This is a genomic window from Aerococcus sp. Group 1 (assembly GCF_000193205.1).
GTDB lineage: Bacteria > Bacillota > Bacilli > Lactobacillales > Aerococcaceae > Aerococcus > Aerococcus urinae_A.
On the sequence record NC_015278.1, the window covers coordinates 1672472 to 1787814 of the forward strand.

The following is a 115343-nucleotide window of genomic DNA, read 5'->3' on the forward strand; positions in this document are numbered from 1 at the left end:
CCCCATTTTTTAACATTCTTACCCATAAATAATAATCTTCATAACCTTTTAACGGCTGATAATTGCCTGCTTTTAGGATAGCTGATTTTTTATAGATCACTGTCATATGGTTGAAGGGATTACGCCGTTTAGCATACCCCAGGATATCTTGGTAGCTATGGGGCACGACTTTTCTGGCAGTCGGTTCCTTTGGCGACTGGTCAAATTCAAAGACATCGCTACCCAATAACTCGACTTCGGGATGTTCTTTGAGATAATTGATTTGTTTTTCGAAACGATCCGTCCGGCAAATATCATCGGTATCCATCCGGGCAATCCATTCATTACGGGCCAATTGAACGCCATCTTGTAAGGCCAAACCCAGGCCGCGGTTTTTGGGATAAGCTTGAATGGTGGTTTGCTTGGGATATTGCTCTTGAAAGTCGTCGAGAATAGCGTCGAGTTCCTCAGTTAGGGGGCCATCCTTAATAATTAATATTTCTTCAGCTGGCAGGCTTTGCTTGACCAGGCTATCCAAGCATTGCCGTAAATAAGTCGGGTTTTCCTTATGATATAAAGACATCAGCACTGTAAAATTCACTGCTTTCTTCCTCCCTTAACTTAAATACATCCGATATAAATGGCTATACAGACTTGGTGATACTTGATAGAGCGACCAGGCTAGTCGTTTTTGCCAGGAAATTTCCTCATTATCCTTAAAATAGGGCTGGTATTGCTTAAGGATCTCAAGCAAACGGCTGTGGTATTTTTTCTTCATTTTCTTATCTTCGCACTGGGAAAGTTGGTAAGCCACGATTAGGAAACTATCAAATAAACGACGAGCTGCTCCCTGAGCTAATTCAGGGAAATGAATGAGTACATCATCCAAGATCTTTACCCTTTCAGTGACATTATCAAACTGTCCCGGAGAAAAGGTTTGGGCAGTGATCCCTAGAGGATTATCGTAATATCTTAAGCCAACCTTATCTGTGGTAATCACGCAGTTGGCTTGCTTAGCCCCCAGATAACTCACATGCATATCTTCATAAAGGGTATCAAGAGGGTATCTCATCTCATCAAAGAGCGAATGGTGCCAGATCTTATTCCAAGCATAGAAATCTAAACCATTATATTGGTGGAGGACCCTAACCGCTTCTTGGCTCTTAAATATTTGCTGACGGATGGCATTCTTAGGGGTGACTTGGTCACCAGAAACCCGTTCAAAATTAAATATGAACAAGTCCATTTGGTATTCTTGATAGGCCCGATAAAATAAGGAAAAAATATCATTAACATATTCATCATCAGAATCAAGAAAGGCCAAATAATCCCCTTGGGCTTGATTAATGCCCGTATTTCTTGCTGCAGATAAGCCCCCGTTTGCTTGATGTATGACTCTGATCCTTTGATCTTGGGATTCGATAGCATCACAAAGTGGACCGGTTCCGTCAGTGGACCCGTCATCCACAATGATCACTTCAAATTCCTTCATGCTTTGACTTAAGACACTATCGACCGCACGTTGCAAGGTACTTTCGACATTATAAGCTGGAATAATTACACTTAATAACATAATTTTCTATTACTCCATTTCCTGACGCTTTAGTAACAGATGAATTATATCATATCTGATCAAGAGAAAAGCTGATTTTATAGGAATTTGACTGATTCTTACAATAACTTTAAAAGTTAATTGCCATTAAGGAAACGATCAACTGTATACAGACCAACAGGCCATTCTTTCTTAGTCAGTTCTTTCTCCCACTTTTTAGTTTGCGGGAGTTCATCAAGAACCAATACTTGATCATAATCTTTCAGCATGGCTGGGTCTCCGTTATAAATCTTGGTATTTGGCGTATATAAATAATAACGACCGGCAAAATCTGTTTTCCAGCCTCCGGAGGTAAAAACAAGGATCCGTGAATCGTTTAAGCTCATCTGCTCTAAGCCAAGTTTTTCGTATTGGTAAGGGATCGAGCGATCTTTAAAGGCAATAGTCTCGTGTTCAGCAATTAACCAATCAGAACCCAGTCCCGCCAGGTAGATCACCATTAAGAATAAGGTCACTATATTGATGAAATGAGAGTCACTCGCCCCCCTTTGAAAAACCTTATCAAAATAGTAAACCCCTACTAAAAAAACTGTTCCGAGTAAGACATAAGCGATGGTCATGGCATAACGGTCAAATTGAGCGAGACGTAGGGCTTCATCTTTGGGCATGGAGCTCACGTACATAAAAAAGACTCCCAGGAAATAAATGATATAAGTAAGACCCATGGCTAAACACAGCTTTTTCATGGTAAGGAGGTGTTTTTTAGTCAAAAGACAAGATAAGCTAAGAATCAGTAAGAGAGTAAAGGCTAATATAATCCCAGAAGTTGCTGGAATTAATGGATCTAATAGCTTGATTAAATAGCTTTTTCCAATTTGCTTGACTAATTCAAGGCTCTCTTGGTTAAAATGGCTACTATGTTTAAAACCCGATAAGTCATAATTAAATTTTACATAGAGAGACCAGCTTAACTTCGATAAAAAGGCGCCAGGAATTAGGATAGCAAAAGCCTTGAGCTTATCTTTTCTGATTAAATTCTGATTCTTAATGATTAAGTAAGTCACATATAAAACAATAAGCAAACTGAAGAATAAACCGCTATCCTTAGTCAGGTTGATCATGCTAGTAAACAATAGCGTCCCGGTGATTAAATAGCCTAGCTGGTTGCGATAGCGAAAAGCATAAATACCAGCAGCTAAGGTTAAATAGGCCAAGAGATTGTCAACTAATAAATTATTCATCTTGACTGAATTGTCTAAGATAAAAAATATTCCCCACAATAAAGCAACTAAGGCCGCATTTAAGCGCTCGGCAGGTTTGGTCAGAATGCCAAAAAAAGAATAAAGACAAGCCATATTGAAGAGAAAGAAACCCATGATCATCTTGGCTTGGCTATAGCCACAGAAATAAATAAAATAACTGATATAAAGGGAAGTAGCTGGTGGATAAGACCGATAATAAATCAGCTGGTCAATATCTGTCGGTAAATGGAGCTCCGTAAACAAGTATTTGACCACCAAGCCCCAATGTGAATAATTATCAAAATGAATCAGGGGCATCCCCTTCATAACAAGAAACCAACCTAAAATCGCCACTAAGACAATAATTTCAGGAAAGGCGATCCCTTGTCTGACCCACGAAAAAAACAGCCTTAAAAAATTTTCCTTTCCACGAGAACTTTTCCAATAATCAATGCTTATCAAAATGAGCAAGAAAAAGCCTAATAAATAAGTCGCCCACAGAGTAGGCAACAATAAGTTCGCCAAGGCCGCTAAATATAAGAAAAGACTTTGGGAGATCATGACCAAAATCCAGGAAAAATATTTATTAAGCTTTAAAAATCGGATGGAACAAGCAACATAACCAAAAGTCGATAGTGTAAATAAAATTAATTGAATCATACTTTTCCTCTATTAACAAAAAACCTAAAGTCATGCCTTAGCATAAACCCTAGGTTATCAATCAACATCTATACTATTTTTCTAACATATCTTCCATTAAAGTCGTGTCTTCGGCAAGATCTTGGTTAACCTTTCTACCAATAACTTCCTTCACCTTTCCAGGAGCAATTCCCGTACCAGGACGTTTAAAGGTTAGCATGTCTTCAGTTAAGATTGTTCCTGCTTTGACATCTTGAGTAAGAACGATAGAACGTCGTGCGTTTTTCCGAGCCGCTGCTTGAGCCTCTAAGTCAGCAACCGCTTGCCCTCTTACCTTCATTTGGAATTCGAGGCCTTCTTTCAAGACTTTCATGTCGTCAGGGTCCATGGCATGGTAATGGTCATTACCTGGCAAGGTCTTATCTAAAGTATAGTGTTTCTCGATAACTTTAGCCCCTAAGGCCACAGCAGTTTTGACGACATCCATTCGTGGATCCGGACGGGTATGGTCAGAGTAGCCGATCACATAGTCAGGAAATTCCTTAATCAGACTGGAAATAACGTTTAAGTTAGCGTCTTCAAAGGGGGTTGGGTACTCTAAGACACAGTGCATAATGACAATATCCTTATTGCCAGTGGATTCAATGGTTTCAACAGCTTGGTGAATTTCATCCATACTTGAAGCCCCGGTTGATAAGAGGATAGTTTTTCCTTTTTCTGCTTGGTATTTAATAAAAGGCAGGTTGGATAAATCTGATGAAGAAATTTTATAAATATCCATCAGGTCATATAGGTAATCCGCTGACTCAAAGTCAAAAGCCGTTGAGAAGAATTCAATCCCTACTTGTTTACAGTAGTCAGCTAACTCCTTATATTCATCATAGCCAAAGGAATCGAATTTCTTAAAAAGCTCATATTGTGAGGTGGTCGCTTCTTCACTGGTATCCCAATAGGAAGGTGAGAATTTTGAGGCTATGGTTTCGGCCTTATAGGTTTGAAACTTAACCGCATCCATACCCGACTCTTTTGCCTTATCAATCATTAACTTAGCTGCTTCCATTGGAGTCGTGCCGTTTTCTTTGGCAATATCATAGTAATTGACTCCGATTTCTCCGATCACATAGTATCCCTGTTCTTTTAATACTTCATGAATCCCCATTTTAATCTCCTTACTCTAAAATAATTTTTAATACACGATCTAAACCATGACGTAAATCATTGGCTAACATTTGTTGGTGCATTTGTTGACGAATTTGTGGTGTTTCAATCAACCAATTCAAAGTCCGCCCAATGGATTGGCTATCGATGGCCTGACCTAAACCTAGGTTCATAAAGCCATTGGATAAATATCCAAATTCATGGGTCAATTCCCGCTCATTTTGAGCCAAGAGAATCGTTGGTACTCCCATAGATGCTAACTCTAACATGGTCCGTCCTTGGGAAGAAACCGCGATATCCGATTTATTCATATAATCAGACATGACTTTGACATTTTGAATCACATCAATAGCGTATGGCATACTTTCTGCCTGGTCCTTCACTTGTTCAAAGTAAGGATAGCCAGGGCCAACAACAATGGTAAATTGAATGTCTTTGGCATTTTCGACAAAGGGAATAGCCTCCAATACTTTTTGGGTTAGGTTATTAGGATCCACCCCACCAAAAATAACAAAAATATTCTTCACTTCTTTATGAAAATCACTAGGAGAATTAATTAAGAATTCATCCCGAATGATGTAATAGGGGCTTCCCCAATAATATTGGCTCCCCTTTTTCTGAGGAGCATATAGATCGTTAATAACCGCATCAGCGAGGTCAGCGCCTGGGCCAATATCTTCAAAATTGATGATACGCAGGTCGCGCTTTTTGAGCATTTGCATATAATCAATAGACGTATCTAAAATATCATTAATTAAAATGTCAGCATCATATTCGTCGATCAGATCAAGAATTTCCTCTTCAGAATTGATTACTGTGTAGGGAAAATGACTGGCCTTTAATTTTCTTGGGCCAGATTCGATTGCTGACTAGTCACAAAGCGGACCTTATGATGGATCAAGCCGTAAGCTAGGGCTAAGCCACGGTAGACATGTCCTAAACCAATTTCGGCATAACCCTCTACCCGAATAAGAATATTTTTCTTATTCATTTCATTTTCAACCACCCACCAATCCTGAGCCGTATCGATATCGGTCGACTCCGCTTCGGGAACCTGAAAAACAGCTAGGTGTTGGCCTATCCTTGAATTTTCTTCTATGGCATGGTCACGGGTAATCAGAAAAGCGCCAGTTTCAGAATAGTTAGCTGGTAAATATTGGCGATTGAGTCGCTCCTTGTAATTAGGAATAATCTTACCTGAATCATCCTCTGTCCAAGATAAATGCGGGTGGTTAACCACACTGATCAAGGTGTCGATAGCTGGATCATTGATCAATTTTCCAATGGCTTGGTCCAGGGTTTTGATTTGTAAGAGCGGTGAAGTCGCTTGCAGGGTAATAATCAGGTCATAATGGACCCCCTTCTTAGCCTCCATCTTCTGATAAGCATCATAAATTACTGGATCTAAGGTGACTGCATCACTTGATAAATTTTCTCCTCGCCATACCACTTCAGCTTGGTAAGTTTCTGCGACGCGGGCGATTTCTTCATCATCCGTTGAGACACAGACATCCATCTGATATTGGCTATTTTGAGCATTCATAATGGCATAAGCGATTAACGGATGCCCATTAAGTATTCTCACGTTCTTGCGTGGAATTCCTTTAGAGCCTCCACGTGCTGGTATAACAGCTAATATATTCATCACTTGACTCCTTTATATAATGGATCTTTATAGGACTAATTATAGCATATCAATAAGTCAGCAATCACTTGTCAACATGGTCTTAATAATATTTTAGACCTATTTTTGAATAAGTTTTTCATTGACAACATCCTTCACGTCGTAGAAACCCGGAGCTAATTGTTGGCCAGTCAATTCCTTGACCCAGGTCTGAGTCGCTTCCTTATTATCTAAAACCAGGATCTGATCATAATTTTTCACCACGTCTGGATTGCCCTTATAGAGATGAGTATTGGGGGTGTAGAGGTACAAATTGCCGGCATTATCGGTATTCCACTTACCACTGGCCAATACTAAGACCTTTTTATTGTTTAATTTATGGTTATCAATGCCCATTTTTTGATATTCATAGGGAATAGACTCACTGATGAAGTTTCTCTTTTCAATAACGGCATCAACTAAATCATAGGCCAGACTGATAAAATAAATGCCAATAAGTCCGCTATAGATGAGCTTCTTGCCATAAAGTGAATGATCGCTCTTGTCCTCGACTCGACTTTCAAAATATTTAATCGCCACTAGACTAATACTTCCTAGCCCCACAAAAACCCCTGTCAGTGTATAACGATCGAATTGAGCCAGTTTAATTGCTTCATCCATCGGCATAGCGGTCAAGTACATAGCCATAGTACTCAAATAGTAAAGCAACAACACGGCAAAGAGAATCCCCGAAAAAGTCATGATTTTTTTCTGTAGCTTCTTATCCCTGGCGGTCACTAAAAGCATCACTAAAACTATGACTACTATCAAAAACAGTCCCCAAGTTGAAGGCGTCCAGGGATCCAAACTTTGAAGGATAAATTTAGCCACAATTTTGGCCTTAAGATGTAGTTGGCTCCAATCAAAGTGGACACTATGGCGAAATTGTGAGGTATCATACATTAACCTTACATAGAGTTTCCACATAGCAAAGGGAAGTAGAGTCAGTAAAACAGGTAAATATTTTTTAGAGAAAATGGCACTTTAGCCTTGTCGTACTTGGCCAAATAATAGCAATAAACAGCAATAAGTAAGACGGCAAAGAAAATCCCGCTCCCCTTAACCAGGCCTAGGAAGCCAGCAAGGATAATAACAATTAGCGAACTAATCTTTCTATTCTCCCGATAGTGGTATAAACCAGCAAAGCCAGCCAAGGTCAGATAAGCCAGCAAGTTATCCACTAGCAAATTATACATTTTAACGTGGTCATCCATTAAATAAAAGACTGCGATTAAAAAGAGAACCAAAAAGCCGGTGATTTTATTTTTCTTGACATTAAAGGGGGTAAAAAAGCATAGAGGGCAGCTAAATTGACCATAAAATTGCCGATAATCATATGGCCTTCGCTATAACCCAGGAAATTAACCACATAATTGATGTATAGAGAAACTGCCGGTGGATATGACCGATAGTAGATAATCTTGTCTAAATCAGTCGCTAAGCGCTGTTCATTGAAGAAGAATTTAACAATCAGCCCCCAATGGGAAAAGTTATCCCAAAAAATAAGCGGCATCTCCTTCATAAAAATCACCCAAATTAAAAAGGTTAATAAGAAAATAAGGCTAATCCAGGAAAATTTTCTTTTGAAAAGGTCAAGGAAACTTTCCTGGCTAGAGCGACTTTGCAGAAATAGATAAACAGCTAATAGGATAAAACCTAAGTAATAAATAAGGTACATGGCCGGTTGCAATAAGTTCAACAGGGCAAAAGCAAAAATTGTCAAACTTTGACCAGCAATTACTAAGATCCAAGACAGATAAGGCGAAACGGCTAAGCGCTTCTCTAAGCAAGAGACATAGCCATAGGTCGACAAGATAAATAAAAATAGATTGAACATAGGAATCCCTTTCTAATCCAAACGCTATGGTAAATATAAAAATGTCTGCTTATTTCCCAATTAAAATAAGCAGACATTCCGATTAAGTTATCTTTCTTTAGTTATGATTCCAAGTTTTGATGTCAGGGATTTGCTCAGGAAAGACAAAAACATAGCCCCGCTTCTTCAATTCCGGAATCACTTTCTTCAAGGCATCGGTTGTCGCCGTATATCTGGAATGCTGTAAAATAACAGAATGGTGTTGCATATTTTTCATGATCATATCATAGATATCATCGGGGTCCGTTAATTGCCAGTCTCTGGATGTGGTATTCCAATAACAAGGTTTTAAGGGGGCAACTAATTGAGTCGTCCGCGCTCGATCTTGGCCATAAGGCGTTCTAAATAATGTCGGCGTTACTCCCGTTGCTTGTTTAATGATATCTTGGGTACGATTAATTTGGTCTAAAATTTGCTTATCTGTTAATTTAGCAAAATCAGGGTGATCATAAGAGTGATTTGCCACATGGTGGCCACGTTTAACGATCTCACGGGCTAATTCTGGTTTCTTTTCAGTATTATTTCCTTGTAAGAAGAAGGTTGCCTTGATGCCGTATTGTTCACAGATATCCATGGCATTTTCGACATTATCATCAGGACCATCATCGAAGGTAATAGCCACTAAAGGCCGATAATCCACTGGCGACCCAGTCAGCACACTGGCTAATTCATCCTGCTTAAGTAATTTTTCTAGGGACTTGCTATAGCCATCCTGGTTAGCCGTCTGTTCTTTTACTGATAAAGCGTAGTCCATTAAGCGCTTTTTAAAGAGGTCAGCTTGACCTTCCTTATTGGTATGGTCGATATAATTGGATATTTCCTTAGCAACCTGGTTAAAAGCATCAAGGTCTTTATCTAAGCTTTCAATCATAAACTTCTCTGGTAAATGATCAATTTTATTTTCAATCGTCTCATTCGATTGGGCCGCCTGCTGTAAAAGTCCATAGTTAGCTTTTAAATCTTCCACTAACTTGTCTGAGTAGTCGAAATTAAAGCGATCTTTTTTCTTATCAACCTCTTCAGCAGAAACTCCATCTTCAATGACCCAATCCTTGTTGACCTGGTTGCCTTCAATAATCGGCTTATCATCAAGCACAGCGTCATTAAGGAATTGAATGGCCTTCCGCTTGTCAATCGCCCGATCAATGAGCTCTTGTAATTCCTTAGCATGGTCACCATAGATGTGGCGACTATCATATTTAACCTTCTCTAAATCCTCCAAAGAATAATTCGGATTGATATAGTCATGCTTATTATTAAAATAAATTTCATTAACTTCTTTTTCAACTTTGGCCACCGTAATATGGTGGTTATAGTATAAAATTCCAGCCAAGCCTAATAGCAAAGCCGTTAAAATACTGGTTAAAAATAAAGCTTTTTTGTTCATTATATTACCCTTCTTCACCTAGAGTTTGATCCTGATATGTGCTTAATCTAAAGAAATTATTACTATTATAATTTTTTTAGTCTTTAGCTTCAATAAGGCGAAATAATATTTATAAATTTACTTTTTAGATCTTTATTGATTGCCTGGCTTTTTTGTGCTTGTAATTGGGAACGGTGGACATTAAGGAAACCAGCATAGGTCCAAAAAATTAAGCCAATGGTATCGCGGTTGGCTAACAAGATATGATTTTCCACCATATCTTCAGCCAGTAAGGCGATAATGGTGACTAAGATCAAGGCATATAATTGATTGTTGGCATCACTGAAGTCAACCTTTGCTGTCATGAGATAGCCTACATGATAAATTAAATAGAATAGCGCAAAGGCTGCAATAATAATTAAGCCGACAAAACCAGCCTTAGTAAAGACTGCAATATAGGTATTATGCATGTTTCCTCTAGCACGTTTGATCTCACTTCTATCCAAGGTAGTGAGCTTGGTCATATCAACCTGGGCGGTAGCTTCTTGGTCTTTAATATTGCGGTATAAGTCAATGTCACTTAAACCGAACAAGAAATTTTGTGCAGCGGCCTTGATCCCGGCTTGCCAAATAGTAAAACGTCCTGCTGAAACTTCAGCGTCCCCTTCATCGTGTTGAATACTTACGGGAGCGATAACCGTACTTTTATTTCCTCCAGTCTTGCTCTCACCATGTCTCAAATCACTCCAACTGATTTCCCCAGTAACTAAGCGGGCAGCTGTTTGGGTCGTTGCTGGAATATAAGCTAAAATACTTTCCGCTTGATGTTCCACAGCGACAAAGAGAAAAAGCCCCAGCCCTGCCCCTAGGATAACCTTGCCAAGACTTTTTAAGTTGGCTTGGTGTCTAACAAAGAGACGATAAATGGCATAGCAGGTGATGACTAAGCCAGCAGTTAAGAGGGTTAGCGTGGTACCCCGCGAACTGGCTAGAACAAAATATAAATATTGAATAATGGCGTTAAAAACATAGAAAGGCTGGAAACTCTTCCAACTTGATCGTTTCAAGATATTATTCATTAAACTAGCTACAACACTTAACACACCAATAATCGACCCCATGTTAGGACTGGTGTAAAGGCCAAATAGGCGATTTTCAGTGAAACCTTGCCGCATCCAATTAATCCCAGTACCATCTAAAACCCAGTAGCGAATGTGAAAGGCAAAGAGCAATAAGGAAACAAAACCCAAAAAGCAAACGATACCGATAAAGATGTCGTTAAATCTTGCCATCCATTTTTTACTTGTTTGGTAGTCTTCACTAGGATTAAAGGCATAGATCAAAAAGAAAGTTTGGGCCACATAGAACCAGTTAATAGCTGAATCGGGAAATTGATATGTTAAATTCAAGAGGACCGAAATCGCAAAAGAGATTAAAAAAGCAAATAAAAAAGGCCAAAACTTTTGCTTAAACATTATTCGCCTGGTCAAGAAGTCCTTAGCCAATAAGTAAATTCCCCAGACAAAAACAATCTTCATGGGAACGTTCTCGATATCAAAACTGCTAGGAACTGCATATATAAGATTAATAATCAAAGTAATTATTTTAAATAAATGAACATTATTAATTATTGAAAAGATTTTATTAGCATATTCTTTCATTGAGGTATTGATCTCCTTTAATTTTAATCTCATATAATAAGTCTTCTAACTGCTTGCTGTTTTCAGGCACCTGTAACAAAGGTCCATAAATTTCCTTGAAATTTTTAGCCATGGACAAGCTGTTGGTTAAAATCATTTTAGTCGGTTCATCCACCTTTTCCCCAATCGCATGATCAACCAGGCCGGCCAACATAATAATCGGCATCCTTTGTTGATAGAGTAAGTAAGGTGAAAATACCGCAGTTGAATTCATTGCTGCTAAGGTCAAGTGGGAATGGTCTACAAACAAGAGAAAGATTTCCCAAGGCATGTTAGTTTGTAAATAATTCACCCGACCATATTTATTTGCTTCAGAGCGAGGGTGTAACTTCACGTAGATCCTAATATTTAAGGAATCACATATTGCTTTTAAGTGGTTAAACAAGGTCAATTCATCGATTTGTGCCCCATCTTTTTTGAAGGGCTGGTCAAAATAAATGACACTTCCCTCAGTCACTTGGCTCATTTCTTCATCATAGGCTTGAGAAAAAATTGCCTTAACCAAGGGAAAGGCGGGATTACTTTGGTCAAGAACAGGAATTTTTATCAAGTCTCCTGAGAAATCATGCCACTGAACCAAGTCTGGTTGGTAGGTATAACAATTTTCCCATTGGCCGTGAAAAATGGAATGCTTATTCAATTTCTTTTGCAAGGCATCATTGGCATTTTTGATTTCTATGGGTTTGGCGCCCAGATAAACCCCCATGCCATCTTCATAATAATGCAAGTGAAAATCATGACCTTTAGCAGCGAGGCTGCTATAGAGAAGGCGGCCAAAATAATTATCCCCCGGTAAATAAATATGGTCAAAATCATCTAGAGGGATCAAGTTCTTATTCCAATAAAGACGAGAAATTTTCGCCAATTTCCCGCCTAAGTTCTGATGGTTGATTTTAATCACTTCTAAGCCCTCGACTAGCTTCCTGCTTATATCAATTAATAAATCAGCGTTAGCGAATTCGTTATAGATAAAGAGGGTTAGCTCTTCCCCAGATAAGCAATTCTTCCAGATATTAAGGCTATTGATAATATGAAGCGGTGTCCAAGCAACAATTGCATGTTTCATTAATCTAATCTCCTGAATTTAATTTTTTGCCAATAAAATCAGTGAACAAGGCCTTTATGGTAGGAATTTCTCTATAAACGAGTACGATAGTAGTCACTAGGTAGAGAACGATTTTATAGAGAAGATTTTGCCAAATCAGTGGTCCAGTTGGGTGGGCAATATCATAAAACAAGCCCACTCCGCTTACCAGAACTAATATAGCAATATAAAGCAACATATTTTTGATTTTAAAATTGACGGGTTCAATTTTTCTAGAAAGGACATAAATAATGATTGCGATTACGGTCCATTGGATCAAAAGCACGATGGCTGGGGTTAAGAGTCCTAGGTACTGGGTCAGTGTTGCGGTTAACAAGACACTCAGTAAACTTCCTGACAAGGTAGCAATGAAAATATACCTGGTCGCCTTGGTATTATAGAAGAGTGTATTGACGTAGAAGAGGTAGACCGAACGAATTTGATAAGCCACCAGTATGATAGGAACCAGAGTCCAAGCCAGTAAATAGCCATCGGCAATAAAAATTTGGATAACCTCCTTAATAAATAAGGACATTCCCAAACTAATGATTAAATAAATTCGACTCAAAACATCTGCAAATTGAATAGCTTTTTTCTTGTGCTGATCGCCCAAATCCATCAAGCTATAGAACCACGGCACATAGGCTGAATTGACACTATATTGCATGGTATCAATAATTAACATAAACTGTGAGGCCGTCGTATAGAGACCCGCACTGGCAGTCGACACCTGGTTGTTGAGAAATAGTCGTGAGACAAAATCAGCAATTTGGGTCGACATCAAATGCGGCAAAAGTGGAATCGAATAGGAAAGCGCCTCTTTCAGGTAATTCCATTGGAAATTAAAACGGATAATGCCACGCTGATATAAACTAATCAAAGCATACAAACCAAAAGTAAAGCCGGTAATCAAGTAACTTAATAATTGCCCAGTGGCTCCCCATTGGAAAACGACAATAAAGAGAATATTACAAGCCACCATCATGGCAAAATTGAGTAAGCTGTTAATAGCATAGGCCTTGGCTTGCTCCATAGTCTGCAATAAGGTTTGATAAATATTATAAATCGGGTTAACAATAACGGTAATGATCCCCATAAAAATATAAGGATAAAAGGCGATCCCATCAACAAAGGGTTCAACCAGGATATCCTTAAATAGGATAATTAAGCCCCCTAAAAAGAGGCTATTACCCATAATAAAGAGCATAATGGTCCCGTAAAAGGATTGTAATTGGGGCCAATTTTCCCGATAGCGGTAAAAATAACGTTGGACTGCACTATTTAGAGAAAAAGTGAACAATAAGGTTAATACCTGGGTCAATGAATTAACCACACCAACAATCCCATAGTCTTCAGGAGTAAGGTATAAAGTATATAAAGGAAGTAAAATAAATCCAATCGCTTTTTGCAAAATCGAGGTGATCGAATAAATTCCAGAATTTATTAATACACTCTTTGCTGAAGAGGGTTGCTTCTTTGACATCACTTCGTCTCCTTTTTCTTCATCAAGTCACTATTATACCCTATATTAGAAGTAAAATAAAAAAGGGACAAGACTTTCTAATTGTTTTAAATAAAACTTTAGAAAGCTTTGTCCTAACAGTACATTGCTAATTATTTTCCCTAATCAAACAAGGACCCTAATTCAATTCCCGCTACATCTAAATTATCGGCCGTCTTTTTCACCTTGATGAGGGATTTATAGGGATAATCGATATAGTTCTTTTGATTATCGGCTTCCCCAAAAACGACCGCCCCGATGGTTTGGCAGTCAAATTCATCCACTAAACTGAGCATGCCATTCATGGTACCGCCACCGTTCATAAAGTCATCGACAATTAAAATATTTTGGTTGGCCGAAAGATTATTTTTAGTCAAGGCCATTTTTTTCACTTCGTCATTTCCCGTCACATAGGTCACTGAAACAGTAGACCCTTCCGTTAATTGGGCTTCCCGTTGAACGATGACAAAGGGAACATTTAAGAAATTGGCGACTGCTTGGGCCATGGATATTCCCTTGGTTGCCATGGTCATGATCACATCGATCGACTGTCCGTAATAAGCGGAAGCGATGATATTACCAATATGACGTAAATCATAGGGATTGCCTAAAACGTCAGAAAAATAGAAATAACCGCCCGGTAAAATGCGTTGCTTATCAGTCAACTTAGCGGTTAATTGATTCATATATTCCATGGCCTTATCTTTTTCCACTTTAGGGCGGAAAATAACACCACCACTGGCTCCAGCAATAGTTTCAACAATACCAATATTAGATAACTTAAATTGTTCAGCAATAATGCCGACATCTTCAGAAATGGATGACTTGGCTGCTTGATAGCGGTCAACAAAGAAGGGTAAGGAAATCGTTCGATAAGGGTTATTCAACAAATAATGGGTCATATCGACTAAACGATGACTACGCTTCATTTTCATACTTGTACTCCTTTACTTGCTAGCTTATTACATTATAAGCAAAATCAGAACAAATTCAAGAAATTTCCGTCGAAAGTCTGCTTTTTACGATAATTGTTTTTATATAATAGGAAAACGCCCATCACTAACCAATGGGCGTTTTATTATTGGAGTAATCATAGAAACCGTTTTCTCTATCTTTTTACCAAGCGTAAGACAATACTTTCCAAGGCAAAAAGACAGACAAAGATAAAGGCAATCGTCGCTCCTGGAGGGGTGTCTAAGCCATAGGAAATCAGCAGACCCGAAAACATACCCGCTAAGGCAATGATAATTGCTAGGATAATCACACTATCAAAACTCTTCATCAAGCGCATAGCAATGGCCGCTGGCATGATTAGGATGGAAGAGACCAACAAGGTCCCAGCAATCGGCATCATAATGGAAATGGCTACCCCAGTCACGATCGAAAGCACCATGGAAATCAAGCGCGTAGGCAAGCCCGAAGTATAGGCAATACTCTCATCAAAAGCTTCCACATAGAGGACCCGCTTAAAGGCGAAATAAGCAAGGAGAACAATGACTGCTAAGGCAATTAATAAGCGGACTTGTACAGGCGAAATAGTGACAATCGACCCGAATAAGTAGGCCTCGATACTGCTGGCTGATTCGACCCTTGACATTAACAGTAAGGCCAGGGCCATACCACCCGACATTAACATGGCAATGGAAATATCCGAATAGTTTTTGTAAACCCGGCGGAGGTATTCCAAAGCCATGGCCGCAATCACCACCACTAAAATGGTCGTATAGATCGGTTCCACCCCTAATAAGAAACCTAAAGCCACCCCGGCCAGGGAAACATGAGCCAGGGTATCCGACATCAGGGACTGTTTTCTTAAAATAAGCAATAAACCCAATACCGGAGCGAAACAGGCTATGGCTCCACAGGCGATGAAGGCTCGGACCATGAAGTCATACTGAAACAGCGCCATGGTGACCCCTCCTCTCTAGTTAGATGAATGTGTTTATCGAAATAATCTTGTAAATGGATATCCTCGTGGGTCACCATAAGGATAGCTTTACCATGGCGGCGGGTATTGTGTTTCAATAAAGTGTAAAACTCTTCCCGTGAGGCCTTATCCATACCGGTAGTAGGTTCATCCAGGACAAATAAGTCAGGATCCGTGGCAAAGACACGGGCCAAGACAATCCGTTGCTTCTGGCCGCCGGATAATTCCCCCACTTTTTCTTGGGCCTGTTCCCACATGCCTACTGAGTTAAGGGCCCGCTTAACGTGTTCATGGTCTTCATCAGTCAGGCGTTTAAACCAACAATCTTGTTGGTAACGGCCTGAGAGGACAAATTCATAAACTGTGCTGGGAAAACCAGCATTGAAGCTAGCCACCATCTGGGGGACATAGCCAATTTGTAATTTATTACCATAAATATTGTTTTTACTAATCGTCACTTTTCCCTTGTCTGGTTGCAATAAACCCAGGATATTTTTCAACAGGGTGGACTTGGCTGCCCCATTCTCCCCAGTTAGGATCACAAATTCACCGGGGTCAACGGTAAAGCTGATATTGTTGAGAACTGGCTCACTATCATAAGAAAAGCGCAAGTCTTCTACTTGGATATAATGCATGCTAACCTCCTATCTAATTAATGGTTAATTTTAAATGCTCGAGGTTTTCCCGCATCAAATTAATATAGGTATCGCCTGAAATCGGCTGGTCAGAACTGGCTGATTCGAGAGCATTGAGACTGGAAACCTTAACCCCAGTTTCCGCCGCCAAAGTCTCTGCGAGTTCGGAAGAGGTGTTTTCTTGGAAATAAATCACCGGCAGATTATTTTGTTTAATATAATCAATCACTCCTGCCATGGCTTGTGGTGATGGCTCCGCATCATCACTGACTCCCGTTAGAGCAATTTGCTTTAAATTATATTCATCAGCCAAATACCCAAAAGCGGCATGGGCGGTCACAAAGGATTGATCGGGATGATTAGAAAAGGCAGTTTGATAGTCATGGTCAAGTGCTTCCAACTTCTCCAGGAAAGCATCGGTATTCTTTTGATACAGTTCAGCCTGGTCAGGGTCAACTTCTTTCATGGCGTCACAAATGGCTTGGGTCTGAATCATGGCATTTTTAGGACTAAGCCAGGTATGGGGGTCATATTCATGGACATGGAGACCGCCTTCTTCATGGTTATGGTCGCCTTCATGGTCATGATCATGATCGTGGTCATCTTCAGCCGTTAGGACCTCCCCTTCAATCGTTTCTACCGCTCCCGAAATGGGTTCAATATTGTCAGCGGACTCGACGACCTTGACCCGGTCAGTATCAATACTATTTAAACTACTCTCTACCCAAGCTTCCATATCATCGCTATTATAAACAAAGACATCCGCCTCTTGTAAGCGGGCCATATCTTTGGCGCTGGGTTCAAAGTGATGGGCCTCTTGCTTTCCTGATATCATCACCTGGACATCAGCTTGGTCACCGACTACCGCTTGGGTTAACAGCTGCATGGGATAAAAACTGGTCATCACAGTTAACTTGCCCTTACCGTTTTTATCTGCCGCTTCTTTGCCTTGGCTACAACCAAAGCTGACCAGTAAAGTCAGCAGACTTAAGCAAAAGCCTATCTTTTTAATCATCGTTTTCATGATAAAGCCTCCTTATAAATCGTAACTCTTACGATTTAATATAGCACACATCCTCGCCAGCCGCAAGATAATCTCTCCTATTTAAATTAAAAAGAGTGTGACAAAAGTCAAAAGAGCCCTGAACCGCTTCGCATACTATATCTGTAACTCGCTTGCGCTTCGAACAGCTATAGCAACTGGAACAAACTATGGTAGATAGTTGCAGAACTATCGCACATAGTTCGTAGTTGGGTTCGACTTGGCAGACTTGGACTGATTTCACAAGTCAGAAACAAGCGAATGCTTCGCTTTTATTCTGACTTGCTCCAATCATCCAAGTCTAGTTGCCAAGTCTCACACCCTGTGTGAAGTGGACGTCAGGGCTGACTTTTGGAGCACGTTTTGAATAGATAGGTCGTGTTTTAAAAAGAGCCTGGGGCTTTTGCCCCAGGTGATCCCCAATAAAAGTAAGCAATCTTAACTAATATTTCTGAGATTTTGATTCATTCTTACCACATAAACCTCTTCGCAAAAGCCTTTTAGGCCATTATAAATCCGTTTAGCTTGTTGTTGCTGGCGGGTAAAGCCAATAATGGTCGACCCACTCCCCGTCATGGTTACCCCTTGAGCGCCGAAATTTTGCATCCGTTCCTTTAAGGCCTTTAACTTGGGATAATAACTAAAAGTAATGGCCTCTAGGGAATTGCCAACTTCTGCCATCACTTGTTGATAATCTCCGTTCTTAATGGCCTCCGTTACTGGACCCGCATGGGTAGAAAGCTTTTGGGGATGATCTTTTAAGGCAGCTAACATCTTTGGGGTGGAAATGGAAAAAGCAGGTTTAGCTAGGACCAACCAGCTTGAAGGTAAGGACGGTAAGGGTTCATAATTGCTTCCCGAGCCGGTCATCCGACACAATCCTCCTCTTAAACAATAGGGAGCATCACTATCAATGGTTACGGCAATATCCATGAGTTGGTCAAGGGACCAATCCAAATGCCAGAGACGATTTAGCCCGCGGATGACCGCCGCTGCGTCACTCGATCCACCCCCAAGTCCGGCTGAAACCGGAATATACTTACGGATAGAAATGGTTACACCCCGATCTACTCCGGCAAGATCCTTCATTTTTACAGCGGCCTGGTAGGCGTGGTTACGTTGGTCCCGGGGCAAAAAATGTTGGTTAGACCGGATAAAAACCTCACCACTATCGTTTTCCTCAATGGCCAGGTAATCAGCCAGGTCAACTGAAGCCATGACCATATCAAAGTAAAAGCAGTCATCCTCTGCTTGATAGTAGATATCCTGGGCGAGATTAATCTTAGCTAAAGCTTTTTCTCGAATAGCCATTTTGCTTCACCCCTCTCTTTTACTGGTCTAATTATTCTTATTTTAACATGACTACTTGATTCCTCAACTGAGAAGGCAAGGGATAAAGAAAAGAGGTGTAAGTAGCATGGTTTTGCATGCTGCTTACACCTCTTCTCAATCACTAATTACGCACAATATTAGGGAAACTCAATTTCGATGCTTTCAGTTAATAAGTCGGTATAGCTATAGCATACGCGCTCAAACTGATTTTCATCTTGATCGAGTTCAACAACAAATACGGCTGGAAAGGTATCACTTAAGATCCCATTACGGATAGTGATCCGCTTTCTCCCTGTTTGTTGCGTTACTTGGATCGGTTTACCAATATTTTCCTCTAAGCCTGCCTTAATACTTTGTAAATTACTTGGCATGCCATCACCCCTTGATAAACCAATTATAACACAAAGTCAATCTTTTTACAATAGCACAATAAAAGCTTCATTGTCAAGACCTCTAAAGCATTTTCTAAAAGGATTTATAAGGACGATTTTCTTCCCAAAAGACCAGCTAAGGCCCAACCACTTGGAGGGCGACTTCATCATATTCCTAACCTGCCATTAGCTGTTTTTTTAGCCCCTTTAAGCAGAAGTAATTAAAAGCAAAAATGATAGCGATGTACGCAAAAATTAATAAAGCAGTGGTCTCCCCCTGGTAAATCCCCTCAACCACTTGACCATAAGGGAAAACATAGCTAGCCTCCTTAAAGATAGGTGGGTAGGCAGAAATAGGGGCAACCACACCAGCCACAAGCGGTAGGATGGCGGTAAAGAGGTTGGTAAAGAGATAGATATTATCGCGGTGGACGCTTAATAAATAACCGGCGATCCCTAATCCTGCACTAAATAATAAGGAAAGCGGTAAAGCGGCTAAGCAGCGCCAAAAATATAAGCTGTCCACACCAATCATCAATAAGAGGCCACCATTAATTAAAAACATAATTAGACTTAAATAGTCCACCACTAAAAGATAGGCCATGGTCGACAAGCAGAAGCTATTGGCCGACAAATAAACTGAGGCCATGGCCACTTGAGGATTAAGCGCCTTAGCATACTGTTGGTTGAGGAGGAGAATAACTAGGATCTGAATAATCGGTAGGATCAGAAAATGGATCAGGATCAATTTCTTATTCTGTAAAAAGGGTAAGGATTTCATTTGAATCCACATTAAAATCGCCTCCCTAAACCCTGCTTACGGGCTGACCTTAAGAGATAAGCGCCCAAAGTGACTGCCAGAACCAACCACAAGACTAAAGAAAAAACATAGGCCACTAAGGATAAGTGGTCCCCCCGGCCTAAAAGGGCTTGAATCGGATAGATGATCGGAATAAACCACTGGGTCCAGCTGATCCAATGACTGGCCAGGGCAAAAGTCCCCAGCAATCCAGAAAGCAGCATGACGGGTAAGTGAAGTAATTCTTCATAAATAATTGCATTAGGGGTTAAGACAAAAAAGCCAGCAATGAATAAATCCATCACGACAGCCCCTAGAAAAAGCATGAAAACCTGAACCACCATGGACAGAGTAAAGGCTTGGATGCCCGTATTAAAAACAAGAGCTAAAAGATAAGCCGAGGGAAAACTCAGTAGACCAAAGGAGGCAGCTGGCAGTAATAAGCTTAATAAGGAATAGGCGTCCCCCACTTGGGTGTTAATTAAATAAGGCAAGGTCCCCAAGTGACGCTGGTAGCCAATCGAACCTGTCGCTGTAGTGGCCGAAGTCCAGAGGCCAAAAACCCCACTCCTCAGCCACAAGTCAGGGTCACTAGCGCTCCCAGACGCATAGAGGGCGATATACTGCAAGCAGAAGAAAGTCAAGGTGCTAGTAATAGGCAGCCAGAAGAAATATGAATTTTTCATATAGACTTTTAAATGAAAGCCATATAAACGTAAAAAACGCCCCATAAGCTCACCTCAATCGCGGCGCTAAGGCCAAATAAGATTCTTCCAGCGTAGCAGGTCGGTCAATATGTTCCACACCCGACAGTTTAACAATGTCCGCTACCGTTCCCTGGTATTGGATTTCGCCTCGGCCTAGGAGGATAATCCGTTTGGCTAAACTCTCCACTTCGCCCATCATATGGCTGGTCAATAGGACCGCTAAGCCTTCTTGACTAGCCAAATCCCGAATAGTTTGATGGATGTCTTGCGAAATTTCCACATCTATTCCATTAGTCGGTTCATCGAGTAAAAGTAAGGCAGGTTTGCCCAATAAGGCCCGGGCGATATGGAGGCGTTGCTTCATCCCCTTAGAATAGTGTTCCACGCTCTTATTTTTTTGATTGGTCAGCTTAACGATGTCTAGAACACGGTCCACTTCAGACTTACGGTCCCTAGTAGGAATATTGGTCAAATCAGCAAAGAAGGACAAGTTATCTTGGGCTGAGACCTTATCGTAAAAGCCTAAGTCACCCCCAAAGGAGACTCCAATCAAACCATGGTGGGGATTAGCTAAGATATCAACCCCTTTGACAAGAATCGATCCTGAACTGGGCAATAGATAGCCACCCAACATGGATAAGAGAGTTGTCTTCCCTGCCCCATTAGGGCCAATAATCGAGAGAATCTCGCCTTCATCAATGGTCAAAGACACATCTTTAACGGCCAGGAAGCTTTCCTTTTTATTATGGAAAAGCTTATTTAAATGGCTAACTTCTAATACTTTGGGCAAATTACCATCTCTTTCCTACTCTATAACTTTTCAGTTTTAATTGTTATACATTTTATTATGGTCATTACATTAAATAAAGATTATCTTCCTAGGCTGATGGGGTTACTTCCGGTTCGGTTAAATAAAAAAGAGGCCGGAACAAATGTCCTAGCCACTTATTAAAACACGAACTAGCTAATCAAAATGTGTGCCAGTCACAAAACGAACGTCCGCTTCAGAAAATTCCAACGCACAGGCTTGCTGTGCTTATGGGATTTCCACCGGCGATTTCGTCCTTTGATGTGACCGTTACACTCTCACTTAGAGCATTTATTTAAAACCAGTCTCATTCAAAGCATCACTCAAGTGAGAGAAATCTTCAATGGTCAATTGCTCAGCCCGGACCTTAGGATCAATCCCAGCCGCTTCAATAGCCGCCTCTAAATCACTGGGCTCTTGATATTGACCGGCAAAGAGACTCTTTAAGTTATTCCACAAGGTCTTGCGTCGGTGGGCAAAGGCCCCCTTGACTACCTTAAAGAACAAGGCCTCATTTTGCGGCTTGACTGGGGGAGCTTGCCGTCTTTTCAGGTGAAGAACAGCCGAATCCACTTTGGGCCGGGGTTTAAAGACAGTCTTAGGCACTTTAACTGCAATTTCACTCTGGCAGTAATAATTTAAGACAATAGTTAAGGCACTATAGGCCTTGGTTCCCGCCTGAGCCGTCAGACGTTCGGCAACCTCATACTGCATCATGAGGGCAAAGTCAGAGACCTCTAAGTCACTTTCCAAGAAGTGAAAGATAATCGGGGTGGTGATATAGTAAGGAAGGTTAGCCACCACCGCTAGGCGTTTGGAATCAGGAAAATACTGGGACACGCTAGCATTTAAATCAGCCTCCAAAATATCTTGGTGGAGGACGGTTAAATTATCATAGTGGCCCAGTTCCGCTTCTAAGACCGGTAAGAGCCGATCATCAACTTCAAAAGCTAAGACCCGACCAGCACTTTCACAGAGAAATTCCGTTAAGGCTCCAATCCCCGGGCCAATTTCAATGACGTCAGTGTCTTGGTCAATATCCGCTGCGTCCACCATCTTTTCTAAGATTTGGGGCTCCATGAGGAAGTTTTGTCCCAAACTCTTTTTGGCATCGAGCTGGTAACGGTTCAAAATGGCATTGGTCCGGCTAGGGGTAGCAATCCAGGATTTAGTCATAGCTGTTCTCCTTCTTCTCTTTTTGATTATATTCTGCGACGACTTTCAAAACGGCTGCTGGAGAAATTTGAAATAGGGCTAAGCGTTTGGCTAATTGCTTGCCATTACTATGGCCGATTTTCAAACGTTTGGTCAGGTAGTCTCGTCTAGCCGCTGCATCTTCTCCTCCTAAGAGACCCAGTGCCATCAGTTCAGCTGCAGTAAAGGGCGGTTGACTTTCACCACTAGTGGTTACCGTATAGATGGCACTCAAGGCCTGGTCGATAGCAGCAAAAGAGGCGTGTTCCACTCCCAAGCTGCCCTTGTGCTTGGGCTTAGCATCCTGCCTTTCCAAAAAGGCATGTTGGACCTCGGGAACATCACGCATGATGGTGCGACGGATTTTTTCCCCAGAAACATCCGGGTCAGTAAAGACAATGACACCATATAAGTCCTGGGCCTGCTTAATCTTGTCCATGGTTTCTTGGTTGATGGCTGAGCCATTGGTTTCGATAGTTTTCACATGGTAGAACTGTTTTAAACGTTGGCTATCATCCCTGCCTTCAACAACAATAACCTCTTTTAAGCGTTTTTTCATTTGACTTTCTTCCAACCAGCTTCCGTCCATTCAATCCCAAATAAGCGACAAGCATTGTCATAGGTTATCTTAGCCATGGCTTCATAGCTAGTTTGTCTAAGATCAGCCAAACGATTGTTAACAAAGGAGATATTGGCGGACTCATTTCGTTGTCCCCGCTTGGGTTCTGGGGTTAGGTAGGGAGAATCGGTTTCAATTAAGAGGCGGTCTTCGGGACAGTTTGCTGCCACGTAGCGGACTTCCTTGGTTTTCTTGAAGGTCATCACTCCAGAAAAGGACAGGTGCATGCCTAAATCTAAGAAACGTTTGGCATCTTCTCGACTTTCTCCAAAGGTATGCATAATCCCACCAATTTCCCAAATTTTTTCATCTTTTAAAATCCGATAGACATCCTCTGAAGCATCCCGATTATGGATAATCACTGGCAAGTGGGCTTCTCTAGCAATGGCAATTTGACGGCGGAAAACTTTTTCTTGAACTTCCAAGGGATCTTCATCCCAGTAGAAGTCAAGTCCCATCTCCCCTACCCCAACTGCCTTGTCAGTATCTAGGGCAGTTAGGAGTAGGTTCTCAATATCTTGATCATATTTGCCTGCTTCAGTAGGATGCCAGCCATAAATACCGACCATATCCGGGTGTTTAGCCACTAAGGGTAGACCCCGTTCAATACTATCTTGGTCAAAACCAACAATCCCCATGCCTGAAACACCAGCTTGACGGGCACGTTCAATGGCTTGGTCTCGGTCCTCGTCAAAGTCAGCTGTATTAAAGTGGGTATGTGTATCAAAGAGCATGATTAGACTCCTCTCTTGTCAATTAAGATCCTGGATAAGAAGCTCCTAAAGCGATTCTTTATCCAGAGTTCTGTTAGATTTCATGGAAAAGAGACTGTGGTCTAGTCACAGTCTCTTCCTCTTCATTAGCCCAAGAGGCTCCCATTTGGCAAGGATTCATCAACAAAAATCACGCGCAAATCGTCGCCATCTTCTGCAGAAAGAATCATGCCTTGGGAGATTTCCCCTTTCATTTTACGGGCTTTTAAATTAGCTACAATAATGACCTTCTTACCAATAAGGTCTTTAGGTTCTGGGTAAAACTCACGGATCCCAGATAGGATTTGCCGGTCTTGTTGGTCTCCGGCATCTAGGCGAAATTTCAAGAGCTTGTCAGCGCCTTCAACAAAGTCACAGTCCTTGACTTCAGCCACCTTAAGTTCAACATCATCAAATTTTTCGAATTTAATGGTCTTATCCTTAGCGTTAACTAATTCGGTTTCCTCAGGATCCCAGTCTTCATCATCAGCTGCTGGGGTAGACATTTGTGAACGAATATAGTCAACCTCTTCTTCCTTATCTAAACGTGGGAAGATGGGCTCTCCTTTAGCAATCACTTGGGCAGCTGCTGGGTAGAGACCGATTTCTAAGGAAGCGAAGGAATGATCACTATCAGAAATTCCCAATTGTTCAAAGATCAATTTAGGGGTTTGGGTCATGACTGGTTGGATCAGAATAGCAATAATCCGCAGCGCATCGACTAAGTGATAAAGAACGGATTGTAATTCCGCTTGATTACTGTCATCTTTAGCCAGGACCCAAGGCATGGTTTCGTCAATATACTTATTGGCCCGCGAAATAATCTTCCAAGTATTATCTAGGGCTAAGGAGAAGTGGAAGTTATCCATATTACCAAAGTAGGCTCTGACATTGTCTTCGATAACGGCTTCCAAGTCAGCATCATAGTCAGTCACTTGGCCAGGATAAGCACCAGCGCGTCCAGCTTGGTACTTATTCAACATGGAAATGGTCCGGTTCAATAAGTTCCCCAAGTCATTGGCCAAGTCAAAATTGATTCGGTTGACAAAATTGTCAGGAGTAAATACCCCATCCGAACCAAATTGCACTTCCCGCATCAAGTAGTAGCGTAAGGCATCGAGTCCGTAACGGTCAATCAGCATTTCAGGATAAACCACATTGCCCTTAGACTTAGACATCTTGCCGTCTTGCATCAATAACCAGCCGTGACCAAAGACTTGTTTTGGTAGGGGCAGGTCAAGAGCCATTAACATAATTGGCCAATAGATGGTATGGAAACGAACAATTTCCTTGCCCACTAAATGGACATTGGCAGGCCAGAATTTTTGGTAGCGGGAGTCATCCTCTGAACCATAGCCTAAAGCGGTAATATAGTTGGCTAGGGCATCGATCCAAACATAAATCACGTGTTTAGGATTAGAACGGACCGGAATCCCCCAAGAGAAAGAAGTCCGGGTCACCGCTAAATCTTCCAAGCCAGGTTTAATGAAGTTATTAATCATTTCTTTCTTACGGGATTCGGGTTGAATAAAGTCAGGATGGTCTTCATAGTATTGTAAGAGGCGGTCAGCATACTTAGACATCTTAAAGAAGTAGGATTCCTCTTTAACCAGTTCAACCTCGTGGCCGGAAGGTGCCTTACCACCAATGACCTTGCCATCGTCATCACGGTAGACTTCCGCTAATTGGGTTTCGGTAAAGTATTCTTCATCAGAAACCGAATACCAACCCTCATATTCTCCCAGGTAAATATCCCCTTGGTCTAAGAGTTGTTCAAAAATGTCTTGGACGGCTTTGACATGGTAGTCATCGGTCGTGCGGATAAATTTATCATTAGAGATATCTAAGCTCTTCCACAACTTTTGCATGCCCTCAGCCATCCGGTCGACATAGGCTTTGGGAGAAATTCCTTCTTCTTCAGCCTTTTGTTGGATCTTCAAGCCATGTTCGTCAGCCCCAGTAAGGAAGAAGACTTCATGGCCCATTAGGCGTTTATAACGGGCAATGGTATCAGCAGCAATGGTTGAGTAGGAATTACCAATATGTAGTTGGCCACTAGGATAGTAAATCGGGGTGGTTACATAAAAAGGTTCTTTAGTATTAGTCACGAATGAGTGCCTCCTTTAATTATTTCTAAATCAGTATAGCATAAAGCGGGTCGCCTTTAGAACGGATAGTTTATGCCAGTGTATGAGCAAGTTTTTCTACAGGGCCTTGTTAATCAGCAAAAGTCATTAAGAAATATTTCTTCTTACCCCGACGCACGACAATGTATTTATCTTCGATGGCATCAGCAGGTGAGATCTCATAATCAATGTCTTGGATCCGCTCACCATTAATATAGATGGCCCCATTTTTAATGTCTTCACGGGATTGCCGCCGGGAGCTCTCTACCCCGTTATCCACTAGCCATACTGCTAAGTTAGCAGTCTCTCTAGGCACTTGGGCTCCAGGCATATTATTAAAACCCTGTTCAATTTGCTTGGCACTGAGATTCTTAATGTCTCCTGAAAAGAGGGCTTCAGTAATGCTTAAAGCATCGGCTAAGCCTTCCTCCCCATGAACAAAGAGGGTCATTTCCTTGGCTAAAGTCTTTTGAGCCTCCCGTTTATGAGGTTCAGTGGCGACTTTTTCTGCTAATTCAGCAATCTCTTCTTTTGACAGGAAGGTGAAGTATTTCAAGTATTTAACCACATCAGCATCATCTTGGTTAACCCAAAATTGGTAGAACTCATAAGGGGAAGTTTTTTCAGGATCTAACCAAACTGCCCCACCAGCGGTTTTTCCAAATTTCGTGCCATCTGCCTTCAACATGAGGGGGATGGTTAAACCGAAGGCCTTAGCTTCAGGGCCTTCCACCTTACGAATTAAGTCTAAACCGCTGGTAATATTGCCCCATTGGTCAGCCCCACCAATTTGTAAACGGACATCTTCTTCCCGGTATAAGTGTAAGAAGTCCATGGATTGAAGGATTTGATAGGTAAATTCAGTAAAGGAAATCCCGTGTTCGAGACGCGAAGCCACCACATCCTTAGCCAACATGGTATTGATATTGAATAATTTCCCGTAGTCACGCAAGAAGTCTAGTAAGGACAAGTCCTTGGTCCAAGCATAGTTATTGACTAAGCGGAATTGGGCGTTAGGATCCTTGAGGAAGAGTTTTTCCATTTGAGCAGTCAGCTTACGGGCATTTTCATTAACAACCTCCATGGATTGTAGTTGCCGTTCTTCACTCCGACCAGATGGATCACCAATCGAACCAGTCGCTCCTCCAATTAAGATCACCGGACGATGGCCTTGTAATTGGAAACGTTTTAACATGATAAAAGGGATCAAGTGGCCGATATGCAAGGAATCCCCAGTAGGGTCAACCCCACAATAGAGACTGATCGAATGGTTTTCAACATAGTCTTTTAAACCTGCTTCATCGGTTTGCTGGTTAATTGCGCCACGCCATTCTAATTCAACAATAATATTCATGGAACTACTCCTTCTTGTCTAATTTTAGTCTGTTTAAAGTTCTGTCAATTCTCCTATTAAGCAATAAAAAAGTCCCTGCCAATTAGACAGGGACGATTGTTACCGTGGTACCACCCAAGTTGCTTGAAAAAGCCACTCTCGCGCGATAAGGTAGCGCCACCTAGCAATTCCTCTAACAAGTGTAATTCATCATTAACAGGTACTAGTTTCCACCAACCACTAGCTCGCTATCAAGTCAACTGTTAACCACTACTGGGCTTGTCTTGCTTAATATTCCTCATCAGTATAGGTAATTTCACCCCAATTGTCAAATCCAAGTCCTGGTAATCTTAGAGTAACTTGCCATAATGTTTAACGTAGAAATGTTTGACCAAGGTCACTAGGACCAGGTAAGAAATCACAATAGCCACCAGTAAGAGCCAGAAAGAGCCGGGTAAGGGAGCTAGACCTAGATAGAAGCCTAACTTGGTCCGTGGCAATAGGCTACCAAAGATGATTCCAATAGTTGTGATCGTGGTAAAAATAAAGGATGGCCGACTTTGAATAAAGGGCAGTTTTTCAGTCCTTAACATATGAAGAACTAGGGTTTGTGACCATAAGGAAACCACGAACCAGCCTGAATGGAAGAGGGCTTCAAAAATAGCTTGTTGTCCCGTCGATAAGGTCCAATAAGATCCGTTTAGGACTTGAGGAATAATCCAATGGTAAAGTGCCACAAAGGAAAGCACATCAAAAATGGAAGAAATTGGGCCAAAGTAAATCATAAAATTCTTCACATGCGAAGCGTCCCAGTTCTTAGGTTCCTTCAAGTAAGAGGCATCCATACGGTCCCAAGGAATGGAAATGCAGGCGATGTCATAGATCAGGTTCAAGACTAAAAGTTGGGTCGGCATCATGGGCAAGAAAGGTAAGAATAAGGAAGCCATCAAGATGGAAAAAGTATTCCCAAAATTTGATGAAGTCGTAATATTAATATATTTCATAATATTCCCAAATATTTCCCGACCAGAAACGACGCCCTTTTCTAAAATCATCAAATCTTTTTCTAAAAGAATGATATCGGCTGATTCCTTGGCAATATCGACCGCTGTATCAACAGAAATGCCCACATCAGAAGTCGTTAAGGCAGCGGCATCATTAATCCCGTCACCCATAAAGCCAACCACATGGCCGTTATCTTGGAGAATTTGGGTAATTTGGGCCTTTTGTTGAGGAGAAATTTTGACGAAGACTTGGTAGTCTTCCACCGCTTGGGCTAAGGCTTCCTCGTCCATAGATTCCAGGTCGATCCCATTAATGATACTATCTGCCGAAATCCCTACTTGACGACACACCGACCTGGTAACTTCTTCATTATCACCCGTTAGGACCTTCACATCCACTTGGTGGTCAGCCAGAGCCTTGAGGGCCGGTTGGGTGGATTCCTTTGGTGGGTCAAGGAAGGCTAGGTAGCCAATCAAAAGCATATCCGACTCATCTTCAATGCTAAAAGCATCCACTGCTGGTGGGTTGGTTTTTTGAGCAATGCCGATGACCCTTAGACCGTCTTCATTGAGATCTTTGACTTGTTGGCGGATTTCTCGCCGGAGGTCATCTGTTAAAGGAATGGCTTGGCCTTGTTTGAGAACCAGGGAGGAAATGGCTAGCATTTCTTCCACCGCCCCTTTGGTAATTAGTTGCCGTTTTCCCACCTTATCTTCGACAACGACACTCATCCGCCGCCGTTCAAAATCAAAGGGAATTTCATCGACCTTGTGGTAGTAGTTAGGGTCCAGGTCCAGTTCCCGGTGTGTGGCTTCGATAATGGCCACGTCCATCAGGTTCTTCAAACCGGTTTGGTAGTAAGAATTCAAGTAGGCATGGCGGAGTACCCCACTGTCTTCATCGCCATCACAGTTCAAATGCATTTCTAAAACAATTTTATCTTGGGTCAGGGTCCCGGTTTTATCGGTACATAAGACATCCATAGCGCCAAAGCTTTGAATGGCGTTTAAATTCTTCACAATAGTCCCACCCTTGGCCATGGTTTGTGACCCCTTGACCAGGTTAGTGGTCACGATCATCGGAAGCATTTCCGGGGTCAAGCCGACCGCAACCGAAATCGCAAAGATCAAAGCATCCAGCCAATTCTTCATATGAATGCCATTAATCAGAAAGACTACCGGTACCATCACTCCCATAAAGCGCATGAGCAGGGTGGAAATTTTACTTATGCCGATATCAAAGTTGGTGACTTCTTCTTCGGTGGTTACCGTTTTTGCAATATCACCAAAGAGGGTCTGCTCCCCGACAGCAATCACTATCCCGACTGCACTACCGCTAATGACGTTCGAGCCCATAAAGGCCAGGTTTGCCTCATCAACCACAGTCTCAGCATGATCAGTGGCTTGGGCCATTTTTTCTACCGGATAGGATTCCCCAGTCATGGCTGCTTGAGAAACAAAGAGGTCCTTACTTTCAATAATCCGTAGATCAGCGGGAATAAGGTCCCCAGCCGATAATTTAACCAAGTCCCCACACACGATCTCTTCGGTAGGAATTTCGTTGAAATCGCCCGCGCGTTTGACATTGGCAGTCACTTTAACCATTTCCTTCAAGTGTTCTGCCGCATCATTGGATTGCTTGGATTGGATAAAGGATACGGTCCCAGAAATAAAGACCAGGACCAGAATAATCACTGAACTAATGCAATCGCGACTATCCGCCGCTGCAAAGACATAGTCAGTAAAGAATGAAATGATAGCCAGACCAATTAAAATTAGGGTAAAGGGGGTGAGATAGGCTTGGACAAGTTCTTCCATTAAGGAAGCTTTGTCCCCATAATCGATCACATTTTCCCCGTATTCTTCTCGCAAGGCTTGGACTTGGTCATCGCTAAGGCCGTTTTTATCAATTTTATAGTAGTTAAAAAGTTCACTTATTGAATAAGCAGCAAATTGCCGGTAGCAACCTTGGTTTTCAAATTTTTTCATCGTTATGCTCCTTTCTGTGGGAGCCTAAAGCTTAATCAGAGACCCTGGTAATGGCCTCAAGAGATTAAGCAATAAACTCCCTTGCTGTCGACTTTCCGCTATCTGTTCTTGCTCTTCCTCCATAGCCATCACCTCCATCTTTTCCTTGGCAAAATAAAAAGAGCCCCTACCCAAGAAAGTAGAGACTCCATTATTAATAAGCTCAGTTGATTGAGTTGCTTCGTCTGAGTTTTAGCACTGTATAACGTAAAGAAAAATTTCTTAGCTACCTGGAGAAAGCCTTATTTCGACAATCTCTGTTTTACCCATTGGCGTCTCTCGACATTTTTGGGCGATAGCTTATGTTTATACAGGAGCCTCTGCCTAACACTTCGGTATTCAAATTTTCCACATAGTATAGTACACTACTTTTTCTTTATTTGCAAACTCTTTTTTACAATTTGTCCGATTGTCCGAGCATTAACACTTTACTAGACATGCAGTGGCTCTCAAACTCCAAATTTAGCCAAACAAGCTCGCTTATTGTCTCTTACGTTTTTCAATTGCTTTAAGGAGGGCTTGGTCCAGCTTTTCAATCCGGTCTAAGAGAGCACTTTGTTTTTTAGCTAAAAATTGGGCGCTGGCCTGGTCTTTAATTAAGGCCAAATTGTTTTCTACATTATGGTTAGAGCCCTTAAAGGCAGTCAACAAGTGGTCCCTTGCCACCTCAACGTCAGCTAAGATGCTTGGCTTAACGAGGCGAGCGACGTTTTCTAGTAGGGCCAAATCATCAACCACTAAGGCGATGACTTGCAGAGGTAAATGCGTTGCTTGAATCAAGGTCACTTGGATTTGTTCGCTGCGGGCTTGTTTTTCATCCTCACTACTTGCCTTTTGCTTGTAAGCTGCAAAGAGCCGGGCAGAGACCTTTTCATCCTCGCGGGCAAAATGTAAGAAGCTGTCGCTGTCCCGGTCCATTTGATGGGCTAGGTCAGATAAGTTAGCCGCGGTATTGGCATCCTTGGAAAAGTCAGTCCGGTCCAAAGTCACCTTAGCTGCCATACTTGCCAAGGCACACGCAAAACTACCAGTGACACAGGAAACCGCCCCACCGCCTGGGGCAGGTGCCTTGGAAGCCACTGCTTTAATTAATGATTCTAATTCCATTTCAACGCTCACTCTTTTCTTTTTATTTGGTTAAATAATCAAACATTACTCCCAAACTCATTAGGAGACAGCTAAATCACTTGCTATCCTATCAAGCATGTTTTTCTTATTTTAACCAAAATACCAGGGAAAGGCATTAGCTTTTTTAATTATTTTTACTTATTAATAATACTATAGCTGAATGCAGGCTCTGACATAAGAAAAACTTTAGAAATTATGAATAATTTTTTCTTGTGATCTTATTTTACATGTGTTATATTTTCTTACATAGAAATCGATTAACTAAGCTGTTAAGAAGATTGGAGTTATAAAAAGATGAAACAAATTAGCGAAGAGCAAATCCGTTCCGATATCAAAAAAGAAAATGTCCACTTTCTCCGCCTCGTCTTTAGCGATGTCAACGGCACCCTAAAAAATGTCGAAGTGCCGATTAGTCAATTAGATAAGGTTTTGGATAATAAACTGATGTTTGACGGTTCTTCCATCGACGGTTTTGTTCGTATCGAGGAATCCGACATGTATTTAATTCCCGATTTAAATACTTGGTTAATCTTCCCTTGGACCGCTGGTGACAATAAGAAAATCGGCTTACTGCTCTGTGATATTTATTCCACAGACGGCACCCCCTTTATCGGTGACCCCCGCGGCAACCTGAAACGCTGTGTCCAACGTCTAAATGACGATGGCTTTAAGGAATTCAACCTCGGTTTAGAAGCAGAATTCTTCCTCTTTAAATTAAATGACAGTGATGAACCAACGACTGAAGTTAATGACCATGGGGGTTACTTTGACCTGGCTCCCGTTGACCTCGGTGAAAATTGCCGCCGCGATATTGTCCTTACCTTAGAAGAAATGGGCTTTGAAGTGGAAGCCAGTCACCATGAATGTGCCCCTGGCCAACATGAAATTGACTTTAAGTATTCTGATGTGGTGGATGCTTGTGATAAGGTCCAAATCTTCAAATTGATTGTTAAGTCAATCGCCCGCAAGCATAATCTCTATGCCACCTTCATGCCTAAACCTGTATACGGTATCGCTGGTTCAGGGATGCACTGCAACATGTCCCTCTTTGATGAAAACGGCAATACCTTCTACGATGAAAACAGTGCTGACGGCCTTTCCGAAACCGCCCACCTATTTGTTGCTGGGATCTTAAAACACGCCAAAGCCATCACTGCTCTGGGGAACCCAATCGTTAACTCCTACAAACGCCTGACTCCTGGTTATGAAGCCCCAGTCTATATCGCCTGGTCTGCCCAAAACCGGTCACCATTAGTTCGAATTCCTGCAGCCCGTGGCAATTCGACTCGGATTGAATTACGGTCAGTAGACCCTTCCGCTAACCCATACCTCGTTATGGCAGCTTGCATCTATGCCGGTTTAGACGGGATTGAAAACAAACTCCCTGTTCCTGAACCCATTGACCGAAACATTTACAACATGACTTCAAAAGAGTTACGGGAGTCTCATATTGAACAACTGCCTTCTAACTTAAAAGAAGCGGTTAACTTCCTCAAAGAAGACCAAGTGGTGCTCGATGCTCTCGGTAGTCATCTATCCAATAACTTTATTACAGCAAAAACCATTGAGCACGATGAATATGAAACCCAAGTCACCCAATGGGAAGTTGAGCGTTACTTAAAAGCTTACTAATCAAACCGTTTTCAAAAAAAAAGCGTGACCAAAAAAATTGGTCACGCTTTTTTAATATCAAATTATTCTTAGAAAAAACATTTTTCTAATGTCTTCTTGCTGCTTAATCCCGCCGGTTGCCACCGAAAAGAATAATAATCCGCAGGAGGGAGAGTAAGGTAGAGACTGTCCCAGCTACATAAGTGAGAGCAGCCGCTCTTAAAGTAGACTTAGCATAGGGTAATTCTTCCTGACTCAGAATATTCATTTCGTCGAGACAACGAATGGCCCGTCTAGAAGCATCAAATTCAACAGGTAAAGTCACCAATTGAAATAACAAGGCCAAGGAAAACAAGGCAATCCCAATATTAATCAGGGTTTGATTCATTCCAAAAAGGACCCCAAGTAACAGGATAGGCATGGACAGACTGGAGCCAAAGTTAACCACGGGGACGATTTTTTCCCGGATCCGCATAAAGGCATAGTTATCAGCATCCTGCAGGGCATGGCCGCACTCATGAGCAGCAACACCAATGGCTGAAATCGAGCTCTCTTGGGAAACTTGGTCCGAGAGATAAAGATTCTTATCACGGGGATCGTAGTAGTCCGTTAATTTCCCCCGCACCGAACTTACACCCACATGGCCAATTTGGTTGTGGTCCAACATCATCCGGGCCACCTGGTCAGCAGTTAAGCCACGGCGGTTAGTATAGCGGCTATATTTATCAAAAGTTCGGTTGACATTCCAAGAGGCAATCCCGGCAATAATGGCACCGATAATTAACAAGATAATGGTAGGATCAAACATGTAGAATAAAGGAAATCCAAACACTTTTACATCTTCCTTTCTGATCTTTATTGACTATTATAACAAGAAAGCCAATAGATAACTATAAAAAAGTATTAAGGCAAGACGACTTTAGCGATTAAATCAATGACTTCATCCTGCTCAGGAATAGCCAAGAAATGGAAGTTATGGGTCAAATAATCAAAAGCATAAAAATCGACCGCCAGTCCCTTTTGCTTTAATTTCCGGTAAAAGGCTAAGACTTCTAAATATTGGACATCTTTCTTCCCCATAAAGAGATGGACCCTGGGTAAGGCCCCTGCCTGGTCAGCGTCTAGGGCAATAATTCGTCCCTCACTCGCTTGCCAAAGACTGGCAATGGCTTGGTAATCAGAAAAGGTCATCAAGTAATCTTTTTGTTCCTCGTCTTGACTGCTAGTGATGCTATGTTTCGTCGTTACCCAAGGGGAAAGTAAAATCAACCCTTCAAGGATGAGGTTACTACTGCTATCTCTTGCAATGGGTAAGGCAAATAATGCCCCAGTATCTGAAGCCATCAAGTAGAGGTCTTCATCGGTATAGTCCAGACTAATTTCATCCAGTAAGCCCTCTAAACGCTCCACTTCTTCATCAAAATAAGCGTAGGAAAGGGGCTCAATATAGGGGATTAATAGGCGCAGCTGATTGTCTTCAGCAAAATTTTCCAAAAACCGCCACTCCTTAGGCGAAATTGCTTCAATCCGATGCCCCCCATGGAAATAAACCACTAGCTTATCTGGCCGGTAGTTTTCTGGGCTGAGCACATAGGCTTTGCCATTTTGATAGCTTGAGAGTGAGATGTTCATGCCATGTTTTTTGGGATAGTTTAAATCTCCCTGCCGAGCAGTCTTCAACTGGTCTTCTAGGAATTGGCGGTAATCAGCCTCATCGGCATTTTTTAGCCGGTTTTTGAGCCGGTAGAAGTCCTCTAGGAGCCGACTCTTTACGCTCCGATCTTCTTGGTAAAGGGCATGATAAGCATAGCCCGCTAAACTGGCAACCACCGTTGCTGCATAAGCTAATAAACGTTTATTTCTTGACATGGATGCTAACCTCTTTCTTTTAGCCCTTAAACTTACCTATTATTATACAATCAAAGCGCAGTCAAGGGCGATAGCCTAGGACAATGTTATCAAAATGTTAAGCTTTCTTTTTGAATTTACACGAAGACTATGAAGCACTCACTAAGAGCAAATTGAGCTAAAAGCCGGTGTAAAAAGGAAAATGAAGATGAGTAGGAAAGCCTTTCTTTTTTTGTTATACTGAAAACAGTTTTATTTTATTTATAAGAAAAGGATGAGAAATATGGTAAAGAAATTGGGACTATTGCTAGTCATGGTCTTTACTCTGGTCGCCTGTGGCAAACAGCCTGCCGAACAGTCGGCCCTAGAAAATATTGAAACCATTACTAGCCAACTGAATCAGATTCAAGCTCAGGAATCTGAACTGCAAAGTCACTTTGAAACAGATATCAGCCAGGACTCTTCATTGAGTCGCTTAGGAGACAAAAATAGTCAAACAGGGAAGAACCTCAAACTACGTGAAGAAGCCAACCAAAAAGCCATCAAGGAGCTCACTACCCTAAAACAAGTCAGTGAAAAAGTGGAAGATGAAAGCTTGCGCCAATCTCTCAATGAAACCGCAAGTCAAGTGGAACAATACCTCAATGACTATCAAAACTTCTTAGAAGAAGAAGACCAGTATTACCAAGAAATTGGCGAAAAGGACGCCACCATCGACACCTTTGAGGATACCATGGCGACCCTTAATGAAAAACATGTCAATTTGCAAAACCAATTAAAGAATTTAGAAAGTCAGCTAGAAAAGAGCCGTCAAGCCTTGCAAGATGTGCAAAACAATGACCAAGCCCTAGCTGGCCCGTACACTCACAAAGGAGGTTATGACTTTGTCTAAGCAAGAATATCGTCGCCCTCCCCATAGAAGACGTTGGTTACAGATTTCTGCTGCTTTATTGTGTTTATTAGCCGTCCTCTTAATTATTGTTTTCTTTAACCGCGATCGCTTTCAAAATCAAGCAGCCCAGTCTTCACACACCAATAACACTAACCAAGTCGCTAAGGCAAAAAAAGCGGAGGTTAGCGACCAGGAATTACAAATCAATGAAGGTAACCAGGCCTTACTCCGCGTCCCCAGTGTTAAACCCGAACGCTTCTACAAGGCAAGTCAGGTCAACATTGCCTACCCTAAAGAAGGGGTTCGTGGCATCTACCTGTCTGCCCACGGTATGGGGACACCAAGTATTTTGGAGCGTAACATTAACTTACTTGATTCCACTGGCTTGAACAGTGTAGTCATCGATGTCAAGTCTGACTGGGGCTCAATCGCTACCCAGTTGCCAACCGATAATGACTTGGTTAAGAAGAACGAAGAAATTACCTTTAATGGTCAAGAAATGATGCAAACCTTTGAAGAGAAGCAAATTTATCCGATTGCCCGCATCACTACCTTCAAGGATACCTATGCTGCCCAAGCCCACCCGGATTGGTCCTTTAAGAAATCCAATGGTGAAATCTGGTCTGATGCCGGTGGTCAAACCTTCCTGAACCCCTATAACAAAGCCGTTTGGGCCTATGTGGTCGACGTGGCTAAGGGCGCTGCCGAACTCGGCTTCAAGGATATCCAATTCGACTATGTCCGTTTCCCTGAAGGTTTTGAAAACTTTGGAACCAGCCTGGTTTACGACATGGGGGACTATGCCCATTATGGTAAAGATAGTGTCGAAGGCCGCTGCCAAGCCATTACCGATTTCTTAGCCTATGCCAAAAAAGAACTCCGCCCCTATGGCGTTGATGTCTCTGCTGATATTTTCGGTTATGTAACGACTATCGGCTCCGCTCCAGGTATTGGCCAAGATTTTACCGATATTGCTAACACCGTGGATGTGGTGTCTTCGATGATTTATCCGAGTCACTGGAGTAATGGCGACTTTGGCTTTACGGCGCCTGACCTTGAACCTTATGGGGTCGTTGATAACTATATGGATGTCGAAGACCTCCGCTTAGAAAATATCGATGGCGACCATGCCCATTCCCGTCCTTGGTTACAAGCCTTTACCGCTAGCTACTTAGCTAATGGAACTTATCAAGAATACACCAATGTTGAAATCGAAGAGCAAATCCAAGCCCTCCGTGACCATGGTGTTTACGAGTACCTACTCTGGAATGCCGCTAACGACTACCCAAGTAATGTCGCTTATTAATTAAGAAAGCAAAAACACTTGTCCGAAAAGGGGCAAGTGTTTTTTTACTAGTCTTGTCTTAGTTTTTGGATAAAATGGTTAAGTTTTTCGACCGCTGCTTCTAGTTCATTCAAGGAATAGGCATAGGAGATACGAATATGCCCTTCACCACCTTCTCCAAAGGCCGTCCCAGGAACAACCGCTAATTTTTCCTCATCTAGTAACTTTAAGGCAAACTCCTCACTAGATAGGCCAAATTCACTAATATCTGGGAAAGTATAAAAGGCTCCTTGGGGCTCAAAGCAAGGGAGGGCCATGTCCTTAAACCGGGCCATCAAAAAGTTCCGCCTTTGTTGGTAGGACCGCCGCATCACTTGGACATCATGGTCACAGTCTCTTAGAGCGACAATCCCTGCATATTGAGAAATGGTTGGGGCAGCCATAATGGTAAACTGGTGAATTTTTATCATTTGTTCCATAATCTCATGAGGGGCACAAGCGTAGCCCAAGCGCCAACCGGTCATAGCAAAGGATTTAGAAAAACCATTGATGTAAATGGTCCGCTCTTTCATTCCTGGAAAAGCAGCAATCGACACCAAGTGTTCTTGATTATAATTTAATTCAGAATAAATTTCATCAGTAATGACATAGAGATCATGAGCCTCAATCACTGGAACTAAGGCAGCCAGCTCTTCCTTAGTCATACTTGCTCCAGTAGGATTGTTCGGGAAGTTAATAATCATTGCCTTGGTTTGAGGAGTGATGGCGGCTTCTAAATCTTCCGGAGTCAGAATAAAATGTTGATCAGCCCTTAAGGTCACGGGAACAACGATACCATCAGCTAGTTTGATTGAAGGTGCATAAGAAACGTAGCTGGGATCAATACAAATGACCTCATCGCCAGGATTAATAATCGCCCGACACACCATATCGATGGCTTCACTCCCCCCCACGGTCACCACGATTTCTGAGCGGGGATCATAATGCAGGTCATGTTTAACATCGAGGTATTGACTAATGGCCTGACGTAATTCCATCAAACCGGCATTGGCCGTATAGTAGGTTTTGCCCTCACGAATACATTGCATGGCTGCTTGTCGGATAGGCATAGGGGTCATAAAATCGGGTTCCCCCACCCCTAAAGAAATAACATCAGGGATTTCATTGGCAACTTCAAAGAAACGGCGGATACCAGAGGGGGCTAGTTGGACCGCTTTATGGCTGATTGACTGACTCATTGACTAATCACCAACCGATTTCTACCATCCGTCTTCGCCTTAAATTGGGTCCCGTGGTCCTTATAGCGTTGCATGACAATATGGGTGGCAGTCCCTTGAACATGATCTAGGGTGGCTAATTTATTAACAAAACCTGAGATCCTATGCATGGGGAGGCGCTTAGTTAAGACCAGATAGTCATAGGCCCCACTCATTAAATACAGGGCTTCAACTTCATCGTACTGACTAATCACATCAGCGACTTGTTGGTAGGAAACGCCCTTATGCAAGTTCACTGTGATTTCTATCATGGCCGACGCATACTCATTATCCGTTGCATCCCAGTTGACCATGGCTTGGATACCAGAGAGGATATTAGCGTCTTTGAGCACCGTCTTCATCTCTACGACTTCATCTTTGCTTAAGGAAAGCATGTCGGCCAAGGTTTGGTCACTGACGCTGGCATCTCTTTCTAATAAGCGTAATAATTCATGAGCTTTTTCTTTATTCATTGGCATCGCCTCTTTCATCTTCAATCGCTTTACAATTTTTTGATAGAACTATTTTAGCGCATTATGACCTTCTTAAAGCTTATTTATTTCTTAAAATAAAATTTTAGTTTTCGCGCAATTTTTTAACATTCCTTAGCCTCCCCTTAAGGAAAAGCTAAAAGATTATCTTTTTAGCCATGTTATAATAGAATTAACAATTAAGGAGGTTTTTCGTATGAATCAATTGAAACGTGGGCTCTTGGCCGTACTCGCTTGCCTAATGGCCATCGCCCTCTTCATTCCCCAAACAAGTGCCCAGGCAGCTATTAAAGAATCGATTTTTACTTACGGTGAGTCCCTCAACCAAAGCCAATTCCAAGAGACTCAAAAACTCTTAGGGGTTGATACCAATGCCCGGGCTGTCCAAGTGAATATTAATGAATTGAATGGCCTATTACATGATAATTACCCCTACTACCAAGTTTATTCATCCGCTTATATTGCCCCAGCCAAGCACAGTGGGGTCAATGTAGAAATCGTCACCCCTAAAACCATTACCGCCATTACGCCCTTACAATACGAGAACGCAGCCCTAACAGCCGGAGCAACCAATGTTGATATTAAAGTCGCTTCCGCTGTTCAAGTGGACGGCTCCGGTGCCTTGGCAGGTGTCTATAAGGCCTTCCAAGACAGCGGCCAAGCCTTAGATGGCAAGGCAGTTTCTGTCGCCCAAGAAGAATTGCAAACCGCTTCAACCATTACTAAGGAAAACCAAAACAAAGAAAATTATTCTGACGAAACCTTGAATGCTGCCATCGCTGATATGAAAAACCAAATCCAACAAGCCAAGGAACAAAATGGTGGATCGATCGATGGCAATACCATCCAAGTCATCGTGAATAACGTCATCAATAATTACAATCTTAATGGCGTCCTTTCTGAAGAAAACATTCAACAATTACGGGACTTAATGACTAAATTTAGCCAAATTGAACTGACTGAGGAGCAAAAAAACGCTCTTTCCAACTTTGGACAAACCTTAAAAGAAAAGAGCGGCCAATTAGTGGATTCCGCAAAATCTGCTTGGGATAATATGGACGAGACTGATAAAAATGGAATCACCGATTTCTTCCACAGTCTCTGGCAAAGCCTCTTAGGCATTTGGGATTCAATCTTTGGCACCAATTATGGCCAAAATAACCAAGGCCAATAAAATTTTATAGTAAAAACCAAGCCACTAGGCCCTGGATAAGTTTACTTATCCACAGAGCCTAGTGGCTTTTTTGACTTTTGTTGCACTCTTCTATTTATGGTAGGGTTCGTGGTGAATAATGCGAAAGGCCCGGTAAATTTGCTCGCTAAGCACCAAACGCATCAATTGATGGGGAAGGGTCATCCGACCAAAACTGAGTAAGAGATCGGCCCTTTGATTGACCGCCGGACTAGTCCCCAAGGATCCGCCAATTACAAAGACAATGTCGCTCTTGCCATAGGTCAGGCAGTGATCAATTTGCTGGGCCAATTCTTCCGAACTTAAGGCCTGACCCTTGATAGCAAGCACAATGACATAGGCTTGGGGAGAAATCTTAGCCAGTAGGCGTTGGCCCTCTTTTTCGATGATTTGCTGGTTGTCCAAGTCGCTGGCATTGTCTGGGGTAGGCTCATCCTTAACCTCAATCACTTCTAATTTCCCATAGCGTTGCATTCGTTTTTGATACTCAGCAATCCCCTGTTTCAAATATTTTTCTTTCAATTTTCCCACGCTGAGAATGGTAATCCGCATCTCAAGTCACCCTTTTCTTCAAATTCCCCTTCATCATAGCATAACTCCCCCTTTTCACAAGGACTTATCCACAATTTCCTCCACAAATCCACAAGCTGTTAATAATAAAGCCTATAATTAAGGGTTTTATTCCAAAAATTTTGACCTATCCCAAGTTTTCACTTTTTATACACATAATTGCCCACATGGATGAAGCCCATTATAACGGCACTTATCCACTTTTCAATAAAGTTATCCACAACTTCACAAAGTTTTCCCCTCATCTTGTGCATAAGGCTTGGGGATTATGTTGATAAAGCCAAGGTCAAGAGCAAAGAAAAAGCCTCAGTTTTCCTGAGGCTTAATTAAGTATCAATATCAGAAAATATTAGTCAACTAGGCATTATGATGGTCTTGAGGCCGTAATTGAACGCTAGTGGTTTGCTTCTTACCATTGCGATAATATTCAATTTCAACCTTTCCATGGGGGTCTGAACCATAGAGGGCTTGACGCAATTGAGTGGTATCCTTAATTTCATGGTCGCCAAAGCGAGTAATCACATCATACTGCTTCAAGCCTGCTTGGTCGGCAGGAGAATTAGGGTCAACCTCCATCACGACTACCCCGTCCTCAACCGCTTCAGGCAATTTCAGCATTTGTTTTTGCCGTTCCAGCGGGAATTGGTAGAGACTAGCCATGCGCAGGCCTAGTCCTGGCCGGGTTACATGGCCATCCTTTTCTAACTGGCTAATAATTGTGGTCACATCATTACTTGGGATGGCGAAGCCCATACCTTCCACTTGGGCGGTAGAAATCTTCATCGAGTTGATCCCAATCACTTGGCCGGCAGAGTTCACCAAAGCGCCCCCTGAGTTACCTGGGTTAATGGCTGCATCTGTTTGAATCGCAGTCACGGTCCAATCACTTTGCCCGTCTTCATCTAAGTCGGTCGGCACTTGCCGGTTCAAACCAGAAACGATACCTGATGTTACCGTTGAAGCAAAGTCAGATCCTAAAGGCGAACCGATAGCAATGGCTGGTTCCCCCACCTTCAATTGGGAAGAATCCCCAAATTCTGCCACAGTTTTAGCATATTCCGCTGGCATGGCCAAGACAGCCAAGTCAGTCCAAGGATCGGCGCCTACCAGGTCAACTGGCACTTGGGTCCCGTCAGCAAGGATTATCTCCAGGGCATCGCTCCCCTTAATCACATGGTTGTTGGTAACGATATAAGCCTTATCGCCATGGACCTTATAAATGACACCCGAACCTTCTGAGGCGGTTTTTAATTCATCACTATTGCGGCTGGGTTGGGTAAAGCCAAATAAGTCATAAACTTGGTTGTTAGGACGGGCCAAGTTCACCACTGAAACCACCGAGCCGGCGACCTTATCCACCACAGCAGAAACATCAGATTGAATCTCCACACTGGCTTGTTGGGTCCCTTGTTGCCCCTTATTTTCGTTCTTATTTTGGCTTTCGGCATTGACCTGGCGTTCCACCATGGTTTTCACTTCATTTTCGGAAACCTTATCTTGGTTGGCATAAGCTGAGACCCCACCCACTAAACCAGCACCAATTAGGCCACTGATAATAGCGGTTCCCCATTTGGAATTGATAGCGTTTTTAGTATCATCTTTTAAATTATGATTTTTATCAGGATTAACTTCTTTAGGCATATTTTTCCTCCACTTGTTATAATTGTTCACTTCAAGGATTTTAACTATCTTAGAATGAATATTTGAAAAATATATGAATATTTTCTCATTAAAGGGTAAATAGATCGGTAGGTTGGTAATGGTGGGTCTCATAAAGATCAAAATCATAGCCCACCCCGAGGCCGTTCTCCTTTAAAATCGCCGTATTGGTTTCAAGGGCCAGGGCATTTAAGTTATTTTCCCTGGAAATATGCCCTAGGTAAACCCGTTTGGTTCGCTCACCTATCATTTTAGTCAAGGCTTCCGCCGTTTCAACATTAGACAGGTGGCCCCGGTCAGAAAAAATCCTTTGCTTTAAACGCCAAGGATACTTCCCCATTCTTAACATATCATTGTCATAGTTACTTTCAATCATTAAGGCATCAGAATTGTATACCAGGCCAGCTAAACGATCGGAAACATAGCCTAAGTCTGTCATCATGGCGAATTGCTTACCATCCTTTTGGAAGGCATAAAACTGCGCATTGATGGAATCATGACTGACAGGAAAACTAAGAATATCGACATCTCCAAAGCTAATCCGTTCCCCTGGCTCCATTATTATCTTTTGGTCGGCGTCCAACTTGCCACATTTCTGCTCCAGATAGGACCAGGTATCGGCATTGGCATAGATGGGGAGTTGGTAACGCCGGGCCATAATGCCTGCTCCCTTAGAATGGTCAGAATGTTCGTGAGAGATAAAGATGGCATCAAGGTCCTTGGCGTCCCGGCCAATTTTCTGCAGCAATTCCTCAATACGCTTACCACTTAAGCCCGCATCAACTAAGATATTCCGCTGTGGGGTTTCAATATAAGTCACATTTCCTGTTGACCCACTGGCTAACATACAAATGCGCATGGTAAAATCTTTTTGCTCTGCGTCTTTGTCCAAAACATCCAAACTTCATTCTCCTCGTTTCTTACATAAAATCTTTTAATTGGTATTGGTTCACTGTTTCTAAAGCCTGAACCAAGTTGCCGCTTAAAGGCTGGTTGGCTTTTTTTGCCTGCTTAACCAGTCGGTAGTTATCCCCAGTCACAAAGCTGTAGAGGTAGTCCTTTTGACTGTAACCTAAGGACTGGTCTCGACCTTTAAGGCTGTTAAAATAAGTCTTCCAATATTTGGCAAGTTCTTGCCCCTGGGCATTATAAATCGGCAGAGTATAGCGCCTCAGTAGGTAGATTCCCACTAAGCAAAAGGCCAGGGCTAAGAGCCAAATATGGCCCCTATTTATCTCCCAGATCAACCAAATCACTAAACCCGCTAGGACGATAAAGACAGTGACATAAAGCCACCATAAAAAGCCATAAAAGCGGCTTCCAACCTTATCTAATAACTGCAGGTCCTGTTTGCGTTTTTTATCCAGCTTGCTAAGGGCATGCAACAAGTTACGATAGTTTCTGGTCTTGCCCTTCTTTTTCAGACCCAGACTATATTTAAAGCTGGCAAAATCAAGATCCCCACCCTCCTGCTGCTTACTAAAAGCATCCAGAACAACTTGTTCATAGGGGTCATCACTTTGGTTAGCCAAGACTTTAAAGTAAGGGTAGAAGCGGTCATCTGCGTTGACAAAACGCAAGGCTAAGTGTCCCTTAGCTACTAAGGATAAAAGGACCAGCCACAACTTATCATGTTGGCTGTAATTCTTCTTCAATAGTTCGCTAACTTCGACCGGATTGAGCTCATGGCTATGGTTGACTTGCTTAGCATCAGCTGCTTGCCGAATCTTTCGCTTGCGTCTGAGCAAGAAATAAGTGTAAAGGATCAATAAGGCGACTAAGGCTAAACTAACCCCCATCACTATCCAGTAACGTTGGCGGTACCAGGCTTGTCTGGCCCCGATATGCTTATCAATCTCTCGGTTAATTTGCTCACCCTTAGAGACGGGGCCTTCCCCCTTGATATTAGACATCACGTCAGCTGGAAGCACCATTTGCACGTTCAACTTACTATCCGCTCTCAGATCTCTGACTTGAACTTGTAAGGTCGACTCATCCAGCCACTTCTCTTGGATATGGGCTGGACTAGCTAGCCAGGCCTTATAGTGGTTTTGGTCCACCGCCTGGGGAAATTTAAAGGTAATTTGAGCGGAGTGGATATCGAAAGGCAAGAGCAAAAAGTCCTTTTGCATAATCACTTGATTGCCGTACTTAGTCCAGACATCCTCAATATTGGCAATATAATTCACAATTTCATCGTCGCCAGACATGGTATTGTAGAGGTCCACTTGGACATTATTGCCATTTTGATGAAGGTCAAAGGTTCCTACCGTGTGGGAAGTACTCTGAACAAAAGGAAAGGCTTCGCTAGCTGAATCCATCCGCATATCGATATTTAATTGACGTAGGTGGCCACTTTCGCCTGTACTAATCACATGGCTTAATTGGTCGACTTGCTTATCAAACTGATAGCGAACTTGTTCGTGCTCCTTAATATCCCCTTGCTGGTCAAATTCCACCTTAACCTGGTAATCCGCAACTGAAATTCCTTGATTATCTGCTGCCAAAACCGAATCAGGAAGCAGGCAAAACAGGCCTAAAAGGGTGATTAAGATCAGAGTTGGGAATTCTTTTTTCATGGTTTGATCTCCTTCCTAGGCGGCTTGACGATTTTGGCTCCCCTCCTTGTCGCCATCACTTGAGGGATTAACTGGCTGAGAAGCGGGGGCATTTTGAACGATCGTCCCATTAATGGCATCAACAAAGGTGGTTTTAGTGGTATGGTCATCCAACTGCATCATAATGGCCCAAACCGGTTTAAAAACAATAATGTCATCGACTGATAAAGTTTGCTGGTAACAAATATTGGCTGACAAAATATTAGCTTTGGAAGGGATCTCATTATAGAGATATAAGTTATCAATGGCATTCTTTTGGGTGATCAAAGGTCGTTCTTCGCCTTGTGGGCTCACGTCATGGACATGGCTCAATTCATAGGAGACGATTTCATTTTGATCATTTAAGTGAAATAGTAATTCAGCACTAGAATCCATGGCCAGTTTGTCGGCATAGGTGTTTTGCCCATAGTAAATAATTTTGCGTTGGCGGTTATAGATCAAAAAGTGATATTCTTGGCCATGCTCAATCGCTCCAGAAGCTAACAAGTCCTCGATCGGCTTTAAGGCCTCTGGGGACAACTGGGTAGGGTTTTCCACATTGTTCTCTGTCAGCGCGGGTAACTTAATCGGATTTTTAAATTCCCCATAGAGTTCCTCAGTCGACTCCCGCCACTCTAACTTCTGTTCCTTGGTCCGGTCTGCTCCATCGGTGGATAGGCGACTTTGTTTGCCTGCAATCAGTGGCAACTGGACGTCATCTGAAGAAGGGCTAAAGTTCATGGTCACTTCATTATTCTTTAATTCCTGTTGAATATTAATGTTGGACTGGATAGAGGTCGTCTCCATAAAACTCTTTCCAAAGAGAATATAGGCCAGAAAGATATTTAAGGCGAGAAAGACAATAATTAATATATTTTCAATTTGACGAAAATTCATAAGACTTCCTCCCTCTAACGGCTCTGAGCCTGGTTCATTTCTTTAAAGACTTCTTCATTATTACTATCAACTTCTGCTGGTTGAGCCTCCTGGTCGCTGCGATTGTGTTTGATATAGACCGGAACGTCGTTTGCCGTATTCCGTGTCACATAAGCCTCATTTTTTGTCATGTCGACTAGTTCATCTAACATAAAATAGGTTCCATCTTTTTCAATCATCCAACAAGGCACTAAGGAAATTAAGCGATTGGACTTGGAGCTAGGTACCCAGTAATAGCCAATATTTATCGAATCAATATCCTTACTGCTAATATGGTTGACTTCAAGCAATTTCATAATACTGGTAGCCGGTTGCATTTCAAAATTTTCCGTCAAATCATTCAAGGGCGTTTGGATATTGAGGGCTGAAAATTTAGCTTGCAGGGTATGGTCCTTAGGAAAACCAATTCGGATTCGTGAGACAAAATTAGACCCATAAATAGGAATGCCGCCAACGACTTTTCTAAAGGTGACATTCTTTTCTTTATGGTTATATTGACTATAGATCCAGTTATCATTATTGGCCTGGATGCGTTGAAGGTCATTGTAGGCTTGTAAGATGACCGACAAGGGATCAGTATTAAGCTCGTAGTCAACGGTTTGGTTGAATAAAATTTCAAAATTACTATTATTAATGACTAAACCCTTGTTTTCAGTATAGTAGCGAGCAGACTCAACATCACTATAATCATTGACTTGGTCAGGAAGGTTAAATAAGAGCTGCAAGTAGGCCGCATTGGATTGACGTTCCAAAATATAGGATAAGGCCTTAACCTCAACCTTGTCATCGAGCAAGTAGTGGTAAGGAGTTTTCAAATCAACCCGCTTAACTGCCTTAAAACCACTCTTATTCTCATCGATACTGGTCTTCAAGTCATCAAAGTTAGCCGGTGCTTTTAAAGGCAGACTATAGACCAGGCCCTCTTCCCGGTCAATCAAGTAAAGAATTTGGCTATCCCGGAGATAGGAGATAAGGTTGATGGGAATTTGTCCCAATTCACCACTAATATCATCACTGGTCAAGCCCAAAAGTTGGAGAGGGATCTGATCCGCAAACTCCAGCTCTATCAATTCCTTATTATGACTTTCTTGGATATAGTCAGTCAGTGATTCTTTCTTGAGAGTCTCCAAGTCAAGCTTATCCACTTTTAACTGGGTCATCTTCTCATTAAAGTGGGTTAACAAATTAGCTTCACGGCTTTGCCAAAAGCCTTCTCCATCCGTATAGACCAAAGAAACTGGCCGGAATACTTTTAAGAGCGGCGTCTTATCCCCCGGATTAGCTATTTGAGTCGGGGTCAGGGCAGTGGTTTTCGCTTCCATCCCCTCATCCCCTGGCCAATTACTAGATAAGTTAGTGAAAGGCCCAATAATATTAAGGGAGAAAAAGATACTCAGTAAGACTAAAAAGGTTAATAGAAAATGAGGCAAGTTTGTCCAAAATTTTCGCATTATTCCCAATCATCCTCTCCCATATCAGGTTCAAAGGGCAGAGAAATAAAGAAGGTTGATCCCTTATTCTCAATACTATTGGCCCAAATTTTTCCGTGATGTAATTCCACAACTTCCTTAGCGATAGCCAGACCTAGACCTGAACCACCTTGTTGGCGGGAGCGGGCCTTATCTACCCGGTAAAAACGGTCGAAAACATGTCCAAGAGCTTTTTGTGGAATACCTAGTCCTTGGTCTTGAACACTTAATATGGCCTCGTTATGAGTGGTCATGAGACGGACCGTAATCGTCCCCCCATCCGGCGAATACTTGATAGCGTTGTTTAAGATATTATCAATCACTTGGGTGAGGCGGTCTTGGTCAGCCTCCACCCAGATCGGTGACTTGGTTAATTCGCGTTGGATATGGTATTCTTCATTGACATAATCCTCTGATTGAATCATCATATCGAAGCGGTCCAAGATATGGTTGACTAAACCTTGGAAATCAATCAACTCCAGGTTCATTTCCTGGCGGTTAGAGTCCATCCGAGAGAGGTTCAAGAGGTCGCTAATCATTCGAATCATGCGGTCCGTTTCCCTTTGAATGACACCGAGAAATTCTACCGCTAATTCAGAATCCTTAATAGCGCCATCAGCCAGGGCTTCACTATAGGACCTGACACTGGTCAAGGGCGTCCGCAATTCATGAGAAACATTAGAAACAAATTGGCGGCGGTCACGTTCAATCTTTTCATGCTCAGTCACATCGGTTAAGACCCAAACTAGACCACTGACATAGCCCGACTCCCTTTGGATGACAGATAACTCACCCTTAATAATGGATTCTTGGCCATCATCAGAAGTAAAATGCATTAAAATATCACTTTCACTATTCAATAACTCACGGAAAGTATATTTATCCCTTAAATTAAGCACTTCCATAATGGAATGACCCATAATTTCAGCTTCTTTTTTGCCGATTAATTCACAGGCCCGGTTATTGGTAATCATGACCCGGCTGCGGCGGTCAGTGGCAATCACCCCATCGGTCATATGTTTTAAGACCGAGTCTAGCCGTTGGCGTTCAGATTCCGTGGATTCTTGGGCCTCGCGTACTCGAACTGATAGATAGTTAATCGACTGGGCTAAAACACCCATCTCATCATTACTATAGACCTTAACCTGGTCACTATAATTTCCATCGGCAATCTTTTCAATTTGATTGGTCATTTCTTGGACTGGGCCGGTAATCCCTCTAGAGATTAAGACCGCCAGTAAAATGGAAAAAACCAAGGCCAAGCCCGATGAAGTGATATAAATCAAGCCCGTATTTTGCACTTGGTTGTAGACACTTTCAATGTTGACCGTCACACTTAAAACCCCGATCAAAAGACCGGAATTATCCGATGAAAAAATAGGGACAACATATTGTTTAATTCGTAAGTTCTCTTCATTATCATACATTTCCTTACTCAGACTGGTGTTATTATAGAGAACTGTACGGATCATGTTATCAGTCGTTTGTTGGCCCACATTGGCCTGGTTGCTGGGGTTACTTGAAGCAAGAATCTGTCCCTTATCATCAACCACCAAGGTTTCTAAAACATTGCTAACATTAAAACGACGCAATGAATTAATTAATTGCGCCTGTTGGTCACTCGTCTTATTATCTTCATTTTGAATAATGGGCCGGACACTATCCTCCAAGAAGCCAATTTGCACATTCATTTGATCATCAAAGCTGCGCATCATTTCCTGTTCCAATTGTTGGATAAAATATGCCCCGGCAAATTGCAAACCAAGTAATAAGAGCAAGATAATGACCAAAGGAATCTTTAAATGAATCGAATTAAGAAAGGAAATTTTCGATTTTTCTTGTTTTTCCTTCATTGCTTCCTACTCCTGGTCATTATCTTGGAGATAATACCCCACCCCACGGCGGGTCATGAGTAATTTGGGATGGCTGGGGGTGTCTTCGATCTTCTCACGTAGACGACGCACAGTCACGTCCACGGTACGAACATCGCCAAAGTAGTCATAGCCCCATACCGTCTGCAAGAGGTGTTCTCGGGTCATCACTTGGCCTAAGTGCTTGGACAAGTAATGGAGGAGCTCGAACTCACGGTGAGTCAGGTCAACTTCCTTACCATTCTTAGACACATAGTAGGCGTCTTCATGAATGGTTAGGTTACCGACATTTAATTCATTACTGTCTTCTTTTTCTTCTGCAGCCTCAACGTTAACCTGAGAACGGCGGAGGTTGGCCTTAATCCGTGCTGAAAGCTCCCGATTGGAAAAAGGCTTGGTCACATAGTCGTCAGCTCCCATTTCCAAACCGAGCACCTTGTCAATTTCTTCACCCTTAGCGGTTAACATAATGATAGGAACACTGCTGGTCTTACGGATTTCACGACAAACTTCCAAGCCGTCTTTTTTAGGCAACATTAAATCCAAAACAATAAGGTCAGGTTGGTAGCTGGCAAAGCTTTCTAAGGCTTCTTCGCCATCGAAAGCTGCCAGGGTATCATAGCCTTCCTTTTGAAGGTTGAAAGTAATGATATCTGAAATTGGTTTTTCATCATCAACGACTAAAATTTTTTTCATTATTAAAACTCCTTAAGTGTAACAGTTACAGCAGATGACGATATGGCTAGAAGAAAATCCATAAGCATCGTATGACTGGAACCCGTTTTAGTTTAAGAACTTCAATTTTCCATCTAAATTTCCCTATTTCCACCAATCTAAGTCAACCACTGCAACAGGGTCAACTAAGAATTGTCAATAGAATACTCTCTAATTTATACATTATACCGTGAAAAGGGTGAAAAACCAATGCCAGCCCTTTGATTTCTGACTTCTCACATGGCTTCTAAGCAAAAAAGCGAGTCTTGGTGGTGCCAAAAGCTCGCTTGTAATCATGTATCATCCATAAAAATTGACTAAATAAAAAACGAGTGGGGTAAACACTCGTTTTTTATTACTTGATTTATTAGAAATGGATGTAGGATGAGGCTGCTGCAGAACCAGCATCAACGGTACGGTAAGTCACGTTTGGTGAGCCACCGAAGTTCATTTCTGAAATACGGATGGAACCATCTGGGTTAACCCCTTCAACAAAGGCAACGTGGCCATAACTAGATGCACCTGCAACACCGGCTGGGAAGGAAACCACAGAGCCGACGGTTGGTGTATTTGATACTGGGATACCATGATTACTTGCAGTATATGCCCACTGGTTAGCGTTACCCATAGGACCAGGAACTGGTTTGCCTAAGGCATGTAGGCGGTTGATGACATAATAAGTACATTGTCCTGCTGGAGCTAAACCACGTGGGTCAACACTCCCATCATAAGCAGATAAGACAGTCGCATTGTTTGTGCTTACTGGTTGAGCTTGTACTTGGGTATTAGCTGCTTGGTAAGTTTGGGCTTGTAATTGAGCCTTTTCAATTTCAGCTTGTTCAGCAGCTTGGGCTGCCTTTTGTTCTTCAGCTTCCTTAGCGGCTTGAGCGGCTCTTTGGGCTTCGGCTTCCTTGGCAGCTTGTTCTGCCTGATCTTTTTCAGCAGCTTCTTTTGCTGGAGCAGCTTCACTAACTACAGTTTCTTCAACTTTTACTTCTTTGGCTGGAGCTGGGCTAGCGACTTCTGCTTCAACAACTTCTGTTTCAGGAGCGACTTGAGTTTCTTTTACTTCAGGAGCTGCTGGTGCTTCAACTGGATTGACCTTTTCTTCTACATGGCCTTCATTGGCAGTCACTTCAGGAAGTTCAGTAACTAATTTTTCTTCTTCAACAACTGAAGCTTGAGGAGCTGCTTGGTATTCAGCAACTGGCGCTGGGCTTTCTTGTAAAGCTACTTTTACTTGTAATTGTTGACCAATTAAGATTAAGTCCCCTTGTAAACCGTTCAAGTCACGAATGGCTTGGGCAGTAGTGTTAAATTGAGCAGCAATTTTGTTTAAAGTGTCTCCAGCAACAACGGTGTAAACGCCATTAGCATCTGCAGTTTGGCTAGTAGTGGTTTTTGCAGCAGGTGCTGGTGCTGGTTTTTCAGCTTTAACTTCTTTTTTATGAGAAGCTTGAGGTGTTTCTGCAGAAGGAACGTCTAAAGTTTCCCCAGCGAAGATAAGGTTAACATCTTCAATGTTGTTACCGTCACGTAATTCTTCAATAGTGGTATTAAATTGAAGTGCTAATTCAGATAGAGTGTCCCCTACCTTAATGGTATATTCAGCCGCATCAACATTTGGTGCGATAACAGCTGCCAAGGCCGCTGAAGTCAGTACAGATGTTCCTAACATGATTTTCTTTGTCTTTTTCATAATTCTGTTTTACCCCCAGAAATTTTTAAAATTTATTAAAATCTATTTATTCACAATATCTATTATATATGCTGGGGAATTTTTTTGGGTAACAAGTCGATTACAAATTATTTCATTTTCGCCTTCTTAGTGAAAAATTAAAAGCTTATCTTTTATAAGCCATATCTTTTTAAAGAATTATTAAATATTGCTATGGCCCCTTTCCTGGGGTACTTTTTTCTTTAGGTCAATTTTAGAGAGAAATTATTCACTGGCTCTGTAATATTTTTGTAATATATTTTGTAATATTGAAACATTTCCTGTCTTTTTTGCGAAATAGACCGATGCAATCCAGGGGTTTTCCTCATTTTATTTATAATTAGCCTGACTTTTTCTCAATCGCTCTGAATCCTCTAAGTGAGATTTTTCATGTCGTCTTGACAGCCTTGCTATAATGGAAGTGATATCGTCTGAGACGATTAACTCTCTAGAAAGAAGGCTGAAAAGTGAAAACAAGTCCGTTCAAAGCCAATAAATTGCAGACCGAAGTGGCTAAGTCACACGCCCTCTCAATCATCGAGGCCATTGCCGTAGGAGCCTTAGCGGGATTCTTCGCAGTCCTCTACCGCTATTTATTAGGCTATGCTTCCCAGTGGCACACTTGGCTCTTTAGCCAAAATCATTTAAGCTTTATCGCTATAACTATCATTACGGTAATCCTGATGGCTGGGGTTACCGGCTACTTATTAAAACGGTCTCCCCTCTCTGGAGGCAGCGGCATTCCTCAGGTGACGGGAGAATTACTGGGACAATTTAATATGCCGGTTCTTTCCTTATTAATATCAAAATTTGTAGGGGGGCTTTTTGCCATCATTAGTGGGATGTCTTTAGGACGTGAGGGTCCTTCGATTCAAATCGGGGCAGCTGTGGCTAAGGGTTACAGTAAAAAACGCCAGACCAGTCCCGAAGACACTCGCCTCTTAATTACTGCCGGAGCCGCTGCCGGTTTAGCAGCTGCCTTTAATGCTCCAATTGCGGCAAGCTTATTTGTATTAGAAGAGATTCATAAGAGTATTTCTTCCTTTATCTTAATTCCTGCCCTGATTTCAGCCATCCTAGCTGACTTGATCTCTAAATCGCTATTTGGTTTACAGCCCTCCTTTGCCCTAAAAACGCCAGAAAGCTTTCCCTTAAAACTTTATTTTGCTCTTATCCTTTTGGGGATAGCCTCTGCTGTTATCGGCTATTGCTTTTCCAAGGCACTTTTAGCCTTGCAAACCACCATGCAAAAATTTTTTCCAAAAATAATTCACCGAGTGATGGTCGGTTTCCTATTGGCTGCTTTAGTTTCCTATGGTTTTTCTTGGATAACCGGGTCAGGGCATGAACTGGTTTTTGACTTTATCGCCCAACCCTTTTCCCTGAAGCTCCTCTTAATCATTCTCTTTGCCAAGATTTTCTTTACCGCCTTTTGCTATAGCACGGGGGTTTCTGGCGGAATTTTTCTTCCTACATTGGCCATTGGTTGTCTCAGTGGGGCTAGCGTTTTTATGCTTATTCAGCTTTTTCTTCCTATTGATTCAGCCTTATTAACTAATTTCATGGTTTTAGGCATGGTTGGGGTTCTAACGGCTGTGGTACGGTCGCCATTAACTTCTATCATTCTCGTAGTGGAAATGGTAGGCAATCTCAACAACCTCCTGCCCTTGGCCATAGTGGCTGCCCTTGCCTATATCCTCTGCGAAAGACTGGGCCTGGCGCCTATTTATGATAGCCTTTATGAACGGATGCAGGACAAAGCAGCGACAAAGCTCACCAAGAAAAAATTAGCCTGACTTATCAAGTGAGCGTCCTCTCCCAATTTAACCAGCTAGCTGTTAAAGACTTAGCCTTTCCGCCTAGTGCCCTGCTCTTAAATATTGAACGCAAGGGGCAAAGTATCACCCCACATGGTGATACCACACTCCAAGCCCTAGATACCGTAAAAGTCTTGTTAGATGAAGACGACTTAGCCGCTAGTAAAAAATATATCCACTCTATGAATAAAGATTAAAAATAAGGATGTGAGGACGCCGTCAGAGACTTGAATCGCTGGAGGAAAGTACCATAAGCACAAGAATTTGTGCCTTGGAATTTTCTGAAGCGACTTCAAGTCTGGCGTCTGAACTCAACTAGAGCCTGCAACAACCGCGCCAGAAGGCAAGACTGCTACGTATACTATATCTGTAACTCGCTCTTCGCTTCGAACAGCTATAGCAACTGGAAGAAAAAGGAGCCTGAGACAAAAGTCCCAGGCTCCTTTTTAAAATACGAACCATCTATTCAAAACGTGCTCCAAAAGTCAGCCCTGACGTCCACTTCACGAACTATGTGCGATAGTTTTGCAACTATCTACCATAGTTCGCTCCAGTGGTTCAGGACTCTTTTGACTTTTGTCGCACTCTCCTTTTAAATGATAAATTTATCTGTACTTCTTATTCCTTGTCGTCTGAAAAGCTATTCTTAACCCCATCAACTGCTCCCTTTACGGAGTCCTTTACATCGTTAACTGCTTCTTTAGCTTGAGCAGATAGGTCTTCAGTCTTGCCTTCGTTTTCGGTTTCTTTGTCATCAAATACTTTTCCAGCGGTTTCTTTGACTTTACCCTTAATTTGATCAAATTTTTCTGACATAACTTTTCCTCCTTTTATCTTATATTCCCATTTTAACACGATCAAAGAGCTCTTTAAAATGATATGGTTAGCCTATCATTTGCGTCACCCTTTCTTAAAAATGAGTTGACAAGATTATCCCGATCTTTGTAAAATATAAAGTGTTTCTAGCTATTCGTTAAGATTATTCAGAAAGGAAGATACTTGCATGACAACCAGTCAAGCGGTTTTAGAGCAGCTTATGGTAGCGCCCCTTAGCGGCCAGGTCCTAGCCGACCAACTCAACCTCTCCCGTAATGCAGTATGGAAGGCGGTTGAAAATCTGCGTAAAGAAGGCTTCGTCATCGAATCTGGAAAGCAAGGCTACCAGATTCAAGCCTTACCCCAACGGCTAAACCAGAGTCTATTGACTTATTACCTGGACCAAGGGGAAGCCAAGTGGAAGCTCATTCTTTTAGATGAAGTGGGATCTACCAATGAGTATATCAAGGCCTATAAGAGTCAACACCAAGATGACTTGGTTATTTGTGCTAGTCAAAAACAAACAGCCGGAAAAGGACGTCTAGGAAAAAGCTTCTATTCTTCCTTAGAGGATGGCTTGTATGTCAGTTTGGCTCTGAAGCCCAATTGTTCTAGCCCAGCTGAAGTACCTCTCTACACCCTCTTAGCGGCCAGTGCCGTGATCGACACTTTGGGGAGTTACTTAGCTGAACCCATCCAGGTCAAGTGGGTTAACGATCTCTTCTACCAAGGTCACAAGGCAGCTGGAATCCTTTGCGAAATGGTCTCTGACTTAGAGATTCCTAGCGTGTCTTATATTGTCATCGGTTTGGGTCTGAATTTAGCCGGTGACTTGTCTAAAGTGGCTGATATTAGGGAAATTGCTGGAACCTTTTTTGGAAAAGAGTTGCCTAAAGACTTTAATATTAACCAATTCTTAGCTGACCTTATCCAATGCTTGATGACCTACCATCACCACTTTGCCCAAGGTGAATTTCTAGACACCTATAAGAAACACCTACTGGGTCTGGGTAAAGAAGTAAGCTACCAAGAAAACCAGGTCAATAAAACTGGGAAAATAAAAGGGATTAATGAACAAGGCCAGCTCTTAGTGGAAGATAAAGCTGGAGACATCCACGCCCTAATCAGCCCCAATATTCATTTTGGGAGTCAACAATTCGTTAGCGACTAGCTAGAAGCAAAAACCTATTAATCCAGTTTAGATCTCTGGTTAATAGACGCAGTGGCTCAAAGGCCCTGTTAATCGATCTTTGCATAAGGAGAAAACAAAAATGAAAACCAAAGAAATTACTCGTATTGCTTTGATGATAGCCCTATTGGTTATCGCTTCTCAGTTAACTATTCCTATCGGAATTGTTCCCTTTACCCTTCAAACCTTTGCGGTTAACTTAATTGCCTTATTTTTAAAACCTAAGGAAGCCTTTCTTACTACCTTGCTCTACTTGCTGGGCGGCTTAATCGGATTACCATTCTTTGCCGGATTCCATGGCGGTTTCCAAAGTGTACTAACCCCTTCCTTTGGCTTTATTATAGGCTTCCTTGCTGCCGCTAGCCTGGTTTCAACCTATTTAGCTAAGCAAGCCAATCCAGGGCCTAGAGAATACCTCATTGCCCTAGTCATTAATTACTTAGTGACCAATTCAATTGGTTTTGTCTATATGGCCTTTATTTTAAACTCCTATATGGGCAAGGGCCTTTCCATCGGCGGGCTTTTAGCCATTGGGATCACTCCCTTTATTCTGGCTGAAATTCTCAAAAGTGCCCTGGCCTTTATCTTAGCCCTGCGTTTACGTCCACTCTTAAAGCGCAGAAACTTACTTGACTAAAAAAAGTGTGACCAAGCTAATCAACTTGGTCACACTTTTTTCATTTATAATTAATTTAAGATAAGAGAGACTAAGTCTTCGATAGCAAGCTTGCCAATGTTATCTTGGTAGTTGCCAGCGTTTAGTCCTGCAGCAATTCCAGCTTGGTCATAAGTCTTTCCAATCATAGCTTGGTCGACTTGGTCCGGTTGGCCAAAACTCATATCTCCATAAGTCTTGAAATCAGTAATAAGTCCATCACTAATATTAAAGTTAAAAGCCACGGTGCCTACCCCAGGGTAATAGGCTGTCTTATAGTAATGGAATCCAGGATTTGACCCATAATTCCACTCATCCTTTCCATAAAAATCAGCCACCCGTTGGTCAATAATCGCCCAGTCCTCATCGGTTAAGGTATAGCGTTGAATACTATCCAAGTCCTCTGTATGGAAGATTTCTTTAAGCAGGGCCTCTTTAAATGCTTCTGTAGATAAGTCAGCTAAGTCACCTTTTAAGAGGGGTTTGAGGTTAGAGACCCGTTTATCTACCGACTTGACCCCTTTGGTTTTTAACTTATCTTGATTAGGGGTCAGTACCCGCCTTGCTTGTTGGGTATCCAAATCATATAAGAGGGTACCACCAGCTGCCAAGGCATTTTCTACCTTGACCATGGACATGCCAGAAATTTTTAAGTCGTCCACTACAATGTCGTTACGACCTTTGAGTTGGACGCCTTTAATTCCTAGTGCAGTCAAGGCAGCAATAATCGGTTGGGCATAGTAAGAAAAATCACCATAATGTGAGGTGTCACCAACGACAATATTCTCAAAGACAATGTTGCCGTAGTCCTGATAAACAGCTCCCCCGCCACCCGTACGCCGGACTAAGGTGATATCATTCTTTTCTAAATAGTCTAGATCAACTTCTGCATAGGCATTTTGATTTTTACCGATAATGACACAGGGAGCATTAATATACATAATTAAGCCGTGGCCTTCAAGGGCTAGGTCATTGATCAGATAATTATCCAGCGATTGGTTAACAATAGGATCATAAACCGCTTGACCATGGCGTGACGTATCAATAAAAAACATGGAAAGATCTTCCTCCTTATTCATTTTCTAGCCTCTAACCGGGGTATTTTTTAAACATTTTATACTTTAAATTATAGCATAGAAACCGCCTTCTTTTCTGTTCCTTTGTCCCTTGAAATCTTATTGGAGCATGGCTCATTCTATGGTAATATGCACTTATTAAGCCAGAAAGGAAAATAACCATGTCGCTAGCTTTGGAATTTATTGATAAATTTAACCAGCTCCTGGGCGATGAAGCCGCTGACTTCTTCGCCGCTCTTAATAAAGGAGAGTCCCAGAAAGCCTTTCGTATCAACCCTCTAAAAGCTAAGGCCCAAGCCATTTGCCAGTCTTACTTTGAAGAAGAATTAACCCCCTGTCCCTATAGTCCATGGGGGTATTTAGGTCAAGTAGACGGTCATTCTCCCCTCCATCAAGCTGGACTAGTCTATAGCCAGGAAGCTTCAGCCATGGCGGTTGCTAGTGTGGTCCAAGCCCAGCCGGGAGAAAAAATTCTTGACCTCTGTGCCGCACCAGGAGGAAAGTCTACTCAGATTGCTGCTGATATGCAGGGCCAAGGGCTCTTGGTCGCTAATGAAATTATTCCTAAGCGGGCCAAGATCTTAGCTGAAAATATTGAAAGAATGGGCATTTCCAACGCGCTGGTAACCAACCACGATCCCGAAAGTCTGGCTACTTATTTCCCGGGCTTTTTCGATAAGGTTCTGGTTGACGCCCCCTGTTCCGGTGAAGGCATGTTTACCAAAAGTCAAGCGGCTCGTGAGGGCTGGTCCAAAGAGACACCTCTCCTCTGCCAAGAGCGGCAAAAGGAAATTCTGGGCCAAGCTGTTCGGATGCTAAAAGCAGGTGGGCAATTAATCTACTCCACCTGCACCTTCTCCCCGGAAGAAAACGAAGAGGTGATTGCCTGGCTATTGGACCAAGGAGATTTTGACCTGGAATGGATCGACAATTTTCCTCCTGAAACAGTCTCTCGGGGACGGAGCGACTGGAGCCGGTCAGACTATGATCTCTCCCCCTGTGTGAGAATTTGGCCCCATCGTTCCATCGGCGAGGGCCACTTTATTGCCCGTCTCAAGGCCAAAGACAGTCTTAATACCGACCAAGTAGCAGCAAAAGCTAAGAAGAGTCGTCCTAAAAAGGGCAAAAGGCACGCAGGTAAGTCTAAAGCTTCATCCTATCGCTTATTAGAGCCAGAAGAAAGGAAAAATCTCGCTGCCCTAAGCCAATCCTTCCCTAATGAGGACTACCAAGATCGAGAACTGATTGCTAAAGGCGACCAGGTTTGGCTCCTCCCTCCCGGCGTCACTTATCACATGCTAGTAGAGGGGCCCCTCAATCAATTACGCAGTCTCCGTCTGGGCCTCCACCTGGGAAGCTTACTAAAAAATCGCTTTCAACCCAGCTATGCTTGGGCCATGGCCTTGGCTCCCAAAGCCACTTACCCTCAAATTGAAATCAGCTACGATGACTGGGTAAACTATGTCCAAGGTCTCACCTTAGCTTATCCTGGCAACCAAGGTTGGGTCCTCTTAGTTTACCAAGGGATGGTCATTAGCTTTGGCAAACAAGTCCAAGGAACAGTTAAAAACTTCTTTCCCAAGGGATTGCGTTTTCACCCATGACAATGGGAAGTCAGAGGCGCTTCTGCTATACTAGGGGCAAAGAATCGGATTTTGACAAAGGAGGATGACTTACTTGATTAAACTATTTGTCACTGATATGGATGGTACCCTACTCAATGACCACCATGTCATTTCTGATGCTAACCGCCAGGCGATCTTGTCCTTAAATGACCAGGGAATTGAGTTTATGGTAGCTACCGGACGGGGATATCACTCAGCCCAACCTTTACTAGATATGCAAGACTTACGCTGCCCGATGATTAATTTAAATGGGGCAGTTTTTACTGATATTAATGGTGAAGCCAGCCAGCAAAAATATTTTTCCGGCCAACTCCTTAGTGAACTGCTGGATTACTTTAACTATTACAGCATTAATTATTCCATTATGACCCAAAACCAATACTATCTCTATAATCCGGAAACTTTTATCGACCAAATTAAGGCCGTCAGCCAGGGCGATCCCAAGGCCATGGCCAGTGCAGCCCAATTTATCTTTGATACCAATTATATCCGTGATATTAGGGACTATATTAGTGGGGAAAATGAGCCTGCCTTAAAAGTCATGGTCTTTTCTGAAGACCATGCTATTCTCCAGCAATTTATTGAGCATTTTGATAGCCATCCAGAATTAGCGGTCTCTTCTTCTGGTCCCGATAATTTAGAAATTACCCAGCGTGATGCCACTAAGAGCAATGCTTTAATGGCTTATGCCCAGTCTAAAGGCTATCAAAGCGATGAAATACTCACCATTGGCGACTCTCATAATGATATTTCCATGTTCCACCCGGTCAAATATTCTTATGCCATGGCTAATGCCAGTCAATTGGTCAAAGACCAGGCAAACTACCTAGCACCTAGCAACAAGGAGGATGGGGTCGCCCAAGTGATTGCTAACTTACTTAAAGAGCGATACTAGCACTCGGATCAGCCTATTTAATTCTGCCAAGTACAAGGGCAAATACCATTAGAAAGTGATGTCTATGGGGCAACAGCAAGTCAAAAAAATCTTAGAATTAGCCTTACTTGCCGGACAAATTATGTGTGAAAGTCAGGCAGAATCTTATCGGGTTGAAGATACCATGAATAAGATTCTTAGTCTTTCCCAGGCAGCTTTTGCGGTCGGCTGTTCTTTTTCAACCAATTTATTGGCCATTATTGACGATCCTAAATTTGAGAGCGGGGCTTTTGTGGGGGTGAAACGGATCACCAGCCACAGCAACAATCTCAATAAAATTGGTCAAGTGACCCGGATAACTGATTATTTCGTCCAAGGGCAGCTAGACATTGACCAAACTTATACCCTCTTATTGAACATCCGTTCGGGACGTAACCTCTATAATCCTAACCGAATGGCCTTAGGGATATGGGGAATGACCTTTTGTTTTACCTTTCTTTTTGATGGTGGTCCCTTTGAAGGCTTAACGGCAGCTATTAATGGCCTGGTCCTAGCGCTTTTATTTCTAGCTGCTAACCGCTTAAATTTTGGGGCTTTCTTTACCAATGTCATTCAAGCAAGTGTCGTCACTCTCCTACCCCACCTCTTTCAAATGTATCTGTGGCCTGATTTAGCCAGCGGAACCGTGGTGATCGCTTCCCTCATGCCCCTGGTTCCTGGAACCCCCTTTACCACGGCAGTCCGAGACCTCTTCCATGAGGATTTCATCGCCGGCTCTTCCCGTTTAGTGGAAGCCCTTCTCACAGCAGGAAGTTTAGCTTTAGGTTCAATCATCGCCTTTCTTATCTTAGAAGGAGTCTTTATATGATTGCTTTATTTCTTTACCATGCCTTTTTTTCACTGACCGTAGGCTTTTTTTGCGCCTATGTCTTTGAGGTTCCTAAAAGAATGATTTTCCAAGTCTCCTTAATTGGAATGTTTGGCTGGTTAACCTACTACTTCACCCAGGTCCTAGCGGGTTCGACTCCAGTCTGGTCCTCTTATTGGGCCAGCCTAGTCATTGCCGCTATGTCTCAGTGGGCGGCCAGTCGTTTCCACCAACCAGTGACCTTGTTTTTCATTCCGGGTTTTATTCCCATCGTCCCTGGTGGAGGCCTCTACCGGACTGCCCTCTATCTTTTTCAACGCGATTTTGACTTGTTTTCTAGTCAATTGCTAGAAACCTTTATGAGTACCGTGGCTATCGGATTAGCTATTTTTACCGTTTCTAGTATCACTTACCTAGGGAACCGGACCACTTCAGCCAAGTATATTCGCCGGGATAACCGTAAACGTGTGCGGGCCTTATTCCGTAAGCATTAAAAATAAGGAAGGATCATGATGACAATAAAAAATTACTCCTACTCTTAATGACCGGTCTGCTCTTTGCCTGTGGTCAAAAACCAGACTCTACTACCCCAAAGCAAGCTAGCCAGGAAGACCAAACAGAAAGTAAGTCCCCACAAACTGAGCAAAAGAATGAAACACAGCCAGCCAGTGACCAAGCGACTGACCTGGACCAATTAACCGTCTTGAGTCAGACTGAGGACTATGTTCAATATGAATTAAATGTCATGCGGGATGGTTTTAAAATACACGGTAAGCTCTTCTTGCCCAAGGGCGACCAAGAATCCTGGCCATTAACTATCCTAGCCCACGGGATTAACCAAACCGATTTAACCACCACGCCTTACGCCACTCATTTGGCGAAACGTGGGGTAGCTGCCTATGTTTTTGACTTTATCGGCGGGGCTCCCCTAAATAGCAGTGATGGTGACTTTTCCGATATGACCGTATTGACTGAACTGGCTGACCTGGAGGCCATTTACCAAAAGCTCACTAACTATAAAGCAATTGATTCCAGTGAAACTTACCTATTAGGAGATAGCCAGGGCGGTCTCGTAGCTACCATGATGGCAGCTAAACACCCCGAGGATATCCAGGGGATGATCCTACTCTACCCTGCCTTCAATATGCCCAGCCTAGTCCACGACTTTGTCCCGGACAAAGAAGAAATTCCTGACTCCATCGATATCATGGGAGTATCGGTTAGCCGTTACTATATCGAAGACATGCTTAAGGTGGATGTGGAAGACATTACTACTTCCTATCCTGGCCCAGTTCTCATTGTCCATGGAGAAGATGATGTTCTCGTGCCCCCAGTCTATGCTCAAAAGGCCGCTGAGCTTTTCCCCAAGGCCCATTTAGAAATGATCCCTGGCGGCAAGCATGAATTTTCCGGCTCTGACTTCATCAAGGCCCTCTCTTATATCGATAAGTTCATGGTCAATCAACTCGGCGATGAACATTACCAACTCACTATCGACGAAGAAGAGCAAGCCGATAACAACTAAATCAAGTACACTCAGATAAATAAGCAATTAAAAAGTGCTAGTATCAGCCTCTTAAAAGACTTAAGAGTGATACTAGCACTTTTATTTTATTGGACCGTATTTATTTTTAATGCTCTTTAAAGAGCTGGGTCAAACGGGTCATAAATTCATTTAAGAATCGGTCCACATCAACCGCCACGGCGACTCGGACACTCGGATCAGGATCATTTAAACGGTCATTATCGCCAATAGTCCGTCCCCGACTTTCACCTTCAGTTTCAACCTTCATGGCTAAAGGCAGACAGTCAACTAAGTCTCCTTGAACGGCAACCGCCACGGCTAGTGGGTCGTGGAGGGCACAACCCTTTAAGTGGGGCGAGGTGACTTCGTAGGATTTAATGTAATAGTCCACAATATCAGCCATCTTCTCACCAGCCTCAGTGCCTAAGTCACGCCAAATTTGGGTTTCCTTATAGGTCAAGAGGGTGCGCAAGGTCACGTCTAATCCCACCATGGTAACTGGTAAGCCTGACCGGAATAATTTATCAGCGGCTGCGGGGTCTTGGCTAATATTAGCCTCTGCAAAAGCTGACACATTACCACAAACCGTCAAGGCCCCACCCATAATGACAATTTCACCAACTTGGGATAAGCTATCGAGGTCCTTATCAATGGCTGCGGCTAAGTTAGTCATAGGCCCGGTAGCGACAATTTTTAAATCTTTACCATACTTCCTAGCCGATTCGAGGATAAAGTCAACCGCATTGCCAGCAGCTTGATTAACAGGCCGGTCACCCAGGTCAACCTCACCCAGACCATTTTTACCGTGGATCAGAGCTGAGACTTCTTGCACTTCAAAGTCTTCCTTATCCGAAGCATGGTCTAAGCCGGGATAAACTAGGACCTGGCCTTGACCAAATAAATCCAATAATTGACTGGCGTTTTTCAGACCTGTTTCCATTAACACATTACCATAGGTCCCCGTGATACCAAGCAAGTCGACTTCTGCTGAGGCACACGCGTAGGCAATGGCCAGGGCATCGTCAACCCCTGTATCTAAGTCCAGTATCATTTTTACCATAGAAGATCCTCCTCCTTAAATCCTTAAACTAAGGTCACTTCAATTTTACCCGCTTTATTGCCATTTTTAAAGCTTTAGCCCAAAGTGGCTAAAAAGAAAATCGACCCCGATAGCTATGGAAACTATGGGAGGCCGATTATCATTAGATTAAGTCAACTTCATTACTAGCAAAAATATAGATACCTACTTGGCTTCAGCTTGTCCTTTAACAAATTGGTATAAGGTCTTCACTGGCACACCTGTTGCTCCCTGAGGAAGGTAGCGGTAGGCTTTTTCCCCGAAGGCAGGGCCAGCAATATCCAAGTGAACCCATGGCTTACCTTCCACAAAGTGTTCTAAGAAGACCCCTGCGGTAATGGTTCCTCCATTGCGTCCGGTAGAATTTCTTAAGTCGGCATTGGTGCCTTTAACGGCTTCTCGTAATTCTTCTGGTGCTGGTAATTGCCAAATCGGTTCACCAACACTGTCAGCAGCTTGGTCTACTGCTTGGAAAAGCTCAGGGTCATTGGTCATCGCCCCAGCTGTCCGTTCACCGAGAGCGACTAAGCAAGCCCCCGTTAAGGTCGCTAGGTCAATCACGCATTCACTATTCACTTTAGCAGCTGCATAGTAAATCGAATCGGCCAAGGTCACCCGACCTTCAGCATCGGTATTCAAGACCTCAATCGTCGTCCCCTTCATGGAACCGATAATGTCCCCATTTTTATAGGAGCTGGCAGAGACCAAGTTTTCTGTGATAGCAGCCACACCCACAACGTTTTTATTGACCTTGTTTTTGGCTAAGGCGTAAATACTACCAATTACGGCGGCAGCCCCAGCCATGTCGTCCTTCATATCGATCATAGAGTTAGCTGGTTTTAAGGCGTAACCACCGGAGTCATAGGTAATCCCCTTGCCAACTAAGGCGATGGCTTTATCTTCTGGACCTTGAGGGAGATAATTCATCACGAGGAAGCGGGGTTCATTGACCGAACCAGCATTAACTGCTAGGAGGGCTTCCATCCCCAAGTCTTCGATTTGTTTTTTATCGAAGATTTCCACTTCTACCCCAAGCTCAGTTAACAAGTCCTTGGCTTGATCAGCCATTTGCGCCGGACTGAGGTGGTTAGAAGGGGTATTGACTAGATCGCGCGTCGCATTAATCCCTTCCACTAAATGAGTCACTTCCTCAACCACTTGGTCAAGGTCAGCGACTTTTTTAGGCAGGTTAATCTTAGCTAGGGAAGAGGTGGATTTGTCACTGAGGTAACGGTCAAAACGATAGTCGCTTTGTAAGAAACCTTCAATAACCCCTTCCAGGGCAGCACGGTTCGTAGCCGCAAAAGAAACATTGGCTGCTTCAACCTTAGCTGCCTTTAATTCCTTAGCTGCCAAGAAAGCCGCAAGCACATAGTTATCGCGTTGAGGCTTTTCACCGAGGCCGACTAAAACTAAGTTTTGGCTATTAGGGCCTAGTGAGCGATAAACTTGCTTGGCTTCGCCATTAAAGTCCAGTTGGTCTTTTAAATAGTCTTGGGTGGCCTGGTCGACCATGCTTAAGTCTTGACCAGCCTCCACTAAGTAAACATGATTGGTAAAATTTTCATTGCTGACAAATTTCATCACTCATCCTCCAATTCTACATTACTTCTGTCAATGCTTTCATTATACCAAGTTTACTTATTTTAGCTAGGTTTAGTGATTAATTTAGAGAAATCAATCTAACAGATTTGACTTAACCTCCCTACCGGATCAATCGCCTTTGCTTGGTCTTTTAGTTATAATGATAATAAGAAAATATTAAGGAGGTATTTCCATGACTCTTTTACAGACGACGCTTTACTCAGACAGTTTGCGCATGGATGTCCATGTCAATATCATTTTTCCCCAAAACTGTGCTCGGACTCCAGAAGATAAACGCCAAAGCTTAACGCCCCCTTACCGGGTCCTCTATCTCTTACACGGCCTATCCAGTAATGAGGATGGTTGGCTTCGCTTCACTTCCCTAGAACGCTATGCCCGTGACTTGGACTTGGTCATTGTCCTACCTACCACCCACCGCGGCTGGTATATCAACAATGCCATTGGTTACCCCTATAGCAATTTCATTAGTGTCGAACTGCCCGAAATCATCCAAACCATGCTCCCGGTATCAACTAAACGGGAGGATACCTATATTGCTGGAGCCTCTATGGGCGGCTTTGGCGCTTTGAAGGCGGCCTTCACCTATCCGGAAAAATATGGTTATGTGGCCAGCCTATCGGGAGTCACCGACCTGGTCAATGTCTTTGCCCAAGGTCCTGATCCTGAGTCTCCCTTCGAACATCAAATGCTCTTTGACGGGGAGTCTCCCGCTCACACTGACAATGACATTTATCACTTGGTCCAACAAGCCATTGATAATAAAATCGACCTGCCTAAAGTTTATTTGACCTGTGGCACTGAAGATGACTTAATCGAACAAAATCGTCACTTTAAAGACCGCTTTGGTGATGTCTTAGAGCTCTCCTACCATGAAAACCCTGGAGAGCACGGTTGGGACTACTGGGACCCAGAAATTAAAAAGGTACTTTACTGGTTACCTACTATTTAAAACTAGCTACTTAACATATTGAAAAACAGCCTAGCTTAAGCGGAAAGTTTCCTTAAGCTAGGCTGTTTTTATATCTTATATTCAATCAAACTGTCTACCAAACCAGCGAAATTCGACTGGTTGGCTTCATGGTAGGGTTTAACTTGGGAGCTACTTTTAAGGATGGCTTGACTGGCTAAGGGACCAATCGTCCACAATTGGATAGCAGACCGCTTCTGATCTAAGACCGGCAAGGACACTAAGTCTACCAGCCCCTGCCAGGCACTGGCACTAGCAATCGTTATAGCTAGAGGCTCTTTAAAGCTAGCCTGGTCGATGGCGGCTTGAAGTGATTGACCAACTTTCCAGTTGACTTGCTTTTGATAAACGATCCACTCCTGAATACTTATATCAGACAGGTAAGTTTGCCCTAGAGCCTGGTACTTGCCCTGGCTTTGGGGACTAATGGGGACAATGAGCCGGTCAATCCTAGGCTGGTAGTGGTCCTTGATTTTCTGAAAATGCCTAAAGGCCTCCTGACTAGTCCCCCCTTGGGTCAAGGCTTGGCAATCAATGGAGTAGTTCTGGCTAAGATAGCGTCCAGTTTGCTGGCTACTAGAAAAAAAGTAGAGTTGACTTAAAGCATCACTAGGGGGTAAATGCTTGAAGACAGCTTGGCCGGCCATGCGACTGACAAAGAAAAAGGCATCTCCTCGTTGAAGTTTTAAGGGATTAACCTGGCTCAGAGACTCCAATTGGATAACCGGCAGCCAGTCCACTTGGTAGCCCGCTTGCTCTAAGCGGACTAGCTGCTTTTTATTCAAGGAGCGTGATGCCGTCCACAGAAGTCTAGTCATTGCCGTCACCTTGACCTAACCATTTTCCTGCCCCTTGGTCCAAGAGATCTTGGTAAACCGCTTGGCCTAGGGCTAAGGCTTGGTCTAGGGGAGCTTCTAATTGGCTACGAACCAAGGCAAAGCCGTCCTGACGACCAATCATGGCTGTTAAATTAATTTCCTGGCCTTTAATTTGACCATAGGCTCCAACCGGATAATTGCAATCAGCCCCTAGCGCTTTGAGAACCACTCGTTCACAAGCCACTGCCTGGTGGGTTTCAGGGTCATCAACGGCTTGAAGGACTTCTCTAGTTTGCTGATCATCATTCAAACATTGGACTGCCAAGGCCCCTTGCCCTACTGCAGGAATCATTTCATCTAGGCTAAAAGCATGTGCCTGGAGTTCATAGTTGTTGAGGATATGGGCCTCACTATTGACTTCTTTTTGGTTAAAGCGCTGGGAGTCAAAAGGATAGTCAAGGAGCTGCAAGCGTTTTAGGCCCGCCGTAGCGAGGACCAGGGCCTGGAAGTCGCCGCGAGCAAGTTTATCCAAACGACTGTCAATATTCCCGCGAACATGGACAATCTCCAAATCTGGTCTTAGGGCATGCAGTTGGGCCAGGCGGCGTAAACTCCCTGTTCCTACCCTAGCGCCATTAGGCAAGTCGTGCCAGTCCATCCCCTTAGCAGTCAAGATCACATCTCCAGGGTCTTGGCGCTTAGGAATAGCGGCCAAAACTGTCCCTTGGGCTAATTCGCTAGGAACATCTTTTAAACTATGGACAATAAAATCGACCTTGCCTTGGGCTAGGGCCTGCTCAATCCAGCGGACAAAGACCCCCTTGCCCCCAATTTTAGAGAGGGGGGAGGACTTATCCTTGTCTCCCTTGGTGGATAATTTAACTAATTGAAATTCATCCTGCGGGTAAACTGCCTCCAAAGCCCTGACAACTTCTAAACTTTGTTGCATGGCTAGCCGGCTGCTTCGCGTTCCAATTCGATAAGTGGTCAAATCCGATTCTCCTTGTCTTTCAGATAAGATGCGATACTTTCTCCCAGGGCCTTAGCTCCTGCGGGTGACTGCCCTTGACTGGAAATGGCAATCAGGTAGCCCTCATGGTTAATGGTTTTCATATTAAAGAAATTCGATGCTCGCTTGTCCCCAGTCTGGTTGATCAATTGACCTGACCCAAGATCTTCGGCAATCGCCTGGTTGATCTCTGCTTGATCAGTGCAGGCAAAGATCATCTGATAACCCTGTAAATCCAGAGGGCCCTGGTAGGCTTGCTGCGACCAGATTAGCTTCCCTTTCCTGGCCCAGTCAGCAATCCGCTCAGTCACTCGAGGAGCCAAGACCGTAACCTGTGCCGCTTCCTTTATAAGTCCCTGTAATTTTCGCTCAGCGATCCTCCCACCGCCAATGATGAGAACTGACCAGTGACTGATATCTAACATGACTGGATACATAGCTAAGCTCCTTTATGACTCTTTTTGTTCTTGGACTATCTTATGAAAAAATATCGCGACTATTTTTATAGGGGACCTCACTGTAATGATCATAATGGTTTAAGGCCCGGGCCAAGCTAAAGAAATAGTCCGATAAACGATTAATATAAGGCAAAACTTGGGGATTATAATCCTGGCTTACCTGGCTAAATTGCACCAACTGCCGTTCTAGTGTGCGAGTTTGCGTTCTTAGCATATGACAGAAGCTAGCAGCCTGAGTGCCCCGAGGGAGGACAAACTTTTTAATGCTGGGGGTTGCTTCAGTATAATCATCAATCCAAGCTTCTAACTTGTCAGCCAGACCAGTTTTTACCTTATAGGGACGTTCTTGGTCTAGGGTAGCATAATCACTCCCGCAATCAAACAAATCTTGTTGGATAGCCAGGAGTTGCCTTTGAACTTGGTCATATTTGGGATCAACCAAAGCGGCCAGGTAGCCCACACTAGCATTTAACTGGTCAATCGCCCCATAAGTTCCTACTCGCTCAGAAGCCTTCGAAACACTATGTCCTCCGTACAGTCGGGTCATGCCCTGGTCACCGGTTCGTGTATAAATTGCCATCTTATTCTTCTCCTTCAATGATTCGGTCTAAGGCTTCCTTATCAATATGGTCAAGAACATGTTGGGCGAGTTCCTGAAATTGTTCTTCCATCACTGCTGCATAATTTTGGGGAAGCTGGCCCTTGAGTTTGACGCCTTTTTTCTCAGCTAGGGACTGTAGATAAGCATAGGTCCAGGCAGTATTGTCAAATAATCCATGTAAATTACTTGCAATTAAACGGCCCTCTTCTAAACAATAGCCCTCATTCCCAAAATAGCTTGTCCCGTTGCGTTTAACTACCCGGGCAAAGGAGGTGAACTGGTCCGGACTTTGGATGGTATAGGTCCGGACTTCATAGGCCGCTAAGGCGTAGCTCTCTTCCTTGCCAGCCCCATGTGGCGGATAAGTCGTTTGATATTGAGACTGGTAGACATCATGCGCCCCGGTTAAGGTCGACTGGTAGGGGAAAATACCCAGACCAGGATAGCTGTTACCGGCTTCATCGCTTAAAGTCTGACCCAAGAGAGTCTGGCCTGCCCCTATTGCAATCAAGTGACTGCCCTTTCCTACGGCTGCTTGAATGGCTGATGCCAGGCCCCGGTCTTTTAAATCTTTTAGGGCTCTGAGAGGATTGGCGGTTCCTGGAATAATGATTAAGTCCGGTTGCCCGACTTGCTTAGCCTGCTTAGCATAACGCAAAGAAACATCTTCGAACAATGATAAGCTATTCAAATCAGTGAAGTTAGCAATCCATTCCACAGCAATCACACAGACATCAAGGGCTTTAGAGGCGTCGTAGCTGGTCTGTTCCATATGTAAGTCGCAGGAATCTTCACTTTCAATCACATGGGGTAAGTAGGGAACCACCCCAATCACTTTTACCCCGGTCAAGGCTTCAATTTGTTCAATACCTGGATCAAGCAAGGAGACATCGCCCCGGAATTTATTAATAATAATTCCTTTAATCCGTTTGCCCTGGTCTTTTAATAAAGTGATAGTCCCGTAAATCGAAGCGAAGACTCCGCCTCGGTCAATATCAGCCACTAAAATAACCGGACTATCAGCAATCTCTGCCATGCCCATATTCACAATATCATGGTCATTGAGGTTGATTTCAGCAGGGCTCCCAGCCCCTTCTAAGACAATCAGGTCATTTTCCGAATCTAATTGGGTTATAACCTCTTTTAGCATGGGCTTTAATTGGGGTTTTAACTCGTGGTAATCACGCGCATTGAGATCTCCGTACACCTGCCCTTTAATAATAATCTGTGATTGGGCATCTTGGCTAGGCTTCATCAAAATGGGATTCATCAAGACGTCAGGTTCCCGACGGCAGGCATTGGCTTGCACCACCTGGGCCCGGGCCATTTCAGCCCCGGTCTTAGTAATATAAGAATTTAGGGCCATATTTTGCGATTTAAAGGGGAAAACCCGCAGTCCTTCATTAGTATAGATCCGGCCAATGGCTGCTGCCATAAGGCTCTTACCGACATCGGAAGCGGTCCCTTGAATCATTATATGTTTAGCCATAAAGTTAGGCCTCCTTTGACTTCCGGACGATCATGGTCGAAAAGTAAGAAATCTTCTCATCACCTTGCCAGTCGCTCAAGTCCCGGTAGACTGTCTCCGATTCCATGGTGGCTTGGCTAATAATTTGGGCCTGGTCACGGAGATTTTTTTCATCGAGGAGGGCTAGGATTTTCTTGAGATGACGTTTAATTTTCATAATGACGATGGTGTCAGCATTTTTTAGATTCAACCGAATCAGGTCAGTAGATGCTGTCGCTGGTAGTACAGTAAAACTTTCTTCATCAATCACCAGAGGGACTTGCAAAGCTGCCGCCATCGCTTGGTAAGAAGTTATCCCTGCCACCAACTCCACACTATAATCCTGGCACAAGCGTTCTTCCAGATAGGTAAAGGTGGAATAAGTTGAAGGATCTCCCAGGGTTAAGAAGGCAATGGACTTGCCTTGGTCAAGGTCCTGGGCCATGGCTAGGGCTACTTGATCCCATTGCTTGGTCTTTACTGCCCTATCCTTAGTCATAGGAAAATGATAGGTTTTTACCGGGGTATGGCTAGGGATATAAGGCTCTGCAATGGAAAAGGCCAAGCTGGCTTGACCTTTTTTCCCGGTAGGAACATAGATAATATCAACGGCCTTAAGCTTTTCAATGGCTTTTAGGGTCAAATAGCCCTTATCCCCTGGCCCAACGCCGATTCCATATAATTTAGCCGGCATGGTCCTCCTCCATCAATTCACCTAAATGCTTAAGGTAAAGTTGACGAATGGCTGGGTCTTCTCCTAAACCCTCCAAGTGGATCATGACATGGAAGCCATAATTTTCAAATTGGGTTTGCCAGGAATCGGGATCCTCCGAAGCCATATCATTATGGGCATGGTCACCAGCCACCAGCATGAGGGGGCGCAGGTGGACGGTTTTAATACCCTTTTGCCGTAAATCCTTGATAAAGTCTTCCTCCAATTCGGGATAACTTTCCACACAGCGTACATAAGCCGGTTTATCGGCTAGCATATAATCTAGGGTCACATAGCTAGTAAATTGCGGTGCTTGGGTTCCATGGGCCATATAAACCATAACTTCATCTTGGGCTAGACTTTGGATGTCTTGGTCCAAAACTGAAAGTAGGTCTTGGTAGTCCTCATAGATATCTAAGAGCGGACGGGCAATCTTCACTTGGAAGTCTTGGTCTGCTGTTTCTCTTCGGGCTTGGTAAATTTTGTCGACCTCACTCCCATTAATCACATGGAGGGGTTGGATATAGACCCTTTGGTAGCCCTCAGCTTTTAAGGATTGTAAGGCTTCTAGGGGGGAGAGCCGAGTCAATCCTTCATGTTCCTGGATGCGTTTGCGCACAATGTTTGACGTGTAGGCCTGGTAAATGGGCCAGTTGGGATAGGCAGACTTAAGCTCTTGATAAATGGTTTCGATGGTTAATTCACGGGTCTTTTTAAAAGTGGTCCCGAAACTTGCTAGTAAAATGGCACTTTTCATATTGAACTCCTTTATTGCTTACTAAAATGATGGATAAAATCATCAACACTGCCGTGGAAATGTAGGGTTTCCGCCGCCAGCTTCTCTTGCCAAGGATCAAGTAGGTCTTGGCTAATCATAATATCAGCCTGCTTGAGAGCATTTTTTGCTAGCTCTAGGCGACTACTTTCAGCAGCTGGATCAGGATAAAAGATTAAATCGGCTCCTAAATCCTCTAAAGCCAGGCAATCAGTTAGAGGCGTCTGTGCCGAAATCGCAATCTGGTGGCCAAAGAGCGGGGCTTGACTAAAGAAGTCAAGCTTTTGCTGGTCAGTCACTACCTCGCCGAGGACAAAGAGGGCGGGCGCTTTGACCCGAGCCGCTTGACAGTCATCAATCATATGGCCCAGGTCAGAGACCAAGTAGCGTTCTTGGGCCCTTCCTGCCCACTCGATGGCTGCCATAGGCGTTTTTTCATTCAGGCCAGCTCCTATAAGGCCACTAACAATGGCTCCTAGAGCCTTTACCGCCATTAGAAAGACTGCCGTTCCCCCGCTATTGACAATGGCCTGATAATCTAAGTCGGTTCGACCCGATCGGCTCTGACCGGTATAAATGTGTAGGGAACTTGACTTATCCCGGTAAGTAGCTGGAATACCGGCATAGGCTAAGCCGGCGATGGCTGAAGTAATCCCGGGAATGACTGCGAAATCCACGCCCGCTTCTGACAGGGCCATGGCTTCTTCCCCACCCCGGCCAAAGAGGTAGGGATCACCACTCTTCAATCGGACTATGACTTGATATTCCTGGCTGGCTTGGATAAGTTGCTGGGTAATCTCTTCCTGAGAATGAGAGTGCTTACCAGGCTTTTTGCCAACATTCACCAAGAGGCAGGAACTTGGGGCGACTTGCAGTAGATTTTGATTAATGAGACGGTCATAAAAGATAATATCAGCCTTTTGCAGGCAATCATAGGCCGCTAAGCTGAGATTGCCTAGCCGGCCTAAGCCGGCACCTACTAAATAAACTTTACCGCTAGTCATCACGATTCTCCTTACTTGGGCTATCGCTTGAGGAGGATTGCCCTTGGCTTAATAATTGACGGCTTAGGGATAGAACCTCATCGATGTCATGAGTCATTTCAGGATAAGCCACATCGGGTCGGGTAATTTCAATCACATCCATGCCCCGGTCTAAGGCAGCCGAAACCTTCTCATCCATCCCACCGGCCTGGCCACTTTCCTTGGTAATCATGATCTGGGCATTGACCTTTTTATAGAGCTCCGCATTTAAAGCCTTAGAATAAGGCGGTTTAATGGCGTGGATTTGCCCCGCTGATAGCCCAGCTGCTTCACAGTGTTTGACCACGGAAGCAACAGGAAGGACACGCACAACTAAGCGCTCAGGCCCTAAGATTTGGGCAAAATCACCTACCGTCTTCGACCCAGTCGCTAGATAGATATGGTCCTCAATACCATGGCCTTTTTCTTGCCACAATCTTTCGGCACTTTGACAAGCTTGGGCTAAAGAAGTCACTTGCTGAATACGAGGATCTGCTTTAGACAAGGGACGTTCGAAACGTAAGTAAGGAATTCCTACCGCCTGAGCAGCAGCAATGGCATTCTTGGACACCAAATCAGCAAAGGGATGGGTAGCGTCAACCACCAGGTCAATGGCATGGTCTTTGAGGTAAGTCTCCATTCCGTCTTGGTCCATCCGACTTTGAATCACTCGGTCCTTAAATTTTTTTGAATAAATCTTGCCATAATTAGTCGCCACTGAAAGGGTCACCTCACAACCCCCTTCAAGTAGGGTCTCCATTATTTTTATGCTATCTGAAGTCCCACCAAATAGAAGTATCATCAGCTCATCCTTTCTTGTTCAGCTTGTCTTAAATCCCATACTTATCTTCATAACCGCGGGGGGTATACATCCAATTTTTGTAAACCTTGGTAAAACGGTTGCCCACAATCACCGTTGTCGTCATATCGACCACTTCCTCATCGAGCTCGTCGATGGTCGTAATAATGGTTTCTTCCTCTTTACGGCCTACATCCTTAACGATGCCAACGACAATATCGCCACCCTTATAGGATTTAATAATCTCTAGAGCCTTAGCTAAATGTTTGGGCCGGCCTTTAGAACGTGGATTGTACAAGCAAATCACAAAATCCCCTTGGGCTGCAGCATGGAGACGTTTCTCAATCATGGCCCATGGTGTCATCAAGTCACTCAGGCTAATAAAGCAAAAGTCATTCATTAGCGGGGCACCAAGGTTAGCTGCTCCGGCAATCCCGGCACTGAGCCCTGGGATAACCTTGACTGGGATATCTTCTTCTTGACTGGCTAACAACTCAAAAATTAAGCCAGCCATGGCGTAGATGCCTGAGTCCCCACTGCAGACCACCGCAATATCTTTACCAGTGTCTTTAGCTAATTCAATAGCTTTTTGACAGCGGTCAATTTCACCTTTCATGCCGGTAGAATAAACTTCCTTGCCGCCAATCAAGTCTTCAATTAAGGCAATATAGGTCTTATAACCGACAATAATTTCCACCTGGTCAAGGACTTCAAGACATTCCTTGGTCATTAAGTCCTTGTCACCTGGTCCCAATCCAACAATATATAACATCTTTCATTACTCCTCTTCTTGATAATATGCCAGAGTAAAAGTTACCCCATTATGGGCATAGCGCCCACTGACCACATGGCCCTTGGATTCCAAATGGGCAGCAGTCTGTGAGACCGAACTCACTCCGACCGTCTTTTTGACAAAATCAGAGCCTGGGTAATAACTTTCAAAAGCCAGTAAGTCTTCCTTGGAAAACGTTTTAAAATTAAAGTAGTGGTCTTTAGCCAGTTGTAAAATGGCCTCTTCTTCTGCTTTTAGATCAATAGACACCACGGTTTTAATACTTTCCCAGCGCAAATTTTCCCCTTGGAGGAATTTTTCTAATTCTTCTAAGAGTAAGGGATAAGGGGTATTTTTTTGCAACCGATTCCTAAAATGTAGCGCCGGGGAATCATTTCTACCAGAGGCAGATCCTTGGGAAGGCTAAGATAATTTTGTTGACGATTAGTCACCAGCACCAGCCCTTGGTAAGCTGCCCAAGTAGTGGGGTCAAGTGAGCTAGTTTTTGCTGCTGGCTCCGAGCAATTCCCTTTGGCCAGGGTCTGATAACCCGGAGGCGAGGTAAAATTGAATACCGTCCCATTTAAGTAGAGAATGGGCGCTCCTTCGGCAATTAGCAAGTTAAAGCGCCGAGTTTGTTTCTTAAAATCACTATAGACGGCCCCATAGCTAAAGGCCAAGTCATCAATTCCTAGCCGGCCTTGGCTATCGGTTGCTGTGGTTATCACCGCTTGACTAGGAAGTTCCTTAGCCAGTAAACGAGCATAGTGGTTGGCCCGACCAAAGTGCCCCGCCAAGAGACTAATCACGTGTTGGCCCCCTTCATCTAGGACCAGTACGGCCGGATCAGTCATCTTATCTTCAATCACTGGTGCTAAGGCTCGGACCACAACCCCAGTCGCCATAATAGCAATCACCAGGTCTGCTGATTGAAAAGCTTCCTGGAGGGCCAGAACTGCCCGCCCTTGGCTTTGCTTGCATTCATGATAGCGGGGATCTAGGGGAGCTTGGTCAGTCATCCTCACATAAAGCCTGGCCTGGGGAAAGCAATTAGCTTTAATCTTTCGTCCCAAATCTCTGGCCTTTTGGGTAATGGTAATAATAGCCACCCGCTTATTTTCTTCCCCACGCTGCATCCGTTCTAAAAAGCGGGGATCAACCTTAGTTTCTAAAGCCATGGCTAAAGTCCGTATCGTAGAGCTTGGAATAATAGAATTCTTCCCCTAAGAAGTTCCCCACTAAAATCAAAGCCGTGAGCTTAATCCCAGCGGCTTGGGTCTTTTCAGCAATATCTGCTAGGGTACCCACTACTTGTTTTTCTTGGGGCCAGGTAGCCTTATAAATCACTACAGCTGGGGTGTCTTTGGAATAACCACCTGCCAACAATTCTTCCACAACGCCCTGTATATTTTGGACTGAGAGGAAGATAGCCATGGAAGTTTGGTGACTGGCTAAGGACCGTAAATTTTCTTTTTCAGGAACGGGTGTCCGCCCTGCCATCCGAGTAATAATCAGGCTTTGACTGACTTCGGGGACAGTATATTCGGTACCGATCGCCGCCGCTGCCCCTAAGAAGGAAGAAACTCCGGGAATAACGGCAAAGTCAATTCCCCGTTGCTTTAATTCTTCGATTTGCTCCCGGATTGAACCATATAGGGAAGCATCGCCCGTATGTAGACGGACCACTTCTTGGTCTTGATCAATGGCTTCCTCAATCAGGGCTAGGATTTCATTGAGGTCTAACTTGGCACTGTCATAGGTTTCTGCCCCGCTCTTACAATAGTCGAGCAGGTCCTTGTTGATGAGTGAGCCGGCATAAATGACCCGGTCGGCCTCAGCCAATGCCTTATAGCCCTTTAGGGTAATGAGCTCCACATCGCCGGGGCCCGCTCCCACAAAAGTTACTTTAGCCATAATTTAACAACCTTTCTCTTTCAATCGTTCTTATTTACTTCTTACAGGAGATAATCGTGGTCGGGTTAAAGGGCTTAAAATAGTGCCCTGGCCCCATGGTTTTCCGGGTGGCTGCTTGTAGGGTTTGCACCTCAAGGTCTTGCCAGGATCCCGCTTCAAGGTAAGTAATAGCCTTATGGGCATTTTCCATCAGGATAAAGGTCAATACCAAACGCCCCCCCGGATTCAAGAGCTCATAGGCCCAATCAATAATTTCGAGTAACTTGCCTCCACTGCCTCCAATAAAAATCGCATCAAAGTGGCCCAAATCTTCCGTCATAGGCGCTTCCCCTAAAAAGACTTGATAATTTTTTAGGCCAAAGTGAGCCCGGTTTTCTTTGATTAAATCTACTGCCGCTTCTTTATGTTCGATGGCATAAACGTCTAAATCAGGATATTCTTGGGCGGCTTGTAGGGAAATACTCCCGGTCCCCGCGCCAATATCCAAAAAACGTCGGGCTTGGTGTAATTCTAAGAGGTCTAAAGCAACCGCCCGGATGGGAGCCTTAGTCATAGGAACTTTTCCCCGGATAAAACAACTATCTTTCATTTAAAATCACCACCACATTCATCGCATAGTCACGGTCTTCTACTTGGCTCAAAGGCCGTTTCTCGATCCGCTCATTATCATAAGATAGGTTCTCACCAATAACCATCTGGCAACCAGCAAGTTCTTCCCCTTCACTCCCCTTTAAGAGGGCTTGGGCAATTTGATAAGGCCCCCACTTGTCATCGGTCACCATGGCGACCTTAGGGAATTGACTGATCCAATCGATGTTGGGCTCCCGTCCATGACTCGAAGTTAAGTAGACATCATTCATGGCCATCCCTGTTCGGGAAAAAATATACTGAAGAGAAGAAATGCCAGGATGGATACGGATGGCTTGCTGGGGTAAATTACGGTAAAGGTAGTTACCAACCCCATAAAGCATGGGGTCCCCCGAAGCGAGCACTGCTACATCTTCCCTCTTAGCCAGGTGGTCCTTTAAGCAGGCTAAAAGTTCTCCCAGCTTACCTAGTCGATGGGGCTGCCCCTTAATATAGTTAGCTAAGGAATCTAATTGCCGCTGGCTTCCGTAAATATGGGGCAGCTGAGCTAATAAGTCAACAGCATGGTTGACCAGATAGTCAGTCTGCCCTGGGCCAATACCAATCACATGAATCATCCCCAAATCACCTCCAATTCCTTCAATGGTTTAGTCATCACGGTCACATCATGGTCACTCAGGAAAGTAATAGCCTCCACATGGATATCTGGGGCCCGGAACTTAAAGAGTTTTAAGACCCTGTCCTTAATTTTATCCACAATGACTTGGTAAACTTGACCATACCCTGCTGCTAAGATGAGTTCAGCTTGGGCTTCGGTGGTAATGGCCTCGTTGACTTCCTGCAATAAGTCTAGAGGAGCCCCCAGAAGGGCCAAGTTGGCCAGCATGATTTCGTTTCTGGCATCGGCATCTTTGGAATGGGTGGAAAAAATTCCTCCTGCAATTTTAATAAACTTGCCCAAGTGGCCCACCAGTAAGATATCGGTAAAACCGATCCGCATGGCTTCTAATAAGACATAGCCCACAAAATTACTCATCTGCACAATATAATCAGGGTTCAAGTGGGTATGTTCAGCGATAAAGTCATTGCCATAATTTCCCGGTGTTAAAATTAACTTATCTAACCCTAGCGCTTTCTTTTGTTGCATTTCTAGGGTGATCGATTCTTTCCAGGTATCTTCCGACATTGGCCGAACGATTCCTGAAGTACCTAGGATGGATATCCCACCCAGAATACCAAGTTGAGGGTTTTGAGTAGCCTTAGCGGTTTCCTCCCCTCCCGGTACCGAAATAACAATGTCCACCCCTTGGTCTGGTCCCAAGAGTTGGCGGGCAGCTTCCTGAATCATTTTTCTAGGTGTGGGGTTAATGGCAGCATTGCCGGGCTCAATTTTTAAGCCTGGTTTGGTCACCCGCCCCACTCCTTGACCACCATCCAGGGTGATCTGACTATCCTGGCGACGGGTCACGGTGGCATAGATATCCAAGCCATCGGTGGCATCAGCGTCATCGCCTCCATCTTTGACCACCGAACAAGAAGCTTGGTCTAAACTGAGCTGGCAGTGGTCGATTTCTAAGACTAAGTCCACCCCTGCTGGCGTCATTAACTGAACTTGGTGAACCGGTTTTTGAGTCAGTATCATTTCCACAGCAGCCATAGTCGCTGCAGTGGCGCAGGTACCGGTGGTATAGCCCATCCGGAGGCGCTTGCCGTTATAAGATAAATAACCTGTTTCTTTCATCCCGATTCAGCTCCCTTCCCCTGTCTTCTAACTAATTTGGTCAACTTAATTTTGATAGATGGTATCTTTAATATCATATTGGATGGCATTAATAATGGCAGCAGCAACATTGGACCCGCCTTTACGGCCTAGAGCAGCAATGCTAGGAATGGGATAATCGTGGAGGGCTTGCTTGGACTCAGCTGCCCCCACGAAACCTACCGGCACACCCACAACCGCTTCGGCTTGTAAACGTCCTGCATCAATCATCTCTAGGATTTTATAAATGGCAGTCGGCGCATTGCCCACAACAAAGACTTTGGGTCCTTCGAGCTGAGCCGCTAATTCAATGGCTGCCATAGACCGGGTAATCCCCTTGTCTTCAGCAATTTGATAGGCTCTGGGGTCGCGGATAAAGCAATGGGTTTCTGTGCCTAGCTCCTTTAAAATTCGCTTATTAATTCCCGATTGGGCCATAGTGGTATCAGTAATCAAGTGGCCTCCAGAGCGAATCACTTCTTGGACCACCTGAGCGCCTTGGCGGTCAAAGACCAGGTTGCGTAAATAATCAAAATCCGCTGAAGTATGAATTGCCCGCTTAATAATACGCTCCTCTAGGTCATTTTGAAATTGGAAGTCAGGAAAGTCCCGTTTGATTTCCGCGTCAATAATTTCAAATGAGCGGTCAGTGATGCGTTCCGGTTTTTTATATAAGCCATCTCTAGTCCTCCTTAATCCATGAAATCATTTGGTCAATGACTTTAGGGTCTTGGTAAAAGTGTACATGTTGGTAAGCAGCATAGGTCTTATTCTTTTGAAAGCCCCCCTGCCACTCCTTAACCCGTTTACCATCGCGGTCCTTGTATAAGTTTCCAATCGTCCTTTCTGGACTGGTAAAGGTGGAATAATGAAATTCATGCCCCCTGACCTCATCACCGGCTTGGCCGTAAAAAGAATCGCTAGTAAGAGTCATGGTACAGTAGCCGAAGCGGCGTAGGCGGTCTGTCATTTGACTCTGCCCCTCAAAGATCCCCACCATGGGATAGTCTTTATCCTCCTTAGAAAAACTACTTCCTAAGTACATGAGACCCCCACATTCGGCAAGTATGGCCTTACCGGCCTTGTGGGCCTCTAAGAGGGCAGTACGCATGGCTTGGTTCTCAGATAAAGTATCAGCATAGAGTTCAGGAAAGCCCCCGCCAATATAGTAGAGGTCAGCCTCGGGCAAGTCTTGGTCATGGAGGGGACTAAAGGCTTGGAGCTGGCCCCCGCGTTTTTCTAATAAGGATAAGTTATCAGGATAGTAAAAGGAAAAGGCCTCGTCATAGGCATAGGCCACCTTAAAAGGAGACTCCTGGTCAGCCTTTTCATAGGGGGCCAGACTAGGACCAATAGCTGCTTGGTCGGTTTTGAGTCTATCTGGATCTAATTGAGACAAGTTTAAGATAGCATCAATCGCAATACTTTTCTCCATGGCTTGGGCTACTTGACTGACTTGGTCAACTAAATGATTATTCGCTTCTTCCAGGGCCAGGCCTAAGTGGCGGGAAGGCAAGGAGAAAGCTTCATTACGACCCAGGTAGCCTAGAACCGGCGCCTGGTTATAACGTTCAATGGCGTTTTTGATTAATTGATAATGGCTTTCTGAGGCCACTCGATTGACTAGGACACCGATAATATTGAGGTCAGGAATCAGGCTGAGATAACCCTTGACCATGGCGGCTGCAGAAGTCGACATGGCCCGCCCATCAATCACTAAGAGGATGGGAATATCCAGGGCCTTAGCAATGCCTGCGCTAGAGGCCTTGAGAGCGTCAGAACCAAAACCATCAAAGAGGCCCATAACTCCTTCCACCACGGCAATATCACTACCCTCAAGGTGGCGGGTATAGAGGGCTTTTAAGACCTGGTCATCAGGGACTAAGAATTGATCCAAATTAATCGAAGGACGTTGGCTAATCTTTTGGTGGAAACGCGTATCAATATAGTCTGGCCCCACCTTATAGGGTTGGACTATCAATCCACGCTTGATCAATGCTTGAATGAGCCCCAGCGTTAAGGTCGTCTTTCCTACATTACTGGTCGCTCCGGCAATCATTAGGGCTTTCATTTTTTATTCTCCCTTTCTATTTTTAAAAAGGCCTGGGCAATAGCGGCTAGTCCGGCAATTTCTTCATCATAGTCAGGATAGCCATCAATTTTCACCCGAGCAGCTAGTAAATGACCACCGCTTTTTTCAATGATTTCCGCAAAATCATCGACGGCCTTAGCGTAAATGGGATAGTCCCGGTCTCCAGAACCAAATACTGCCAGGGCCTGCTTTAATTTAGGGTTGGCTTGGATAAAATCGGGCAAGTCTTCGTAGAGATCTAGTAACTCTTCGGGAATCTCGGCATGGTTGCCGTAGGTATAGGAACCAATAGCTAAACCATCAGCTTCTAACAAGGTCTCATAGTCATAGGCATCGGCCCCGACTAATTGGTGGCTTAAGCCCAGGTCTTCCAAGAAGGAGGCCAGAATAAAGGCAGCAGCTTCGGTATTGCCTCGCAAGCTACTATAAACAATGCATATCTTCATCACCAAGTCCTCCTAACAGAAAAAAACGATTATTAAACAAATCAGGGTTTGCTCAATAATCGTTTTTGAATCTTTTATCACACGCAAAAATGACAGCCCTTTTTCGTCTTATTTATCAAACCCTGAGACATAAATAAAACTTCCTTTTATTACTGGCATTCTGACTGATACCTTAACGTAAACACAGTAGCATAGGGACTGCGTCGGACTCGCACCGACTTCCCCAGTAATAAAAGGGAGGACTTAGATATTATTTAATTACTTTGAATGGAAGCCAATCGAAAATCAACTTCTGGACCAATCGGGCGGTAGATAACGCCTTGAACCCGGTCACTCCTGAGGTGCCATTCATTTTTTTGGTAGAGCGGCACCACAACCGCTTGATCTTTAATTAGTTCTTCAATTTTCAAGGCCACTTGGTAGGGCCGGTCTCGATCTTGATTATAAGGGAAAGCAAGGTCAGTGATCAACCGATCCAACTCAGGATTTTGATATCGCCCGCGGTTAAAGGAATTGTCACTTTTCAAATTTTGATAATAGGCCAGAGGGTCATCATAGTCTGCCCCCCAAGCTGTTAAAGCAAAATCAAAGTCTTGCCGGTTCATACGGTCAATCCGATTTTTCTTGGGCACATTTTGCAAGTCAATGCTTAGGCCATCAAGGGCTTGCTCAAGAGTCTCCTTAAGATATTCAGACAATTTACGGCTATTCTCATCATCATTAGCTAAGAGGGTAAGGGTTAAGGTCTGCTTGTGATTAGCCGCCTTGTAGCGGTCAAAGGCCTCATGGGCTTGGTCTAAGTCGTACCAAGTATCCATTGCAGGACTATCAGTGATATCTTCTCCCGTAACCGGGTCAACCACTAGCTGACTGGGGACAAAGCTGGTTAGCGCACGCGCTCCCCCACCAATAAGTTCTTCAACGGCTCGGCTATCTATAGCATAAGCGATTGCCCGCCGCAAGTCGACTTGAGATAAGTCGGGGCTTTGATGGTTAAACTCCAGATAGTCGGTCCAGGCCTTGACTTGTAAATCGCCTTCCCCCTTGGCTTGATAATTTTTAGCTATTTGGCCATGAAGAGGCATTTGATCTAATTGTCCCGATTCAAATAAATTTACTCCCGTATTTTCCTCCTTAATAACCTGGACTTTGACCCCGTCAATAGCAAGATCTTGACGGTTATATTGGTCATTCTTTTGTAAATCCCAATGGTCTTGGCCGGCCTGCCAGTTTTTGATGACAAAGGGGCCATTGCCTAAGACATGGTCACTATCTTGACCATACTGATCCCCCTGGGCGGTGACATAGTCCTCATTAACTGGATAAAAAGGAGTAAAGGCCAATAGCTTGGTAAAATTCGGGTTAGGATAGTCCAGTTGGATTTGTAATTGATAGTCACCCAGGGCCTCAACCCCAAGTTGGTCGAGGGGAGCTTGACCGGACTGAATGGCTTTCGCCCCTTTAATTCCCTCAGCTAAATTAGCATAGGGTGCCGCTGTCTCAGGATTAACTAAGCGTCTAAAGCTATACACGAAGTCATGGGCAGTGACTGGCTGGCCATTTACCCACTTAGCATCCTGACGTAAGTTAATTGTATAGGTTAAGCCATCTGCTGAGATTTCAGGGAAGTCCTGGGCTAAATTAGCTTGTAAATCATTATTCTCATCTTGCCAATAGAGGCCATCGAAGACCTGACTACAGTAGGTCAGGCTGGTAATATCATTAGCCTTTTGATTATCCATGGTCGTTAAGGGGTACTTAGAAGGAAAATGAACCCACTCTTCTGGCAAGCTCACTTCCTGATCCTTGTCAGTACTTGACAGGTTATCAGCTTGGCAAGCAATTAAAAAGAGACATAGTAAGCTAGTCAATAGTGCTTTCAATAAGCTTCGCATGCTAATGACACTCCTCTATTTTGTCTTTCTTTTCATAAATGGGTTAAAGAATTTAGCAGGAAGACTAAGATATACCACTTCAGCCAAGGCCAGGTTAACCACGCTAGCAATTAATAAGGTCAGCAATAATCCACCCGTTACCATGGCTAAAATCGCTTGCCAACCGAGTAGTGGAATGAGGGCTAATTGGGCCAGTAAAACATTAAAGACTAAGGCAACCGCATCACTGAACAGAATTTTTCCTATGGACTTACCAGCTTTTCCCCGTAGATAGCCATAGACTGAACAGGTAAGACCCATCATTATTCCAATAATAATATGGGCAGGTAAGGTCAGCGGGAAGCCTGATAAGAGAGCGGTCAAGCCGTGAGAAAGAAGCCCCAGCAAGAAACCATAGCCTGGTCCTAGAATAATCGCCCCTAAAAAGGCAGGAAAAGAGTCTAAGGCAATACTGCCTAGAAAGTGAACATTGGCTCCAATAGTTGCAATAGCTAAAAGTAAGGCAGTTAAAATATTGGCATGTAAATTTTTCATAAGTAATCCTCATTTCATTTTTGTTTTTTTCGCTGGACGAATCCAGCTTATCCCAGAGCATGGCTTAGCGGCTATCAGCTACTAATGAGCATCATTAACATCGACAAAGCCATGGCTAGACTGGCACTGGTATACAATAAGGCGATGCTGGCTTTCACTTGCTGGGGGCCAATTTTCTTTTGAGTGTCCCCAATGGTCGGTTTTTCAATGGGCTGGCCATGGTAGACATGGGTTCCGCCCAGTTGAACACCTAAGGCACCGGCCGCTGCTGCTTCTGGATAACCTGCATTGGGGCTGCGGTGGGCGCGGCCATCCCGGAAACTGATCTTCCAAGCACTAGCCATATCTAAGCCCAAAAGGCCACTAGCTAAAACAATCAAAAGGCAAGTAAGCCGGGCTGGAATATAATTTGCTAAGTCATCCAACTTAGCCGCAAAATAACCAAAATACTGATAACGGTCATCCAAGTAGGCAATCATCGAATCTAAAGTATTGATCCCCTTATAGATGAGCCCACCCACCGGGCCAAATAAGATCACGTAAAATAAGGGGGCCACAAAGCCATCACTTAAGTTCTCAGCAACAGTCTCAATGACGGCTTGGTAAACTTCTTCCTCACTGAGCTGACTAGTTTCTCTCCCAACAATCCGACTCAGTTGTTGACGTCCCGCCTGTAGTCCACCTTTCTTCATCGCCTCTAAGACTCCATTTGCTTCATCAGCTAGTCCCTTGACGGCAAAACAGGTATAGGTGAGATAGATCCATACAAGCGCATAGAGAATGGGCGACAAGCGCTTAGCTCCATAGAGTATGAGGGAGCTAACCAGCAAAATGATAATTAAGAGCAAGAAGACTAAGACCCCACCTAAAAAAGTTTGGGTCATCGGCTTTTTCTTGTCGAACTGGCTAACTCTCTCATAACCACGAATAAAGCGGCCATAGAATTTAACCGGGTGAGGCCAGTTTGGGGGATCAGCTAGCCATAGATCTATCAGGAAGGCCAGCAAACGATAAATAGCAAGCATCCTTTACCTCTCTTTCTTTATTTCACTCATAAAATATCTGCCAAGGCTTGAAGCAAAGCCTGGTTTTCTTCCTTAGTTCGAACAGCCAGGCGGTAGTAGCCAGGTCCCAAACCCTTGAAGTCAGCTGTCTGTCGCAAAACAATGCCCTTTTCCAGTAAGTTTTGGGCCAAGTCTTTAGGCCCCTGGATTAAAAAGAAGTTAGCTGCGCTAGGAAAGATTTTCAAACTGGTATAATTCTCCAATCCTGCCTGCAAGTCTTTTTTAGCTGCAGCTAAATAATTCAAAGAGTCTTGACGGTAAGCGGATAAGTCAGACATTTTCCGACCACAGGCTTCCGCTAAGGCATTGACTGACCAGGTCAGTTGGGCCCCCTCTAAGTCATGCAAGAGGGACTGGTTACTGGTCATGGCCACGCCTAAACGCAGGCCAGGCATAGCGTAAAACTTGGTCAAAGAGCGGATAATCACCAAATTTTCTTCCTTTTCTACTCGTCCCAGCAGGGAATAGTCAGCCTGGTCAGGAAGAAAATCAATAAAGGATTCATCCACCAATAAAAATCCTCCGCGGTCGCTGACGCCACTTAATAACTCACTTAATAAGTTGGGGTTATACAAGGTCCCAGTGGGATTATTAGGCTGGCAGAGCCAGACTGAGAAGGCCATGCCCTGGTCTAGCTCTCGGTCCCGATGGTCATCGAGCCAGGACCAGAAAGTTTCTAAGCTAAAGGTAAAATCATTTTCTGCCTGAGTCAGATGGGACCAATGGGGGCGCTGGTACTTCTTAGCACTAGCTGAGTACTCATTAAAGCAAGGTTCAATGGTCACCATGGGATACGGCAAGGCAAAGGCCAAAAGGTCAATCAATTCTGCGGCCCCATTGCCCACCAGTAAGTGGTCATAGGACATTTGATAGTAGTCCGCCAAGGTTTGGCGTAAATCCCGATAGCTGTAATCCGGATAACGGTCCAGCTGGTCCAAATGGGAAACAATGACTTCCTTAAAGGCTTGGGGTAAGCCGAGGGGGTTAATATTTGCGGAAAAGTCCAAGGCCTGAGTCATATCCATGCCCATTTCCTGACTAAGTTCCTTTAAATTTCCACCATGTTTTGGCATTTTTCATCCCCCTCTTCAATAGCCTCGATTAGCCGGTTCAAAAATAAAGTTTGGTCAATCGCATAGCGATAAATCTTTCCCTGGGTAAAGTGACAATCAAAATATTTCACATCCAAATTTAAGAGTCGGCTGACCAATAAGCGCAACCAACCATGGTGCCCCAGTAAAAAATAGCTTCCCCCATCACTAGCAGAGCTAAAGACTCTAAATAAGGCCTTCAAGACCCGATCTCTAAAGGCAAAATAGCTTTCTGCCTCAGCTGGAGTAGTAAGAAAGGGTTGGTCAATATATTCCCACCAGGTCTTTGGATCCATGGCTTCGATTTCTTGGGCCGTTTTCCCTTCCCAGACACCCAAATCACGTTCATTCAAATCAGCTTCCCGAGTCCAGGGAAAGGCCTGGAAATCATTTTCAGTTTTTAAGCTGTCTGCAATAATCTGGGCAGTTTCTTGGGTACGCTGCATCCTAGAGGTTACTAAACGGTCAATTCTTTTTCCGCTTAGTGTCTGCCCCAAGGTCTGGGCTTGTCTCTGTCCCAAGGGGGTCAAATGCGGGTCCAGTCTGCCATAAAATTGCCCATCAACATTGCGAACACTTTGGCCGTGCCGAGCTAAATAAAGATCCATCAAATCCCTCCTAAGGCCAGTAAGCCTAAAAGAAAAGTGACCTCACTCAATGGCCCCATACAGCCCACCGTGTCTCCACTCATACCGCCTAAAAGCTGGTAGATATAGCGTCGGTAAAGGAGAACAACTACCGTAGTCATCCCATAAGCCAAGAGGCCTTTAAAGCCTAGGATGAAAAACAAGATCAAAAGCGTCAATACCTGGCCCAGTAAGATCCCCCATTTGGGAGTCCCTACCATCATTTTTCCCATACCATTGGGGTTGTAGCCAGAATAAACCAGCTGCCAATGACCTAGGGCAAGCATGGCTCGGGAAATCAGTCCCAGACTAATAATTACTCCCATTTGAGAGCCTAATCCAGAAAGACCATTCAGGACCTCACTACCAAGCACGTAGTATAACAAATAATAAAAGATCAAGGCAATGCCACCAAAGGCCCCCAAGCGTGAATCCTTCATAATCCGTAACATATCCTCTTTTTTACGCGCTGAGAAGATCCCATCACAAGTATCAGCCAAGGCGTCCATATGAAAGCCACCGGTGATTACCGTCTCAAAAATAAGGACTAGTAACCAAACGACATGGATCGGTAACACATAAGCCAGGAGAGCATAAATGAAAGCCAATAGACTAAAGAGCAAGGCCCCAAAAAGCGGCAGCAGATAGATCCCCTGACGGTAGCGCTCTAGCGGATGGTCGACGGCAATAGGAATAGGAATCCGGGTAAAGAATTGAAAATAAATGATTAAAACTTTAATCATGGCTTCACCTGTTTTTTAGTCCCATAATGGCTAAGTAGACCTCATCACTAGCAGCAGCCAGTTGCTGGTTGACTTGTCCGTAAAAATCAACAAATAAGCGGCCCAGCTGGCTAGGCGGGGTCACGCCCCAACCGGTTTCATTGGTCACCAGCCATAAACTGGCGGAAGTCTCTTGAGCCGCTAGAAGCAGATCAGCAACTTCTTGCTGGAAATAGTCAGAAATGGCTCTAATCTCTTCGGCTTTAAGATTAGCGATCTTCTGGTCAAAAGCTTCCGCTGCAGTACCCTGCTTTTCTAAATAAGCAAAGAAAAGGTTGGTTAACCACAAGGTCACACAATCGAGTAGGTAACCATCATAAGACTGGCTAGCTATCCATCCAGGCAAGTCTTTAAAACGTTCGACTGTATCAAAGCGTTCCGACCGCTTGGCTTGGTGGGCCAGGATACGTCGCTGCATCTCCTGATCGGTATGTTGGTTAGCCTGGGTGGCGATATAGCAAAGACGCTTAGCGGAAGAAGCCAAGGCCATCTCTTCGGCCAATTGGGTTTTACCGCTCTTGGCCGCTCCAGATATTAGAATAATTTTCCCCATCTTAAACCATCTCTCCCAGGTCATAAACTTCATCAAAATGCTCTTTTAGGAAGCTTCCCAATTGGTCTGTGCCTACTACAACTAGGGCGGTCGCTGGTCCAGCTGAATCTTGATGGATACTTAAGCCTTCCACTTGGGGGTTAGCCTTAAAGCTTAATTGATTACAGTCGGCTACCTGTCCTGCTTCATTCAGGGCTCCCTTAGACCCGATCGGACAAATCTCATGAACCAAGTCCGGACGACTCAGTAACAGGTCAATGTCCTGATAAGAAACGAGCTTATCCATCTCATCGAGGACGGCTTGGCCACAGCGGGGACGTTTTAATTGAAAGACCCGGTCACCACTCACAACCCGTCGAATCCACAGGCCCTTAGCGTTTTGTGCCTTTCCCATCAAAACGATCCCTAAAGCGGACATAGTGGTTAGCATATTCTCTTCAGTAGACCCATTGACTTGGATATGGGGAAAACCGGCCCGCTTGAGTTCCGCTTGAAAGCCTTCCTGATAGGCAAGTCCCGTGGGATTCATTTCATTATTAACCAAGTAAAATGCCAAGACCGGTTCCGCATTCACTGCTCGCAACTCAATCAAGGGCACCCGTAGGGCAGTTTGAGCAGTTAAGGGATTAGGAGAGGCTAATTGGTCATTAGCCTTCTCACCGATACTAGCTGAACTATCACAGGCAAAGACCAAGTAATCTTCTTCTGCTCTTTGCTTAGTGGGTCCAAGAGGAAACATTTCTTCGATAGAAAGCAAGGTTAAATCACGATATTTCAATAGACTACTCCTTAATTAAAAAGTGCAAAGTAAAAGACTCTTGTAAAGAATTTCCCTACAAAAGTTCTCAGCAATTACAAGATATAGTTCACTGCTTAGAATTATAGCACAAAATATAGGGCTGAGTTCATTTTTTAAAGCTTTAATGGAAACAATTGCTCGGCCTCAACAGGACCACCCTTTTTGATCAATAGCTTGGTCTTCAAGGTATCCCCCTCAAAATTTCTTTATTAATCAAAAAAATAATATCAAACTTTTAGAATTTCGATCACCTTTTATGTGAAATGCATATTAACACCCCAGGCTGGGATTTAGCTATACTCCTATACAAGTGAAAAAAGGAGATTTTGTAAATTAATTTTTAATTTTTAGGAGTGATAGATAATGAAAACATCCCTGATAGGCTACCCTCGTGTAGGACGACTTAGAGAACTAAAATTTGCCACTGAAAAATATTTCCGCCAAGAAATTACCGCTGGCGAGCTAGAAGCAACCGCCCAAGCTATCCGTAAAGACCAATGGCTTAAGCAAGCTCAAGCAGGCATTGACTTTATTCCTGTTAATGATTTTTCCTACTATGATAACCTCTTGGATGCTGCTTTCCAATTGAATATTATCCCTAAACGTTATCAAGATCTCGAGCTCTCTGCTCTCGATACTTATTTTGCCTTGGCTAAGGGCTATCAAGGACCAGCTGGAGACGTAAAAGCCCTAGCTATGAAGAAATGGTTTAATACCAACTACCACTACATTGTACCTGAGTTCGATAAGGACACTGAAATTCGCTTCCACACTGAACGATTAAAGGCAATTATTGAAGAAGCCAAAACCTTGAAAATTAACGGCAAGGTGGTCTTCCCTGGGCCCTTCACCCTTTTAAAACTCTCGCGTTACCGCGGTCAAAGCCAAGCCCAAGATTTTCTAACTGGTCTTATTATTGCCTACCAAGACCTCGTAAAACTGCTTAATAATGAAGAGGTCCAATGGTTGCAACTGGATGAGCCTTACCTAGTTCATGACTTAACTCATGAAGATATCAAACTATTCAAGGACCTCTACCAAGGCTTACTCAGCCAAAAAGACCAAGTTAAAGTCTTAGTAAACACTTACTTTGGTGACGTTAGAGATGTCTATCAAGAACTCACCCACTTAGCAATTGATGGGATCGGTTTAGACTTTATTGAAGGGAAGAAGAGCCAGGAATTGGTTGAACACTACGGCTTCCCTAAAGATAAAACCCTCTTTTTAGGTTTAGTGAACGGGAAAAATATTTGGCGCAATAACTACCAAAGTTCCCTAGTCCTGATTAAAGATCTTAAGAGCCAAGGAATTAACCTGGTCCTATCTACTTCCTGTTCCCTGCTTCATGTGCCTTATAGCTTGGATAATGAAAGTGCCCTACCGGAAAAATACCAAAAGCATTTTGCCTTTGCTGAAGAGAAGCTTGGCGAATTAAACGACCTCAGTCAATTAATTGATACAGATTATAACAAAGATCCTCGTTTCCAAGCCAACCAAGACTTATTTACTGACCGTCCTGACAGTTATGATCCTAAAGTTCAAGAGCGTCTAGCTGCTATCCCCAAAGAAGCCTACCAACGCTCAATACCTTTCGATGAAAGAGAAAAAGCGCAAAAAGCATTCTTTAACTTACCTCTCTTTCCAACAACAACTATCGGTTCTTTCCCTCAAACCAAGGAAGTTAAACTCAAGCGCAAGGCCTTTAAAAACGGTGAAATAAGCCAAGCGGACTATCAAAACTTCCTCAAAGAGAAAATTAAGGACTGCGTCCACCTGCAAGAAGACCTGGGTCTTGATGTTCTAGTCCACGGTGAATTTGAAAGAAATGACATGGTCGAATACTTTGGTGAACAGTTAAATGGAGTCTTATTCACTGAAAAAGCCTGGGTTCAGTCATATGGTACCCGCTGTGTCAAACCACCAATTATCTGGGGCGATGTATCACGGGCTCAATCAATGACTGTTTCCTGGTCAGTTTATGCCCAATCCCTCACCAAGAAACCAATGAAAGGGATGTTGACCGGTCCCGTAACTATCCTAAACTGGTCCTTCCCTCGAGAAGACATCAGCGTGAAAGACTCCACCTTGCAACTAGCTTTGGCTATCCGTGACGAAGTCCTTGATCTAGAGGCCAATGGTATCCGCATTATCCAAGTCGATGAAGCCGCCCTACGGGAGAAACTTCCCCTTCGTCAAAGTGACTGGTATACAGAATACCTCGACTGGGCCATTCCAGCCTTCCGCCTCGTTCACAGTGGCTGCCATAAGGAAACCCAGATCCACACCCATATGTGTTATAGCGAATTCACCGATATCATCCCAGCAATCGATGCCATGGATGCTGATGTCATTACCTTTGAGGCCTCACGTTCTAACTTAGAAATTCTGGATTCCTTAAAAGAAAATCATTTCACTACCGAAGTTGGTCCTGGTGTCTATGATATTCATTCCCCACGGATCCCTAGTGTCAGTGAAATTAAGGAAGCCTTGGATAAAATGCTTCAAAAAGTTAAGCCTGAAAAACTTTGGGTCAATCCCGATTGCGGTTTAAAGACCCGGGGTGAAAAAGAAACCCAAGCCAGTCTTAAGCACTTAGTTCAAGCAACAAAGGAGTTGCGTCATGAAAACCAAGGAATTGTTTAAGGGCAAGACCCTCTTCACTTATGAAGTCTTTCCGCCCAATGCTAAGTCATCCTCTGCCAGTATCTATAAAACCTTAGATGGTCTAAAAGAGCTTGATCCCGATGCCATCAGCGTGACCTGCGGAGCCTTAGGTAGTGATAACCGCCTAAAAAGTATCGAAATTGCCTCTTTGATCAAAAACTATGGGATTGAAAGTGTTATTCACCTGCCTTGCCTATATGAGACTCGGGCTAGTATCGATGAAAAATTAGCTGAATTAAAAGCAGCCAATATCGAAAATATCCTAGTCTTACGGGGTGACCCTAAACCTGGTCAAAGTCCTAAGGAAGACTTTCCCTATGCAGCTGACCTTATTCGCTACATCAAGTCAAAAGAGGACTTTAACCTCATTGCCGCCTGCTACCCAGAAGGCCACGTGGATGCCCCCGACCCCATTACCGATATCCGCTATCTTAAAGAAAAAGTCGATGCCGGTAGTGACCAATTAATTAGCCAACTCTTCCTAGATAATGATTATTTTTATCGTTTCCTAGAACGGGCTGATTTAGCGGGCATCGATGTTCCTATTGAAGCTGGCATCATGCCAGTCACCAATAAAAAGCAAATTGAAAGCATGGCTCGGATTTGTGGCGTACAAATCCCCGATAAATTCCGCCGCGCTATGGAGAAATACCAAGACAACCCCCTAGCTCTACGCGATGCCGGTCTGGCCTATGCCATTGATCAAATCGTTGACCTGATTAGCCATGGCGTGGATGGGATCCACCTCTACACCATGAATAATCCCTACGTCGCTCGTTACATCTACCAAGCCGTTAAAAATTTATTATAGATACTAAAAAGCCCTCCTGGCTCAACAAAAGAGCTAGGAGGGCTTAGTTATTGTTTTTTATTTAATTAAGGTACCATTTTGACCTTTAATACCTTCTTCAGCTTTTTCTAAGGAGGTGATAATGGCTTGATTACCTGGTTTTGATTCCACAAAGCCTAGGGCAGCCTCAATTTTTGGCTTCATTGAGCCTTCAGCAAACTCACCGGCTTCAGTATACTCTTTGGCTTGGTCGACAGTCAATTCATCCAGCCATTCTTCATTTTCTTTACCAAAGTGGATTGCCACTTTTTCTACCGCGGTTAAAATAATCAACAAATCAGCTTCAACGAGTTCAGCTAATTTAGCGCTTGAAAAATCTTTATCAATGACAGCTGGAACCCCGTCATAACCGTCTTCTGCTTCAACTACTGGTATGCCACCACCACCGGCAGCAACAATAATGTTACCTTGGTCAAAAGCATCTTGGATAAAATCCTTTTCAACAATATCAATAGGCTTAGGTGACGCCACCACCCGACGATAACCCCGACCTGCATCTTCTTTCACTGCAAATCCTTTGTCACTTAGGGCTTGAGCTTCCTCTTCACTATAGAAAGCGCCAATCGGTTTAGTTGGATTATCAAAGGCTGGATCATCCTTATCTACCACAACTTGAGTAATCACTGATGCAACAGCTTTGTCAACACCACGTTTATTTAACTCATTTTCAATGGCATTTTGCAAATGAAAGCCAATATAACCTTGACTCATAGCCCCACATTCAGGGAATGGCATTTCAGGTGTGCCGGCATCACTTTTTGCAGAAACGTCCATAGCAAGGTTAATCATACCAACTTGCGGTCCATTTCCATGGGAAACGATAATTTCATTGCCCGCTTCAATTAAATCAACAATGGATTGGGCAGTTGTTTTTACTGCTTCTTTTTGTTCATTTGGAGTACTTCCTAGGGCGTTACCACCCAAAGCTAATACTATCTTACTCATATTTTTCCTCCATTCTATTAAGACTCTTCCCTTTCAGTCCCTTTTTCAAAAAATTTCAGATGTGTTAATGCTTAAGTTACAAAGCGCTAATCTTCCAACTCAGTAGCTGCCTTTACGACTTAAAGGGCACTACCAATATTCCGTAAGAAGTCTTGAACGTTGGTGACAATAGAAACTGCAGTTAGAGAGCCACGGTCAGCCAATTTATCTACCGCAAATTCTTGGACGTCAACGGTATATAAGAATACCGGTCTGACTGTATCACCAAAACGGTTGTAGGAAGGCGTCATATTCCCAGTTGCAATGGTGAAGAGAATCGCTGACATAGCAATCATGGTTGAAGTTTTACGCATGTGAGAACGCATTTCATTTTGGGCATCATAGACATTATCGATGCTTTCAGGTAAACCGAAACGGTCACGGATGGTTCCAGCTAAAACAACTGGTACATCTTGTTCAATAGCTGCCTTCATGAAGCCATCTTTAACTTCACCAGATTCAACTAATTTCTTAGTTGAGCCATAGCGGCGAGCGCGGTTGATAGTGGCATACATATTGTGGTAGGTATTCTGTTCTTGGGTAAAGGTTTCTTGGCCCCAAGTGGTATCAAACATGCCTTGCTCTAAGTCAAAGGCAGCAGTTTCTGTCCCACAGAAGACGGCATTAACATAGCCTTCATTAATAATCTTGGCTAAAGCATCACGGGAATCACGGTCTAAAACTGTAGCAGTTCCTAAAATTAAGGTCACATAACCATGTTCAGCTTCCCGCTCATGCTCTAAGAGTTCATAGAGATTGTCATAATCCATAGAAAAAGCAGTCTCACGAGAACGCCCTTCACGGAAGGCAAAAGTATCCGCATCAACAGCTGCTTCTTGGAAACCTTCAGTCCAAACATAGATCCCTTCGGAAGCATCTTCTGTCCGTCCAACAACGACCTTATCACCCTTCTTAAGGTTTCTAAACTCGATTACATCGATATATTCCTTACCAGGTTCATCATGGGCCACTGCGACGGTGTCCATTCGGGATTGCTCAGCCAATACCCATTTGTCATTGATTTTAAAATATTCTGGATAAATGGATAAGGCATGGTAGTTTCTAGGACTAAGACCATCTTCTACTACTTCAACTAACTTAGCATTGGGTGCGTTTTTCAAAAATTCTTGGTCAAAATCTGGATGATGAAATTTAGCAATCTTAAATGTCATTTTCCAACTCTCCCTTCGCTGCGTCTTCATTGTTTTCTACTTCAACAGTTTCGTACTCCTCGTCTTCAACAGCCTTAGCCATTTCTCCTTGGGCAGGTGTTACTAAAGCTTTTTCACAGGCGACACAGAAGTCTTGAACGTTAGTCACCATTGGGTGGTAAGCCATGTATTCTCTGGCAGCCCCAACCTTGTTCACCACGTTTTCAGTGATATCAATGGTATAGAAATAAACGGGGCGAACCTTACCATCATCGCCCACTTTGTAGCTTGAAGCCAAGGAGGCTACTGAATTCGAATGCAACATGGTCGCAATACAAATAATCAGAGTTGCTTCATTTAAAATTTTCTTAGTTTCAGTCAGAGCCTGGCTGGTTGAGCCAATCACTTCTGGTAGTGGACCATCATCACGAATGGAACCAGACAGAACAATTGGAATATCCATCTCGGTTAGGGCTTTAATAATTCCGTCCTTAACGTTACCGGCATCATTAAAGTTTTTAATCGATCCTGCTGTCCGGACTTCATTTAAGAGGTCTAAGTGGTTGTAGTGTCCCATTGGTGCATTTTCTTGGGTATAAATATTTTGCCCCAGAGCAGTATTTAAGAAACCACCTTCCAGGTCATGGGTGGTCATGGCGTTCCCACCTAAGAGACTATGAATATAGCCATTTTCAGCTAGGTGAACTAAGGCGTTCCGAGTGTCGTGGTCGAAAACAACTGCTGGCCCCAATACCCAGGAAATATGACCGCCATTATTCTTCTCATGTTCCATAATGTCAAAAAGTTTGTCGTAGTCTTGTGAGAATGAGGTTTCTACTGAAACACTACGTTGGGAATAAATGTCTTCTGGAAAGCCTTCTTTATAAACTAAGATGCCTTGTGACCCATCAGTGGTCGATCCAGAAATAATTTTGTCACCGGCTTTCACATCACGCATCTCCCGAATAACAATATCATCATCTTCAACTACTGCCACACAGTTTAATGAGTTATATTTAGGTAAAATCCATTCTTCCCCTAACTTATAAAAGGTTGGTAAATGGGTGGTTAAATAAAAGCTATCAGGTAAAACGCCATCACTTTCAGCTTCCTCGTAAGTCACACTTGGCATTTCTTGATATTTTGCTTCTTGGAAATCAGGAAATTTTAATTCTGGTATCTTATAAGCCATTATCTCTTCCTCCTTGTTAATTTTAACGATGTCTTTTTACTTTAATTATCTTGCTTGCCATTCTCCTGCTGGTAGTCAATGTGAACTAGCCGATCACCACCCTTTGCTTGACTAAGTTCTATGTTGGTAAATGCTGGTAGTTGATCATTAAGACGTAGTTGGGCAATTGGCGTAGTGATTTCACTCTCCATCAATTGGGAGAGATCATTGGCACTATGACGATCTAAGTCATTCACCAAATAATTCGCCAAGCTCTTGACTAATTCATCTTGATAGCTTAGTTTAATCTGATTATCTTTTAGGAGTTTGGCTAAGCGATCCAACTCTAATTGAATAAGAGCTTCCATCTCACTTTTATCAAATAGCTGTAAGTAGTAAACGGCATCAAAATCACTTAGCGATTGTCCATTCACCCGCTTGCTTACTTGTTTTTGATAATCCGCATTCCCATCTAAAGTCAGGGTAGCGATAATCACTGTGTTAGAGAAATCAACATCCCGACTTTTATTGTCGCGAATTTGACCACTAGCAACTATTTGCTTGATCAAAGCAAAGATATCCGGATGGGCATAGTCAATATTTTCTAACAAAACAACTGAATAGGGGCGGGTTCGAATTTGTTCAGTTAAATGGTTATTCGATTCATAACCAATATAACCTGGTGGTGATCCAATCAATTTGGTATTGGAAGAGGCATCTCTAAATTCACTCATGTCTAAAGCGATAAGATGTTCTTCACCTCCAAATAGCGCCTGAGCAATTAATCTTGCCAGATAGGTTTTTCCGGTCCCCGACTCCCCTGCTAGTATCAAAGAAAGCAAGGGCTTGGCTTGATTAAATAAGCCCGACCGACTCTGGGTAACCAGACTAATGATTTTGTCGATTAAATCATCTGCACCAACAAAATTTTCCCGCAGGTCACTTTCAATTTTAGCAATTTGAGCAGCAGGATCTGATTCCATTTCTGCTTTAGGCATATGGGCTAACTGGGCAACAACTTCGTGAATTTCATTGATTCCCACATCTGCCGATACATTATAGTAGGGAGTACTTTGTTCAAGTTCTTCTAAATCGGCCTTGGTACTTTTCTCTTCAGCTAAATAAGCACTCATTTTATCTAGATCCCGCTCATATTGGGCTTCCATTTTTTGTTGGTTCAGGGTTTCTAACTCACCCTTCAAGCGAGTGATTTCTTGGATGCGGTCTTTTTCTTTATGGTAATTCGCTAATTCTTGGTCGAGTAGCTTTTCTTGCTCAGCTACCTGTTCCATTAATTCTTTGAAACGGTATTGGCTGACCTGATCACTTTCATTTTTTAAGCGGGCCGCTTCAGTTTCCATTTTATTGAGTTCAGCCTCAAGATCTTGAATCTTTTCAGGCAATTCATCCGTATACATTCTCACCATGGCCGAAGCTTCATCCAGAATATCGACAGCGACATCAGGCAACTTGCGGTTGGGTAGGTAACGTTTAGACAAACGGACAGCTTCCACTAAGGCAGGGTCTTTAATATTGACCTGGTGGAAAGATTCATATTTAGACTGGATTCCTCGCAAAATGGACAAGGTGGCCGCTTCTGAAGGTTCTTCAATGAGCACCTTTTGAAAACGTCGGTCTAGCGCCAGGTCTTTTTCGATGTAGAGTTTATACTCATCGGTCGTTGTCGCACCAATAGTCAAAATCTCTCCCCGCGCTAACATAGGTTTAAGGATGTTTGAGGTATCCATGGACCCTGAACTATTTCCAGCGCCAACAATATTATGAAGTTCATCAATAAAGAGAATGATGCGTCCCTTAGAATCCTTGATGATACCAAGGACTTCTTCCAAGCGCTCCTCAAAGTCACCCCGATATTTAGCTCCTGAAATTAGGGAGGTAATATTTAAGGCAAAAATAATTCGATTCTTTAACTTATCTGGCACTCGGCCTTGAACAATCCGTTGAGCTAAACCCTCAACAATAGCAGTCTTCCCTACGCCCGCCTCCCCAATCAACACAGGGTTGTTTTTTATCCGCCGGGATAGGATTCGAATCACGCTACGCGTTTCCTGATCACGGCCAATAATGGGGTCAAGGCGACCTTCAATAGCTTCTTGGGTAAGATTACGTCCGTACTTGAGTAATTGTTTCAAGTCTGCCTTAGAAATACCTTCTTGAAACTTATCAGTCTCTCTTTTAGCCATAGCCTGTTCATAGAAGTCGGCAGTGATCTCAAAGAGGGCTAATAATTTAGCACTAGCAAAATCTTCGTCTTTCATTAGTGCTAAGAAAAGATGGTCTAAGGACACCCGGCTTTCAAACTGGGCACGCGACACTTGCTCGCTAATCAAAAGCAAACGCTGGTAATTTCGGCTAATGTAAAGATTTTTAACCCCTTTAGGGCTCCGTAATTTATCCACTGCGGTATCCACTTGTTCTTTGAGTGGCCCCAGAATGATTCCCTGGTCGGTCAATAATTTAATCACCGAATTTTCATCTTGGTCTAAAATCGCCTTGAGCAAATGGAGTTCAGTGACTTCGCTGTGCTTTTTATTTATGGCTAAGTTTTGTGCTTCTTTAAGCACCTGCATGGCTTCCTGAGAATACTTTTCTGTGTTCATTTCCTCCCTCCTTTCTACATTTCTTACTAAGCTAAATTACTCGTTTATTTATAATTTACTATAAAAATATATTTTTATTAAGCGATTTCATTTTAACTTTCTCCTAGTTCGCTTTTATTAAGGCTATTTATATACAAAAGACAATATTTCTTATTCTTTTTTACTTTATCCAAAGTAAGAGAAAGTATAGTTTCTTAACTAAATTTAACGATACACATTACTTATCTTTTTTGGCACCAGGGAAATATTTAGGGTTTGTAAAGAAGTCATCTGTCAATTCTCTGACTTCACCACTGAGCATAATCATCCCTATCATATTTACAAAGACTACTAAACCTAGGGTGAAATCTAAGAATACTCCAGCCCCTTCAAAAGTTACAAAACCGCCTAGTAGAACCATAAAGCAAGCTAAGAAACGCATTAATTTACCAAAGTGGAGTCCAAATAGATATTCACCTAATCTTTCTGCATAGAAGACAATAACGATAACCGTTGAAATAACAAACATAAATAAGGAAATAGCTATGATAACTGTACCAATACTACCAAAAGCGTTGTTAAATGCTCTTTCGACCGCAATATCTTTGAGAGCGGGATTCTTATAATTTCCAGAAAGCATCACCACTAAAACAGAAATGGTACATACCATTAAGGTAGTAGAAACGACTTCAAAGATCCCCCACAGTCCCTGACGTACGGGATGGTCAGTAACGGCGGTAGCATGCGCATAAGCAGCTGAACCCATACCAGCTTCATTAGAATATGAACCGCGTGCAGCACCTGCTTTAAACATTTCTAAAAAGGCTCCCCATGCGCCACCTGTAATCGCAGCCTGTGGATTAAAGGCACTTGAAAAGATGGCAGAAACAGCATCAGGCAAATTCTGAATATTCATAAAAATAACAACCAGACCACAAATCACGTATAAACCAGCCATAAAGGGCACTAATTTCTCAGTAATTTGTCCGATCCGTTGAATACCACCATAAACAACTAGTACGACTAAAACAGTTATCGCAGCAGCAGATATAGGACGAGAAAGTCCTAATTGTTCTAGCGGTGCTGTAGCAGAAATCGTTTGAACTGTAATTGACGGTAAAATTTCTAACATGAAGAAGAATGCAACCAAAAAGCCCATGATTTTACCAAGGTTCCCTTTAATACCATTTTTAAAGGTATAGGCTGCACCCCCGACATAATCTCCTTCTTCATTAACTTCCCGATATTTAATCCCCAGAACAATTTCTGAAAACTTAGTGGCTTGACCAATAATACCTGCTACCCACATCCAAACAATTGCACCAGGTCCAGCAGTAAATATAATCGCCGGCGCAACCACAATGTTAGCCGCTCCGATTGAAGATGCTAAGGCTGCCGATGCTGCTTGGAAGGGACTTACTGAACCTTCACCACCTACATCCGAGTCAAACATTTTTCCAAATGTTTGCTTCATCGCATAACCAAAGTGTCGAATTTGAATAAAACGAGTTTGGTAACCAAGTATTAATCCCCCAGTAATTAGTACAATTAATATAGGCCAGTTCCAAACCCAATTGGTAAATTGAGTAATCATTTCAATAAAATTCATTTTAACCACCTCTAAATATTGGTTTTTATATTAAGGAATTGTTAATCAATAATAGCTAGAGATAGCAATTAATAAAATAAGCCGGATAGTAGAAAAGCTTTTTAGTTAAATGTCTGTCGCTAAAAGCTTTCCCCTCCGGCCTATTAATTGAATAGATAACACTAGTTTCAAACCTTACCTTGACTTCATTTCCTATTCTTAATCTTTTCAACTAGGCTAGTGATGAGTTGTGGGAAACATCACTAGCCTCTTTCAAATGATTATTTAAGTGAGCAAGAAGCCGACTAATATTATCTTAGCCGTAGACAATCTGATCCTTTGAAATATATAAGATACTATTTCCATTCAACTAAGTGTTATCCGTAACAATTACCTTATTAAGTTATGATAATGTTGCATAAACAATAGCTTTAATTGTATGCATTCTATTTTCAGCTTGTTCAAAGACATAGGATTGTTCAGATTCAAAGACTTCGTCGCTAACTTCCATTTCAGTTAAGCCAAATTTCTTAGCAATTTCTTGGCCTACTGTTGTCTTTTCATCGTGGAAGGCTGGTAAGCAGTGTAAGAAAATAGCAGTTGGTTTTGCATTTTCCATGGCTTTTTTATTTACTTGATAATCTTTTAGTAAAGAAATTCTCTCTTCCCAAACTTCGTCTGGTTCACCCATTGAAACCCATACGTCAGTGTAGAGAACATCAGCATCTTTAGTCCCTTCTTCAACATTGTCAGTCACAGTAACAGTTGAGAAGTTTTCTTTAGCAATTTCTTCACACATTTCCACTAACTTAGGATCTGGAGCGAGTTCTTTAGGAGAGCAAGCAACGAAGTTTACCCCCAATTTAGCACAGACAACCATTAAGGAATTTGCCATATTGTTACGAGCATCGCCCATATATACAAATTTTAGACCTTTTAAGTGGCCGTAATGTTCTTCAACAGTTAACATATCAGCTAACATTTGGGTTGGATGCCATTCATCAGTTAATCCGTTCCATACCGGAACACCTGCATATTCAGCTAATTCTTCAACAACGTCTTGGCTAAAGCCACGGTATTCAATCCCATCATACATACGGCCAAGCACACGGGCGGTATCAGCGATGGATTCCTTATGTCCCATTTGGGAGCTATTAGCATCTAAGAAAGTCACGCCCATACCAAGGTCATAACCAGCAACTTCAAAAGCACAACGAGTCCGTGTAGATGTTTTTTCAAACAAGAGAACAATATTTTTACCTGTTAGGTATTTGTGAGGAACGCCAGCTCGCTTCATGTCTTTAAAGTTCTTTGAAAGATCTAATAAGTGACGAATATCACGACTGGTGAAATCAATTAATTTTAGATAACTTTTACCACGAAAGTTTTTTGCCATGAGATATTTCCTCCTAAAAATTAATGTCATTATTGCTATTACAAAAGTTCGAACTTTTTTAATTACAACTATGTTGTAATCGCTTACAGCACTATTATAGCAGCTCACTTTTTTAATCTAGGACATCTTAGGTAAGAAATGTTGTTTCTCGTTTCTTATAATGCTTTCAAATAAAATATCCAAACTTAGTCACCGTCTCTTTTGAATTTTATTCAAGCAATTATATGGTAAAATAAACATAAGAGTGAAGAAGTTAAAAAGGTTGTGAATGTCATGCAAGGTCCTATTAATATCCAAGAACCTTCTCCCAATAATATTGATGATAACTTTATTGCATCATTAGATATTGAAAGCGACAGTTCTCCGACAAAGGCATTAATCCATAAAGAAGCTCGTTTTTTATTTATCCTATCCGGCAAAGGAAAATAAAAATTCAAAACGAGGTTCATACGATGAAAAGAGGCAAGATTATTTCACTCTTACCTTGGCAAATTTCAGAAATTATTGAGGTCGATGAAAAAGTCACTTATTATCTATTAATTTATCGATTTGAACTCATTGAATTTATCTTAAAGGAACAGTTAAGTGATGCAAATGAAGGTCAAGATATCGTTGACTTACTTTATCAACAACATTCAATCCAAGTCGATAAAGATGACAGTCATGTCTTCCAAAGGGCGATCCATTCCTTAAGAGATGAGATTGGCTTACGCACTGCCTCAATCAATCGGCACACAAAGCCCCTATCTTCAATGTGGATTGTCATCCAATTAGCAGAAATTATCATTTCTTACCTACGACAAATTTCTAACAATAAGACCCAAAGTATTTGTAGCGAAGAAATTTTCCGCTATATGTACCTACACTCTTCTGAAGATATCTCATTAAATAAGCTCTCAGAAATTTTCTTTCTATCAAAATCGACAATTTCAAAGTATATCAAGAAATTAACTGGTCTAGGCTTCTATAGCCTGCTCGATGAAATGCGTTTATCTAAAGCCCAGTACTTATTACTCCATACCGATCTCAGCTTGACCCAAATTGCTGATACTTTAAACTTTAGTGATAAGTCCCGGCTATCCAAACTATTTAGCCAACACCACGGCATAAATAGTAGCCATTTCAAAGCCACCTATAAAAAAGGAGACAAACAAATACCTAGCCGCCTAAGCCCGCGAGACCTTAAATTAATCAATTACCTGTATGAAAACTATGCCGAAGACATTACCATTGATCAACTGTCGAAGATATTTGATAGTAATCCTAAAGATATTAATTCTATGCTTAATTATTTTGTTGAAGATAATTTTTCAAATTTCTTGAATCAATTACGCGTCAATAAAGCTTGTGACTTACTTATTAAAACTGACCTAAGCATTATTGATATCGCCTATCAAGTCGGTTTTAATTCCAGCAAGACCCTGACCCGAAATTTTAAAAAGATTTTACAAATATCCCCCAGTGCATTTCGTAAGTTAAATCCTAAAGAACAAATCCGTTATTGAAAAAATCTTGATAAATAACAAAAGAGTTGACTGCAATGCTCCGTAAGCATTCCAATCAACTCTTTTTATTAATTATTCTTCTTTTGAATCAGAAAATAAGAAGCTTAGTTTAGTTTCTGAAATTAAGATCGCAACAAATATCATTACGAAACCGATAGTCTTGTATACGGTTAGGGTCTCAACTCCTAAAGCCACTGGAATTAAAATGCCAAAGACTGATTCTAGAGAAAGAATTAAAGCCGCACTGGTTTCATCAGTATATTTTTGCCCAATATTTTGAAATAGGAGGGCAACTGCTGTACACATGATCGCCAAGTAAGCCAACTCTATGAAAGTCCTCTGGCCAATAACCAGATTAGAGTTATCTTCAAAGAACAAGGTTGTTAAGCCAGATAAGACTGCTGCAGTAATGAACTGCAGAATAGTCATCAAATAAGGATCCTTGCCCTTAGAAAATTTCGTAACCGCTACAATATGAGAGGCAAAAAACAGACCACTCAATAAAGCCAAAGCATCACCTAAGATTGCTTCTCGTCCTTGACCCAGCACTGAATTTTCAGCACCTCCAGCCATTGACACAAAATAAATCCCTACAATACAGAATGCTGCAGCAATCATGTTAAATTTATCAGGCCGATTTTTTAAAACAATCCAGGAAATAAAGGGGACTAAAACACAATAGGAAGCGGACAGAAAAGCTGATCTACCGGGATCTGTATATCCTACCCCAACTGTCTGGATAGAATAAGCAATAAAGAGAAAAACCCCAATACTTACCCCACTTTTTAAATCTTCTTTAGTCATATCACGAATTTTTTTCCAAAAGATTATCGCTAAGACCAAAGCCGCTACTGAAAAGCGAATCGCTAAAATCATATTTGGATTAACGTAATCCTGTGCGCCCTTAACTACGGTAAGTGATGATCCCCATAAAAACGCAACAACAAGTAAAAGTAGATTACCGAGTTTTTTATTCTTTTTCTTCTTCTGGGGAGCTGGCTGATTAGCAGCTTGATTTTCTTCTTTCATGATAATTCCTCACTTTTCTTTGCAAGTGACAAGTGACAAAGTTATATCTTCGTATCACCCCCTTCTTCTACTTATCTATAAAAACTGTTAATCTCTCTCCTTAACAAATTGGCTGATCTGCTTTAAGAATAAGGCTCCTTGGTAGGCTCCACCGAAGCCATTATCGATATTCACAACACTTATCCCGGAAGAACAAGAAGTAATCATGGCTAAGAGCGTCGTAATACCTTCTAGGTTAGCCCCGTAACCCACCGAGGTTGGTACAGCAATCACGGGCGCCTCTACTAGGCCAGAAACTACACTGGGTAAAGCGCCTTCCATGCCTGCAACGACTACAAGCACGTTGGCTTGGCGAATTTCTTCTTGGTAAGATAACAAGCGATGGATACCGGCCACACCAACATCATAAATGCAGGTCACTTGGCAACCCATCCACTCTGCTGTCACCCGGGCTTCCTCTGATACAGGAAAGTCAGAGGTTCCCGCATTTAAAATCACCATCTTGCCATGAGGAATTTTCTCACATTGGCCAATGGTAATCGTTTGCGCAGCTTCTTGATAGTCAGCTTGAGGGAACTCTGCCCCAATAGCCTCCCATTTTTCTTTAGCCACTCGGGTCACCAAAACAGGCTTATCGTGGTCAAGTAAAGACTGCATCACCCGGGCGATTTGGCCTGCGGTTTTATGCAAACCATAGACAATCTCTGGGTAACCCTTTAAATGATCGCGATCAATATCCACCTTACTTTCACCTAAATTATCAAACATTATAAGTCCTTCCTCTATTTCTCTTTATTGATACCACTTAATTAATTAGTTTTAACGATTGAGTTTTCCATAAACATAGCCCTCAACATCTAGGGCCAGGTGTTTAAAGCCATAATCCTTAAATTGGGCTAAAATCTCATCCTTTTCTCGGAAGAATTGTTCGAACTGGTCAGGAGAGAGCTCTAGCTTAGCCAGTTCGTTGTAGTAGCGAACCCGAACGGGATCAAAACCCTTTTGGCGCATATAAGCTTCACTAGCTAGAATTTGCTGGACATTGTCCTGGTTAAGTGATGTTCCCGTAGGAAATCGTGAAATTACACTACAGCCACTTGACCGGTTCCAATTCGAAATGCCTTCTTTTTTAGCCAGTTGACGGACATCTTCTTTAGTAAAATCACACAGGATTAAGGGGCTTTTGATATCAAACTCTTTACGAGCCTTTAACCCTGGACGATAATCGTTTAAATCATCTACAATCATCCCATCCACTAAGACATAGTCTTTATTTTGAGCCATAGCGGCTTCTTGAACGGCTTGGTAAAACAACAATTTGCTATAATACCAAATATTTTCATCGTTCTTTTGAATACGAGGATCTTCTAACTCATTGACAGGGATAAGCTGACTTTCGACATCCATAGCCTGAGCAAGAGCCAGCGCTTCCTGGTCATCCGCCTCACTCACTAAATCAGACTGAATAATGATGGCCAAGGTGTTCTCCTTGCCTAGTAATTTTCTAGCAAGATATAAGAGAAGAGTTGAATCCACTCCCCCAGAGAAAGCAACGCAGACTTGGCCCATTTCTTTTAAGAGATTTTCCAATTGCTGCAATTTCTTTTGCTCCATAATTACTCCTTACTTATTCTATTTGCGAACCGAACTTTTCTTCAATAACCGCCAAGGCCTTTTGATAGACTTGACTAAGGGCTAAGTGATTATCTCTAGCCAAGTTCACCAAGTCGTCGTATTCTGGAGTGACTTTAATAATCTTTCCATCTAGGTAACCAATTTTAAGTTGAAGCCCACCGCCCATTAAGGCCACTTGGGTAAATTCTCTCGCTAAAATCAAGCGTTCGGTATCATAGTAACGAACCCCAAAAGAAGAACTTTCTTTTAATAAAATTTTAGCAACGCTTTCCTTATCTTTGGCTGGAGTTAAGACCGTAATGAGAACGCCTGGACGGTCTTTTTTCATCTTTACGGGACTATAGAAAACATCAAGAACTTCTTTCTGGCTCTCCAGTAGGCGCAACAAATAGCCCAAGGTTTCTCCCGTCATATCATCAACTTGGCACTCAATCACTGAAACCTTTTCCCTAGTGCCGGCTAGTTTTTTTTTACCAAGGCTACTCTTAAGACATTAGGATGGTCAAATTCACGATCCCCCACCCCATAGCCGATTTTTTCAATGGTTCCTTCAACCACATCCGCATAATCATCAGCTAAAACCTTGGCGAAGGCCGCTCCAGTTGGGGTAGTTAATTCACCTTCTGCAGTAAAAGAGGATAAAGGTACGCCCACCAAAATCTCCATAGTCGCTGGTGCTGGAACCGGATAAAGCCCATGGGCAATTTCAATTTTGCCATGACCGGTAGGCACTTTTGAAAAGGTTAAGTAGTCAACATCCAAGTCTTCAAGTGCTAAGCAAACCCCAATAATATCAATAATGGAGTCCATTGCGCCTACTTCATGAAAATGAATCTCGTCAATTGGCTTGCCATGGATTTTTCCTTCTGCGCGAGCGACCTCTTTAAATATGGCTAAACTCCGCTCCTTAACTCGATCAGCCAGATCACTTTCCTCAATTAATTGAAAAATCCCTTGAGCCGAATGATGGTGATGACCGTGGTGATCATGGTCTTCATCAAGCTCTGTAAAGTTTAAGTTGAGTTTATTCGCAGTAATCCCCTTTTCATCTTTTTTGCTAAAAGACATGGAAAAATCATCAATTGGTAATTTATTTAACTCGCTTTCGATATAATGCGGATCTGCCCCTAAGTCAACTAAGGCAGCTAGGGTTAAGTCACCAGAAATCCCATATTCACAATTCACGAATAAATGACTCATAATAATCTCCTTTTTTCATTTAATCTCGACTATTTAATATGTTTTTATTATATCGTTGATCAATAAATTATCAAAGTATAGCGCTTTCTTTTATCATTTTCCTTGTGCTAAATTTAGTATATAATAATCTTATTCATGCCATTAAATAAACTAAAATAGTAGGGGGAGTGAACCATCAATAGTGATGAGAAAATATATTCATAAACTCAATGATGGCTTTAAACAAAATTCATTTGCTTTATCAATGGATATCCAATCAGATTCCAGCCCCACAAAACCCTTATTGCATAAAGAAGCTCGGTTTTTAATTATTATTTCCGGACAAGGAAAAATAAAAATTAATAATACTGACTATATTATGAGAGCTGGTCATATTATCGCCTTACTACCTTTTGAGGTTTCTGAAATTGTAGAGGTAACCGAAAGAGTAACCTATTATTTACTCGTTTATAACTTTGATCGCATAAAATTTTTAATGAAGGATTATTTAAATATTGATAAGGAGTCATTCGATTTATTCAATTATCTAGAAAATAATCCTTGTAAAAAAATAAGTCCTAAGGGGCGTTATAAAGTCAAGCAGATTCTCACTGATTTGCGTGAGGAAGTTGGACTGATTTCCACCCACACCAACCAACTTTTTCATGACCACCAAGACTTATCTACTATTCGAAGTTTACTTAAATTGGCAGAACTGATCATCCTCTATCAAAGAGAAGACCAGCAAATAAGTAATTACACCCCTTCTTATAAAGAGATATTTGCTTATTTATTCTACAATGCTTCAAAATCACTTCATTTAGATGAAGTCGCTAACATTTTTTTCTTGGATAGTCAGTCCTTAGAAGCAGGAATACAAGCTTATGTAGGGATCGGCTTCAAAGAAGTTTTACAAAGAATCCGCGTCTTTAAATGGCTTCATTTACAAGAAAATACTGAGTTAAAGCAAGAAGAAATTTCTCTGCTATTAAACTATCCCTACAGTCAAGAAATACAGGAAGAAAGCAAAAAGATTCAACACTTAACCCCTGCAGAATGGGAGGCTTACTGGCAATTAGTTGAAGTCATTAGTCCCATAGCCATTAAAGAATTGCAACCTAAAATAGTAGAATTCACCTATTGTCACTTTACTGACGCTCTTACAATTGAACACCTGAGTCAAAAATTTTCTCTTACTCCCCAAGATATCAATAGCCTACTTATCGCCTATACTGAAAGAAATTTTCAAAACTTAGTGACCCATCTACGAATAAAAAGTGTCTGTCAGCGCTTACAAACTGGAGATAAAGACCTTAAAGGAATCGCCAAAGAAACGGGCTTTATTCATGAAAATAAGCTTAAACGTAGCTTCTATACTATTATGCAAATGACCCCAGAAGCCTACTGGGAAAAATATAAGCAAGAAAAAAGTTCAAGCTGATTGCTATTCTCAGCTTGAACTTTTTCTTTTTACTCGTTAAACAAATTAACCCTCATCGGATAAATTATCAAAGTAACCTTGGATGTAAACGATCGGGGTTCCTTTGTCTCCACTACCACTGGTTAAGTCAGATAAGGACCCTACCAAATCGGTAATTTGTCGTGGTGTCGTTCCTAGACTGACATTTTTACCATCTCTATCGACTTCATCATGTTGGCTGATATAGTCAGTAATCGCGTCCTCTAAGGCTTGCCCGCTGAGGGAACTGAATTCATTATCAGCCAAGTATTTTAATTTCACTTCATTAGGGGTTCCTTCTAGGCCGCTGGTATAACCAGGAGAAACCACTGGATCAGCCAATTCCCAAATATGACCCACTGGGTCTTTAAAGGCTCCGTCTCCATAGACCATGACTTCAATTTTCTTTCCGGTAGCTTCTAATAAGCGCTTTTGCACATCATAGACAAAGGATTTTGAGTCACGCGGGAAGAGTTTTAATTCATTGTCCCCAGAGAGGTTGGTTCCCAATAAACCGTATTCTTTATTATAACCGGAACCATCGACTGACTGGGTTAGAATTTCATCTAAACGATAGACTGTCTTAGCACCAGCTTCTTTAACGGCTTGAGCTGTTTTGAAACGGGTATGAATATCCGATACTAAGACAGAATCGGTATAGTCAAGAATGGCTTGGGCTTGGTTAGAAAAGATGATTTCACACTCAGCGCCTTCTTTTTCCACGCATTCGCGGTAAAGGGCCACGTAGTCTACCCCAGTAAATTTATGTTTGATTTCTTCAAAGTGCGAACGGAATTCTGCCTCACTTAGGGTATCTGTCCAGGGGTTAACGCCCGACTTCACCAGGGCTTCATCACTGATTAATTCATTGCCCACTTCATCGGCTGGGTAGGAGAGTTGGATCACAACTTTCTTAGTTGCCCGGGCAACGGCTTGGAGAATATTATAGAAACGATTCCGACTATTAATTGGGAATACCACGCCAATACTTTCTGATTGGAATTTTTGGTGGATATCCTTAGCGACAGCATCCAAGCTGGCATAATTTCCTTGGGCTCTGGCATAGATTGATTCGGTAATGGCCACAATATCCTTGTCATGAATGGTAAAGGGCGCTTTTTCGGCTGCATGAATGACTGTATCTACAACAATTTGAGCTAAGTCGTCACCTTTTTTTACAATGGGTGCACGTAGGCCACGTGATACTGTCCCAACAACTCTTGACATATTCATCATCCTTTTTAATTAAATTACTTTGAGTACCTGAACATTTTACCATTATTTTCTCTGACATTAAATCATTTCTTGGTCTTTTACCCATACAAGAAAAAGGAGCAAATCATTTTTCATTTAGGGATCGGTCTTATATAGTAAATAAGAAGCTTATATAACCTAAAGACAAGTAAAAGGAGCGATTAATCGATGGGATTATTAGTTGACGGTAAATGGTATGACAAGTGGTACGATACCGAAAGTACTGGGGGCCACTTTGTCCGCAAAGACTCCCAATTTAGAAACTGGATTACTAAAGACGGCTCACCCGGGCCCACAGGTGAAGGAGGCTTTAAGGCCGAAGCTGGCCGCTACCACCTCTATGTGTCCTATGCCTGCCCCTGGGCCAGTCGTACTTTAATCATGCGGGCGCTGAAGGGCTTAGAAGATATGATTTCTATCTCCGTTGTCCATCCCCATATGGGCGAGCATGGCTGGACCTTTGAAGAAGCTGATGGCGTCATCAAAGATCCCCTATTTGATGCTGACTATCTCTATCAAATCTATACCCATGTTGACCCTAATTATAGTGGCCGGGTAACCGTACCGGTCCTTTACGATAAAAAGACTGACACCATTGTTAATAATGAGTCTTCAGAGATTATGCGTATGTTTAACCAAGCCTTTGACGATATTGGTGCTAAAGCGGGTGACTACTATCCTGAAAACTTACGTGATGAAATAGACCAATGGAATGATGAAATTTATCCTAAGGTCAACAATGGCGTCTACAAGGCCGGATTTGCGACTAAACAATCCGTCTATGAAGAAGAAGTGGACCAATTATTTAAGGAATTGGATCGCTTAGAAGACCACTTAAGCCAACACGATTACCTGGTTGGGGACCAAATCACAGAAGCCGATTGGCGTCTATTTACCACCTTGGTTCGTTTTGATTCCGTTTATTACGGTCATTTCAAATGTAATATTAGAAACCTAACCGACTATCCTGCCCTCTGGCTCTACACCCGTAAACTTTATCAATGGCCGGGCGTTAAGGAAACGGTGAACTTCTCCCATATTAAGGAACACTATTACACCAGCCATCCGACCATTAACCCTAACGGCATCATACCGCTTGGGCCTGATTTAGATTGGTCACTTCCTAATGAATAAAGATTGAAACTGTTGGAGTAAGCATTCTCACTTATCTTAGACCTGCTGACCGAATAAGCAGCTCCGAGATTAGGGGGATGCTTTTTTACTTTAATAAACCGCGCTCAATCAGTTTGGCATCTAAGAACCAATAGTCATGGTAATCGCCACCCAAGGCTTGAAAAGGCACTGGCTCTTGCTCGTGATCACTTAAATAAGTATTGAGATAATTTTTTAAGATCCAGGCATCTTCCAAACGTTGGCCTTGTAATTGAAAGACCTGGTCCAGGTAACTTTCACTGGTTTCCAGAGTCTCAGCTAGCTCCTGCTTGCTTAATCCAGTCTTTGTAAAGGCCGTTTTAAGCGCTTGTTTAGTTTCTCCACTTTGAGCTAGAGTTAAAGACATGGTTATCACTCCTCTTTCTGCCTTCTATTATAAACTTCGCTTGAGAAATAAGAGAATAATCCGCCTAGTCCATGTTACAATACTGGTAAAAATCAAGTGAAAGGCGTGGTTGCATGAAACAAATCATGATTGTGGAAGACAATGATGACATTAACACAATGCTTAAAGACCTCCTGAGTCAGAATTACCAAATCCAACAAGCTTTTTCCGGAACTGAAGCCATCCGACTCTTTGACCAAGAGGACATCGACTTAGTGCTCCTAGATATCCTCCTGCCCGGCAAAAAAGGCGACGAAGTCCTGGACTATATTCGTCAAAGCAGCCAAATCCCGGTCATTATGCTGACAGCTCTGGGGGATAAAGACCTGGTCAGTGACTACCTCTTAAAAGGAGCCAATGACTACATCACTAAGCCCTTTAACAATAAAGAAGTCTTAGCCCGAATTACGGTGCAATTGCGGCAAAGCCACCAACAGGCTAAAGATCAGTCAGACCAAGTCATTAACTTTCAAGCCATCCACTTTGATCCTAAGCAGTTCCTTATCTATACCGACCAAGAGGCTATCCGCCTAACTAAAATCGAAGCCAAGATCTTTCACAAATTGCTCAGCCACCCTAAGCAAATCTTCACCAAGGAGCGACTCTATGAATCTATCTGGCAGGCCCAATATATTGCCGAGGACAACACTTTAAACACCCACCTATCCAATCTGCGTAAGAAATTGAGTCAATTAGATCCCAGCCAGGACTATATTGAAACCATTTGGGGGATTGGCGTCAGACTAGCAAGGGGGGACCAGGATTGACCCTGCTACTTTGCATCTTATCTTTATTCTTGCTCTACCGCTATCTGAAAATGAAAAAGGCTCTGCAGGACTTAAGCCAGGACATGGCCTACCGAAGAGAAGAACAATCTAACCGCCTACTCACCAGTTCCCTGAATGATAAGGACCTCCACCAAGTAATTAGGGAGGCTAACCAACTCTTCGATGACTTACAAACTTTGCGGATTAAAAACCTCCAAGAAAAGAATAGTCTCGACCAAGCCATCCATAATATTGCCCACGATATCAGGACTCCCCTCACCGTTGCCAGCGGCTACTGCCAGCAGCTTTTGGATTCAGAAGGTCGTTTAGACTCGGTTGAAAAAGAAAAGCTATTGAAAATCAACCAACACCTCAGCCAAGTCGCTCACCGCTTAGAAGAATTACTCAGCTATCAAAAACTTATCGAAGGTCAAGTCCAAGTGCAGCTTGAGCCAGTAGACCTCAGCCAAGCGGTAAAGGAAAACTTACTCCATTACTACGACCGCCTTAATGATGATTTTCAGATTCACTTAGCCATTGAGGAAGCTTGCTATATTGACAATAACCCGGACCTATTGAATCGGATCCTGGATAATTTACTGGGTAATGTGATTAAGCACGGTCACTCCACATTAAATATCCAGGTCAAAAAAGACCAGGATGAGGTCCACTTGACCCTGTCAAATCAAAGTCAGCAAGCCGTCCAACATCTAGACCAATTAACCAAGCGATTCTACGCAGAAAACCTTGCCAACGACCAACTTTCTTCGGGTTTAGGCTTGTTTATCATCCAAGAATTAGTCGATCTCACTCAGGGTCAACTCTCCATGACCTATCAGAAAGGTAGCTTCACCAGTCAAATCACTTGGCAAGCTAGTGAAGGTACAGATTAACAACAAATAACCGACCTCTTGACTTAGAGGCTTATTCTAAGTCTTAGAGGTCGGTTTTCGTTACTATTCAATGGCTAATTTTTAGAAATCGCGCTGTTTAAATGACATTAAGGCGATTAAAAGGCAGACTGCAATCACTAAGAGGGCTAAGGGAGTAAATTCTAAGAAAAACTCACTATCCAAAGTTAAGGCGCCAGCCTGGTTGAGCATACTTTGGAAATTCAGGTAAGCTAAAATTTTACTTTCAGCAAAGTAAGCAATCTGAACGACTGTTAGCACCAAGGGCACCACAATGGTTGCCAAGATACTCCAAACATTGGAGAGGGTTAGGAAAATCACCAACATCGTTACCGCAAAGACTCCCTGGAGAGAGAGGTACTGCACCAAAAATACCCTGATAAAATTACCAAGCCACTCTAAGCTCAAGGCATCAAAGCCGTTAGTAAAACCCGCTACCAGGTAGGTGGTGCCATAATAGAAGATAAATTGCAGGGCTGTCACCATAAGGAAAACGCTATACTTGGAAAAGAAGTAATGGCCTCTAGACATTCCACTACTGATAATATTCTTTAAAGTCCCGTTATTTAAATCGGCCCCCACAGTCATATAAAAGAGAGGGAGAGAGAAATAGATTAGAAAGGCTGCCATGGTTGACATCGCCATAACGGCTTGGTGACTGGTCCAGGCCATTTCTCGGATAAGATCAGTCCTTTGGGCAATTTCCTGGGCGTTCTGTTCACTGACAGTCATTGAGAAAACACCCTTATCCCAGACACAGAAGGCGACTACCAGAATCAAAACCAGCTGGGTAATGTAAAAGCCCTTGCTATGAAACAATCGATAAAAATCTGCTCTTAACATGGTCTATTGGTCTCCTTTCTCTTCGACAATGCCGGTGAAATAATCTTCTAAGTTTTTGTGAGAAAAATAAATGGCATCGATAGGCACATCTGCCTGACTAAAGAGCTTCATGTAAGGTTGAATCTTTTGGTCAGAGGTGAAAATATGAATGGTTTCTTCATCCACCACTTTAAAGTTCGACTGCCCTTGTTCAGACAATAAACGGCTGGCCTGGGGTACTTGACTAGTTTGCAAGACAATATACTCCCGGTTCATTTGCTCAAATTCCTCTTTAGTCATTTCTTGGATAAGCCGCCCCTGGTTAATGAAGCCAAAGCGGCTAGCCGTTTGATAAAGTTCAGAAAGAATATGACTAGAAATGATAATAGTCATTTGCTTTTCCTGGCTTAGCCGTTTAACTAATTGACGGAAATGGCTGATGGCAATCGGGTCTAAGCCATTGATCGGTTCATCAAGGATGAGTAGGTCAGGCTGGGTTAATAAAGCAATCCCAATGCCTAATTTTTGTTTCATCCCCATGGAAAAGGATTTATAGGCTTTCTTGCGGTCTTGGGTCAGGCCAACCAAGTCTAAGGTTTCCTTAACCACCCGGTCCTCATCCACTACCCCGCGTAATTTACAATAATAATGTAAATTTTGCTCTGCAGTTAAGGCTTCATAGGCCACGGGACTTTCAATCACTGCCCCAGTGCGTTCCAAGGCCTTGGTCCACTCCCGGCTACTTCCTGAATGGAACAAGGACACTTTACCCGAGCTTGGTTTGATCAAACGGACAATTGCTTTGAGCAGGGTAGTTTTCCCTGCCCCATTACGCCCGATTAAGCCGTAAATTTCTCCTGCCTTAAGACTTAGAGACACTTGGTCTAAGGCTACTTGCTTGCCATAAGTCTTGGTCAGCTGGTCAACTCTTAGCACTTCTTCCATGCTAATCCCTCACTTTCATATCTGATCTCTTCTTGACACTGTTTATTATGCCAGCCGCTTCTCAATAGATTCCCAAGCAATTCTAAAGTCTTTCTAAAGAAATGGAAACACGCAAAAGGGAGCTGTGACTGGGGACTGCCTACCTATCAGTTAGGCAGAGTTTTCCACTTAGTCACAGCTCCAGTTTAATTATTCAGTTTTTACCCACAGACCGCTTTCTCATACAGACGGTTTTAGCGTTTTTCCTCAAATGTTCCCCAAGAAGGCATTTTCTAGGCTTCTTGGAAAACAATATCCACTAATTCTTCCGCGGTGATATCACCGAGATATTTATTTAAGTCTAAATCGCTTAAGGCATCAACCATGGCTTGACGGTCGTATTTAACCCCCTTTAAAGCTTCTTCCACGTCAGAAATTTCTCCCAGCCCAAAGAAGTCCCCGTAAATTTTAGCTTGACTAATCAATCCCTTAGAAACGTTTAAGCGGAGATCAACAAAACCAAAGGGGAATTTATGCGATCCTTGAATATCAAAGTCCGGAGATTGGCCATAATTCCACTCCCAGTTACCCATCCGTTCAGCCCGTAAATCCATGACCCCTTGCCAAATTTCAGGGGTTAATTTTAGCTCAGGAACTTCTTCACGATTTTCAACCCCAAAGATTTCCAGTAGAATCCGGTCACGAAACTCTTCTGTGGAGAGGTTCTTATACTCCTCGTCGACAAAGGGTTTGATATTGGTTACCCGCGAGCGAACCGACTTAATCCCTTTGGATTCGAATTTTTCTTTACGGGGTTTGAGGGCATTGTTAACCTCATTCAGGTCAGCATCAAATAAAATGGTTCCGTGGGCAGTCATCCGGCCATCCTTAGCATACATGGCATTACCGGAAAACTTTTGGTCGCCAATCACTAAGTCATTACGTCCTTTTAGGGCAGCGCCTTCGACACCCATCTTGTGGAGAGCATCGATAACCGGTTTAGTAAAGGAAGCAAAGTCACGGAAACTACCATCGTCATCTTTAATAAAGCAGAAGGAAAAATTGCCCCGGTCATGATAAACTGCGCCTCCACCGGACATGCGGCGGACCACTTGAATATTATGTTCATCCACATAGCGTTGGTTAATCTCTTCATAAGTATTTTGGTTGCGTCCAATAATAATCGAGGGATCATTAATATAAAATAGTAGGATCGGCTCATCAACTAAGCGGTTTTCAACCAAATAAGTTTCCAAGGCTATATTAACCGAAGCATCATAGTGATTATTATTATCAACAAAAATCATTGTTTTCCTTCCTCTCATGACTAATTCATATTTAATAAAGCTTACCAGAGCTTATTATAGCAAATTTAACTGATAATGAAAGCGGTTGATAAGCGAAAGGCCAAGAAAAAAACTCCCCCTAAAGTTTTAGCTTGTTTCAAGTTAACTTTAGAGGGAGAGTCTTACCGTAGTAGCTTGACTTCAACAAATTTCTTAGTGATAAAAAC

General features: G+C 42.9%; 110 protein-coding genes, 1 pseudogene and 2 riboswitches (1 of these 113 cut by a window edge). Of the genes and pseudogenes, 22 read left to right on the forward strand and 89 right to left on the reverse strand.

Features of this window, described 5'->3' with window-relative positions:
• From HMPREF9243_RS07835 to HMPREF9243_RS07970, 29 genes are all read right to left on the reverse strand, one after another.
• Positions 1 to 580 carry the 5' portion of a glycosyltransferase gene (locus tag HMPREF9243_RS07835; protein ID WP_013669140.1) on the reverse strand. It extends 236 nt beyond the left edge of the window, so only the first 580 of its 816 coding nucleotides appear in the window; its start codon is at positions 578 to 580; the stop codon falls past the left edge of the window.
• Between the two features lie 15 nt (positions 581 to 595).
• Positions 596 to 1552 carry a glycosyltransferase family 2 protein gene (locus tag HMPREF9243_RS07840; protein WP_013669992.1) on the reverse strand — a complete coding sequence of 319 codons (957 nt, stop codon included), beginning with the start codon at positions 1550 to 1552 and terminating at the stop codon, positions 596 to 598.
• Positions 1553 to 1668: 116 nt separating this feature from the next.
• Positions 1669 to 3432, reverse strand: coding sequence for a hypothetical protein (locus HMPREF9243_RS07845; protein WP_013668661.1), 1764 nt, complete (start codon positions 3430 to 3432; stop codon positions 1669 to 1671).
• Between the two features lie 73 nt (positions 3433 to 3505).
• Positions 3506 to 4570 carry an N-acetylneuraminate synthase family protein gene (locus HMPREF9243_RS07850; RefSeq protein WP_013669700.1) on the reverse strand — a complete coding sequence of 355 codons (1065 nt, stop codon included), beginning with the start codon at positions 4568 to 4570 and terminating at the stop codon, positions 3506 to 3508.
• A 10-nt stretch (positions 4571 to 4580) separates the two neighbouring features.
• Positions 4581 to 5285, reverse strand: a complete 705-nt coding sequence (locus tag HMPREF9243_RS10370; protein ID WP_196793326.1) for a PseG/SpsG family protein — start codon at positions 5283 to 5285, stop codon at positions 4581 to 4583.
• Between the two features lie 122 nt (positions 5286 to 5407).
• Positions 5408 to 6214: a cytidylyltransferase domain-containing protein gene (locus HMPREF9243_RS10375; protein ID WP_081456666.1), complete on the reverse strand. Its 807-nt coding sequence runs from the start codon at positions 6212 to 6214 to the stop codon at positions 5408 to 5410.
• 99 nt (positions 6215 to 6313) lie between these two features.
• Positions 6314 to 7003 carry a hypothetical protein gene (locus tag HMPREF9243_RS07860; RefSeq protein ID WP_155812003.1) on the reverse strand — a complete coding sequence of 230 codons (690 nt, stop codon included), beginning with the start codon at positions 7001 to 7003 and terminating at the stop codon, positions 6314 to 6316.
• Positions 7004 to 7176: 173 nt separating this feature from the next.
• A complete protein-coding gene (locus HMPREF9243_RS07865; RefSeq protein WP_155812004.1) occupies positions 7177 to 7428 on the reverse strand; it encodes a hypothetical protein in 252 nt (83 codons plus the stop codon).
• Positions 7429 to 7463: 35 nt separating this feature from the next.
• On the reverse strand, positions 7464 to 8069 hold the full coding sequence (locus HMPREF9243_RS07870) for a hypothetical protein (protein ID WP_041706194.1): 606 nt from the start codon (positions 8067 to 8069) through the stop codon (positions 7464 to 7466).
• 97 nt (positions 8070 to 8166) lie between these two features.
• A complete protein-coding gene (locus tag HMPREF9243_RS07875) occupies positions 8167 to 9495 on the reverse strand; it encodes a polysaccharide deacetylase family protein (RefSeq protein WP_013669195.1) in 1329 nt (442 codons plus the stop codon).
• 89 nt (positions 9496 to 9584) lie between these two features.
• The gene (locus HMPREF9243_RS07880; protein ID WP_013669894.1) at positions 9585 to 11135 is read right to left on the reverse strand and encodes an O-antigen ligase family protein; all 1551 of its coding nucleotides are present in this window, start codon (positions 11133 to 11135) and stop codon (positions 9585 to 9587) included.
• Entirely contained in the window at positions 11119 to 12240 is a 1122-nt protein-coding gene (locus HMPREF9243_RS07885; protein WP_013669683.1) for a polysialyltransferase family glycosyltransferase, read from the reverse strand. Before HMPREF9243_RS07885 ends, HMPREF9243_RS07880 begins: the two co-directional genes overlap by 17 nt.
• 4 nt (positions 12241 to 12244) lie before the next feature.
• Entirely contained in the window at positions 12245 to 13741 is a 1497-nt protein-coding gene (locus tag HMPREF9243_RS07890) for a lipopolysaccharide biosynthesis protein (protein ID WP_013670084.1), read from the reverse strand.
• Positions 13742 to 13881: 140 nt separating this feature from the next.
• Positions 13882 to 14694 (reverse strand): pur operon repressor, encoded by an 813-nt coding sequence (purR, locus tag HMPREF9243_RS07895; RefSeq protein WP_013669515.1) that lies wholly within the window; start codon positions 14692 to 14694, stop codon positions 13882 to 13884.
• 173 nt (positions 14695 to 14867) lie between these two features.
• A complete protein-coding gene (locus HMPREF9243_RS07900) occupies positions 14868 to 15668 on the reverse strand; it encodes a metal ABC transporter permease (protein WP_041706198.1) in 801 nt (266 codons plus the stop codon).
• Complete coding sequence (locus HMPREF9243_RS07905; protein ID WP_013669743.1) at positions 15611 to 16321, reverse strand: metal ABC transporter ATP-binding protein; 711 nt, start codon at positions 16319 to 16321, stop codon at positions 15611 to 15613. The genes HMPREF9243_RS07900 and HMPREF9243_RS07905 overlap by 58 nt, the downstream gene beginning before the upstream one ends.
• A gap of 13 nt (positions 16322 to 16334) precedes the next feature.
• Entirely contained in the window at positions 16335 to 17345 is a 1011-nt protein-coding gene (locus HMPREF9243_RS07910; protein ID WP_013668984.1) for a metal ABC transporter solute-binding protein, Zn/Mn family, read from the reverse strand.
• 456 nt (positions 17346 to 17801) lie between these two features.
• The gene (ispE, locus tag HMPREF9243_RS07915; protein ID WP_013668825.1) at positions 17802 to 18674 is read right to left on the reverse strand and encodes a 4-(cytidine 5'-diphospho)-2-C-methyl-D-erythritol kinase; all 873 of its coding nucleotides are present in this window, start codon (positions 18672 to 18674) and stop codon (positions 17802 to 17804) included.
• A 158-nt stretch (positions 18675 to 18832) separates the two neighbouring features.
• Complete coding sequence (locus HMPREF9243_RS07920) at positions 18833 to 19066, reverse strand: Veg family protein (protein ID WP_013668576.1); 234 nt, start codon at positions 19064 to 19066, stop codon at positions 18833 to 18835.
• A gap of 175 nt (positions 19067 to 19241) precedes the next feature.
• A complete protein-coding gene (locus HMPREF9243_RS07925; RefSeq protein WP_013669578.1) occupies positions 19242 to 19859 on the reverse strand; it encodes a hypothetical protein in 618 nt (205 codons plus the stop codon).
• Positions 19859 to 20596 (reverse strand): hypothetical protein, encoded by a 738-nt coding sequence (locus HMPREF9243_RS07930; RefSeq protein WP_013668791.1) that lies wholly within the window; start codon positions 20594 to 20596, stop codon positions 19859 to 19861. The genes HMPREF9243_RS07925 and HMPREF9243_RS07930 overlap by 1 nt, the downstream gene beginning before the upstream one ends.
• A gap of 4 nt (positions 20597 to 20600) precedes the next feature.
• The gene (locus HMPREF9243_RS07935; RefSeq protein WP_013669631.1) at positions 20601 to 21362 is read right to left on the reverse strand and encodes an ABC transporter ATP-binding protein; all 762 of its coding nucleotides are present in this window, start codon (positions 21360 to 21362) and stop codon (positions 20601 to 20603) included.
• A 309-nt stretch (positions 21363 to 21671) separates the two neighbouring features.
• Positions 21672 to 22556 (reverse strand): 16S rRNA (adenine(1518)-N(6)/adenine(1519)-N(6))-dimethyltransferase RsmA, encoded by an 885-nt coding sequence (gene rsmA / locus HMPREF9243_RS07940; RefSeq protein WP_013668709.1) that lies wholly within the window; start codon positions 22554 to 22556, stop codon positions 21672 to 21674.
• A complete protein-coding gene (gene rnmV, locus HMPREF9243_RS07945) occupies positions 22549 to 23133 on the reverse strand; it encodes a ribonuclease M5 (RefSeq protein WP_013670023.1) in 585 nt (194 codons plus the stop codon). The genes rsmA and rnmV overlap by 8 nt, the downstream gene beginning before the upstream one ends.
• Positions 23130 to 23927: a TatD family hydrolase gene (locus tag HMPREF9243_RS07950; protein ID WP_013668917.1), complete on the reverse strand. Its 798-nt coding sequence runs from the start codon at positions 23925 to 23927 to the stop codon at positions 23130 to 23132. Before HMPREF9243_RS07950 ends, rnmV begins: the two co-directional genes overlap by 4 nt.
• 125 nt (positions 23928 to 24052) lie before the next feature.
• Positions 24053 to 26053 carry a methionine--tRNA ligase gene (gene metG, locus HMPREF9243_RS07955; RefSeq protein ID WP_013668560.1) on the reverse strand — a complete coding sequence of 667 codons (2001 nt, stop codon included), beginning with the start codon at positions 26051 to 26053 and terminating at the stop codon, positions 24053 to 24055.
• A 109-nt stretch (positions 26054 to 26162) separates the two neighbouring features.
• Entirely contained in the window at positions 26163 to 27425 is a 1263-nt protein-coding gene (tyrS, locus tag HMPREF9243_RS07960) for a tyrosine--tRNA ligase (protein ID WP_013669313.1), read from the reverse strand.
• A 329-nt stretch (positions 27426 to 27754) separates the two neighbouring features.
• Positions 27755 to 30397 carry a magnesium-translocating P-type ATPase gene (mgtA, locus tag HMPREF9243_RS07965; protein WP_013668797.1) on the reverse strand — a complete coding sequence of 881 codons (2643 nt, stop codon included), beginning with the start codon at positions 30395 to 30397 and terminating at the stop codon, positions 27755 to 27757.
• Between the two features lie 209 nt (positions 30398 to 30606).
• Positions 30607 to 30775: riboswitch (M-box (ykoK) riboswitch) on the reverse strand.
• Positions 30776 to 30916: 141 nt separating this feature from the next.
• Positions 30917 to 31543 (reverse strand): cyclodeaminase/cyclohydrolase family protein, encoded by a 627-nt coding sequence (locus HMPREF9243_RS07970; RefSeq protein WP_041706204.1) that lies wholly within the window; start codon positions 31541 to 31543, stop codon positions 30917 to 30919.
• A 315-nt stretch (positions 31544 to 31858) separates the two neighbouring features.
• Here HMPREF9243_RS07970 and glnA point away from each other — a divergent pair, with 315 nt between their 5' ends.
• Complete coding sequence (glnA, locus tag HMPREF9243_RS07975; RefSeq protein ID WP_013669162.1) at positions 31859 to 33196, forward strand: type I glutamate--ammonia ligase; 1338 nt, start codon at positions 31859 to 31861, stop codon at positions 33194 to 33196.
• A gap of 103 nt (positions 33197 to 33299) precedes the next feature.
• Here glnA and HMPREF9243_RS07980 read toward each other — a convergent pair whose 3' ends face one another.
• Positions 33300 to 34007 (reverse strand): zinc metallopeptidase, encoded by a 708-nt coding sequence (locus tag HMPREF9243_RS07980; protein ID WP_013668799.1) that lies wholly within the window; start codon positions 34005 to 34007, stop codon positions 33300 to 33302.
• A gap of 71 nt (positions 34008 to 34078) precedes the next feature.
• On the reverse strand, positions 34079 to 35044 hold the full coding sequence (locus HMPREF9243_RS07985) for an alpha/beta hydrolase fold domain-containing protein (RefSeq protein WP_013669891.1): 966 nt from the start codon (positions 35042 to 35044) through the stop codon (positions 34079 to 34081).
• A gap of 262 nt (positions 35045 to 35306) precedes the next feature.
• Here HMPREF9243_RS07985 and HMPREF9243_RS07990 point away from each other — a divergent pair, with 262 nt between their 5' ends.
• Positions 35307 to 35915 (forward strand): YkyA family protein, encoded by a 609-nt coding sequence (locus HMPREF9243_RS07990; protein WP_013668655.1) that lies wholly within the window; start codon positions 35307 to 35309, stop codon positions 35913 to 35915.
• Entirely contained in the window at positions 35902 to 37221 is a 1320-nt protein-coding gene (locus HMPREF9243_RS07995; RefSeq protein ID WP_155812005.1) for a putative glycoside hydrolase, read from the forward strand. The genes HMPREF9243_RS07990 and HMPREF9243_RS07995 overlap by 14 nt, the downstream gene beginning before the upstream one ends.
• 47 nt (positions 37222 to 37268) lie before the next feature.
• Here the strand turns inward: HMPREF9243_RS07995 and HMPREF9243_RS08000 are convergent, their stop codons facing one another.
• Together HMPREF9243_RS08000 and HMPREF9243_RS08005 are read right to left on the reverse strand one after the other, a co-directional pair.
• Positions 37269 to 38438 (reverse strand): pyridoxal phosphate-dependent aminotransferase, encoded by a 1170-nt coding sequence (locus HMPREF9243_RS08000; protein ID WP_013669181.1) that lies wholly within the window; start codon positions 38436 to 38438, stop codon positions 37269 to 37271.
• Entirely contained in the window at positions 38435 to 38929 is a 495-nt protein-coding gene (locus HMPREF9243_RS08005; RefSeq protein WP_013668660.1) for an Lrp/AsnC family transcriptional regulator, read from the reverse strand. The genes HMPREF9243_RS08000 and HMPREF9243_RS08005 overlap by 4 nt, the downstream gene beginning before the upstream one ends.
• A gap of 214 nt (positions 38930 to 39143) precedes the next feature.
• Between HMPREF9243_RS08005 and HMPREF9243_RS08010 the strand changes: the two genes are divergently transcribed.
• On the forward strand, positions 39144 to 40121 hold the full coding sequence (locus HMPREF9243_RS08010; RefSeq protein WP_013668988.1) for a DUF1002 domain-containing protein: 978 nt from the start codon (positions 39144 to 39146) through the stop codon (positions 40119 to 40121).
• 90 nt (positions 40122 to 40211) lie between these two features.
• Here HMPREF9243_RS08010 and rlmH read toward each other — a convergent pair whose 3' ends face one another.
• The 9 genes from rlmH to HMPREF9243_RS08055 form a co-directional block, all read right to left on the reverse strand.
• A complete protein-coding gene (gene rlmH / locus HMPREF9243_RS08015) occupies positions 40212 to 40691 on the reverse strand; it encodes a 23S rRNA (pseudouridine(1915)-N(3))-methyltransferase RlmH (RefSeq protein ID WP_013668983.1) in 480 nt (159 codons plus the stop codon).
• 375 nt (positions 40692 to 41066) lie between these two features.
• Complete coding sequence (locus HMPREF9243_RS08020) at positions 41067 to 42350, reverse strand: S1C family serine protease (RefSeq protein ID WP_013669920.1); 1284 nt, start codon at positions 42348 to 42350, stop codon at positions 41067 to 41069.
• An 88-nt stretch (positions 42351 to 42438) separates the two neighbouring features.
• Positions 42439 to 43269 (reverse strand): MBL fold metallo-hydrolase, encoded by an 831-nt coding sequence (locus HMPREF9243_RS08025; RefSeq protein ID WP_013669254.1) that lies wholly within the window; start codon positions 43267 to 43269, stop codon positions 42439 to 42441.
• A 19-nt stretch (positions 43270 to 43288) separates the two neighbouring features.
• Entirely contained in the window at positions 43289 to 44947 is a 1659-nt protein-coding gene (locus HMPREF9243_RS08030) for a DUF2207 family protein (RefSeq protein ID WP_013669180.1), read from the reverse strand.
• A 15-nt stretch (positions 44948 to 44962) separates the two neighbouring features.
• A complete protein-coding gene (locus HMPREF9243_RS08035; protein WP_013670053.1) occupies positions 44963 to 45862 on the reverse strand; it encodes a two-component system regulatory protein YycI in 900 nt (299 codons plus the stop codon).
• 14 nt (positions 45863 to 45876) lie between these two features.
• Complete coding sequence (locus tag HMPREF9243_RS08040; protein WP_013668476.1) at positions 45877 to 47352, reverse strand: hypothetical protein; 1476 nt, start codon at positions 47350 to 47352, stop codon at positions 45877 to 45879.
• Positions 47352 to 49223, reverse strand: a complete 1872-nt coding sequence (gene walK, locus HMPREF9243_RS08045) for a cell wall metabolism sensor histidine kinase WalK (protein WP_013669607.1) — start codon at positions 49221 to 49223, stop codon at positions 47352 to 47354. The genes HMPREF9243_RS08040 and walK overlap by 1 nt, the downstream gene beginning before the upstream one ends.
• Before the next feature lie 6 nt (positions 49224 to 49229).
• Positions 49230 to 49937, reverse strand: coding sequence for a response regulator YycF (gene yycF, locus HMPREF9243_RS08050; RefSeq protein WP_013669037.1), 708 nt, complete (start codon positions 49935 to 49937; stop codon positions 49230 to 49232).
• A 385-nt stretch (positions 49938 to 50322) separates the two neighbouring features.
• Entirely contained in the window at positions 50323 to 51654 is a 1332-nt protein-coding gene (locus tag HMPREF9243_RS08055) for a LysM peptidoglycan-binding domain-containing protein (RefSeq protein ID WP_013669793.1), read from the reverse strand.
• Positions 51655 to 52139: 485 nt separating this feature from the next.
• On the opposite strand from HMPREF9243_RS08055, the gene HMPREF9243_RS08060 reads away from it, so the two are divergent.
• Positions 52140 to 53468: a ClC family H(+)/Cl(-) exchange transporter gene (locus HMPREF9243_RS08060; RefSeq protein WP_041706210.1), complete on the forward strand. Its 1329-nt coding sequence runs from the start codon at positions 52140 to 52142 to the stop codon at positions 53466 to 53468.
• Between the two features lie 8 nt (positions 53469 to 53476).
• A complete protein-coding gene (locus tag HMPREF9243_RS08065; RefSeq protein WP_041706213.1) occupies positions 53477 to 53686 on the forward strand; it encodes a TrkA C-terminal domain-containing protein in 210 nt (69 codons plus the stop codon).
• A gap of 421 nt (positions 53687 to 54107) precedes the next feature.
• On the opposite strand, the gene HMPREF9243_RS08070 is transcribed toward HMPREF9243_RS08065, so the two are convergent.
• On the reverse strand, positions 54108 to 54305 hold the full coding sequence (locus HMPREF9243_RS08070) for a CsbD family protein (protein WP_013669868.1): 198 nt from the start codon (positions 54303 to 54305) through the stop codon (positions 54108 to 54110).
• A gap of 187 nt (positions 54306 to 54492) precedes the next feature.
• Between HMPREF9243_RS08070 and HMPREF9243_RS08075 the strand changes: the two genes are divergently transcribed.
• Positions 54493 to 55476 (forward strand): biotin--[acetyl-CoA-carboxylase] ligase, encoded by a 984-nt coding sequence (locus tag HMPREF9243_RS08075; protein WP_013669049.1) that lies wholly within the window; start codon positions 54493 to 54495, stop codon positions 55474 to 55476.
• A 100-nt stretch (positions 55477 to 55576) separates the two neighbouring features.
• Positions 55577 to 56131 carry a biotin transporter BioY gene (locus HMPREF9243_RS08080; protein ID WP_013668916.1) on the forward strand — a complete coding sequence of 185 codons (555 nt, stop codon included), beginning with the start codon at positions 55577 to 55579 and terminating at the stop codon, positions 56129 to 56131.
• Positions 56132 to 56181: 50 nt separating this feature from the next.
• On the opposite strand, the gene HMPREF9243_RS08085 is transcribed toward HMPREF9243_RS08080, so the two are convergent.
• A complete protein-coding gene (locus HMPREF9243_RS08085) occupies positions 56182 to 57204 on the reverse strand; it encodes a lipoate--protein ligase (protein ID WP_041706217.1) in 1023 nt (340 codons plus the stop codon).
• Between the two features lie 182 nt (positions 57205 to 57386).
• On the opposite strand from HMPREF9243_RS08085, the gene HMPREF9243_RS08090 reads away from it, so the two are divergent.
• From HMPREF9243_RS08090 to HMPREF9243_RS08110, 5 genes are all read left to right on the forward strand, one after another.
• Positions 57387 to 58829 carry an RsmB/NOP family class I SAM-dependent RNA methyltransferase gene (locus HMPREF9243_RS08090; protein WP_013668741.1) on the forward strand — a complete coding sequence of 481 codons (1443 nt, stop codon included), beginning with the start codon at positions 57387 to 57389 and terminating at the stop codon, positions 58827 to 58829.
• Positions 58830 to 58902: 73 nt separating this feature from the next.
• The gene (locus HMPREF9243_RS08095) at positions 58903 to 59745 is read left to right on the forward strand and encodes a Cof-type HAD-IIB family hydrolase (protein ID WP_013669482.1); all 843 of its coding nucleotides are present in this window, start codon (positions 58903 to 58905) and stop codon (positions 59743 to 59745) included.
• 64 nt (positions 59746 to 59809) lie between these two features.
• Positions 59810 to 60592: a threonine/serine exporter ThrE family protein gene (locus tag HMPREF9243_RS08100; protein ID WP_013669372.1), complete on the forward strand. Its 783-nt coding sequence runs from the start codon at positions 59810 to 59812 to the stop codon at positions 60590 to 60592.
• On the forward strand, positions 60589 to 61086 hold the full coding sequence (locus HMPREF9243_RS08105; RefSeq protein WP_013668559.1) for a threonine/serine exporter family protein: 498 nt from the start codon (positions 60589 to 60591) through the stop codon (positions 61084 to 61086). Before HMPREF9243_RS08100 ends, HMPREF9243_RS08105 begins: the two co-directional genes overlap by 4 nt.
• A gap of 47 nt (positions 61087 to 61133) precedes the next feature.
• On the forward strand, positions 61134 to 62117 hold the full coding sequence (locus tag HMPREF9243_RS08110; protein WP_013669147.1) for a S9 family peptidase: 984 nt from the start codon (positions 61134 to 61136) through the stop codon (positions 62115 to 62117).
• A 106-nt stretch (positions 62118 to 62223) separates the two neighbouring features.
• Here HMPREF9243_RS08110 and HMPREF9243_RS08115 read toward each other — a convergent pair whose 3' ends face one another.
• Entirely contained in the window at positions 62224 to 63177 is a 954-nt protein-coding gene (locus HMPREF9243_RS08115; RefSeq protein WP_013670076.1) for a nucleoside hydrolase, read from the reverse strand.
• 183 nt (positions 63178 to 63360) lie between these two features.
• Complete coding sequence (locus HMPREF9243_RS08120) at positions 63361 to 64779, reverse strand: leucyl aminopeptidase (RefSeq protein WP_013668675.1); 1419 nt, start codon at positions 64777 to 64779, stop codon at positions 63361 to 63363.
• 193 nt (positions 64780 to 64972) lie between these two features.
• On the opposite strand from HMPREF9243_RS08120, the gene HMPREF9243_RS08125 reads away from it, so the two are divergent.
• On the forward strand, positions 64973 to 65749 hold the full coding sequence (locus tag HMPREF9243_RS08125; protein ID WP_013669865.1) for an alpha/beta hydrolase family protein: 777 nt from the start codon (positions 64973 to 64975) through the stop codon (positions 65747 to 65749).
• A 68-nt stretch (positions 65750 to 65817) separates the two neighbouring features.
• Here HMPREF9243_RS08125 and HMPREF9243_RS08130 read toward each other — a convergent pair whose 3' ends face one another.
• The 27 genes and pseudogenes from HMPREF9243_RS08130 to HMPREF9243_RS08260 form a co-directional block, all read right to left on the reverse strand.
• The gene (locus HMPREF9243_RS08130) at positions 65818 to 66585 is read right to left on the reverse strand and encodes a uroporphyrinogen-III synthase (RefSeq protein ID WP_041706223.1); all 768 of its coding nucleotides are present in this window, start codon (positions 66583 to 66585) and stop codon (positions 65818 to 65820) included.
• On the reverse strand, positions 66578 to 67576 hold the full coding sequence (gene hemC / locus HMPREF9243_RS08135) for a hydroxymethylbilane synthase (RefSeq protein WP_013668702.1): 999 nt from the start codon (positions 67574 to 67576) through the stop codon (positions 66578 to 66580). The genes HMPREF9243_RS08130 and hemC overlap by 8 nt, the downstream gene beginning before the upstream one ends.
• Positions 67573 to 68031, reverse strand: coding sequence for a bifunctional precorrin-2 dehydrogenase/sirohydrochlorin ferrochelatase (locus HMPREF9243_RS08140; protein ID WP_013669133.1), 459 nt, complete (start codon positions 68029 to 68031; stop codon positions 67573 to 67575). The genes hemC and HMPREF9243_RS08140 overlap by 4 nt, the downstream gene beginning before the upstream one ends.
• A gap of 40 nt (positions 68032 to 68071) precedes the next feature.
• Positions 68072 to 68632 carry a cob(I)yrinic acid a,c-diamide adenosyltransferase gene (locus HMPREF9243_RS08145; protein WP_013668501.1) on the reverse strand — a complete coding sequence of 187 codons (561 nt, stop codon included), beginning with the start codon at positions 68630 to 68632 and terminating at the stop codon, positions 68072 to 68074.
• A gap of 1 nt (position 68633) precedes the next feature.
• Complete coding sequence (locus HMPREF9243_RS08150; RefSeq protein ID WP_013670131.1) at positions 68634 to 70142, reverse strand: cobyric acid synthase; 1509 nt, start codon at positions 70140 to 70142, stop codon at positions 68634 to 68636.
• Positions 70143 to 70146: 4 nt separating this feature from the next.
• Positions 70147 to 70854, reverse strand: a complete 708-nt coding sequence (gene cobI, locus HMPREF9243_RS08155; RefSeq protein WP_013669173.1) for a precorrin-2 C(20)-methyltransferase — start codon at positions 70852 to 70854, stop codon at positions 70147 to 70149.
• Positions 70844 to 71629: a sirohydrochlorin cobaltochelatase gene (locus HMPREF9243_RS08160; RefSeq protein ID WP_013669935.1), complete on the reverse strand. Its 786-nt coding sequence runs from the start codon at positions 71627 to 71629 to the stop codon at positions 70844 to 70846. The genes cobI and HMPREF9243_RS08160 overlap by 11 nt, the downstream gene beginning before the upstream one ends.
• 11 nt (positions 71630 to 71640) lie before the next feature.
• Positions 71641 to 72651: a uroporphyrinogen-III C-methyltransferase gene (cobA, locus tag HMPREF9243_RS08165; RefSeq protein ID WP_013669125.1), complete on the reverse strand. Its 1011-nt coding sequence runs from the start codon at positions 72649 to 72651 to the stop codon at positions 71641 to 71643.
• Entirely contained in the window at positions 72644 to 73471 is an 828-nt protein-coding gene (cobK, locus tag HMPREF9243_RS08170; protein ID WP_013668843.1) for a precorrin-6A reductase, read from the reverse strand. The genes cobA and cobK overlap by 8 nt, the downstream gene beginning before the upstream one ends.
• 28 nt (positions 73472 to 73499) lie before the next feature.
• Entirely contained in the window at positions 73500 to 74240 is a 741-nt protein-coding gene (gene cobJ / locus HMPREF9243_RS08175; protein WP_013668920.1) for a precorrin-3B C(17)-methyltransferase, read from the reverse strand.
• A gap of 6 nt (positions 74241 to 74246) precedes the next feature.
• On the reverse strand, positions 74247 to 74603 hold the full coding sequence (locus tag HMPREF9243_RS08180; RefSeq protein WP_041706226.1) for a cobalamin biosynthesis protein: 357 nt from the start codon (positions 74601 to 74603) through the stop codon (positions 74247 to 74249).
• Positions 74570 to 75418, reverse strand: coding sequence for a hypothetical protein (locus tag HMPREF9243_RS08185; protein WP_041706228.1), 849 nt, complete (start codon positions 75416 to 75418; stop codon positions 74570 to 74572). Before HMPREF9243_RS08185 ends, HMPREF9243_RS08180 begins: the two co-directional genes overlap by 34 nt.
• Positions 75402 to 76154, reverse strand: coding sequence for a cobalt-precorrin-4 methyltransferase (locus tag HMPREF9243_RS08190; RefSeq protein ID WP_013669112.1), 753 nt, complete (start codon positions 76152 to 76154; stop codon positions 75402 to 75404). The genes HMPREF9243_RS08185 and HMPREF9243_RS08190 overlap by 17 nt, the downstream gene beginning before the upstream one ends.
• Before the next feature lie 34 nt (positions 76155 to 76188).
• Complete coding sequence (locus HMPREF9243_RS08195) at positions 76189 to 76743, reverse strand: decarboxylating cobalt-precorrin-6B (C(15))-methyltransferase (protein ID WP_013670094.1); 555 nt, start codon at positions 76741 to 76743, stop codon at positions 76189 to 76191.
• Complete coding sequence (gene cbiE / locus HMPREF9243_RS08200; RefSeq protein ID WP_013668897.1) at positions 76733 to 77359, reverse strand: precorrin-6y C5,15-methyltransferase (decarboxylating) subunit CbiE; 627 nt, start codon at positions 77357 to 77359, stop codon at positions 76733 to 76735. The genes HMPREF9243_RS08195 and cbiE overlap by 11 nt, the downstream gene beginning before the upstream one ends.
• Positions 77356 to 78483 carry a cobalt-precorrin-5B (C(1))-methyltransferase CbiD gene (gene cbiD, locus HMPREF9243_RS08205; RefSeq protein WP_013669919.1) on the reverse strand — a complete coding sequence of 376 codons (1128 nt, stop codon included), beginning with the start codon at positions 78481 to 78483 and terminating at the stop codon, positions 77356 to 77358. The genes cbiE and cbiD overlap by 4 nt, the downstream gene beginning before the upstream one ends.
• A gap of 45 nt (positions 78484 to 78528) precedes the next feature.
• Positions 78529 to 79158, reverse strand: a pseudogene (locus HMPREF9243_RS08210) (cobalt-precorrin-8 methylmutase); the annotation flags it as partial.
• 25 nt (positions 79159 to 79183) lie between these two features.
• Positions 79184 to 80572, reverse strand: coding sequence for a cobyrinate a,c-diamide synthase (locus HMPREF9243_RS08215; protein WP_013669575.1), 1389 nt, complete (start codon positions 80570 to 80572; stop codon positions 79184 to 79186).
• Complete coding sequence (locus HMPREF9243_RS08220; protein WP_013669071.1) at positions 80569 to 81039, reverse strand: flavodoxin domain-containing protein; 471 nt, start codon at positions 81037 to 81039, stop codon at positions 80569 to 80571. Before HMPREF9243_RS08220 ends, HMPREF9243_RS08215 begins: the two co-directional genes overlap by 4 nt.
• A 132-nt stretch (positions 81040 to 81171) precedes the next feature.
• Positions 81172 to 81307, reverse strand: a riboswitch (cobalamin riboswitch).
• Positions 81294 to 82934 carry a peptide ABC transporter substrate-binding protein gene (locus HMPREF9243_RS08225; RefSeq protein WP_013670086.1) on the reverse strand — a complete coding sequence of 547 codons (1641 nt, stop codon included), beginning with the start codon at positions 82932 to 82934 and terminating at the stop codon, positions 81294 to 81296. Its footprint overlaps the riboswitch before it by 14 nt.
• 15 nt (positions 82935 to 82949) lie before the next feature.
• Positions 82950 to 83468 carry an ECF transporter S component gene (locus tag HMPREF9243_RS08230; RefSeq protein WP_013669194.1) on the reverse strand — a complete coding sequence of 173 codons (519 nt, stop codon included), beginning with the start codon at positions 83466 to 83468 and terminating at the stop codon, positions 82950 to 82952.
• A gap of 74 nt (positions 83469 to 83542) precedes the next feature.
• Positions 83543 to 84493 (reverse strand): adenosylcobinamide-phosphate synthase CbiB, encoded by a 951-nt coding sequence (cbiB, locus tag HMPREF9243_RS08235; RefSeq protein ID WP_013668657.1) that lies wholly within the window; start codon positions 84491 to 84493, stop codon positions 83543 to 83545.
• Positions 84494 to 84519: 26 nt separating this feature from the next.
• Positions 84520 to 85605 carry a histidinol-phosphate transaminase gene (locus tag HMPREF9243_RS08240; RefSeq protein ID WP_013669402.1) on the reverse strand — a complete coding sequence of 362 codons (1086 nt, stop codon included), beginning with the start codon at positions 85603 to 85605 and terminating at the stop codon, positions 84520 to 84522.
• A complete protein-coding gene (locus HMPREF9243_RS08245; RefSeq protein ID WP_013668831.1) occupies positions 85581 to 86231 on the reverse strand; it encodes a histidine phosphatase family protein in 651 nt (216 codons plus the stop codon). The genes HMPREF9243_RS08240 and HMPREF9243_RS08245 overlap by 25 nt, the downstream gene beginning before the upstream one ends.
• Positions 86231 to 86992, reverse strand: a complete 762-nt coding sequence (gene cobS, locus HMPREF9243_RS08250) for an adenosylcobinamide-GDP ribazoletransferase (RefSeq protein ID WP_013669903.1) — start codon at positions 86990 to 86992, stop codon at positions 86231 to 86233. Before cobS ends, HMPREF9243_RS08245 begins: the two co-directional genes overlap by 1 nt.
• A 4-nt stretch (positions 86993 to 86996) precedes the next feature.
• Positions 86997 to 87584 (reverse strand): bifunctional adenosylcobinamide kinase/adenosylcobinamide-phosphate guanylyltransferase, encoded by a 588-nt coding sequence (locus tag HMPREF9243_RS08255; RefSeq protein ID WP_013669642.1) that lies wholly within the window; start codon positions 87582 to 87584, stop codon positions 86997 to 86999.
• 1 nt (position 87585) lies between these two features.
• Complete coding sequence (locus tag HMPREF9243_RS08260; protein WP_013668459.1) at positions 87586 to 88362, reverse strand: hypothetical protein; 777 nt, start codon at positions 88360 to 88362, stop codon at positions 87586 to 87588.
• Positions 88363 to 88746: 384 nt separating this feature from the next.
• Between HMPREF9243_RS08260 and metE the strand changes: the two genes are divergently transcribed.
• A complete protein-coding gene (gene metE / locus HMPREF9243_RS08265; protein WP_013668918.1) occupies positions 88747 to 91026 on the forward strand; it encodes a 5-methyltetrahydropteroyltriglutamate--homocysteine S-methyltransferase in 2280 nt (759 codons plus the stop codon).
• Complete coding sequence (gene metF, locus HMPREF9243_RS08270) at positions 91004 to 91858, forward strand: methylenetetrahydrofolate reductase [NAD(P)H] (RefSeq protein ID WP_013668737.1); 855 nt, start codon at positions 91004 to 91006, stop codon at positions 91856 to 91858. Before metE ends, metF begins: the two co-directional genes overlap by 23 nt.
• 57 nt (positions 91859 to 91915) lie before the next feature.
• On the opposite strand, the gene arcC is transcribed toward metF, so the two are convergent.
• From arcC to argF, 6 genes are all read right to left on the reverse strand, one after another.
• On the reverse strand, positions 91916 to 92842 hold the full coding sequence (arcC, locus tag HMPREF9243_RS08275; protein WP_013669650.1) for a carbamate kinase: 927 nt from the start codon (positions 92840 to 92842) through the stop codon (positions 91916 to 91918).
• Between the two features lie 119 nt (positions 92843 to 92961).
• On the reverse strand, positions 92962 to 94053 hold the full coding sequence (locus tag HMPREF9243_RS08280) for a hypothetical protein (RefSeq protein WP_013668557.1): 1092 nt from the start codon (positions 94051 to 94053) through the stop codon (positions 92962 to 92964).
• Complete coding sequence (locus HMPREF9243_RS08285) at positions 94043 to 95224, reverse strand: hypothetical protein (protein WP_013669438.1); 1182 nt, start codon at positions 95222 to 95224, stop codon at positions 94043 to 94045. The genes HMPREF9243_RS08280 and HMPREF9243_RS08285 overlap by 11 nt, the downstream gene beginning before the upstream one ends.
• A 41-nt stretch (positions 95225 to 95265) precedes the next feature.
• Positions 95266 to 97824 carry an ATP-dependent Clp protease ATP-binding subunit gene (locus HMPREF9243_RS08290; RefSeq protein ID WP_013669128.1) on the reverse strand — a complete coding sequence of 853 codons (2559 nt, stop codon included), beginning with the start codon at positions 97822 to 97824 and terminating at the stop codon, positions 95266 to 95268.
• Positions 97825 to 98041: 217 nt separating this feature from the next.
• Positions 98042 to 99412: a sodium:alanine symporter family protein gene (locus tag HMPREF9243_RS08295; RefSeq protein ID WP_013669755.1), complete on the reverse strand. Its 1371-nt coding sequence runs from the start codon at positions 99410 to 99412 to the stop codon at positions 98042 to 98044.
• A 382-nt stretch (positions 99413 to 99794) separates the two neighbouring features.
• Positions 99795 to 100787 carry an ornithine carbamoyltransferase gene (gene argF / locus HMPREF9243_RS08300; protein WP_013669249.1) on the reverse strand — a complete coding sequence of 331 codons (993 nt, stop codon included), beginning with the start codon at positions 100785 to 100787 and terminating at the stop codon, positions 99795 to 99797.
• A gap of 264 nt (positions 100788 to 101051) precedes the next feature.
• Between argF and HMPREF9243_RS10525 the strand changes: the two genes are divergently transcribed.
• Positions 101052 to 101216: a hypothetical protein gene (locus HMPREF9243_RS10525; protein WP_155812008.1), complete on the forward strand. Its 165-nt coding sequence runs from the start codon at positions 101052 to 101054 to the stop codon at positions 101214 to 101216.
• A 23-nt stretch (positions 101217 to 101239) separates the two neighbouring features.
• A complete protein-coding gene (locus HMPREF9243_RS08305) occupies positions 101240 to 102292 on the forward strand; it encodes a helix-turn-helix domain-containing protein (protein ID WP_013668994.1) in 1053 nt (350 codons plus the stop codon).
• Positions 102293 to 102364: 72 nt separating this feature from the next.
• On the opposite strand, the gene HMPREF9243_RS08310 is transcribed toward HMPREF9243_RS08305, so the two are convergent.
• From HMPREF9243_RS08310 to HMPREF9243_RS10910, 5 genes are all read right to left on the reverse strand, one after another.
• On the reverse strand, positions 102365 to 103321 hold the full coding sequence (locus tag HMPREF9243_RS08310; RefSeq protein WP_013669961.1) for a DMT family transporter: 957 nt from the start codon (positions 103319 to 103321) through the stop codon (positions 102365 to 102367).
• 87 nt (positions 103322 to 103408) lie between these two features.
• Positions 103409 to 104089 (reverse strand): nickel pincer cofactor biosynthesis protein LarB, encoded by a 681-nt coding sequence (gene larB / locus HMPREF9243_RS08315; RefSeq protein ID WP_013669028.1) that lies wholly within the window; start codon positions 104087 to 104089, stop codon positions 103409 to 103411.
• A 51-nt stretch (positions 104090 to 104140) separates the two neighbouring features.
• Positions 104141 to 104935 carry an ATP-dependent sacrificial sulfur transferase LarE gene (gene larE, locus HMPREF9243_RS08320; RefSeq protein ID WP_013668492.1) on the reverse strand — a complete coding sequence of 265 codons (795 nt, stop codon included), beginning with the start codon at positions 104933 to 104935 and terminating at the stop codon, positions 104141 to 104143.
• Positions 104936 to 104948: 13 nt separating this feature from the next.
• Positions 104949 to 105392 (reverse strand): nickel insertion protein, encoded by a 444-nt coding sequence (gene larC / locus HMPREF9243_RS10905; protein WP_041706240.1) that lies wholly within the window; start codon positions 105390 to 105392, stop codon positions 104949 to 104951.
• 23 nt (positions 105393 to 105415) lie between these two features.
• Positions 105416 to 106156, reverse strand: a complete 741-nt coding sequence (locus tag HMPREF9243_RS10910) for a LarC family nickel insertion protein (RefSeq protein ID WP_041706242.1) — start codon at positions 106154 to 106156, stop codon at positions 105416 to 105418.
• Between the two features lie 184 nt (positions 106157 to 106340).
• On the opposite strand from HMPREF9243_RS10910, the gene HMPREF9243_RS08335 reads away from it, so the two are divergent.
• A complete protein-coding gene (locus HMPREF9243_RS08335) occupies positions 106341 to 107576 on the forward strand; it encodes an AraC family transcriptional regulator (protein ID WP_041706245.1) in 1236 nt (411 codons plus the stop codon).
• A gap of 45 nt (positions 107577 to 107621) precedes the next feature.
• On the opposite strand, the gene HMPREF9243_RS08340 is transcribed toward HMPREF9243_RS08335, so the two are convergent.
• A complete protein-coding gene (locus HMPREF9243_RS08340) occupies positions 107622 to 108821 on the reverse strand; it encodes a coenzyme F420-0:L-glutamate ligase (protein WP_013669070.1) in 1200 nt (399 codons plus the stop codon).
• Between the two features lie 195 nt (positions 108822 to 109016).
• On the opposite strand from HMPREF9243_RS08340, the gene HMPREF9243_RS08345 reads away from it, so the two are divergent.
• On the forward strand, positions 109017 to 109982 hold the full coding sequence (locus tag HMPREF9243_RS08345) for a glutathione S-transferase family protein (RefSeq protein WP_013669981.1): 966 nt from the start codon (positions 109017 to 109019) through the stop codon (positions 109980 to 109982).
• Between the two features lie 85 nt (positions 109983 to 110067).
• Here HMPREF9243_RS08345 and HMPREF9243_RS08350 read toward each other — a convergent pair whose 3' ends face one another.
• Positions 110068 to 110367, reverse strand: coding sequence for a DUF2316 family protein (locus tag HMPREF9243_RS08350; RefSeq protein ID WP_013668793.1), 300 nt, complete (start codon positions 110365 to 110367; stop codon positions 110068 to 110070).
• Positions 110368 to 110480: 113 nt separating this feature from the next.
• Here HMPREF9243_RS08350 and HMPREF9243_RS08355 point away from each other — a divergent pair, with 113 nt between their 5' ends.
• Together HMPREF9243_RS08355 and HMPREF9243_RS08360 are read left to right on the forward strand one after the other, a co-directional pair.
• On the forward strand, positions 110481 to 111173 hold the full coding sequence (locus tag HMPREF9243_RS08355; protein WP_013669749.1) for a response regulator transcription factor: 693 nt from the start codon (positions 110481 to 110483) through the stop codon (positions 111171 to 111173).
• On the forward strand, positions 111170 to 112066 hold the full coding sequence (locus HMPREF9243_RS08360; RefSeq protein WP_013668612.1) for a sensor histidine kinase KdpD: 897 nt from the start codon (positions 111170 to 111172) through the stop codon (positions 112064 to 112066). Before HMPREF9243_RS08355 ends, HMPREF9243_RS08360 begins: the two co-directional genes overlap by 4 nt.
• 81 nt (positions 112067 to 112147) lie before the next feature.
• On the opposite strand, the gene HMPREF9243_RS08365 is transcribed toward HMPREF9243_RS08360, so the two are convergent.
• From HMPREF9243_RS08365 to HMPREF9243_RS08375, 3 genes are all read right to left on the reverse strand, one after another.
• Positions 112148 to 112927 carry an ABC transporter permease subunit gene (locus tag HMPREF9243_RS08365; RefSeq protein WP_013669585.1) on the reverse strand — a complete coding sequence of 260 codons (780 nt, stop codon included), beginning with the start codon at positions 112925 to 112927 and terminating at the stop codon, positions 112148 to 112150.
• A gap of 3 nt (positions 112928 to 112930) precedes the next feature.
• Entirely contained in the window at positions 112931 to 113851 is a 921-nt protein-coding gene (locus tag HMPREF9243_RS08370; protein WP_013669396.1) for an ABC transporter ATP-binding protein, read from the reverse strand.
• Positions 113852 to 114123: 272 nt separating this feature from the next.
• A complete protein-coding gene (locus tag HMPREF9243_RS08375) occupies positions 114124 to 115137 on the reverse strand; it encodes a lipoate--protein ligase (protein ID WP_013668642.1) in 1014 nt (337 codons plus the stop codon).
• Positions 115138 to 115343 lie beyond the last annotated feature (206 nt).

Bases quoted from the DNA above. Each gene is read 5' to 3' on its own strand.
- HMPREF9243_RS07840 (WP_013669992.1), bottom strand. From the start codon at position 1,552: ATGTTATTAAGTGTAATTATTCCAGCTTATAATGTCGAAAGTACCTTG.
- HMPREF9243_RS07845 (WP_013668661.1), bottom strand. From the start codon at position 3,432: ATGATTCAATTAATTTTATTTACACTATCGACTTTTGGTTATGTTGCT.
- HMPREF9243_RS07850 (WP_013669700.1), bottom strand. From the start codon at position 4,570: ATGGGGATTCATGAAGTATTAAAAGAACAGGGATACTATGTGATCGGA.
- HMPREF9243_RS10370 (WP_196793326.1), bottom strand. From the start codon at position 5,285: ATGCTCAAAAAGCGCGACCTGCGTATCATCAATTTTGAAGATATTGGC.
- HMPREF9243_RS10375 (WP_081456666.1), bottom strand. From the start codon at position 6,214: ATGAATATATTAGCTGTTATACCAGCACGTGGAGGCTCTAAAGGAATT.
- HMPREF9243_RS07865 (WP_155812004.1), bottom strand. From the start codon at position 7,428: ATGTATAATTTGCTAGTGGATAACTTGCTGGCTTATCTGACCTTGGCT.
- HMPREF9243_RS07870 (WP_041706194.1), bottom strand. From the start codon at position 8,069: ATGTTCAATCTATTTTTATTTATCTTGTCGACCTATGGCTATGTCTCT.
- HMPREF9243_RS07875 (WP_013669195.1), bottom strand. From the start codon at position 9,495: ATGAACAAAAAAGCTTTATTTTTAACCAGTATTTTAACGGCTTTGCTA.
- HMPREF9243_RS07880 (WP_013669894.1), bottom strand. From the start codon at position 11,135: ATGAAAGAATATGCTAATAAAATCTTTTCAATAATTAATAATGTTCAT.
- HMPREF9243_RS07885 (WP_013669683.1), bottom strand. From the start codon at position 12,240: ATGAAACATGCAATTGTTGCTTGGACACCGCTTCATATTATCAATAGC.
- HMPREF9243_RS07890 (WP_013670084.1), bottom strand. From the start codon at position 13,741: ATGTCAAAGAAGCAACCCTCTTCAGCAAAGAGTGTATTAATAAATTCT.
- purR (WP_013669515.1), bottom strand. From the start codon at position 14,694: ATGAAAATGAAGCGTAGTCATCGTTTAGTCGATATGACCCATTATTTG.
- HMPREF9243_RS07900 (WP_041706198.1), bottom strand. From the start codon at position 15,668: ATGGCGCTGTTTCAGTATGACTTCATGGTCCGAGCCTTCATCGCCTGT.
- HMPREF9243_RS07905 (WP_013669743.1), bottom strand. From the start codon at position 16,321: ATGCATTATATCCAAGTAGAAGACTTGCGCTTTTCTTATGATAGTGAG.
- HMPREF9243_RS07910 (WP_013668984.1), bottom strand. From the start codon at position 17,345: ATGAAAACGATGATTAAAAAGATAGGCTTTTGCTTAAGTCTGCTGACT.
- ispE (WP_013668825.1), bottom strand. From the start codon at position 18,674: ATGGCTATTCGAGAAAAAGCTTTAGCTAAGATTAATCTCGCCCAGGAT.
- HMPREF9243_RS07920 (WP_013668576.1), bottom strand. From the start codon at position 19,066: ATGCCAAGTAATTTACAAAGTATTAAGGCAGGCTTAGAGGAAAATATT.
- HMPREF9243_RS07925 (WP_013669578.1), bottom strand. From the start codon at position 19,859: ATGTGGATTCAAATGAAATCCTTACCCTTTTTACAGAATAAGAAATTG.
- HMPREF9243_RS07930 (WP_013668791.1), bottom strand. From the start codon at position 20,596: ATGGGGCGTTTTTTACGTTTATATGGCTTTCATTTAAAAGTCTATATG.
- rsmA (WP_013668709.1), bottom strand. From the start codon at position 22,556: ATGACTAAATCCTGGATTGCTACCCCTAGCCGGACCAATGCCATTTTG.
- rnmV (WP_013670023.1), bottom strand. From the start codon at position 23,133: ATGAAAAAACGCTTAAAAGAGGTTATTGTTGTTGAAGGCAGGGATGAT.
- HMPREF9243_RS07950 (WP_013668917.1), bottom strand. From the start codon at position 23,927: ATGCTCTTTGATACACATACCCACTTTAATACAGCTGACTTTGACGAG.
- tyrS (WP_013669313.1), bottom strand. From the start codon at position 27,425: ATGAATATTATTGTTGAATTAGAATGGCGTGGCGCAATTAACCAGCAA.
- mgtA (WP_013668797.1), bottom strand. From the start codon at position 30,397: ATGAAAAAATTTGAAAACCAAGGTTGCTACCGGCAATTTGCTGCTTAT.
- HMPREF9243_RS07970 (WP_041706204.1), bottom strand. From the start codon at position 31,543: ATGGAATTAGAATCATTAATTAAAGCAGTGGCTTCCAAGGCACCTGCC.
- glnA (WP_013669162.1), top strand. From the start codon at position 31,859: ATGAAACAAATTAGCGAAGAGCAAATCCGTTCCGATATCAAAAAAGAA.
- HMPREF9243_RS07985 (WP_013669891.1), bottom strand. From the start codon at position 35,044: ATGTCAAGAAATAAACGTTTATTAGCTTATGCAGCAACGGTGGTTGCC.
- HMPREF9243_RS07990 (WP_013668655.1), top strand. From the start codon at position 35,307: ATGGTAAAGAAATTGGGACTATTGCTAGTCATGGTCTTTACTCTGGTC.
- HMPREF9243_RS07995 (WP_155812005.1), top strand. From the start codon at position 35,902: ATGACTTTGTCTAAGCAAGAATATCGTCGCCCTCCCCATAGAAGACGT.
- HMPREF9243_RS08000 (WP_013669181.1), bottom strand. From the start codon at position 38,438: ATGAGTCAGTCAATCAGCCATAAAGCGGTCCAACTAGCCCCCTCTGGT.
- HMPREF9243_RS08005 (WP_013668660.1), bottom strand. From the start codon at position 38,929: ATGAATAAAGAAAAAGCTCATGAATTATTACGCTTATTAGAAAGAGAT.
- HMPREF9243_RS08010 (WP_013668988.1), top strand. From the start codon at position 39,144: ATGAATCAATTGAAACGTGGGCTCTTGGCCGTACTCGCTTGCCTAATG.
- rlmH (WP_013668983.1), bottom strand. From the start codon at position 40,691: ATGCGGATTACCATTCTCAGCGTGGGAAAATTGAAAGAAAAATATTTG.
- HMPREF9243_RS08020 (WP_013669920.1), bottom strand. From the start codon at position 42,350: ATGCCTAAAGAAGTTAATCCTGATAAAAATCATAATTTAAAAGATGAT.
- HMPREF9243_RS08030 (WP_013669180.1), bottom strand. From the start codon at position 44,947: ATGAAAAAAGAATTCCCAACTCTGATCTTAATCACCCTTTTAGGCCTG.
- HMPREF9243_RS08035 (WP_013670053.1), bottom strand. From the start codon at position 45,862: ATGAATTTTCGTCAAATTGAAAATATATTAATTATTGTCTTTCTCGCC.
- HMPREF9243_RS08040 (WP_013668476.1), bottom strand. From the start codon at position 47,352: ATGCGAAAATTTTGGACAAACTTGCCTCATTTTCTATTAACCTTTTTA.
- walK (WP_013669607.1), bottom strand. From the start codon at position 49,223: ATGAAGGAAAAACAAGAAAAATCGAAAATTTCCTTTCTTAATTCGATT.
- yycF (WP_013669037.1), bottom strand. From the start codon at position 49,937: ATGAAAAAAATTTTAGTCGTTGATGATGAAAAACCAATTTCAGATATC.
- HMPREF9243_RS08055 (WP_013669793.1), bottom strand. From the start codon at position 51,654: ATGAAAAAGACAAAGAAAATCATGTTAGGAACATCTGTACTGACTTCA.
- HMPREF9243_RS08070 (WP_013669868.1), bottom strand. From the start codon at position 54,305: ATGTCAGAAAAATTTGATCAAATTAAGGGTAAAGTCAAAGAAACCGCT.
- HMPREF9243_RS08075 (WP_013669049.1), top strand. From the start codon at position 54,493: ATGACAACCAGTCAAGCGGTTTTAGAGCAGCTTATGGTAGCGCCCCTT.
- HMPREF9243_RS08080 (WP_013668916.1), top strand. From the start codon at position 55,577: ATGAAAACCAAAGAAATTACTCGTATTGCTTTGATGATAGCCCTATTG.
- HMPREF9243_RS08085 (WP_041706217.1), bottom strand. From the start codon at position 57,204: ATGTTTTTTATTGATACGTCACGCCATGGTCAAGCGGTTTATGATCCT.
- HMPREF9243_RS08090 (WP_013668741.1), top strand. From the start codon at position 57,387: ATGTCGCTAGCTTTGGAATTTATTGATAAATTTAACCAGCTCCTGGGC.
- HMPREF9243_RS08100 (WP_013669372.1), top strand. From the start codon at position 59,810: ATGGGGCAACAGCAAGTCAAAAAAATCTTAGAATTAGCCTTACTTGCC.
- HMPREF9243_RS08105 (WP_013668559.1), top strand. From the start codon at position 60,589: ATGATTGCTTTATTTCTTTACCATGCCTTTTTTTCACTGACCGTAGGC.
- HMPREF9243_RS08110 (WP_013669147.1), top strand. From the start codon at position 61,134: ATGACCGGTCTGCTCTTTGCCTGTGGTCAAAAACCAGACTCTACTACC.
- HMPREF9243_RS08115 (WP_013670076.1), bottom strand. From the start codon at position 63,177: ATGGTAAAAATGATACTGGACTTAGATACAGGGGTTGACGATGCCCTG.
- HMPREF9243_RS08120 (WP_013668675.1), bottom strand. From the start codon at position 64,779: ATGAAATTTGTCAGCAATGAAAATTTTACCAATCATGTTTACTTAGTG.
- HMPREF9243_RS08125 (WP_013669865.1), top strand. From the start codon at position 64,973: ATGACTCTTTTACAGACGACGCTTTACTCAGACAGTTTGCGCATGGAT.
- HMPREF9243_RS08130 (WP_041706223.1), bottom strand. From the start codon at position 66,585: ATGACTAGACTTCTGTGGACGGCATCACGCTCCTTGAATAAAAAGCAG.
- HMPREF9243_RS08140 (WP_013669133.1), bottom strand. From the start codon at position 68,031: ATGTATCCAGTCATGTTAGATATCAGTCACTGGTCAGTTCTCATCATT.
- HMPREF9243_RS08145 (WP_013668501.1), bottom strand. From the start codon at position 68,632: ATGGCAATTTATACACGAACCGGTGACCAGGGCATGACCCGACTGTAC.
- HMPREF9243_RS08150 (WP_013670131.1), bottom strand. From the start codon at position 70,142: ATGGCTAAACATATAATGATTCAAGGGACCGCTTCCGATGTCGGTAAG.
- cobI (WP_013669173.1), bottom strand. From the start codon at position 70,854: ATGCCGGCTAAATTATATGGAATCGGCGTTGGGCCAGGGGATAAGGGC.
- HMPREF9243_RS08160 (WP_013669935.1), bottom strand. From the start codon at position 71,629: ATGAAAAGTGCCATTTTACTAGCAAGTTTCGGGACCACTTTTAAAAAG.
- cobA (WP_013669125.1), bottom strand. From the start codon at position 72,651: ATGACTAGCGGTAAAGTTTATTTAGTAGGTGCCGGCTTAGGCCGGCTA.
- cobK (WP_013668843.1), bottom strand. From the start codon at position 73,471: ATGATACTTCTATTTGGTGGGACTTCAGATAGCATAAAAATAATGGAG.
- cobJ (WP_013668920.1), bottom strand. From the start codon at position 74,240: ATGTTATATATTGTTGGATTGGGACCAGGTGACAAGGACTTAATGACC.
- HMPREF9243_RS08185 (WP_041706228.1), bottom strand. From the start codon at position 75,418: ATGGCTTTAGAAACTAAGGTTGATCCCCGCTTTTTAGAACGGATGCAG.
- HMPREF9243_RS08190 (WP_013669112.1), bottom strand. From the start codon at position 76,154: ATGGCTAAAGTAACTTTTGTGGGAGCGGGCCCCGGCGATGTGGAGCTC.
- HMPREF9243_RS08195 (WP_013670094.1), bottom strand. From the start codon at position 76,743: ATGAAAGATAGTTGTTTTATCCGGGGAAAAGTTCCTATGACTAAGGCT.
- cbiE (WP_013668897.1), bottom strand. From the start codon at position 77,359: ATGATTCATGTGATTGGTATTGGCCCAGGGCAGACTGACTATCTGGTC.
- cbiD (WP_013669919.1), bottom strand. From the start codon at position 78,483: ATGAAAGAAACAGGTTATTTATCTTATAACGGCAAGCGCCTCCGGATG.
- HMPREF9243_RS08215 (WP_013669575.1), bottom strand. From the start codon at position 80,572: ATGAAAGCCCTAATGATTGCCGGAGCGACCAGTAATGTAGGAAAGACG.
- HMPREF9243_RS08220 (WP_013669071.1), bottom strand. From the start codon at position 81,039: ATGAAGATATGCATTGTTTATAGTAGCTTGCGAGGCAATACCGAAGCT.
- HMPREF9243_RS08225 (WP_013670086.1), bottom strand. From the start codon at position 82,934: ATGCGAAGCTTATTGAAAGCACTATTGACTAGCTTACTATGTCTCTTT.
- HMPREF9243_RS08230 (WP_013669194.1), bottom strand. From the start codon at position 83,468: ATGAAAAATTTACATGCCAATATTTTAACTGCCTTACTTTTAGCTATT.
- cbiB (WP_013668657.1), bottom strand. From the start codon at position 84,493: ATGCTTGCTATTTATCGTTTGCTGGCCTTCCTGATAGATCTATGGCTA.
- HMPREF9243_RS08240 (WP_013669402.1), bottom strand. From the start codon at position 85,605: ATGCCAAAACATGGTGGAAATTTAAAGGAACTTAGTCAGGAAATGGGC.
- HMPREF9243_RS08245 (WP_013668831.1), bottom strand. From the start codon at position 86,231: ATGGATCTTTATTTAGCTCGGCACGGCCAAAGTGTTCGCAATGTTGAT.
- cobS (WP_013669903.1), bottom strand. From the start codon at position 86,992: ATGATTAAAGTTTTAATCATTTATTTTCAATTCTTTACCCGGATTCCT.
- HMPREF9243_RS08255 (WP_013669642.1), bottom strand. From the start codon at position 87,584: ATGGGGAAAATTATTCTAATATCTGGAGCGGCCAAGAGCGGTAAAACC.
- metE (WP_013668918.1), top strand. From the start codon at position 88,747: ATGAAAACATCCCTGATAGGCTACCCTCGTGTAGGACGACTTAGAGAA.
- metF (WP_013668737.1), top strand. From the start codon at position 91,004: ATGAAAACCAAGGAATTGTTTAAGGGCAAGACCCTCTTCACTTATGAA.
- arcC (WP_013669650.1), bottom strand. From the start codon at position 92,842: ATGAGTAAGATAGTATTAGCTTTGGGTGGTAACGCCCTAGGAAGTACT.
- HMPREF9243_RS08280 (WP_013668557.1), bottom strand. From the start codon at position 94,053: ATGACATTTAAGATTGCTAAATTTCATCATCCAGATTTTGACCAAGAA.
- HMPREF9243_RS08285 (WP_013669438.1), bottom strand. From the start codon at position 95,224: ATGGCTTATAAGATACCAGAATTAAAATTTCCTGATTTCCAAGAAGCA.
- HMPREF9243_RS08290 (WP_013669128.1), bottom strand. From the start codon at position 97,824: ATGAACACAGAAAAGTATTCTCAGGAAGCCATGCAGGTGCTTAAAGAA.
- HMPREF9243_RS08295 (WP_013669755.1), bottom strand. From the start codon at position 99,412: ATGAATTTTATTGAAATGATTACTCAATTTACCAATTGGGTTTGGAAC.
- argF (WP_013669249.1), bottom strand. From the start codon at position 100,787: ATGGCAAAAAACTTTCGTGGTAAAAGTTATCTAAAATTAATTGATTTC.
- HMPREF9243_RS08305 (WP_013668994.1), top strand. From the start codon at position 101,240: ATGAAAAGAGGCAAGATTATTTCACTCTTACCTTGGCAAATTTCAGAA.
- HMPREF9243_RS08310 (WP_013669961.1), bottom strand. From the start codon at position 103,321: ATGAAAGAAGAAAATCAAGCTGCTAATCAGCCAGCTCCCCAGAAGAAG.
- larB (WP_013669028.1), bottom strand. From the start codon at position 104,089: ATGTTTGATAATTTAGGTGAAAGTAAGGTGGATATTGATCGCGATCAT.
- larE (WP_013668492.1), bottom strand. From the start codon at position 104,935: ATGGAGCAAAAGAAATTGCAGCAATTGGAAAATCTCTTAAAAGAAATG.
- HMPREF9243_RS10910 (WP_041706242.1), bottom strand. From the start codon at position 106,156: ATGAGTCATTTATTCGTGAATTGTGAATATGGGATTTCTGGTGACTTA.
- HMPREF9243_RS08335 (WP_041706245.1), top strand. From the start codon at position 106,341: ATGAGAAAATATATTCATAAACTCAATGATGGCTTTAAACAAAATTCA.
- HMPREF9243_RS08340 (WP_013669070.1), bottom strand. From the start codon at position 108,821: ATGTCAAGAGTTGTTGGGACAGTATCACGTGGCCTACGTGCACCCATT.
- HMPREF9243_RS08345 (WP_013669981.1), top strand. From the start codon at position 109,017: ATGGGATTATTAGTTGACGGTAAATGGTATGACAAGTGGTACGATACC.
- HMPREF9243_RS08350 (WP_013668793.1), bottom strand. From the start codon at position 110,367: ATGTCTTTAACTCTAGCTCAAAGTGGAGAAACTAAACAAGCGCTTAAA.
- HMPREF9243_RS08355 (WP_013669749.1), top strand. From the start codon at position 110,481: ATGAAACAAATCATGATTGTGGAAGACAATGATGACATTAACACAATG.
- HMPREF9243_RS08365 (WP_013669585.1), bottom strand. From the start codon at position 112,927: ATGTTAAGAGCAGATTTTTATCGATTGTTTCATAGCAAGGGCTTTTAC.
- HMPREF9243_RS08370 (WP_013669396.1), bottom strand. From the start codon at position 113,851: ATGGAAGAAGTGCTAAGAGTTGACCAGCTGACCAAGACTTATGGCAAG.
- HMPREF9243_RS08375 (WP_013668642.1), bottom strand. From the start codon at position 115,137: ATGATTTTTGTTGATAATAATAATCACTATGATGCTTCGGTTAATATA.